Here is a 115,343-nt window from a genome sequence, read left to right on the forward strand (position 1 = left end):
ATCTAGACAATTAACCCGTTTAGGGAGTATTGAGGAAAGCTTCCCGTTTATGGTTAGGTAAAGAAGCTTTAGTGAGGCTTTGCCGTAGGGCCCGGCACAGCTGTTGTCGGGGCGGCAACCGTCTCCCGAGCAATCTTGCTTCCCAACGAACGGAGCATCCCCTCATGAAGTCCGGACTAGCCACCAAGCTAGCCGCAGCAGGAGCCAGCGCGGCCATGCTGGCGACGATGGCAGTAGGCATGCTGGCCACGCCCGCAGCGGCGGCCAGTGGTTCGAGCCAGGCGGGTACGGTGGCCTCGGCCGCCGGCAAGCCGAAGCCGGCCGTCTCTGTCGGAACCCCCAAGGCATCGCCCTCGAAGTACAAGGGTGAGTGCCCCGTCGGCGTGACCTTCTCCTCGAAGATCAAGGTGAAGGCCGTCAAGAGCAAGACCACGGTCGCCTACCGGTGGCTGCACGGTGACGGCTCGAAGAGCAAGGTGAAGTCCTTCACCTTCCGCGGCAAGGGCGTCAAGAGCTTCACGGTCAAGGAGAAGTCCACCTTCAAGGGCAACGTCAAGGGCTGGCAGGCCATCCAGGTCCTGTCCCCGCGTGGCGCCACCTCCTCGAAGGGCAAGTTCTCGGTCACCTGTGGCTCCAACGGCGACAAGGAAGAGGTCGTCGTTCCTCGCCGCGTCGACGCCGACGCGTGGGTCGACGAGGGCAACTGCCAGGCTGCCCTGATCGGTCGCATCACCGCCACCGGTACCCGCTGGGTGCACTACCGCTGGGTCGTCAACGGCGAGGTCGTCGAGCGTGACGCCATCCGCGTCAACGGCTCGCGCAAGGTCGTCCACGTGATCAAGCCCGGTGAGAACTTCAGGGGCTGGGCCGTGCTGCAGGTCGTCGGCCCGGTGAAGGCGTCCTCCAACCGCGTCCACTTCAAGATCTGGTGCAAGGACACGTCGCCGAAGGTCTGGGCGTCCGTGGACGGTCCGTCCTTCTACGCGGGCACCTGCCCGACGACCCGCACCTTCACCGGCACGATCGGCGCGAGCGGCCGCACCACCGTGAGGTACCGCTGGATCAGCGACGGTGTGGCGGGCGACTGGAAGTACGCCCACTTCAGCGGCTACGGCTCGCAGAGCCAGAGCGTGTCCGACAGCTGGACCGCCTCTGCCTCCGGTGAGTCCAAGCGCGCGATCGAGATCTCCGGTGGCCCGACCACCGGCACCGCGGTCGGCAAGGTCTTCTGCAAGCACCCGCCGAAGCCGACCCCGACGCCGACGCCCACCGTGACCCCCACCCCCACTCCCACCCCGGCCGTCACCGAGACCGCTGGCTGAGAACGTTGAGGACACGGTAGGTCGAGGTAGCGCGCCCGGCGGCTGACGCCGGGCCGCGTCCCGAGTGAAACAGGCGGCGCCCGCACCCAGCGGGCGCCGCTTCTCGTTTCCCGCGCCGTCTTCCGGCTTCCCCGAGGCGGGAGGTGGTTCGGGCGCTCCCGTGCGGGCGTGAATCGAGTGCTCCCGTGCCGGACGCCGTGAGGGCGTGAACCGGGTGGTCTCGCGCGCCGGGCATCGCGAGCGTGGACCCGGCGCTCTCGCGTGTCGGGCACCATCGAGGACATGAGCTACGTTCCTCCGGGATCCGGCTGGCCCGGTGACCCTGCCCAGCCCGGCACCCCCGTCGCCCACGACCCCGCCGAAGTGCGGAAACTCGCGAGGGAGAGCCGTACCCTCGCGGAGCTCACGGCCGCGCAGTCGGTCTGCCGGGCCTGCCCGCGCCTGGTGGAGTGGCGCGAGGAGGTGGCGACGGTGCGAAGGCGGGCGTTCGCGGAGGAGACCTACTGGGGCCGGCCCATCGCGGGATGGGGTGACGAGAGGCCCGAGGTCCTCATCGTCGGGCTCGCCCCGGCGGCGCACGGCGGCAACAGGACCGGAAGGATCTTCACCGGAGACCGCAGCGGCGACTGGCTGTTCGCCTCGCTGTACCGGACGGGCCTGGCCGTACAGGAGACGAGCCTTCGCGCGGACGACGGCCAGCGGCTCGTCGGCGCGCGGATGGTGGCCGCGGTCCGGTGCGCACCGCCCGCCAACAAGCCCGAGCCCGCCGAGCGGGCCGCCTGCCTGCCCTGGCTCTCCCGCGAGGTCGCCCTGGTCTCGGCGGAGGTACGGGTGGTCGTCGCGCTGGGTGGTTTCGCCTGGCAGGCGATCTGGCCCGCGCTGAGGGACGCCGGGTACGCCCTGCCGCGGCCGAGACCGCCCTTCGGGCACGGCGCCGAGGTGGAGATCACCTCTCCCCAGGGAAATCCCGCGCACCTTCTCGGCTGCTATCACCCCAGTCAGCAGAACACCTTCACCGGCAGGGTGACCGCACAGATGCTCGACGATCTCTTCAGCAGGGCGAACGCGCTACGGGGCTTGTGAAGTCGATCACAAAGAGAAGATTGATCGGAATTCTGCCGAGAAGAGTGATGTTTCTAGCTGATGACGGAAATTAGAGCCAGCTTGCCAGATGGGCGGCTGGTGCGACGGGAAGCGTGAGCGTATCCTTGTGAAAGGTTTCACAAGCCTCGAAGCTAAGGACAGTGTCGAAGTGAACCGCAACTCCAAGCACATCGTGGTCGTGGGTGGAGGCTATGTCGGCCTCTACACCGTGCTGCGCCTGCAGCACACCCTCCGCAGGGAGCTCCGCGATGGAAGCGTGCGCATCACCGTCCTGACCCCCGAATCCCACATGACCTACCAGCCGTTCCTCCCCGAGGCCGCCGCGGGAAACCTCTCGCCCCGGCACGTCGTCGTCCCGCTCCGCCGCGTGCTCTCGAAGGCGACGATCCTCAACGGCAAGGTCTCCAAGGTCAACCACGCGGCCAAGACCGTCACCTTCGCCCCCAACGTCGGCACCCCGCACGAGATCGACTACGACATCGTGGTGATGGCCGCCGGATCGATCTCCCGTACGCTCCCCATCCCCGGCCTGGCCGACGCCGCGATCGGTTTCAAGACGGTTGGCGAGGCGATCGCGCTGCGCAACCGGGTGCTCGAACTCCTCGACCGGGCCGAGAGCGACGACGACGAGGCCCTGCGCAGGCGCGCCCTGACGTTCGTCGTGGTCGGCGGGGGCTTCGCCGGCGTCGAGGCGCTGGCCGAGCTGGAGGACATGGCGGTGGACGCCACCCGCTACTACCGCAACATCTCCCGCAAGGACATGCGCTGGATCCTCGTCGAGGCCACCGACCGCATCCTCCCCGAGGTGGGCCCCGAGATGGGCGCGTGGACCGCCGAGCAGCTGCGTGAGCGCGGCATCGAGGTCAAGATGAACACCCGCCTCGATTCCTGCGAGGGCGGCCTGGTCAAGCTCTCCGACGGAGACGAGTTCGAGTCGGCCACCATCGTGTGGACCGCCGGGGTGAAGCCGAGTCCGGTCGTCAACGCCGGAGACCTGCCCCTCGACGAGCGAGGCAGGATCAAGACGACCGCCCGTCTCACCGTGGTCGGCGTCGAGGACGCCTACTCGGCGGGAGACGTGGCCGGGGTGCCCGACCTGACCAACCCCGGCCAGTACTGTGCGCCCAACGCGCAGCACGCCGTACGGCAGGCCAAGGTCCTCGCGGACAACATCACCCGGAGCCTGCACGGGCAGGAGCTGGTCGACTACCGGCACAGGTACGTCGGCTCCGTCGCCGGGCTCGGCCTGCACAAGGGGGTCGCCAACGTCTACGGGATCAAGCTGCGCGGGCTCGCCGCGTGGTTCATGCACCGCACCTACCACCTGTCGCGGGTTCCCACCTTCAACCGCAAGGTCCGGGTGACGGCCGACTGGACCCTGGCGCTCTTCTTCAAGCGCGAGACCGTCTCTCTCGGAGAGATCGAGGAACCGCGCACGGAGTTCCGCGCCGCGGCGAGCAACTGAACGCCCGAAGGGCGAACAGACTCCGAGTGTGAACCGGACGTCCGAACCCGGAGAGTGAACGGAACTCCCGAACCCGGAGGTGGCCGACGAGGCCCACCTCCGGGTTCGCCGTTCCCGGCGATGTGCTATTCCTTGACCGGGTCCCCCGAAGGCGGGACGATCCATAAGATTCTCAGCGGAAGTGATGCGACGGTTGCCTTGAGCAGTTACGCATGAGTGGTCCGTTACGTATGATTACGGCGCCCCCGTAGCCCAATGGCAGAGGCAAACCCCTTAAAAGGGTTCGAGTGAGGGTTCGAGTCCCTCCGGGGGCACTCATGATGATCTGCGGAACAAGGCCCGCGACCAGTGAAAACGTGGTCGCGGGTCTTTTCGTGTTATCCGGCTCCGTGTGACCCGTGCCGAACGGTCGGGAGTACCCCTCCCAAATGTGCTCGCAAAACTTTTGGAGTTACATAACTGTGATCATTCTCCGTGGAGTGCTGAGGGCCGGGATTCGATGTATCCCTGGTATAAAATAGTAACCATGAGTAGCGAGGCGAACCTGGAGTCCGTGCTGGGGGCGAACGGGGTCGCCCGACAGTTGATCGGTCATATCGGGGACAAGTGGTCCCTGCTGGTGATCGCGGCGCTGGGGCACGAGGCCCAGCGCTTCTCCCGGCTCAAGGCGCGGATCGAGGGGATCAACCAGCGCATGCTGACCCGGACGCTACGGGCCCTGGAGCGTGACGGCATCGTCGAGCGCAACGTCTACCCGACCTCGCCACCCACGGTGGAGTACGTGCTCACCAGGATGGGGCGCGACCTGTCGGTGGCCGTGACCGGCATCTGCGAGTGGGCGCGCCGCAATCTCGAAGAGGTCGAGGCGTCGCAGCGACTCTTCGACGAGCGAGCGGCAAGACAGATGTGAGGCCCGGGAACCGAAGGCGCCACCTGTTCGTTGGCACCATCGGCGGTAGCCGTACGGTCGCCTGGACAACATGGATATCAGCACGATACGGCCGTGTGACAACCGATCTAATACGCTGATCGCGTAGGTCGCAGCGTGGAGGCAGCGATGGAGAGCAAGAACCCCGTATTCAGTCGGCAGGCCAAGGGCCAGCAGCAAGGCTGGGGCATGCCGACCCCCACCCCTGACCAGCTTCAGGGCATGTACAACACGCCGTCATACGCGCCGCCCGCACAGCGGACGATGACGATCGACGACGTGGTCGTGCGTGGTTTCATCACGCTTGGCACGCTTGTCGTCTCGGCGGCGGTCGCCTGGGTGCTCAACCTCGGCATGGTCGCGGCGATCGCCGGTGTCATCGTCGGCCTGATCCTCGCCCTGGTCATCTCGTTCAAGTCCAGCACCAACCCCGTTCTGATCCTCGGCTACTCGGTCGCCTACGGTGTCGCCGTCGGTGTGATCAGCCACGTCTACAACGATCTGTACAGCGGCATCGTCTTCCAGGCGGTGGTCGGTACGGCTCTGGCCTTCGCCGCCATGCTGACCGTTTACTCGCTGCGCATCATCCGCGTGACGCCCAAGTTCACCAAGTTCGTCGTGGCCGCCGGGCTGGGCCTGATGGGTCTCATGCTCATCAACCTGGTCGCCGGGTTCTTCATCGAGGACGGCATCGGCATCCGGTCGGGCGGCCCGCTGGCCTACGTGTTCAGCATCGCCACGATCCTCATCGGCTGCTTCTTCCTCCTCCTCGACTTCGACCAGGTCGAGCAGGGCGTGCGGAACGGAGCCCCGGAGAAGTACTCGTGGCTGATGGCCTTCGGCCTCACCGTCACCCTGGTCTGGATCTACCTGGAGATCCTGCGCCTGCTGAGCTACTTCTCGAGTAGCGACTGACGACAGCACGGAGAGGGCCCCGCCGGACGCGTTCCGGCGGGGCCCTCTCGTTTTTTCCGGCGACGGACGAGTGAACGGAAGGCAAAGGGGGATGGACGAACCGCGAAGGAAGAGAGCATCTCAGGGCTTGCTATCTGGGCTTTCGTGATGCACTGTCGAGCAAAGGAGCCTATCCGTGGAGGTGCCCATGTCGTTGAACCACTCGATGGAGACGCAGAGCAAGCTGATCGCCAGGGTTCCGGACATCACCGGACGTGCACTCCCAGAGTGGTTTCAAGCCATCGACAACGGCCCGTCGTTCCTTCGCTGTGACGAGCGGGCCACCTGGCTCGCCAACGAGCACGGGCTGACCCACGGCTACGCCGCGGCCATCGTGCACGAGCACGAGCGGCACCGCCGTACCCGCCACCTGTAAGCCGTCCATCTCCGTGAAGCCCGCGCCGCTCCGGTGGTGCGGGCTTCGGCGTGGGTCATGATGGAGTCATGGATCATGACAAGGCGCGCGGGTTCATCCGCGCCAACCACCGAGCGGTCATGCTGACCTCACACGCCGACGGCCGCCCGCAACTCTCCCCGGTCACCGTGGGGCTCGACGCGGAGGGGAACGCGATCGTCAGCACCAGGGAGACGGCGGCGAAGGTACGCAACCTCCGCAGGAACCCGCAGGTCTCGCTCTGCGTGACGACCGACGCCTTCTTCGGTGAGTGGATCCAGATCGACGGCGTCGCGGAGATCGTCTCCCTGCCCGAGGCGATGGATCTCCTGGTCGGCTATTACCGTGACATCTCCGGCGAGCACCCGGACTGGGACGACTACCGGGCCGCGATGGAGCGGGAGCGGCGGGTGATCCTGAGGATCGCGATCACCCGAGCCGGCCCCGACGTGCACGGCTGACCGCGTCCCGGGACACACCCCGGCCGCGCGCTCGCCTGACCGGGGTGGCCCGCGTCGGGAGATCTCTCCGGTACGCGGTGCCCGACGACACCGCGCCCGGCCCGGTTCAGCTGAGGCGTTCCAGAACCATCGCCATGCCCTGGCCGCCGCCGACGCACATGGTCTCCAGGCCGATCGACCTGTCGTGGAAGGCGAGGCTGTTGATCAGCGTGGAGGTGATGCGGGCGCCGGTCATCCCGAAGGGGTGCCCGACCGCGATGGCGCCGCCGTTGACGTTGAGCCGGTCGATGTCGATCCCCAGGTCCTGGTAGGACGGGATGACCTGGGCGGCGAACGCCTCGTTGATCTCGACGAGGTCCACGTCGCCGATGGCCATGCCCGCCCTGGCCAGGGCCTGCTTCGAGGCCTCGACCGGGCCCAGGCCCATGATCTCGGGGGACAGGCCGGTCACCCCGGTGGAGACGATCCGGGCGAGCGGGGTGATGCCGAGTTCGGCGGCCCGGGTGTCGCTCATCACGATCACGGCGGCGGCACCGTCGTTCAGCGGGCAGCAGTTGCCCGCGGTGACCGTGCCGTCGGGCCGGAAGACCGGCTTGAGCTGGGAGACCGCCTCGTAGGTGGTCCCCGCCCGAGGGCCGTCGTCCTTGCTCACCACGGTCCCGTCGGGCAGGGTGACCGGGGTGATGTCCTTCTCCCAGAAGCCGTTGGCGATGGCCTTCTCCGCCAGGTTCTGGGAGCGGACACCGAACTCGTCCTGCTCCTGCCGGGAGACGCCCTTCAGTCCGGCGAGGTTCTCCGCCGTCTGGCCCATCGCCACGTAGACGTCGGGCATCAGGCCGTCCTCGCGCGGGTCGTGCCAGACTCCCCTGCCGCCCTCCGCGGCACTCGCCGTGCGGGCCTGGGCGTCGACGAAGAGCGGGTTCGTCGTGTCGGGCAGCGAGTCCGAGCTGCCCTTGGCGAAGCGGGAGACGCACTCCACGCCCGCGGAGACGAACACGTCCCCCTCGCCCGCCCTGATCGCGTGCAGGGCCATCCGGGTGGTCTGCAGCGAGGACGAGCAGTAGCGGGTCACGGTGGTGCCCGGCACGCCGTCCAGGCCGAGCAGGGTGGCGACCACGCGACCCATGTTGAAGCCCTGTTCGCCGCCCGGCAGGCCACAGCCCAGCATGAGGTCGTCGATCGTGGTCGGGTCGAGCTGGGGGACCTTGGCGAGCGCGGCCTGGATGATCTGTACGGTCAGGTCGTCGGGGCGGATGTCCTTGAGGGACCCCTTGAAGGCGCGTCCGATGGGCGAGCGCGCGGTCGCGACGATGACTGCCTCGGGCATGTGGCTCTCCTGGGTTGATGTCTGCTCCTCCTGCGGAGCGTACCGCGCGGTATGCCCAAAACCGCGCCCAGGGGCGTTGAAACAGAACTTTGTACGGGGAGCGCGAGGCCCCTTCCCGACCGGAGGAAGGGGCCCGGCCGCCCTGTCGGTGACGGGTGACGGTGGTACGGCCGTGGACGCCCGGATGTCAGCCGTACATGCCGGGGGAGGTGCCGTCGCCGTCCCTGATCCCGTGCAGAGCGCCCTTCTCGTCGCGCCACATCCGCCAGCCGTTCTGACTGCCGGTGAACCAGAGGGGCGGGGCGCCCGAGCCGGACACCCGCTTGCCGTCGGCCAGCCTGTACTCGCACAGCGAGGCCACCGAGTAGAAACCGGGGTTCTGGCCCTTGAGCGCGAGCGGCTTGGGGTCGGTCACGCAGAAGGACCAGGCGCGCTCGTCCTTGACGTCGGCCGCGCGGGCGGTGGGAAGGTCGAAGGCGCTACCCGGCTCGCCGTGCCGCAGGAAGCCGACCTTCTCCATGCGAGGCGGGAAGGCGAGCCACCAGCCCGCCTCGGGCACCTGATCGGCGGAGATCTGGCCGAGCACCCGGCCGCTCCCCGCCTCCAGTCTGGCGAACCCGCCGTACCGGCCCTCCTGGTCGACCGGGCGGACCACCGGGGCGAAGCCGGGACTGCCGCTGGGATAGACGCGGACCACCGACGGGCGCATCCAGTTGACCGTGCCGTCGGAGAGCTTGACGGAGAACAGGCCGAAGGCGGAGACCTTGCTCGTCTTCGGATTGGTGTAGGGGGCGACGTATCCGACGAGGTTTCCCGCCGTCGCGCCGAAGGACCAGCCTCCCGACAGGTCGACTCCGGCGCCGAGGGGCTGCTCGACGGGGAGCCGCCAGACGGCCTTGCCGGTCTTGAGGTCGTGCGCCTCCAGCACGGGGTGGCGGGCCAGACGGAGGAACACCACGCGCGAGGCGTCGGACCACTCGGCCTCGGCGATGCCGGGGATCTTCCACAGGGCCTTGCCGGTGGCCGGATCGAGGACGACGACGCGGGCGCTCGCGAGCGCGGTGTTCTCGGACACGCACACGAACGCCCCGCACCGCTGCGGGCCGAAGGTGGAGTGCACCGGGCGACGCCACCTGCGGGCCCCGGTCCTGGCGTCCAGGCCGACGAGCGTGGCCTTCCAGCGGCCCCGCCTGGCGGGGTCGATCGTCACCGCGACGGTCTGTCCGGTGGAGGTCTCGACGATCGCGGGGGCGGGCACCCCCATGCCCGGCAGGCGGCCCGCCATGGTCGAGGGGTGGGCCCACAGCTTCCTGCCCGTGGCGAGGTCGAGGGCGACCGTCTCCAGCGTGCCGTCGGGCTTCATGGAGGTCGTCGTGGCGACGCCACCGGCGGCGGTGGTGCGGCTGACCGCGTTCACCTCGGTGTTGTGCCAGGTGGGATGGTCGGGGGTGGCCGCTTCAGTGCCGGAGCAGCCGCCCAGGGTCAAAGCTCCGGCGAGCACCAGGGCCGGTTTCGCGAGGGGCCGGATCACGGGTATTCCACTCCAATGCGGGCGAGGCGTTACGGCTTCGCAGCGGAGGGTGACCGTGTTCAGGCGTCGTTGGGCCGCATCCACGGCCTTCGGCCGAGTATGGTCACCCACCGTCCGTGAGGTCCGGTCGCTCGCCCGGCGACACGGGTCGCGGAGACCTCGGCGCCGGGCTCCTCCGCGGCCTTGGCCGCCGCGAGGTAGATCGACTCAGTGCGCCGGACCCGGGGCTCGGGCCAGAGTTCCAACGCACTGCATACGGAAGGTAGCACCGCGTAAGCGATCTGGAGATAGCCTTGGGTAGATGGGTGAAAACGATCAAGGCCGAACATCTCCGTGGGGTTCGTGTCGAACTCCGGCCCCAGCAGGTCGGCGAAGGCCACCGTCCGCCCGCCCGCCTCGACCACGGCGACGGTCTGCGCGGCGGCGAGCTGGCGGCTCCATCGCCGCGTCACCCAGCGCAGAGGCTGTGCGATCGGCCGGACCGTGCCCAGGTCGGGGCAGGTGCCCACGACCACCTCCGCCCCCGCCTTCCGCAGCCGTTCGACCGCCTTGCGCAGGTGTCGTACGGCGTGGGCGGGCCTGCTCTGCGAGGTGACGTCGTTCGCCCCGATGAAGATGACCGCGATCTCGGGCCTGGCCTTCAACGCCTTGTCCACCTGCTCGCCCAGCTCCGCGGAGGTCGCTCCCGACCTGCCCGTCACGGTGAGCCGAACCGGCCGCTCGGCGATCACGGCCAGCCCGTTCGCGATCAGCACGGCGGGTGTCTCCGCGGGTTCCGAGGTGCCCAGGCCGACGGAGGTGGAGTCGCCGAGCATGACCATCCTGACGGGCTCGCCGTCGAAGGCCCCGTACACCCCGTCCGAAGGCGGTCCCTCCATGCCGTGCGGGCGGCCGACGGTGCGGCGGGCCACCAGTGCCTCGGCCAGCAGCAGGCCGTAGGTCGCCGCGCCGAGCGCGGTGAGGCCCCCTCCGCCCAGGGCGGCCGCCGCGGCGACGCGGCGGGCGACTCGCGCCGTACCCGGTGTCCAGCTCACGTGGCGTCGCTCCCTCCGTACGGGGCGGTAGCGTTGCCTTTGGTGACACAGCCGAGTCCCTGCCACCCCTACGGGGATCGCGGCGATTACGACAACAAGCCGACCGAGCTTTGGTATTTCGAGGTGATATCCCGGTGCGCGTACATGACTCGCTTGTCGAACTGATGGGCAACACCCCTCTCGTCCGACTGAACAAGGTGACAGAGGGCATTTCCGCCCAAGTGCTGGCGAAGGTGGAGTATTTCAACCCTGGAGGGTCGGTGAAGGACCGCATCGCGGTCCGGATGATCGACGCCGCCGAGCAGTCGGGAGAGTTGCGTCCCGGGGGCACGATCGTGGAGCCCACCTCGGGTAACACCGGGATCGGCCTCGCCATCGTGGCCCAGCAGCGGGGATATCGCTGCCTGTTCGTGGTGCCCGACAAGGTGGCCCAGGACAAGATCTCGGTTCTGCGCGCCTACGGTGCCGAGGTCGTGGTCTGCCCGACGGCGGTCTCCCCCGACCACCCCGACTCCTACTACTCGGTCTCCGACCGGCTGGCCAGGGAGACACCGAACGCCTGGAAGCCCGACCAGTACTCCAACCCGCGCAACACCGAGAGCCACTACCACTCCACCGGCCCGGAGATCTGGGACCAGACGGAGGGCAGGATCACCCACTTCGTGGCGGGCGTCGGCACCGGGGGCACGATCAGCGGCACCGGCCGCTACCTCAAGGAGGTCTCCGGCGGCCGGGTCAAGATCATCGGAGCCGACCCCGAGGGTTCCGTCTACTCAGGCGGCACCGGGCGGCCGTACCTGGTGGAGGGCGTCGGCGAGGACATCTGGCCGGCCAACTACGACACCACGATCTGCGACGAGGTCATCGCGATCTCCGACAAGGACTCCTTCACCATGACCCGCCGCCTGGCCCGCGAGGAGGCGCTGCTGGTGGGCGGCTCCTGCGGGATGGCGACGGTCGCGGCGCTGCGCGTGGCCGAGCGGGCCGGGCCGGACGACGTGATCGTGGTGCTGCTGCCCGACGGCGGACGTGGTTACCTGTCGAAGATCTTCAACGACGAGTGGATGGCCGACTACGGCTTCCTCACCACCTCCAGCGAGGAGGGCCTGGTCAAGGACGTGCTGACCCAGAAGAGCTCCGGCATGCCGGAGTTCGTGCACACCCACCCGCACGAGTCGGTCGACACAGCCATCTCGATCATGCGCGAGTACGGGGTGTCGCAGCTTCCGGTGATGAAGGAGGAGCCGCCGGTCATGGCCGCCGAGGTGGTCGGCTCGATCCTGGAGCGCGATCTGCTCGACGCCCTGTACCGGGGCCGGGTGCGGCCGACCGACCCGCTGGCCGCCCACATGTCGCAGCCGCTGCCGACGATCGGCGCGGGGGAGCCGGTCTCCATCGCCGTCGAGGCACTGGAGAAGGCCGACGCCGCGGTCGTCCTCGACGACGGCAAGCCCGTCGGCCTGATCACCCGGCAGGACCTGCTCGCCTTCCTCGCCAGCCACTAGCCCGTTCTTCAGGAGAGGGCGGGGTCAGAGGGGAAACTCCGCCGTCACCTCCCAGGCCCCGGAGCGGGTGGGGCCGGCCAGCAGACGGCCGCCGAGAGCCTCGACGCGCTCGGCCATGCCCACCAGGCCGAACCCACCGCCGAGACGGGCGACCCTGACGTCGGCCAACGAGCCGTAGTTGCGCACCCGCAGCCGCACGGCGCCCCCGGTGGGTGAGGCGCCTTCGCGAGGCGGGGGGCCCGCCGGGGCGGAGGCGGTACGCCGGGCCCGCGGGTCCTGGTCGTTCCCCGTCTTCACGCGTACGCTCTCGGCCCAGGCGCGCAGGTCGGAGCCGTCGGTGAGCTTCAGGTCCGCCTCGACCCAGTCGGTGCCGGGGGCGTGCCTGCGGACGTTGGTCAACGACTCCTGAAGGACCCGGTGGAGGGTGGTCATCACCTCCGGGGCGACGGTGCCCTCGGCGATGCCCTGGCCGATGTCGAAGGTGACCTGGGGGCCCGCGGCGGAGAAACGCTCGACCATCGTGCGCATGTCCATGAGCGTGCTGCCCGGTGAGCGGGCGGCCCCGTCCTCCGCGCGCAGCACGCTGACCAGGCGGCGCATCGAGGTGAGCGCGTCGGCCCCCGCGTTCGCGATCGCCTCCAGGGAGGGGACCACGGCCTCGGGTTTCTGCTCGGCGACGACCTTGGCGGCCTGGGCCTGCACCACGATCCCGGTGATGTGGTGGGCGACCAGGTCGTGCAGCTCCCTGGCCAGCTCCAGGCGTTCGGACCGCCGCACCGTGTCGACGGCCTCCCTGCGGCGCTCCAGCTGGAAGCGGAGGTAGGCGCCGATACCGGCGGCGCAGGACCAGCAGACGAAGAGCAGGAAGCCCGAGGCCGTCGCCGGTTCCCCGCTCATGAAGTTCAGGCGGACGGAGGAGGTTTCGAGCACGATCATCGTCGCCAGGGAGAACAGCGCGGCCCGCCGCACCGGCTCGATCGCGCGCAGCCCGCCGACGGTGAGGACCAGCAGCGACCCGATCTCGGCCACGCCGGGACTGCCGTCGCCGTCGGTGATCCCGATGATCAGGGACGACAGGAACGACACCGTCAGCAGGGTGACGAGCCCGCCGACCCGCCAGCGGCGGCGTCGCGCCACCGCCACGACGCCCACCAGGCCGCACACGGGGCTCAGCAGCATCGCCGGGTTGAGGCCGCCCCTCGACGACATGATGGCCGAGACCACCATCACGTCGATCAGCAGGAGCAGGACGAGCCAACCGATCAAAGCGATCTCGCTGAGTCTTTTGACCCAGTAGATCAGCCGGTTCGTCTCTCCCACGGTCCCCGAGCCTAAGCCTCGCGGAGGAGTGGTCATATCGGCCGTTCGGCCGAATCGTTCCCCGGAGAACCGGTCCTTCAGCGGAAGCGGCGCGGGGAACTCGTCGCCGATGCTTGAGAGGTCGAAGGGGGAAAGAGATGACCATCATCGGGATCGTGCTCCTGCTCGCCGGGCTCGTGGTCGGTGCGGCCTTGACGCTCGCCGACCCGGTCCTGCTCTCGCGGATCGGCGGGGAGCGCGCGGAGTAGGCGGCCGGAGGCTCCCTGAGCGGCGTTTTCCGCTGCTCTGGGGCACCCGGCGCCGCGAGTAACGTTGACCTCATGAACCAAGGATTCGAGACGCTGGCCATCCACGCAGGTCAGGAACCCGACCCCTACACCGGGGCCGTGGTGCCGCCGATCTACGCGGTGTCCACCTACAAGCAGGACGGCGTGGGCGGGTTGCGCGCCGGATATGAGTACAGCCGGTCCGCCAACCCGACCAGGACCGCGCTGGAGGAGGCCATGGCCGCCGTCGAGGGCGGCAGCCGTGGTCTGGCCTTCGCCTCGGGGCTGGCCGCCGAGGACGCGGTGCTCCGGGCGATCTGCAGGCCGGGCGATCACGTGATCATCCCGAACGACGCCTACGGCGGCACCTACCGTTTGTTCGCGAAGGTCCACGAGCGCTGGGGGCTGCACTACGACCCGGCGCCGCTGGGCGACCTGACGGCGGTGGCGGCCGCCGTGACCCAGAAGACCAAGATCATTTGGGTGGAGACGCCCACCAACCCGCTGCTCGGCATCGCCGACATCGCGGCACTCGCCCAGCTCGCGACCGAGTGCGGCGCGCTGCTGGTGGTGGACAACACCTTCGCCTCCCCGTACCTGCAGCAGCCGATCGCGCTGGGCGCGGACATCGTCGTGCACTCCACCACCAAGTACGTGGGCGGCCACTCAGACGTGGTCGGCGGCGCGCTCGTCGCGCGGGACGCCGGAGTGGGCGAGGAGCTCGCCTACCACCAGAACGCGATGGGCGCGGTGGCCGGGCCGTTCGACGCCTGGCTGACGCTGCGCGGTCTCAAGACACTCGGGGTGCGGATGGATCGCCACTGCGAGAACGCCGAACGGGTGGTGGACCTGCTGCTCGCCCATCCTCGGGTGTCCTCGGTGCTCTACCCGGGCCTGGCCGACCACCCGGGACACGAGGTGGCGGCCAAGCAGATGAGGCGTTTCGGCGGCATGGTCTCCTTCCGGATGGCCGGAGGCGAGGCCGAGGCCGTCGAGCTGTGCAACAGGACCAAGCTGTTCACCCTGGGCGAGTCGCTCGGCGGCGTGGAGTCGCTGATCGAGCACCCCGGTCTGATGACCCACGCCTCGGTGGCGGGCTCGCCGCTGGAGGTGCCCGGCGACCTGGTGCGCCTGTCGGTCGGCATCGAGTCGATCGACGACCTGCTGGCCGACCTCAGCCAGGCGCTGGGCTAGGAGCGGGCGCCGGTCCAGGAGCCGGATCCTGGGCCGGGAACGGGCGTCCGGCCGGGATCGGGTGCCGGACCGGGTGCGGGCGCCCGGCCGGGAACCGGCGCCGGGCAGACGGCGGCCACCGGGTCGGAAACGGGCGCGGCCGGGAAGCAGCCGTGGCCAGGAAACGGCTGCGGCCAGGAAAGGGGCGCGGTGGGAAAACGCGGGCTCAGGCCGGGCTTCCCCAGACCATCAGCACCAGGATGACCATCCAGATCAGCACGATCACGCCGGAGAGGGCGGCGATCCGGCCGACCTGCACCTTGGCGTCGTCGTCCGGGCTCTCATTGGTGAGGACCCGGATGGCGGTGCGCTGGTCCCGCTCCACCATGACCAGCAGCACCGCGGCGACGATGAAAAGCGTCATGGATACCGACAGATACGGCCTTCCAAGGAATTCGCGGCCCAGCAGTGCCCCGAACAGGAAGACACCGACGGACGCGAAACCGTAGATGCGCGTGGTCTTGTGGAGATAACGCAGGACATCGACGTTCTTGGTGCGGATGAATCTGGGAGTCGACATCGTGGCGGCGGTGATCGGCCCCAGGGCGAAGATCGCGAAACCAATGTGCAACCAGAGCAGCAGGTGGTCTGTCATGCGCCAGACATTAGTATCCGGTGATCTCGTCTGGGTACGGCTCGCACGGTGTCACCCGACGGCGTGGTCTTCCTTAATGATCGTTTGAAGGGTCTTCCCACGGAATGGGCGGACGTGCTCCTCGTCCTTCGCTCTTTCGCCGGCCCCGTGGCCGAGATGTCGCCGCCGTTCACGACAGGGACGGTTCACCCTCGACGGTGTCGTACCTGCCCGGACGGTCGTCATCGCGCTCATGGTCCGAGGCGCCGCGATCCGAGATCGCGTTCTCCTCACGCGCGTGTGGCACCATGCACACCTCGAAACAGACGCAGACGATGAGCATCAGCACCACGAGAATTCCCGCGAGCATCGGGCTCACTTCTTCCCCCCTCCACAACGGTGTTCTTCCTTTATCGGGTAGACAGCGCGGACATCGATGCGGTTGTCACGAAAAGGTCACGGTTGAGGTGAGGGGCGGAATTGACGATACGCGATTGTCGATCTTCGCGTTCCGCGCGGAGCACGTCCGCGGCGTTAGTAGGATCGTGGGCGAGCTCGTTACCGTGTGATGAGACCGGCGGTGGTGAAACCGTGGTCGTGCCGGACGGGCGTTCAACCAGACAGAGCAAGACGGCACAAGGGAGTGCCCGCCGTGGGTGTCAAACATGTTGAGCCGTATACCGAGGAGTGGCGCGACCAGCCGTCCCGCTACGTCGGCCTCGTCGTCGAGGCGCTGGGCGAGGCGGTCGAGAGCTGGTGGCAGGGTCCCTGCGACCCGCGCACCGTCACCATTCGCCTGACCGGTGGCGACGCGCTGGTCTGGGACGAGGAGAGCGGCTGGCGCCGTGGCCGCTACGCGAGCGGCGACCCCGCCACCTCCACGGTCCTCGCCGACGCCCGCTATCTCGGCGGAGGTCTGCTGCCCTCCCCTGAGCGGGTCCCCTCCGCGATCGCCGACGCCCGCGCGGGCGTCGGCAACAGCACGGCATGGCGGCCCTGCTACCGCTCCTACCGCCACTATCGCGACGGCTTCGATCTGGCGCTCGACGGATACGCCGCCTACGCCAACGCCTGAGCCCGCCTCGGGCCGCGAGCCCACGTCGACCCGGGTCCGCCTCGGCGAGTGCGGCGGGCCCGCAGGAAGTCGCCGACGCCTGGGCCCGGCCTTAGGCCGTGAGGTTCAACATGACCCGGGCCCGCAGGAAGTCGCCGACGCCCGGGCTCGCCTTAGGCCGTGAGTCCGACATCATCCCGGGCCCGCCTCGGCGGATGCGGCGGGCCCGCAGGAACACGTCAACGCCTGGTCCGCCTCGGGCCGGGAGTCCGATCACCCCGGGCCCGTCTCAGCGGGTGCGGCGGGCCCGCAGGAAGTCGCTGACGACGTACTCGCCCAGGCGGTCGGCGCCGGGGGAGAAGACCCGGCCGCCGTTGCGTCGTCCGACCTCGTTCACGAACTCCTTCAGGCGCTCGTCGTCGGCGAGCATGAAGACGTTGAGCGTCGCCCTGCGCCGGGTCATCTTGTCGACCTCCGCGAGGGTCAGCTCCAGCGTCTCCTGGGTCGGTGGCCACTCGAAGGCCGCCGAGCCGTTGCGCCGCAGGTGGGCGGTGGGTTCGCCGTCGGTGACCACGAGCACGACCGGCTCGAAGTCGGGGTGGCGGTCCAGGTGGCGTCCGGCGATCAGCAGGGCGTGGTGCAGGTTCGTTCCCTGGACCATGTCCCACTCCAGCCCCGCCAGTTCGTCGGGCTGCAGCACCCTGGCGTAGTTGGAGAAGCCGATGATCTGCACCGAGTCCTGGGGGAACTTCGAGGCCACCAGCGCCTGCAGCGCCATCGCCGTCTGCTTGGCGGCGGCCCAGGTGCCGCGCAGCGCCATCGAGTAGGACAGGTCGACCAGCAGGCACACCGCGGCCGCCGTGCGCCGCTCGGTCTCGGCGACCTCGAAGTCGTCGACCGACAGGGTGACCGCGCCGCCCCCGCCGCGCCGGACCCCGTTGATCACGGTACGGACCACGTCGATCGGCTGCTCGTCGCCGAACCGCCAGGGCCGTGATGACCCGGTGAGCTCACCGGCAGAGCCCGCGTCCACCTGGTCGTGGTCGCCGCGGCGCCCGCTCTCCAGGGAGGAGAAGACGCGGCGCAGCGCGGTCTCTCCCAGGCGTCGTACGGCCTTGGGGGTGAGCTCCAGCTTGCCGCGCCGGCGCAGGAGGTAGCCCTGCTGCTCCAGCTCGCGCTCGACCTGCCTGAGCGCTTCCAGGTCGTCGACGGCGGAGCGGCCCAGGGCGCGCCGAATCGCCGCCTCGTCGATGTCGTCCAGGCGGGCGCCGGGGTAGTCCTGGCGGAGCGCGGCCTCCAGCTGGGTCAGGTCGGCGAGCTCGTCCAGCGCGCTCACGGCGTCGGACATCCCCATCGGCTCGTCGCCGCTCAGCCGCTCGGGGGTGTTCCAGGCCAGGTCCGGACGACGGGCGTGGAGGGACTCGCCCAGGCGGCGCATCTGCTCGTCCAGCCCGGCCTGCTGGAGGGTCTGCTCGATCAGGTGGTCGAGCTCCTCGCGTTGGGCCGGGGTGAGGGAGGCGAGCAGGCGCTGGGTGGCCGCCGCCCGCCGGGCCAGGGTGTCGACCAACTCCTCCAGGTTCCGGGGCGACTCCGGGAACATGTCCCCATATTTCGACATGAACTGCTCGAAGTCGGCCTGGGTGTGCTCACCCCGGGCATCCCGGTCGAGCATGTCGTTCAAATCGGACATCATCTCCCTGACCCGCTCCATGGCGGCCGGGTCGGGGTTGGCCAGAGACTGCCGCATGCCGCGGAACTGGCTGTCGAGCACCTCCCTGCGCAGCAGGTCGCGCAGTTCCTCGAAGGTCTGCCCGGCGGCGGCCGAGCGCCACCGGTAGGCGCCCAGCTCCCGGATCGCGCTCGCCGTGTCGTCGGGAAGAGCGGCCAGCTCCGCCTCGCGCAGCCGGGCCTCGTCGGAGGGGTCGGGGAACAGCTCGGCCCGCTCCTGGCCGATCGCCTTGTCCAGCAGCGCCCTGGCCCGCTCCAGCGTGCCGTCGATACGGCCGCGCTCGCGCAGCTCACGGCGCCGCCTTCGCACCTCGCGGAGAAGCTCCTCAAGGCCACGACGATCCTGCGCGCCAGGCAGGCCCTCCTTGAGCAGGTCGCGCAGGGCATGGGACGGGTTGGAGCCGGACAGGATCGCGTCACCCATCCGGTCCAGCGCGGAACGGACGTCGTACGGCGGGGCGAGCGGGTCGGGCCCGTCCCGGTATTCGCCATAGCGATAGCTCATGCGGACACCTCAGGTGCGGTAGACCGTCGTGCCGTCCACCTCGTCCTTGGACAGCCGACGCAGGAGGTAGAGGCCCTCCATGGCGAATTCCAGCGCGGCGGCGGCGTGCCCGGGGGACTCGTCGCCGATGCCGAGCTGGGACATGATCTTTGCCAGGCCCGGAACGGGGCCGACCCTGCGCAGCAGCTCGCCCGCGGGTACCGCCACGCCCGACTCGACCTGGACGCCCTCGGAGAACTTCTCCAGCAGCGGGTTCAGGTCGCTGCCGCCGAGCGTGCCGCGGAACGTCTCGGCCACCGCCCTGCGCAGCAGGTGCGCGAGCACCTCGGTCTCCCGGCCCTCCTCGCTGACTTCGAACTCCACCTTGCCGCGCAGCGTGTGCACGATCCCCGGCAGGTCGGCGACCCTCGCCACCGCGTGATCCTCGCCGGTCAGCGCCGCACGCCGTACGGCGGAGGCGGCCGCGGTCTCGGCGGCCGCGATGGAGAAGCGGGCCGAGACCCCGGAACGGGCGTCCACCGCGGTGGACTCGCGGACCAGCCGGGTGAAGCGGGCGATCACCTCGATCAGGTGGTCGGGCAGGTCGGCGCCCACCTGGTCGAGCGCGGCCTCCTGGCGGATCAGGACCAGCTCGGTCTCGATCGACAGCGGGTAGTGGGTGCGGATCTCGGCGCCGAAGCGGTCCTTCAGCGGGGTGATGATCCGGCCGCGGTTGGTGTAGTCCTCGGGGTTGGCACTCGCGATCAGCAGGATGTCCAGGGGCAGGCGCAGGTTGTAGCCCCTCACCTGGATGTCGCGCTCCTCCAGCACGTTGAGCAGCGAGACCTGGATGCGCTCCGCCAGGTCGGGCAGCTCGTTGACGGAGAACACCCCGCGGTTACTCCTGGGGACCAGGCCGTAGTGGACGGTCTCCGGGTCGCCGAGCGTACGCCCTTCGGCGATCTTGATCGGGTCGATGTCGCCGATCAGGTCACCGACGGAGGTGTCGGGGGTGGCGAGCTTCTCGCCGTACCGCTCGTCCCGGTGCTTCCAGGAGATCGGCAGCTCCTCGCCCATCTCGTCGGCCAGGCGGCGGCAACGGACGCACGAGGGTTCGTAGGGATGGTCGTTGATCTCGCAGCCCTCGACGGCGGGGGTCCACTCGTCGAGGAGCCCGGTCACGGTGCGGATCAGCCGGGTCTTGCCCTGCCCTCGCTCACCGAGCAGGACCAGGTCGTGCCCGGCGAGCAGCGCTCGCTCCAGGTATGGCAGGACGGTGTCGTCGAAGCCCACGATGCCGGGGAACCGCGGCTCTCCTGCCCGCAGGCGGGTCAGGAGATTCTCACGGATCTCGGCCTTTACCGTACGGTGAATATGGCCGCTCGCGCGCAGCTCGCGCAGAGTACGTGGCTCTGGGATTTGAGGCACGGGACCGAGCCTACGTCCACAACGCCCGATCCGGCACTCTCATCCCTCTTTCGGATCTTGACGATTGCGTGAGGGACAACGTGAGTGCTTGTCTCCCCAGTGGGGAGAATCGCTCCAAGACAAGGTATCGGCCGGTTCCCCCGCCCGGGAGCCGGGGCACCCCCGGAAGGGGCCGCCACGTGGGATCTTCGGCATTCGCGGTCGCACGGCACTGACGGGCCTCACGCTCTCGGCTAACGTCGGTTCACAACGGTTCATGGCAGGCTTCAGGGCTTCAGGACGGGCTTCGGACGAGATCCGGACGCTCTCCGGCGAGCCACACGACGAGGGACAAGAGGGAGAGGCGAGACAAGTGGCGTTGATGACGAGCCGCTTCGCCGACGGCCTCGCGGTGGGGGCCGATCTGGTCTCCGCGGCCGAGGCGGCGGTACGCCAAGCCCTGTCCGGCTTGTCCGGACCGGCCGACCTGCTCTGTTTCTTCATCTGCGGCGACGATCCCGACGACGTCTCCCGCGCGGGACTGCGCGCGATGAGCATGGCCCCCGGCGCCGCCGTCCTCGGATGCAGCGCCACCGGGGTCATCGGCGACGGGCAGGGGGTCGAGGTCACCCCCGCGGTGAGCGCCTGGGCCGCCTCCCTGGGCGGGGCCCGGCTGACGACCTTCGCGCTCGACACGCTGAGGGCCGACGACCGCTTCGTGGTGGTGGGTCTGCCCGACCGCGCCCCCGACGATCACGCGGCCATCCTGCTCGCCGATCCCTACAGCTTCCCCACCGACGGCTTCGTCGAGCGCTCCGAGGAGGTCATGGGAAATCTTCCCCTGATCGGCGGCCTGGCCAACGCGATCCAGGGCCGCGGCGCGGTCCGGCTGTTCGCCGACGGGGAGATCCACACCGAGGGAGCCGTCGGGGTGCTGCTCAGCGGTGCCCTCAACGTCAGCACCGTGGTCAGCCAGGGCTGCCGCCCGATCGGCCCGACGATGACGGTCACCTCCGTCGAGGACAACCTCCTGCTCGAACTCGCCGGGCAGCCCGCCCTGGCGCGGCTGGAGGAGATCGTCAGTGCCCTGGACGAGGACGACCGCGACCTGGTCGCCTCGGGCCTGCAGATCGGCGTCGCGATGGACGAGTACGCCGAGAAGCACGAGCGCGGCGACTTCCTGATCCGGGGCGTGCTCGGCATCGACCCCGAGCGGGAGGCCGTGGCGATCGGCGACGTCGTCGAGATCGGCCGCACCGTCCGCTTCCAGGTCCGCGATGCCGCCACCGCCGACGAGGACCTGTACGAGTTGCTGGACGCGCACCGCGCGGAGTTCGGCCGGGTGGACGGCGCGCTGCTGTTCTCCTGCAACGGCCGGGGCTCGGCCATGTTCGGCAGCGCCGACCACGACGCCGTCGCCGTCCGCGACACCCTGGGTCCCATCGGGGTGGCCGGGTTCTTCGCCGCGGGAGAGGTGGGCCCGGTGGGCGGCCACAACCACGTCCACGGCTTCACCGCCTCGGTCCTGGTCTTCTCCTCCCACCAACCGGCCGGCGGCTCCTGACCTCAGCCGACCTTGAGCTGTTCGTCGCCTGAAGTCGGCGATGAGTTTGAGAGTGCCGGACCTCCGGTTCCCGCGACCACCGCGCCGTCCGGACTGTGGGTGCGCTCGTCGTACGATGATCCGCATGTCAGGCACCCAGGTGACCTACGACGACGTGGTCGCCGCGCGTGAGCTGCTGGCCGACGTCGCTCTGCGTACCCCCCTGCTCCACTCCCACGTGCTCTCCGAGATCATCGGCGGGCCCGTCCACCTCAAGTGCGAGCACCTGCAGCGCTCCGGGTCGTTCAAGATCCGGGGGGCGTACGTCAGGATCGCCGGGCTGACCGAGCAGGAGCGGCGTCGGGGGGTGGTCGCGGCCAGCGCGGGCAACCACGCGCAGGGGGTCGCGCTCGGGGCGGGGCTGGTCGGCGCCGGGGCGACGGTCTACATGCCCCTGGGGGCGCCGCTGCCCAAGGTGGCCGCGACCCGCTCGTACGGCGCCGAGGTGCTCTTCGCGGGCGAGACCGTGGACGTCGCGCTGGAACGGGCGCGGGAGCACGCGACACGGACCGGGGCCGTGTTCATCCATCCGTTCGACCATCCCGACGTGATCGCCGGGCAGGGCACGATCGGGCTGGAGATCGTGGAGCAGTTGCCCGAGGTCGGCACGATCGTGATGTCGCTGGGCGGGGGCGGGCTGGCGGCCGGGGTGGCGCTCGCGGTCAAGTCGCTGCGGCCGGGCGTGCGGATCGTCGGGGTCCAGGCGGAGAGGGCCGCCGCCTATCCGGCGTCGCTGGCCGCCGGGCATCCGGTGGAGGTCAGGCCCGCCTCGACGATGGCCGACGGCATCGCGGTGGGCCGTCCGGGCGAGCTGCCCTTCGAACTGATCCACTATCTGGTCGACAGCGTCGTCACCGTCACCGAGAGCCAGATCTCCCAGGCGCTGGTGCTCTGCCTCGAACGCGCCAAACAGGTCGTCGAGCCCGCGGGCGTGGCCGGGGTGGCCGCGATCCTGGCCCACCCGCACGTCTTCGAGCCGCCGGTGGTGGCCGTGCTCTCCGGGGGCAACATCGACCCGCTGCTGATGGCGAAGGTCCTCAGGCACGGCCTGGCCGCCGCCGGGCGCTATCTCACCCTGCGGGTCCGGCTCTCCGACCGGCCGGGCGCGCTGGCGGCGCTGCTGTCGCGGCTGGCGGAACTCGGCGCGAACGTGCTCGACATCGTGCACGGGCGGCTGGGCATGCACCTGGGGGAGGTCGAGGTCCAGCTCCAGATGGAGACCAAGGGGCCGGTGCACTCCGAGGAGGTGCTGGGCTCCCTGCGCGTCGAGGGATACAAGATCATCGTCACGTGAGGGCGCGGCAGTGGACGGACGACCTTCCCGGCCAGGACGACCGCCCTGACCAGGGCGGCCTTCCTACCAGGTGGTGGGCTTCCTCGCGGTGAACAGCCAGGCGTCGAAGAGGGCGTCGAGCTTCTTGCCGGAGATCTTCTCGGCCATCGCGACGAACTCCGGGGTCGTGACGTTCCCGTACCTGTGGGTGGTGTTCCACTCCTTGAGGAGCTTGAAGAACGCCGGGTCGCCGATCCGCTGCCTGAGAGCGTGGAGCGTCATGCCGCCCCGGGTGTAGACGGAGTCGTTGAACAGGTCGTCGGGCTTGGCCTGGCCCGGGGTGTAGCCCCAGATGGGATCTTCGGCCCCGGCGCCGTAGTGCCTGCGGAAGAGCTGCTCGGCGGTGGCCTCGCCCTCGTGCTCCGACCAGAGCCACTCGGCGTAGGTCGCGAAGCCCTCGTTGAGCCACAGGTCCTTCCAGCGCGTGATGCTGAGGCTGTCGCCGAACCACTGGTGGGCGAGCTCGTGGGCGATGATGGCGTCGTCGGGGTCGAACCCGCCGTACATGGGCTTGGTCTGGTTCTCCAGCGCGTAACCGGCGGGGAAGTCGTCGACCACGCCTCCGGTGGAGGAGAAGGGGTAGGGGCCGAAGACCGTGCTCCAGTAGTCGGTGACCCTGCCCGACACGTCGTACAGCTTCTTCAGCGAACCGCGGAACCTCGGATCGACGGCCGCCAGGTTCTTCACACCTCCGGGAGTCGTGCCCTGGAGCATCTCGAACCTGCCCAGCGTCACGGTGGCGAGGTAGCTCGCCATCGGGTGGCTCTCACGCCACTGGAAGGTCGTCTTGCCCTCGGCGCTCTTCGGCGTGCCGACGAGCTCGCCGTTGGCCAGCGCGGTCAGCCCGGCGGGAACGGTGATCTCGAAGTCGTAACTCGCCTTGTCCGAGGGGTGGTCGTTGCCGGGGAACCAGGTCTTGGCGCCGTTGGGCTGGCAGGTGACGAACGCGCCGTCCTTGGTCGGGATGAAGCCGTACGTGCCCAGGTTGGAGGAACCCCTGACCGGTTTGGGCTCACCGGCGTACGCGACCTCGACGGTGAACGCGGCGGCGTTCGGGATGAACGCGGCCGGGGTGACGCTGAGCTCGGTCCCCGCCCTGCCGAAACTCGCGGGCTTGCCGTCCACGGTGACCCGGCTCACGGTGAAGCCGGAGAGGTCGAGGTTGAAGCTCGCCAGGTTCTGGGTGGCCCGCGCCTCGATCCTGGTCACTCCCGACAGGTGCTTGGAGGGCGGGTCGTAGCTCAGCTTGAGCCCGTAGTGGCCGACGTCGTAGCCGCCGTTGCCGTCGGTGGGGAAGTCGGGGTCGCCGATCCCCGCGGTGCCGGGTGCGGCCTCACCGCCACCACCGCCACCACCGGCGACGACGTCGGAGGCGACCGGCTTCACGGAGCCCGTCGGCGGGACGCTCTCCCCGTTCGACGTCGAGCAGGCGACCGTGCCAACGGTCGCGAGCGTGCTGAGAAGAGCGGCGGTCGCCGCAGCCAGCCGTTTGGACGCCATGCGTTAAAGCCCCTTTCCCGGCCGGACGGCCGAGCCCCGTGGAATGGCACACTACGCGACCGACCTGCGTCGATCAGGCGTCTATGACAAGCGTCTTGGCGGCGAGGTCGTGCACGGCCTGCTTGCGTGGGTGGAAAAGGATGAAAGCCACATCTATCCAGCCCAGGCAGCAGGTGGAGTACATCAGCCAGGAGACCAGTTCGCGCAGCGCGACCTGTCCGACACCGGCCCTCCGCCCTTCGGTGTCCGTCACGCGCAGCCGAAAGATCTTCTTGCCGAGCGTCTGCCCGTTCCAGTAGGCGGTCAGCAGCCAGTAGTACAGGAAGCCGATCACCGTGACCAGGAAGGTCTCCGCGTAGGGTACCTGCACCGACAGCCCGCTCGCGGCGCCCGTGACGGTGTTGACGGTCCGGTAGGTGAAGGGCGAGGAGATGAGCCCGACGATGAGAAGGTCGAGGATTCCCGCGAAGAGGCGGCGCCAGCGGCCTCCCAGCCTCATGGCGTCCGAGGGGGGAAAATCACCGGGCGGATACCCCTCGGCCGTGTAGCCGAAGACGGGGTCGAACCCCCGGCCGTGTTCCCTGCCATGGCCCGGACCGAGGTCGGAGCCGAAGCCGGGCCCCTGGCCGGGGCGGGGATCGTGCCCGGGGCCCGAAGCGGGGTTCGAGCCCTCGTGGCCCGGCCTGAGCGGCTCGGGATCGGACCACGGGTCCGATCCCCGGTCATCCGGCGGTGGCGGTAGTGATCCCATCCAAGGATGATCACCTCAGGGGCGCCATCGCAAAGCCAAGGACGGTTATCGTGTTCCTTTCAGTGCGGAGACCTCGCCTTTGGACGTGGGGAGGAAGCCGGTTACAGGTTGCCTCGCAGGTCCTGCTCGCGCTCGATCGCCTCGAAGAGCGCCTTGAAGTTGCCCTTGCCGAAGCCGAGTGAGCCGTGCCGCTCGATCAGCTCGAAGAACACCGTCGGACGGTCCTGCACCGGCTTGGTGAAGATCTGCAGCAGGTAGCCGTCCTCGTCCCTGTCGACCAGGATGCCGCGCTTCTTCAACTCCTCGATCGGCGCGCGGACCTCACCGATGCGGGCGCGCAGCTCCGGGTCGTCGTAGTAGGAGGCGGGGGTGTCCAGGAAGCTCACACCGGCCTCGCGCATGTGGTCGACCGTGCTCAGGATGTCGTTGGTGGCGAGCGCGATGTGCTGCACGCCGGGGCCGCCGTAGAACTCCAGGTACTCGTCGATCTGTGACTTCTTCTTGGAGATCGCCGGCTCGTTGAGCGGGAACTTCACCTTGCGGGTGCCGTCCGCGACCACCTTGGACATCAGTGCCGAGTACTCGGTGGCGATGTCGTCGCCGATGAACTCCGCCATGTTGGTGAAGCCCATGACCCGCCGGTAGAACTCCACCCACTCGTCCATCCTGCCGAGTTCCACGTTGCCGACGCAGTGGTCGACGGCCTGGAACAGGCGGCCGTTGCGCACGTCGGGGGCCGCCACCAGGGGCTTCGCCGCGACGTAGCCGGGCAGGTACGGGCCGCTGTAGTTGGACCTGTCGACCAGGGTGTGCCGGGTCTCGCCGTACGTCGCGATCGCGGCCGTCACCACCTTGCCCTGGTCGTCCTCCATGACGTGCGGCTCCACGAGCCCTCGCGCGCCCTGGGCGAGCGCGTGGGCATAGGCGGCCTCCACGTCGGGGACCTCGATGGCGAGGTCGATCACGCCGTCGCCGTGCTCGGCGACGTGGCGGGCGACCCCGGTGCCGGGCCGCACCGCTCCCCGGAACTCGAACCTGGCGGAGCCCGAGGTGAGGACGTACGCCACCTCGTCGCGGCTGCCGTTCTCCGGGCCTCGGTAGGCCACGAGCCGCATGCCGAACGCGGTGGAGTAGTAGTGGGCGGCCTGCTTGGCGTTGCCTACCGCGAAGACCACGCAGTCCATACCGTTCACAGGAAAGTTGTCGCTCATGCGAATACTGTCTGTTTTGTTGGGCTGTTTGTGCAACACTGTCTTCGAAGACCAGACAATATGCACACCTACTCGCCGTCCATCGCGGAGCATCTGTACATCATGACGATCGACCAGCTCGACGCCCGGCTCATCGCCCTGCTGGCGGCGGAGCCCCGGCTGGGGGTGCTGGAGTGCTCACGGCGGCTCGGTGTGGCGAGGGGGACCGTGCAGGCACGCCTCGACCGGCTCGCCGCCCGGGGGGTGGTCACCGGGTTCGGCCCCGACGTCGACCCCGCCGCGCTCGGCTACGACGTGATGGCGTTCGTCACCCTGCAGATCCGCCAGGTCAGCGGGTACGATCCGGTCGCCGATCAGCTCGCCGCCATTCCCGAGGTGCTGGAGGTGCACACGATCACCGGCGGTGACGACATGCACTGCCGGGTGGTGGCACGCAGCAATGCCGACCTGCAGCGGGTAATTGACCTGATCGTTGACGTCCGGGGCGTGGTCAGAACCTCGTCGGTGATCGCCTTGGACACCCCTGTGCCATACCGTGTTCTGCCTTTGGTGGCCGATGTCCCGCGCAAGGGGAAGGGCTAGCCGTACCATGCCAAGCAGGGGCCAGACACCGTTATCCATCGTTTACCCTTAACGGTCCGCAACCGTCGGGGGTCAGCGGCGGGTCCTATCGGGGGGTCACGCGTGTCAAAGGGCGGGACGAGCAGTCGCAGGAGGAAACTCCTGAGAATCACACTCATCGTCTTCGGTGTCGGGATCATCTCGGCGATCGGCCTGCTCGGGGTGGTGTGGGCGATCACTCCCATCCCCGACAGCACGCAGCCAAGGGCCACCGCGCAGGGGTCGGTGATCTACTACCGTGACGGCAAGACCGTGCTGGCCAGACAGGGCGTCAACCGCAAGAGCGTGACCCTCGACAAGGTGCCGCAGAGCCTGCGGAACGCGGTCATCGCCGCGGAGAACCGCTCCTTCTACGAAGACCAGGGCGTCTCCCTCTCCGGCACCTTCCGCGCCATGTGGTCCACGATCAGCGGCCGGCAGCTCCAGGGTGGCTCCACGATCACCCAGCAGATGGTCCGCAACTACTACAGCGGTCTCAGCCAGGAACGTTCCATAATCAGGAAACTCAAGGAGGTCATGATCTCCTTGAAGGTGGACCAGTCGAAGTCGAAGGACTGGGTGCTGGAGCAGTATCTCAACACGATCTACTTCGGCCGGGGCGCCGACGGGGTCCAGGCGGCGGCCGGCGCCTACTTCGGCAAGGACGTGAGCAAGCTGAGTGTCGCCGAGGGCGCCTACCTCGCCGCGGTGATCCAGCAGCCCTCCAGGTTCGCCGACCCGCGGGGCCCCGACCTGCACGCGGCGAGGGACCGCTGGAGGTCGGTGGTCGACGGGATGGTGGCCACCGGGGCCGTCACCTCGGAGGAGGCCGCCGCGCTGACCTTCCCCACCCTCCGCAAGCCCAAGGCGATCTTCGCGCCCAAGGGGCAGGAGGGCTACATGCTCGACCAGGTGACGGCCGAGCTGAAAAACAGGGGCTACACCGACGAGGTCATCAACCAGGGCGGACTGAAGATCGTCTCGACCTTCGACAAGAACCTGATGGCCGCCGCCGAGCGTGCCGTCACCTCGATCCTGCCGGACGACACCCCCAAGAAGGTCCGCACCGGGCTCGCCGCCGTCGACCCCGCCACCGGTGAGGTCGTGGCCTTCTACGGCGGACGCAGCTACGCCGCCAACAAGTTCGACAACTCCTTCTCGGCCAAGGTGCAGGCCGGATCGACGTTCAAGACGTACACGCTGGCCGCGGCCCTGGACAACGGCTTCGGCCTCGACACCAGGGTCGACGGCAACTCCCCGCTCAGGATCGCCTCCGCCGACATCCCCAACTCGGGCGGCTACTCCTACGGCGAGGTGAACCTCGTCAAGGCCACCCAGAGCTCGGTGAACACCGCGTTCGTCGACCTCGGCCAGAAGGTCGGCCTGAGCAAGGTCGTCAAGGTCGCGGAGAGCGTCGGAATCCCCCGCAAGCAGCTCGACCCGCACCGGGGCGCCGCCACGCTCCCACTCGGCGTGGCCTCGGTGAGCGCCGTGCAGAACGCCTCGGGCTACGCCGCCTTCGCCGCCGAGGGCGTCCACCGCGAAGCCCACGTGATCCGTTCGGTCACCGACGCCGAGGGCAACGTCGTCAAGAGCTCGACCAAGGGCAAGCGTGCCTTCGGCGAGCAGGCCGCCGTCGACGCCACCTACGCCCTCACCCAGGTCGTGGAGGGGGGCACCGGCTCCGCCGCCCGCCTCTACGACCGTCCCGTGGCGGGCAAGACGGGCACCACCGACGAGTCGGCGGCCGTGTGGTTCGCCGGGTTCACCCCGCAACTGGCCGTGGCGGTCGACATGTTCCGTGACGACAACAAGCCGGTGACGGTGAACGGCAGTGCCCTGTACGGCGGTTCCTACCCCGCGCAGATCTGGCGGGCCTTCATGACCGAGGCGATGGAGGGCAAGCCGGTCAAGGAGTTCAAGGAGCCGTCCAACTACGGCTACGCCCCGTACGACTACAGCTCGGGCGACCAGCACGGCGACGACCAGACCGGCGGTCAGGACACGACCACGCCCGGCCCCGACGAGGCGGCCACCCCCGGCCCCGAGCAGAGCGCCACCCCCGATCAGCAGACTCCAGGCCCCGACCAGACCTCGGCCCCCGAGGACACCGGCAGAGGAACGGACGGTCCCGGGCCAGGCAGGGGTGAGGACCTCGGCGGCGATGGCGGCGGAGGCAGCAGGGGAGACCGAGGAGACAGGGGCGGTGACTTCGGTGTCGACGACCTGGGCCGCAGGCTCGGCGACCCCGGCCTGGGCGAATGACCCGGTCCGGAAACCGAACCGGTCGGTGTCTTCCACCTGCTGGTGACGTCGACCATGCCACCCGCACCTGATGAAGGAACGGCCGGTCGAGTTCTCCTCGCTGACGCCGTGCCGGTCCTTACGGCATCGACCCCGCAGTGGTTTCTTACGGCATCGACCCTGAAGTGGTGCGTGAGACACGCGTCAGCTACGGCGATCGACCCTGAGCGGTCCCGTCGCCAGGGCTTCAGCACCGGAGAGCGCGCTGGGCGGCCGGAGAGTGAGCGACTACGGTCCGCACACGGTACGGCGGGGTGGAGGTGCGCGGAGGTGGGTGGGTGTTCCGGCCGGCGTATAAAAGCCCGCAACCGTCGCGCCCGAGCAGGCCGGAGGCCTGAAACGCCGGGGAGCAACTGAGACGGCCGGCCGGAGCACCCGCCCACCGGAGCGCGCACCTCGGATCAGCCGGAAAACAGCCGCAGCGCACACCCGACCCGCCCGCAACCCGAGCTGACCTCGGCCGGGACAACCGACCGCGATCCGGGCATCCGAATCCGGCCAGGCGACCGCTCCGCCCGGCCGTTGATCCCGGTCTGCCGTTACGCCTCGCCCGCCAGCTCGGCTCGAAGGGCCTCGGGGGTGGTGACGGGCATCCTGCAGGTGAAGCCGCGGCACACGTACGCCGCAGGCTCGCCGCCCACCAACCCCCGCCCGCCCAGCAGCGGAACCTCCCCGGAACCGGATCCGGAACCCGGATCGCCGAGCGCCAGCACCAGACCCGGTAGGGGAGACAGCAGGGCGGTCCTGTGCAGGGCGGTCGTCGCCGGATCGCCCGCCGGGCCCACGATCGCGACCTCGATCGGACCGGACAGCGCGGCCTGGGCCGCGGCCAGCCCCCACCCGGCGAACCTCGCGTGTTTGCCGGCCAGCACGGTGACCGTGCCCAAAGCCGCCTCGGCGGCCTCGCGGTGCCTGGCCGAGCCGGTCAGCGCGGCGTACGAGAGCAGCGCGCCCGCGGCGGCGAACTGACCGGACGGCGTGGCGTTGTCGGTCGCGTCCCGTGGGCGCTGGAAGAGCGGTTCGGCGTCGTCGGCGGTGTCGTAGAACCCGCCGGAGCCGTCGGAGAACCGCTCCAGGACGGTGTCGAGCAGTGCCTCGGCCCGGTGGAACCAGCGGACCTCGCCGGTCACCCCGTACAGGGTGAGCAGGCCCTCCGCGAGGTCGCCGTAGTCTTCCAGGACTCCGGCGTTGGCGCCGGCCCTGCCGTCGCGGGAGGTGCGCAGCAGCCGGTCGCCGTCCACGTGGAGCTCGTCGACCAGCACGGCCGCCTCGCGCGCCGCCTCGACGAGGTCCGGCCGCTCGAACAGGGCGCCGGTCTCCGCGAGGGCGGCGATGGCCAGGCCGTTCCAGGCGGCCACCACCTTGTCGTCCCGTCCCGGCCGCACCCGGCGGGACCTCGCGGCGAGCAGCGCGGAGCGTACCCGGGCGAACCGCTCGTCCTCGCCGGGGTCGGGGTCGGCGAGGAGCTGCAGTACCGAGGTGCCGTGCTCGAAGGTCCCGGTCACCTCGAACAGCTCGATCGCCCAGAGCCCGTCCTCCTCGCCGAGGACCTCACGGAGCTCCTCGCGGGTCCAGGCGTAGAACTTGCCCTCCACGCCCTCGCTGTCGGCGTCCAAGGCGGAGGCGAAACCCCCCTCGGGGGTGCGCATCTCGGCCAGCAGCCAGTCGGCCGTCTCCAGCGCCACTCGCCTGCCCAGCGCGGAGCCGGTGGAGCGCCACCAGTGCGCGTAGACCCGCAGGAGCAGGGCGTTGTCGTAGAGCATCTTCTCGAAGTGAGGAACCACCCACTCGGCGTCCACGCTGTAGCGGGCGAAGCCTCCGGCGAGCTGGTCGTAGATGCCACCCCGCGCCATGGCCTCCAGCGTCCGCCCGGCCATGGAGATCGCCGCTTCGGCGGTCGCCCGCCCTCCGTCTCCCCCGGCCGCCGTCGCACCCTCGGCCGCCACGCCCCCGGTGGCCGCGCCGTACCGCAGCAGGAACTCCAGCGCCATCGACGGCGGGAACTTGGGTGCCCCGCCGAAACCGCCGCGGACCGGATCGAAGGACTCGGCCAGGTTGTGCACGGCCCGGGTGAGCGTGTCCGGCGTGGGAAGCGGCCCGGACGGCAGCGCCGACCGCTCGTTCAGCGCCTCCACGATCTTCGAGCCCTGTTCCAGCACGGCCTCCCGCTCGCCGGTCCAGGCGTTCGACACGCCGGTCAGCAGCCGCTGGAACTGCTGCCTGGGAAAGTAGGTGCCGGTGTAGAAGGGGTGGCCCCCGGGGGTGGCGAAGACCGTCATCGGCCAGCCACCGTGACCGGTCATGGCCTGGGTGGCCGCCATGTACACCGCGTCGACATCCGGCCGCTCCTCGCGGTCGACCTTCACGTTGACGAAAAGCTCGTTCATCAGAGCGGCCGTGGCCCGGTCCTCGAAGGACTCGTGGGCCATCACGTGACACCAGTGGCAGGCCGAGTATCCGACGCTGATCAGCAGCGGCACGTTCCGCCGGGTGGCCTCGGCGAACGCCTCCTCACCCCATTCGAACCAGTCAACGGGATTGTCCGCGTGCTGCAACAGATACGGGCTCGTCGCGTCCTTCAAACGGTTCATGGGAGTCCTTTCTGGCGGGCGACCGGCACTGAAGCAGGAACCCTCACGGGTGACCGTGGGAATCGCCCTCGTTGACGAGCTGACGACGGGGAGGAGGCCGGGGCCCTTTCCCACGTGCGCGGTGCGTGAACGGTGGGTCCTCCTGTCAGTAGTTCCGGTCGCAGCTCTTTCCCGCGTGCGCGGTGCGTGATTCCTCTCGCGAGGTGCGCGGAGGTCGCGCGTCGTGGTTCTTCCCGCTCGCTGCCCCTCACACCAACCCCGGAGGGGGACGACGCCGCGAGCGCGGGCGGGACACCCGTCGCGCGGTCGCCATCGCCATGATCGATTTCCGTGCGGCCGTGGTCGAAATTTTAGGCCGTGAGCGACGCACCCGGGTGCGTCGCTCACATACGCCCGCCGGTGGTTCTGGTGAGGTTTGCCGGGGAACCCCGCCACATCCACGGGCGGAGCGGTCCCTCTTCACGGTGAAGCGGCGGGTCGGCGGGCGGCATGTGATCACGGACCATGTTGACCCGTACGTGGAACGGACAGAACTGACCGGGCGCGAGCCGGGAACGAGGGGGCCGTGATGACGAACGGACCGAACGAACCGAACGAACCGAACGAACCGAGGGCGAGGGGGCCGTGATGACGAACGGACCAAACAAGCCGAACGGACCGGACAGGCCGAACGGACCGGACAGGCCGGAAGGCAAGGCCGGTGCCGGGCGGATCGCTCTGCCGGGCGCGGTGCTTGGCGTCGGGCTGGGAGGGTTCGTCGACGGCATCCTGCTGCACCAGATCCTGCAGTGGCACCACATGCTGTCCAGCACGAACACCGACAACATCGGGGTGAGGTACTACCCGGTGGACACCGTTCCAGGGTTGCGGATGAACACGCTGTGGGACGGGCTGTTCCACGCGTTCACCTGGCTGGCGGTGCTGATCGGTCTCGGCCTGCTGTACTCGCGGGTCCTGCACTCCCGTGGCCGGGTGTGGAGATCGCGGAAGCTGTGGGGCTGGATCCTCGTGGGATGGGGGGTGTTCAACCTGGTGGAGGGCGTGATCGATCACCATCTGCTGGGCATCCACCACGCACGGACCGGGCCGTACCAGACCTGGTGGGATCTGGGATTCCTGCTCCTGGGCGCGCTGCTGGTGCTCGGCGGGTGGCTGTTGCAACGCGGTGGCGATCCGGTCGAACTGTGCGACGAGGGCGGGCGTACCCCCGCCGCGCCGACGTCGTGATCGCCCTGCCCCAGGGGACGCACGGGGTTCACGGGGTCCACGGGGGCGACCTGGTGGCGGCACTGCCGCCGACGGTCCCCGCCGTGGTGGCGGTGGGATACGTGTTTCTGGCGGTGCGGCGCGGCCGTGAGCCCAAGGGCTGGAGCCGATGGCGGACGGCGGGTTTCCTCGCGGGCGTCGCGCTGGTCGTCGCCGCCGTGACCGGCCCCGTCGCCGCGTTCGCCGGGACGGACTTTCGCGGGCACATGCTGCAGCACCTGATGATCGGCATGCTCGCGCCGCTGGGCCTGGTGCTCGCGGCCCCGGTGACGTTGCTGCTGCGTTCGCTGTCGCCGGTCCACGGGCGGCGTGTCGGCGCGGTGCTGCGCAGCCGGGCGGTGCACCTGCTGACCGACCCGTGGATCGCGCTGCTGCTCAGCGTCGGGGCCATGGTGGCGCTGTACTGCACGCCGCTGTATCGGATCACCTCCACCGGCGGGCTGCCGCACCACCTGACGCACCTGCATTTCCTGCTGTCCGGGTGCCTGTTCGCCTGGGTGATCGCCGGTCCCGATCCGGCGCCGCGGCGCCCTTCGGTCCCCCTGCGGCTGGTCGTGCTGGGGGTGGCGATCGCCGTACACACCGCGTTGTCGCAGCTGATGTACGCCGGACTCCTCGTCGACGTGCCGGTGCGGGCCGAACAGCTGCGCGGAGCCGCGGAGATCATGTACTACGGCGGCGACATCGCCGAACTGCTGCTGGCGTTCGCGCTGGTCAGCACCTGGCGCCCCGCGCGGGCGGCCGGCAGTGCCGGCCCCGGATCGAGCCCTGAATCGGGTCCCGGATCGAGCCCTGAGGCTTTCCCGGCGGGCCCGGCGTCCCGGTACGGGAGGTGACACCGGGCGGGAAGGTGTGTTCGCGGCGCTTCGGGCGTAGGCTCACTGGGCGTGGATCTCGACTTCGTCTGTGTGCACGCCGGAAGGGCGGCTTCCGAGCTGACCCGGCGTGATGTTGCCCGCGCGCTGCTCGCCGTGCCGTCAGGGGTGGCGCTGGTGGCGCTGCCCGATCTGAGGCGGGCGCTGCTGGCGACGGGAAACCCGCTGTCGGTGCCCTTCTGGGACTCCGCGAAGGCGACGCTCAGCGCGATCGAGTCCGGCGCCGCGACCGTGGGGGATGTGCAGCGCTGGATGGAGTCCACTGGCACCGAGCCGCTCCTGCTCACCCCGAGCTTCTTCGTCTGGCCCGAGGAGGACGAGCGGGGGCCGGTCGGCGAGGAGATGTTCCGCGGGCTCGTCGCCCACCTGGAGGAACGGGTCGCGGCGGGGGAGATCGACCCGGACGCGCTCGCCCGGGGCGACGAGGGGGCGAGGGAGGCCTACGCGGACCTTCAGGAGCGCTGGCTCACCAGCCCGCTGCCCGACGGCCGGGTCCCCGGGACGGCGGTCTCCGACGAGCAGGACGAGGAGCTGTTCGCCGCCTGGGACGAGGAGGAGGCGTTCGCCCTGAGCGAGTTGCGGCGCATCCTGGCCGAACTGCCCGCCCCCGAGCGGCCCGTCAGGGAGTTGCGGGCCGCGGCGAGCAGGCTGCGCGAGGTGCTGGGCAGGCCCGGCTATCCGGGCAACGTGCTGCGGGCCTGTGCCGGGTACGAGGGGGAGCCGCTGCCGGCCGACGACGAGGAGCTCTGGCTCACCGTCACGGCGGGCATCGCGGGGCCGATCTCCGACCTGTCGGAGGAGGACGACCGGCTGGAGATCTTCTCCGATCTGGACGGGGAGCTCAGCCACGAGGACTCGGTGCTGGCCGCCCTGTGCGCGATCCACCACGCCGACTGGCTGGCCGTGGTCGCCGCCCTGGCCAGGCGTGGCCCCGGGGTGCTGGCGTCCCCCGAGCGGATCGCGAGGCTCATCGCCGAGTCGGAGGACATCGACGTCGATCTGGACGAGCCGGAGGACCTGGAGGCGGCCGAGACGCTCTTCAGCTCGGTCACCCCGCTCTGGGCGTGCCTCGGGATCGTCGACAGGACCGAGGTGCTCACCTCGCTGGGCCGATGGGGTCTACCCAAGGCGCTGGAGCGCGCCTGGTCCTCGACGGACACCCTCGGCGACTGACGGGGACGCTCGCGTACGGCCCCCGTACGACCGGGAGGAAGCCAGGATTCCGACGCGTGCCCGTACGGCTCAGGGGAGCCCTCGTGAGCCCGCCGGGGCCAGGCCGCGGCGCCGTCCGGTGACCGGCGACCCTCGGGTGACCTTCCGCCCTCGATTCCCGGCCACCGACTCCCCGCTCTCGGTTTCCGGTGCGAACCGCGAGGTCAGGCTTCCTCGTCGAGGAGGTCGCGATAGCCCTCGGGCACCAGATCCCGGTATTCGGGGTGGCGTCGGATGTAGCGGGAGATGAACGGGCAGAGCGGCACGACCGACTGTCCCGACGAGCGGCTCGCGTCGAGGGCGGCGGAGGCGAGCCTGCTGCCCAGGCCCTTGCCCTCGTGCTCGGGGAGGATCTCGGTGTGGGTGAAAATGATCTTCCCGGCGCGCAGGCGGTACGCGGCGAATCCGGCGACCTCGCCCTTCAGCAGGATCTCGAAGCGGAGGGCCTCGGGGTTGTCGGAGACCTCGATGTCGTCGGCCATGCTCGTCCTCGCTCGTTCTCGGGGGTTATCGATTTGGCCCACTGCCGTGCGTGTCGCACGGCGGCCGGTCGGGGTCGTGGGGCCGGGGATGTGGGCGATCACCCCGGGCACGCCGGAGGTGCGCGGGGTCGTCCGAGCTGTCGGGGCTAGGGAGCGGTCGGCGTCGTGGTGGTGACGTCGGTCTTCTGCTCCCTCAGCTCGGCCTCGGAGGGGACCTCGATCCTGGAGATCTGCTTCCTCATCGACTTGACCAGCATGTAGAGGGCGAACCCCAGACCGGCGATGACGAGGAAGCCCAGGAGGCCCGGACTGACGTCACCCTTGGTGACGATGTCGAATGCAATCACATGTCAAGTTTGCCACCGCCACCCCATGGTCGCGTCAGTGGCAGGCGTGCGAGACCGTGTCCGCGGGGACCTCCGCGTGGACGCCCGTGAACAGGTCGTCCTCGGGAAGCCCGACGTCCACGAGCGATCGGGCCAGGTGGTAGTCCTCGGTCGGCCAGATCTCGCGCTGCAGGTCGCGCGGGCAGACGAACCAGAAGCCGTCCGGGTCGACCTGCGTGGCGTGCGCGAGCAGCGCCTCGTCGCGGAGTTCGAAGTAGTCGCCGCAGGGGATCCGGGTGGTCACCGGCCACTTCTGCGGGCGATCTTCCCAGCGGGAGATCCAGTCGGCGTACGGGGAGCCGATGCCGCGGGCGTTCATCGCTTCGTGCAGCGCCTCGAACCGGTCCTTGGTGAAGCCCATGTGGTAGTAGAGCTTCATGGGCTGCCAGGGCTCGCCGGTGCCCGGGTAGCGGTCGGGGTCGCCGGCCGCCTCGAACGCCTCGACCGAGACGCGGTTGGTCATGATGTGGTCGGGGTGCGGGTAGCCGCCGTCGTCGTCGTAGGTCAGGATCACGTGCGGCCTGAACTCGCGGACGGCCGCCACCAGCGGCGCCGAGGCGATCTCCAGCGGCTGCAGGGCGAAGCAGCCCTCGGGCAGCGGCTCGCTCTCGTCCTCGGGCAGGCCGGAGTCGACGAAGCCCATGAAGCGCTGCCGCACGCCGAGGATCTCGCGGGCGCGCTCCATCTCCAGGCGCCGGACCTCGCCGATGTTCTCAAGAATCTCCGGGCGGTCCATCTTCGGGTTCAGGATCGACCCGCGCTCGCCTCCGGTGAGCGTACAGACCAGCACGTCCACGCCCTCCGCCACGTAGCGCGCCATGGTGGCGGCGCCTTTGCTCGACTCGTCGTCGGGATGCGCGTGAACGGCCATCAGCCTGAGCGGTGCACTCACGGGCTCGGTGTCTCCTTATGTCGGTCGCGCGTCGGATCGTCGTCGGTCGCCTCGCGGACGGCCCGCCTGGCCGTGTCTTCCGCTCCGCTCGACGTGGTGCCCCCGCGCGCCCTCGGCTTACGTCACTCTAGGGAGAGGTTAGTTTCTCTTGGGCGGTCGCGAGGGCGAGGCCCTCGCAGGGGACAATTGTCTCGGATAACACCGAGGTAGTGCAGGGAGATTCCGTCATGGCCACCAGCGAAGCCGAGAAGGGCCGTCGGGACGGTCCCGTCCTCGGCACCCCGGGCGACTTTCCCGACCGCCCGGAGCGCAGGGGGCGTTTCGTGGTGCACGCCGTGATCGCGATCCTCTGCGTCGTGTGCGCCGGGGGGTGGGGCTACGTGATGTGGGCGGCGAAGGGGGACACGGAGGTGATCGACCAGGTCATCGCATTCGACACCAGTCGCGGCGATTCTGCGCAGATCACCTTCGAAGCGGTCAAACCATCCGATCGCGCGGCGCTCTGCCGCCTGCGGGCCACCGATGTCAGCCACGTCGAGGTCGGCAGCAAGGAGGTCAATATTCCGGCTGGTGAGGGGTATGTTCGGCTTACCGAACGGCTAGAGACCAGTGCTCAGGCTACTTCCGTTCACGTCCAGTACTGCTATCTCGTATAGTGAGACATTTGGGGAGGCGGTTGAGGGGTTAACTTGTTAGCCTTTCGAGATTCGACCGACAGCAACCCCCCAGGCACCAAGCACGAAGCCCCCGAGGAAGCAAGGAGAACCCGTGGCCGACTCCCACAACGAGAGCGTCACCTGGCTCACTCAGGAGGCGTATGACCGCCTGAAGGCTGAGTTTGAGCACCTCTCGGGGCCCGGGCGCGTTGACATCGCCAAGAAGATCGAGGCGGCACGCGAAGAGGGCGACCTGAAAGAGAACGGCGGCTACCACGCCGCCAAGGACGAGCAGGGCAAGATGGAGGCCCGGATCTTCCATCTCCGCCAGATCCTGGACAGTGCCAAGGTCGGCGAGGCGCCCCGCACCGAAGGCGTGGTCGGCCCCGGAATGACGGTCACCGTCCGCTTCGAGGGCGATGACGAGGAGGTCGCCTTCCTGCTGGCCTCGCGCGAGGAGAGCGGCGCCCCGATCGACGTCTACTCGCCCAAGTCGCCGCTCGGTTCGGCGATCAACGGCAAGAAGATCGGCGAGAAGGCGACCTACACGATGCCGAACGGCCGTTCCAACACGGTCGAGATCCTTGAGGCCGTGCCGTACATCGGCAACTGACCTCCGCGAACCCTGATCGATTCGCTGATCCGCCGGGACGGGCGTCCCGGCGGATTGCCGTGTGCCCAAAGATTTGACAGGCTTTCGCAAAACTTGTGGCTGCATTGCAGATTGGGTGCTTTTCGGTGGGTTTGCGTGCATCCTGGGACGGTCTACGGCACCCTCGTAGGGCTGGAGTTCGCGGGGAAGGGGATATGTCGTGTTCAAGCGGCGACCACGTGTCTCCGACCTGATCCGGGAGGCCCGGCAGGACCTCGCCTACACCCCTCGTCCCCGCTACAGCTACCGCACCGCCCGCCTGATGAGGCGGGCGGTTCCGATCCTGGCGGTCCTGCTCGTCGGCCTGCTGGCCACCGGTCTGATGGTCTTCACCCAGATGCCGGAGACCGAGCCCGAGAAGATCACGATGCGCAAGTCCGTCGCCACCCTGCCGACCCAGGTGGCCAAACCCGTCCAGGACGGGCAGAACGGTAGCTCGCCGGAACCGGTGGCGCCGCTCACCTCGATGCGGCAGCCGCACCTGTTCGTCGTCGCGAACAGGCCGCTCAGCGCGGCCGCGGTCGCCAAGGTCGCCCAGCTCTCCGGGGTGCGGGCGGTGGAGCGCGCCGACGCCGCCGAGGTGGTCCTGGACGGCAAGCGGGTGCAGACCCTCGGGGTGAACCCCTCGACGTTCCGTGCGTACACCCCCAAACCGACCGCGCGCTCCGACCGGCTCTGGCGGAACGTCTCGGCGGGGGAGGTCGCCGTCTCCTTCGTCCTGGGCAACGACGGCGGCATGCCGCTGGGCAAGACCTTCACCACCGCCGGGCGCGAGCTGCGCGTCGGCGCCTACGCCACGATGGGCATGGGCGCCATCGACGCCGTGGTCTCCCGGCCGACCGCCCGCGCCCTGGGCATCCCGGAGAACAACGCGCTCGTGGTGAGCGCGCCGAAGGCCGACTCCGCGAAGCTGCGCCTCACCCTCCTGCGCGCCCTGCCCAAGGGGTCACAGGTCGCGGTGATCAACCCGGTCTTGCGGGCTCCCGGCAAGACCACCGCTCCCGGCAGGAGCGTGACTCCCGACAACACCGCGACGACCTGGTCCGCGAGCTCCTTCATGACCGCCCCGCAGGTCACGACCGCCCTCACCGCCGCGATCGGCAAGCTCGGCCGCCCGTACGTGTGGGGGGCGGAGGGACCCGACAGCTTCGACTGCTCGGGCCTGGTCCAGTGGGCGTACAAGCAGGCGGGGATCAAGGTGCCCCGGGTGACGCACCAGCAGTTCGTCTCAGGACCCCAGATCCCGCTCGCCCAGGCGCAGCCCGGTGACCTGCTGTTCTGGCGGCACGACCCCACCAACCCCGGTTATGTCTCGCACGTGGCCATTTACTGGGGAGACGGCAAGATGCTGCACGCTCCCAGGACCGGCGACGTGGTCAAGCTCGTCCCCGTCACCACCCGCAACTTCGCCGGGGCCGTCCGGATCAGCCCGGGGGTCGCCGCCCGGGTCCGCTAGCCCGGTGCCGCCCGGGTCCGCCGACCAGGTGCCGCCGACCAGGTGCCGCCGGCCCGGTGCCGAGCGCGCGACTTCGATCGCCCTCGGGTGATCGCCCGCCGCGCTCGCCCGGGGACCTGACTTCGGCCACTTCGTTTCCTCGCCCGCGGGCGCTTCTCCGGTCTTCCCTCGCAATGCTGGCTTCGATCTACGAAGCGATGTAATCTAAATTACATGGAAAACGATGAAGCGGTGGAGAAGCTGCGTGGCTGGTTCTCGGGGAGGCTCCCGGAGGAGTGGTTCGAGGGTGGAGTGGAGATCGTGCTCGACCGCGAGGAGATCGCGGTGGTCGGCAGGCTCCGGGCTCCCGCGCTCGGTGACGACGTCTCGGAGGTGGAGCGTTCCGCCGCGGTGGAGGGCGGCATCCTGCGTTTCCGTGAGGAGACGAGGGAGCGGCGCGTCGAGATCGCGCTGGAGGCCGAGCATCGTTTCCGCAGGAAGGTCTCCTGGGGCGTCGCGGTCGGTGACGAGACGGTGATGTTCACCACACTCTCGGTGCCCGTCATGACCCGGCTCAAGCAGTCGGAGCGCCAGGTGCTCGACACTCTCGTCGCCGCCGGAGTGGCCCGCAGTCGCAGCGACGCGCTCGCCTGGTGTGTGCGTCTGGTGGGCAACCACACCGACACCTGGCTGGCGGATCTGCGGGACGCGCTGCAACACGTCGACCGTGTGCGGGCCGCGGGTCCGGACGTGAATTCCTGACCCCATCGGGGAAAATGGCGAAAAAATTGGTCTGAACCTGTCCGGTGATTGGTTTAGACCTTTCTTATTGGCCTATACCATTGGTGGAACGGCTTTTTTAGAGTCACTTCTTTTGGGTAGGGGTTTCGAAACCCCGCGCCTCCTGCCTGGGCATACGTCGGCAGGGGCGTCGGGTCTGGGGTGTCGAGACGTGTGATCGCGTTAATTCAGTGGTCTACGCCAATTGGATTGGACGCGGTCCGGTCGTCAATGATGCCTTGGTCCCGGGAAGTGTAAAGGAGCCCAAGTAGTGTCTGTTGTCGTAGATGCCACCGCCGTCAGCCCGACCCGCCACGAGGAGCTCGCGGGGTGGGTCAAGGAGATCGCCGAGCTGACCCAGCCGGACCGGATCGAATGGTGCGACGGCTCCGAGGCCGAATGGACCCGCCTGACGAACCTGCTGGTCGAGCAGGGCACCTTCACGCGCCTTTCCAAACGGCAGAACAGCTTCCACGCCGCCTCCGACCCCAGCGACGTCGCCAGGGTCGAGGACCGGACCTACATCTGTTCCGAGCGCGAGGAGGACGCGGGGCCGACCAACAACTGGATCGCTCCCGCCAAGATGCGCCGTACCTTCGGCGAGATCTTCAAGGGCAGCATGCGGGGCCGGACGATGTACGTGGTGCCGTTCTGCATGGGCCCCCTGGGCGGTGAGATCTCCCAGCTCGGCGTGGAGATCACCGACTCGCCGTACGTGGTCGTGTCCATGCGCGTCATGACCCGCATGGGCGAGGACGCCCTGCGGCTCATCGAGGAGCGCGGCGGCTACGTCAAGGCCGTCCACTCGGTCGGCGCCCCGCTGGAGCCCGGCCAGGACGACGTGCCGTGGCCGTGCAACCCCACCAAGTACATCAGCCACTTCCCCGAGACCCGCGAGATCTGGTCCTACGGTTCCGGGTACGGCGGCAACGCCCTGCTCGGCAAGAAGTGCTACGCCCTGCGCATCGCCAGCACGATGGCCCGCGACGAGGGCTGGCTCGCCGAGCACATGCTCATCCTCAAGATCACCCCGCCCTCGGGAGAGACGCGCTACGTCGCGGCGGCCTTCCCGAGCGCCTGCGGGAAGACGAACCTCGCCATGCTCCAGCCGACCCTCCCCGGGTGGAAGGTCGAGACGATCGGCGACGACATCGCCTGGATGCGCTTCGGCGCCGACGGACGGCTGCGCGCGATCAACCCCGAGGCGGGATTCTTCGGCGTCGCCCCCGGGACCGGCGAGTCCACCAACGCCAACGCGGTCAAGACGCTGTGGGGCAACAGCATCTTCACCAACGTCGCCCTCACCGACGACGGCGACGTGTGGTGGGAGGGCCTCACCGACGAGCCCCCGGCGCACCTGACCGACTGGAAGGGCCGCGACTGGACGCCGGAGTCCGGCGAGCCCGCCGCGCACCCCAACGCCCGCTTCACGGTCCCGGCCGCGCAGTGCCCGACGATCGCCCCCGAGTGGCAGGACCCCGAGGGCGTGCCGATCTCCGCGATCCTGTTCGGCGGGCGCCGCGCCAGCGCGGTCCCCCTGGTGACGGAGGCATTCGGCTGGCGGCACGGCGTCTTCGTAGGGGCGAACATCGCCTCGGAGAAGACCGCCGCGGCCGAGGGCAAGGTCGGCGAGCTGCGCCGCGACCCGTTCGCGATGCTGCCCTTCTGCGGTTACAACATGGGCGACTACTTCGCCCACTGGCTCAAGATCGGTCGGCGTGAGAACGCGCGGCTGCCGCGCGTCTACTACGTGAACTGGTTCCGCAAGAACGACGAGGGCAGGTTCATCTGGCCCGGCTTCGGCGAGAACACCCGCGTTCTCAAGTGGATCGTCGACCGCCTCAACGGCGAGGCGGAGGCGGTACGCACCCCCATCGGCCTGCTCCCCGAGCGGCTCGACACCGAGGGCCTCGACGTCTCCGACGAGGACATGCGGACGCTGCTGAGCGTCGACGAGGAGATCTGGAGGCACGAGGCGTCGCTCATGCCCGCCTTCTTCCGGACCTTCGGGGACCACCTGCCGGGAGAGCTCTGGGAGGAGCACGAGGCCCTCGTCGCCCGCCTGGGCTGAAAGGGCCGTGCCATCCGGGCGTGCCGGAGACCGGGAGCCCTGGCTCCCGGTCTCCGGCGTACTCGGGGCGGGTGGCCGCATTTCGCCTGGTGACCGACATCTCACTGAGTCGCCGTCGAAGTCGGGCGAAACTTCTGCCAGGCTGTGCGCGTCCATCTGAGTGCACGGGACGCCGCTCCTGTGGCCCACCTTTCCCCCCGAGGAGGCGGACATGGAGTTCTCGCTCTTCGTCATCGCCTGTGTCGTCGGCCTTGTCATCCTCTCCACAGCCCTCACGGTGCGCCGTGAGCACCGCCGGGTCCGCTCGGCCATGGCCGGCCACTACGGCGGACCGCCGAACCCGTACGAGCTCGCCTATCTCGCCGGAGGGCCGCGCCGCGTGATCAACACCGCGCTCGGCCTGCTGGCCAGGGCCGGGGTGATCCGGGTCTCGCGAGGCGGGCACACCAGCCTGGTCGCCGGCGCCAAACCCTCTCCCGACCCGATCGAGCACGCCGTCATGGAGGCGCTCCACCTGCGCGGAGGCTCGGCCCCCGTGGGTGAGGTCCGCCGCGCGGTGGCCGAGGGGCGGGGCGTGGAGAGTCTGCGCTACCGGCTGCTGGGGCTCGGCCTGCTCGTGCCCGAAGGTGCGCTCGACCACGCGCAGGCGCTGCTCAGCCGGCTCCAGATCGCCTCGATCATCGAGGTGATCGTCGTGGCGGGCATCCTGCTCGCCGGGGCGACCGGAGGACTGGGCACCTTCGCGCTCCTGGTGGGGATGATCTCGGCGATCGGCGGCTTCTCCGCCTACTCGCGGCAGAAGCGGGCCCTGCGCGACGCCCTGAGCAACGCGGGCCACCAGGTGCTCGCCTCCGCACGCGAAGCCCATGTGCGAGGCAGCCGCCCGCTGGTGCCCGATCTGGCCTTCGCCGTCGGCATTCCCGTCGCCCTGTACGGCCTGAGCGAGCTCAACGAGCCCGGACTGGAGGAGGAGCTGCAGCGTCAGACCGCGGGCGCCGCCAACAGCTGCGCCACGGGCGCCTGCGGGGGCGGCTCGAACTCCGGTGACGGCCTCTCCTTCGGAGGTGGCGGCGACTTCGGCTCCGGCGGCTGGGGCGACTCCGGCGGGTCGGGTGACGGCGGCGGATCGAGCGACGGCGGCGGCTCCAGCTGCGGTTCCAGCTGCGGCTCCGGTTGCGGTGGCGGGTGCGGTGGCTGAGCCTGGGGCGCTGGGGGTGGGCATCGGCTGGCGGCCGGAGATCGACCTGACCGTGGAGCGGCTGCCCGGTGTCGACTTCGTCGAGGTCATCGCGGAGAACGTGAACCCCTCCCGGCTCCCCGAGTCACTGCGGGTGCTGCGTGCCCGCGGGACGCCCGTGATCCCGCACGGTGTCGGGCTCGGCATCGGTGGCGCCGAGTCCCCCGACCCGCGGCGGCTGGCGCATCTGGCGGACTGCGCCCGAGCCCTGGACGCGCCGCTGGTCAGCGAACACCTCGCCTTCGTACGGGCGGGCGGGATGGAGGCCGGGCACCTGCTTCCCGTCCCGCGCACCCGGGCCGCGCTCTCGGTCGTCGCCGAGAACGTGCGACGGGCGCAGGACGCCCTCCCCGTACCGCTGGCTTTGGAGAACGTCGCCGCCCTGTTCGGCTGGCCGGAGGACGAGATGACCGAGGCCGCCTTCCTCGGCGAACTGGTGGAGATGACGGGTGTCGGGCTCCTGATCGACGTGGCGAACCTCTACACGAACCAGGTCAACCTGGGGCTGTCGGCCGTCGCCGCGCTGGACGGCCTGCCGCTGTCCGAGCTGGCCTACGTCCACGTCGCCGGGGGCCACTCCCACCGGGGGCTGTGGCACGACACCCACACCGCGCACGTCCCCGAGGACGTGCTGGACATCCTCTCCGAGCTGTGCGCGCGAGTCGAGCCGCCCGGGGTGCTGCTCGAATGGGACGACGACTACCCCAGCGACGGCGCGCTGGAAGGGGAGCTCGACCGGATCCGCGGTGCGATGGCCCGTGTCTGAGGACGAGGCGAGGGAGGCGCTGGCCAAGGCGCAGGCGGCCCTGGTCGCGGCCCTGGTAGCCGGGGAGGAGGCGCCCCGGGGTTTCGACCGGGAGCGGCTGCGGATCCAGGAGGCCGCCCTGATCTCCAAGCGGCGCAGGACCGTGGCCAGACTGCGGCCCGATCTGGCCGCGCTGCTCGGCGACGGCTTCGCCGGGGAGTTCGACGCCTACGCGCGGGGCCGTCCCAAGCCGCAGGGCGGTTCCCACGCCGATGCCCGTGACTTCGCCGACCAACTCCGCGCGGCGGGACGGCTGCCGGAGGAGCCCGCGGTCCCGGAACCCGGCCCCCCGCCCCGCCGATGGTGGCTCTTCGGCGGACGCCGCCGAGCCGGGTAACCGATATCAGTCCTGCCGGACAGAGGGCGGCAGAAACTTCCGGCCCTTCCCGTTCGTCCACCGGGTAGTGAACCTCAGGCAGGGACCGTCCCGGAGGCCGTCATGCAGAGCGTACAGATCGTCGTCGTGGTGGGTCTCTCGCTTCTGGGAGTGGCGGGGCTGATCGCGCTGCGCCTCGCCATGCGCCCCTCGCGCGTCTACGAGGGGCCCGAGCTGACGCCGTACGAACTGGCGCTGCTCGCGGGCGGCCGGCCCAGGGTGGCCGACACCGTGCTCGCCTCCCTGACCGCGGCAGGGGCGGTGAGGGCGGTGAGGGCGCAGCGTGACGGGCGGCTGACGCAGGTGTCAGGCCAGATCGGCGTACTCACCCAGCCGGTGGAGACCGAGGTCCTCGAGCACCTCAGGGGGCATGCGGGCGGCGTGCCGGTCTGGGTGGTCAGGAACGGGGTCGCCCAGGGGACCGCGGTGACCATGCTGATCGCGCGGCTGAGGGATCTGGGGCTGATCGACGCGCCCGGTTCGGGGCGGGCCAACCCCACCCACCTCAATCGTGCGGGGAAGACCGCGCTGGCCCACTACCGCCTGCGCCACCGCGAGGACAGGTCTCTGCCACCCCGTGCCGGAGAGCACGTCGACCATGACGAGCTGAGCATCCTGGGCGTCGCCCTGCACGGTCTGAAGCAGTTGGAGGACGGGCGACTGGCGGAGATCCTGTCCATGGAAGGCCCGCCACCGCCTCGCGCACCTCGGCGCGGCTCCTCCCGCCGTGGCGGCGGCTCCGGCACCTCGGCGAGTTCCTCCTATTACGGCGGCGGGGGCTGCGGCGGCGCCTCCGGCGACTCCGGTTCGGGTTCCGGCTGTGGCGGCGGCGGTTGCGGCGGCGGCTCCTGAGGACCCCGGACAGGCCGGGTGACGCCGCCTCGGGGACGTGTACGGGGCGGCGCCGCCGGGGTGGCGTGCTCCTGGGGAGGTGCGTGGGTGGGGACGCCCGGGTGACGCGGTCCTGAGGGTGTGCGCCGGGGCCGTCGCCCGGATGGCGGGGACATGGAGGGCGTTGATCATGTTTTGGCGGACTGGGGCGGGATACCCTCTCTGAGGTGGGGGGACTGCGTTGTCTTGATGGTTCTTATCTGACCGTTACGCCAGTGGCGTGCCGTGACAGTGCCGGTACGCCGTACGAGATCACCCTGCGGCTCCACCGCGACGGCGCGCTGTACGGCACGGTGGGTGAGCGGTGCGGCTGGTTGCTCACCCGGCTTGCGCGAGGGGTCGCCGAGGCGCGTGCGGGTCACGAGGCCCGATGGCCCGACCCCGACGACCGCTTTCCCGGCGACGAGGAACTGTTCGCCTTTCGTTACCGGGCCAGGAACGGTGTCGTCGGCGGGGGCGAACTCCGCTGCCAGCTGCGGACCATCCCGATCTGGGTTCCGGGACGACGGGGGCCCGGTGGAGAGTGGCGGGTCACCAGAAGGGCGTTCCTGGAGGCGGGGGGTAGCGACGGGGTGGGGATGTGCGCCGTTCTGACCTCCTCCGAGCTGGGCGTTTTCGTGGAGGCGCTCGTCGCGGAGGCCGAGGAGTGCCTGAGATCTCCCAACCCGGGCAGGGCCGCCAGATCCCTGTAGCGGGGGCCGAGAGGTCCGCGGGGCGGTGATAATTGCCTGTCAGTGCCCATTCGTGGCAGTGCTGAGGGAGGGGCTTCAATGGGCGTGCGCGATCTCGTCTACCGCCTGTACGAACGCCGGCTTGAGTCGAAGCTGTCCCGTCACAAGGAGATGGTTCCCCGGCACGTCGGCGTGATCGTCGACGGCAACCGGCGCTGGGCGCGCTCGATGGGCCTCGACGACGTGAGCCGCGGGCATCGCAAGGGCGCGGACAAGATCTCGGAGCTGCTCGGCTGGTGCCGGGAGGCCGGTGTCGAGGTCGTCACCGTGTGGTTGCTGTCGAGCGAGAACATCAACCGCTCCAAGGACGAGCTGGACCTCCTGGTGAAGATCATCGAGGATGTGGTCCAGGAACTCGTGGCCGACGGATGGCACATCAAGCCCATGGGCGCGCTTGATCTTTTACCTGATCACACGGCTCGGGTGCTCAAAAACGCAAAAGAAGCGACATCACATCGTCCCGGTTTGATTGTGAACGTTGCTGTTGGGTATGGAGGAAGGCGTGAGATCGCTGATGCGGTGCGCTCCCTTCTCCAGGAGCACGCGAGCAAGGGCGCAAGTATCGAGGACCTTGTCGAGGTCCTCGATGTCGAGCACATCGCGGAGCATCTCTACACGCGCGGTCAGCCCGATCCGGATCTGGTCATCCGGACATCGGGGGAGCAGCGGCTCTCAGGCTTCCTGCTCTGGCAGAGCGCTCACTCCGAATTCTACTTCTGCGAGGCCTACTGGCCTGACTTCCGCAGGGTCGACTTCTTGCGGGCTCTCCGCTCCTACGCCGCGCGACACCGCAGGTACGGTTCCTGAAATTCCACATGAACGACCCCTTTCGGGCGGTCTTAAGCAGTTGGAAGTCGGGCATTCAGGACGTACCGTAAGAAGTAGGAGAGCACAGCTCACCTACGCCGGAGAGGGCCCGCCTTTGCGTCACGACCTGCTGAGGAGGGCCGGTCAACGGTCCCTGCTCGACGTTCTCGTGAGCGGGCCCCTGGCCGGTCCGCATCCCAGCTCATGGCAGGGCACCGTCAATGGTGCCCGGGGGAGAACGCGTGGCAAACCCTTCGTCCTCACCCACGTCGCCGGCAGTGCAGCGGCGCACGTACGTCCTGGACACCTCGGTGCTCCTGGCGGATCCAACGGCGATGAGCCGTTTCGCCGAGCATGAGGTCGTCCTCCCGATCGTCGTCATCACCGAGTTGGAGGGCAAACGCCATCATCCAGAGCTCGGATATTTCGCGCGCAAGGCGCTGAGATACCTCGACGAACTCCGGGTGACACACGGACGTCTGGACGAGCCCATGCCGATCGGCGAGGGCACCATCCGGGTGGAGCTCAACCACAGTGACCCGTCCATCCTGCCCGTCGGGTTCCGGCTCGGCGACAACGACACCCGCATCCTGACCGTGGCGAAGACCCTCGCCGCCGAGGGCCACGACGTGGTGCTGGTCTCCAAGGACCTGCCGATGCGGGTGAAGGCCGCCTCCATCGGGCTCGCCGCAGACGAATACCGCGCCGAACTCGTGGTGGAGTCCGGCTGGACCGGCATGGACGAGCTCCAGGTGACCGCGGAGGACGTCGAGACCCTCTTCGAGCACGGCACGGCCGACCTGGTCGACGCCCGTGACCTGCCCACCCACACGGGCCTGCGCCTGCTGTCCAGCAGGGGTTCCGCGCTGGGCCGGGTGCTGCCCGACAAGTCGGTGCGGCTGGTACGCGGCGACCGCGAGGTCTTCGGCCTGCACGGCCGCTCCGCCGAGCAGCGGATCGCGCTCGACCTCCTGATGGACCCCGAGGTCGGCATCGTCTCGCTGGGCGGCCGGGCGGGCACCGGCAAGTCCGCGCTCGCCCTCTGCGCGGGCCTGGAGGCGGTCCTGGAGCGCCGTCAGCACCGCAAGGTCATCGTCTTCCGTCCCCTGTACGCCGTGGGCGGCCAGGAACTGGGCTACCTGCCCGGTTCCGAGAACGAGAAGATGGGCCCGTGGGGGCAGGCGGTCTACGACACCCTGGGCGCGGTCACCACGCCCGAGGTGATCGAGGAGGTCATGGACCGGGGCATGCTGGAGGTGCTTCCGCTCACCCACATCCGTGGCCGGTCGCTCCACGACGCCTTCGTCATCGTGGACGAGGCGCAGTCGCTGGAGCGCGGGGTGCTGCTCACCGTGCTGAGCCGGATCGGCGCCAACTCCCGGGTCGTCCTCACCCACGACATCGCCCAGCGCGACAACCTGCGGGTGGGGCGCCATGACGGCGTCGTGGCGGTGGTGGAGAAGCTCAAGGGACACCCGCTGTTCGCGCACGTCACCCTGACCCGCTCCGAGCGCTCGCCGATCGCGGCGCTGGTCACCGAGATGCTGGAGGACATCACGATGTGACGGGGCGTCGGACGCCGCCGGAGCGCGGTCGCGGGCCGTACGGGCCCCGCGACCGCGCTCCGCGCGTTGTGGCTCCGTGCCTCCGGTGGCGGCCGGTGCGTCGGGGCGCCTGCGGATTCCGGTGTCCGTACCCCTGGCCTTCGCGGGATTCCGGTGCCCCATGCGCGCCTGGCCCGGGTGCCCGGGTGCCCGGGTGGAGGAGGTACGGGGTCTGTCAGGGGGGCAGCCGCACTCCGGGGGCCGCGAGATTGCGGAACTCGAAGCAGCCCCGGTCGCCCATCGTCTCCGGGGTACCGGGGAAGAGCCGGGTGACCTCGACGCTCCAGATGCTCTCCTGCTTGTTCTGCCGGATGGTGCAGGTGATCTGGGCGAGGGCCTCCTTGGTGACCTTGCCCTGGCCCGTGATGATCACGTTCAGCCGGTAACCCAGGTTGTCGTTCGGCTCGTTGCGCTGATCGGTGCTGTCGGTGTTGTCGGAGTAGCGGGTCGTCTTGGTGTCGTAGTGGCTGAAGTCGTTGAGCGCGCTGGTCAGCCCCGCCTTCGGCGGCTGCTTGCCGGCCCGGAAGAGCGTGTCGATGATGTTCTTGGCCGAGTCGGAGACCACCGGGATCTTGACGGGCTCCAGCCGGCCGTCGCGGAGCAGATAGACCGTCACCCAGGTGGGGCTGTAGCTGATCACCGGCGGACGGCCGTAGTCCTGGACCTCGGTGGGGGAGATGCCGCATCCGCCGAGCAGCAGGGAGGCGGAGAGCAGGCAGGCGAGCCACCTCGCACCGGAAACGGCCGGCCGGGCGAGCCACCTCCTGCCGAGGGACGTCATGGGGATGAGCCGCCTTCCGCCGAGGCCGGTCGGGAGGGTGGGCCGTCCGCTGCGGGGGACGCTCAAAAGGACGGGCCGCCTCCTGCCGAGGGCCGTCGGGCCGTACGGGCGGGTGAGCCGTCTCATGCCGGGGGGAGCCAGACCGTGAAGAGGGTTCCCGGCCGCTGCGCGCGGACCGAGATCGTGCCGCCGTGCAGCTGGGCGTTGGCCCGCGCGATGGACAGGCCGAGCCCGCTGCCGTCACCCCGGGCCCCGGCCTTGTAGAAACGGTTGAACACGAAGGGCAGATCCTTCGCAGGGATGCCCTTGCCGTGGTCGCGCACCTTCACCTCCAGGCCGTTCGGGGTGCTGCGGGCGGTCACCATCACCGGGGGCTCACCGTGGCGCAGGGCGTTGCCCACCAGGTTGGCGACGATGACGTCGAAACGCCTGGGGTCGACGGAGAACGTGAGTCCCTCCGGCACGTTCACCCGTACCCGGTCCGACCAGCCGCGCGTGTCCAGGCAGTCGCAGACCACGTCCACGATGTTCACGGTGTCCACGTTCAGCGTGGCCGTGCCCGAGTCGAACCGGCTCGCCTCGATGAGCTGCTCGATCAGGGTCCGCAGCCGCTCGATCTCGCGCAGCACGAGCCGTACGGCCGTCGCGGGCTCGGGCGGCAGGCGTTCCGCCTCCTCGGAGAGCATGTCGGTCACCGCGGTCATCGCGGTGAGCGGTGTCCTGAGCTCGTGGGAGACGTCGGCGACGAAACGGCGGGACATCGCCTCCAGCGAGCGCAGCTCGGTGACGCTCCGCTCCAGGGCGGCGGCGGTGTCGTTGAACGTGGCGGTGAGCTCGGCGAGCTCGTCCTGGCCGTGTACGGGCAGGCGGGTGTCCAGGTGGCCCGCTCCGAGCGCTCGGGCCGCCGAGCCGAGCCGCCTCACCGGCAGCAGGAGCTGCCTGGCCGACACCAGGCCCAGGGAGAGGGCGATGATCAGCATGGCGACGCCGGCGACGGCGAGCGGCTGCCGCAGGCCGCTCAGGAGCCGGTCCTCCTCGATGAGGGGGGCGAACACGTAGACGATCATCCCGGTGGGCTGCGCGGTGTGGATGGGCTCGATCCGCCAGACGGGGGTGCCGATGAGCAGCCACATGTCGCCGCGGATGGTCATGCGCTTGGCGACCATCCGCTGGGTGGCCCTGGCGGCGAGGTCGCCGGGGACGTCCTTGGTGCCGAAGTCGCCGTCGGGGTAGACGTACTCCTCGTAGCGGACCACCACCCTGCCGCCCTGGGGACGCAGGCTCCGCTGCAGCGTGCTGATCTCCTCGTCGGTCGGTGGGCCGTCTCCCGGCCAGAGTCCGCCGACGGGCACCCTGATGCCCTCCAGGGTGTCGCGTACGTCGCTCACGGCCACATGCTCGGCACGTCCGATCATGCGGCTCTTGACGAACTCGTAGCCGATTCCCGCGACGACCGCGGAGGCGGTGACGGCGATCAGGGTGAAAGTGATCACCAGGCGCCCGCGCAGACCGGTGTACATCCGCCGGAGAGCGGGAGGGAGCGCCGGTCTCACGGCGGGCTGAACCGGTAGCCGAATCCCCGTACCGTGTGGATGAACTCGGGCTCGGCGGGGACCGCCTCGATCTTGGCGCGGACCCGTTGGACGCAGGCGTCGACGAGCCGGGAGTCGGCGACGTGGGTGTGGTCCCAGACGGCCCGCAACAGGTATCTGCGGTTGAGCACCTGGCCGGGGTGGCGGACGAGTTCGAGCAGGAGCCGCAGCTCCGTGGGGGTGAGGTGGACCTCGCGGCCCCCCAGCGCCACCTTGAGCGCGCCCCGGTCGATGACCAGGTCGCCGAAGGTGATGCGGTCGGAGGCGACCGACTCCATCCGGCGCAGGACGGCGCGGATGCGGGCGTCGAGCACGCGGGGTTCGACCGGCTTGACCACGTAGTCGTCGGCCCCCGCCTCCAGTCCCACGACGACGTCGAGGTCGTCGCCCCTGGCGGTGAGGAGGATCACCGGCAGCTGGTCGAGCCTGCGGATACGGCGGCACACCTCGACGCCGTCGATGCCGGGCAGCATGACGTCCAGGATGGCGATCTCGGGTCGGCGCGTTCTGATGTGCTCAAGGGCCTCCTCACCGCTGGTGTAAGCGGTGACGGAGTGTCCCTGCCGGGTGAGCGCGAGCTCCAGCCCGATCCGGACCGAGGGGTCGTCTTCGACGAGAAGGATGCCTGCCACCGGGTAATCATTCTCCCAAGGCTTGGTTGGTTCCGCTGGGTCACAAAACCCAGACATAACGCAAACAGTACCTGAATTAGGTGGTCAGACCACGATTCGGGCACTTTCATGATCATCAATGTGGTCGAAGTTATCCCATAAGGCAAAATGTGAGCAAAATCACTCCCATGCTTTCATTGCCGGGAAAGCACCTGTGGCCTGGCGGTTGTGTCACCGGAAACCCCTGCGGGTACAGCCGAGCGCCGACCAACTCTCCCGTTCCGGTTGCGGACCACCCCCCTCCCCACGGCAAGCTCATAGGTCGTGAGTCCAGGATCACAGGAACTGAGGGAGCGCTCGGCGCCCGGTGCCCGCCGCGCGAGCCGCAGGGCCGGCAGAGGGAAGGCCGACGCGGGGAAGGCCGACGCGGGAAAGTCCGCCGCGCCCAGTTCGAAGCGCGGCATGACCACCAAGCGGGCCCTCATCCTGGGCACCGCGCTCGTGGTGCTGGTCGGCGTGGGCGCCTTCACCGCCTACACCGCCGTTCAGAACGCCTCGGCACCGAAGACGACGCCGCTCACCCTGGACGAGATGGCGCAGATGCTCGGCTCCGACCCGTTCGGCTCGGACCTGGAGTCCGACATGCTGAAGGCCCAGGCCGCGCAGGCGCTCAAGGCCGACAAGATCGCCGCCGAGCGCGACAACCGCAAGGCGCTCAACCAGGTCAAGATCGTTGACGAGGCGCCCGGCGGTGGCGGCTTCAATCCGCAGCAACTTCCCCCCGGCACCTCCAACCCGACCGGCAACAGGGCACTCGGCAAGCAGATGCTGGACGCCAGAGGCTGGTCCGGCGAGTGGGGCTGCCTGGAGAAGCTCTGGATGAAGGAGAGCGGCTGGAACGAGCGCGCCATGAACACCTCCAGCGGCGCGTACGGCATCCCCCAGTCCCTCCCCGGCCACAAGATGGCGAGCGCGGGCAGCGACTGGCAGACCAACGCGGCCACCCAGATCGAGTGGGGGCTGGGCTACATCAAGGGCCGTTACGGCTCGCCCTGCGGCGCCTGGGCCCATTCCCAGGCCAAAGGCTGGTACTGAGAGACCAGGAGTCGGCAAGTCTGATCGCCTCCCGGCGTCCCGCGCCGCACCCTTGGCCGCATGGACGTGAAGGTCAGCGTGGTGGTGCCGGTGCACAACCCCGGTGATGGCGCCGACGCCTGTATCCGGTCGGTGCTGGAACAGTCGATGGCCTCCGAGGACTACGAGGTCATCTTCGCCGACGACGGCTCCGACGACGGGATCCAGCGGCGCCTCGACACCCTGGCCGCGGTGCGGTCGAACGTCAGGGTGCTCCACCTGGAGCGGACCGGCTCGCCGATGCGCGGCCGCAACCTCGCCCTCATGGTCGCCAGGGGCGAGTACGTCTACCTGCTGGACCAGGCCGACCGCCTGGAGAGGGACGCCCTGGAGCGGATGTACGCGCGGGCCGTGGAGACCGGGGCCGACATCCTCCTCGGACGGCTGATCAACGACCGGAGGCCGTCCTCCGCCGTCTTCGACGCCGACCGCGAGAACGCCGACATCGTACGGGACCGGCTACTCACGCTGCTCACCCCGCACAAGCTCTTCCGCAGGGCCTTCCTCGACGCGGAGGCGCTGAACTTCTCCGACCCCGGCGGCCTCCTGGCCGAGCAGACCTTCGTGCTCCGCGCCTACCTGCGGGCCGAGAACATCGTCGTCATGGCCGACGGGGTCTGCTGCCACGTCACCGAGCGTCAGGAACCGCCGCAGGACCCCTACGTCTGGGCCGCGGAGCTGCGCGAACTGCTCGACGTCATCGACGACGAGGTCCCAGAAGGCCGTCGGCGCGACCGGATGTACGCCCAGTGGTTCCGCGGCGCGGTGCTGCGACGGCTCGGCGGGAACCGGTTCGTCACCTCCTCCGCGGATCGGGCGGTCACCTTCACGACCCTGCGCGAGCTGGTCGTCCAGCGCTTTCCCCCGCGCCTCGACCTCCTGCTGCCCGTACCGCTGAGGGTCCGTGCCGCACTGCTCCGCGCCGGCAGGCTCGACCAGCTCGTCGCGCTGGCCGGAGCCATGCGCGGCGTCCACCTCCAGGCCGACCTCGACGACCTCGCCTGGGACGACGGCGCGCTCACCCTGCGGCTCACCGTGGAGATGACCCAGGCCGACGGCACCCCCATGCGCTTCGTCCCCTACGGGGAGGGCGGCCTGCTCTGGGAGCCTCCCGTCCCCCTCGACGGGCTCCGCCTGCCGCCCGAGATGGCCGACGTCAGCCAGGCCGCGGCCAAGGCGCGGTTCGAGGTCTACGTCAGACACGAGGACACCGGGACGATCCACTTCCTGCCCTCGGACTGTTCGATGACCCGCTGTCGTCACCGCAACGGGGTCAGGCTCCAGATCACGGGCACCGCCCGGCTGGACATCGACTCGGCGGCCATGGACGGACCGCTGCCGCCGGGACTGTGGGAGATACACGTACGCATGTACGGCGGGGTGCAACAGGCGAGCACCCGGGTGACGGGGTCGCCGCTGAACTGCACGGGAATGGTCGCCGACTGCTCCAGGCGGCTCGTCGTCCCCTGGTGGTCCGACAGGGGGGAGCTGGGGATCTGTGTGGAACCCCGCTCGTTCCCCGAGTCGATCGTCCTGGTCTCACCGGGTACGACGGTGATCAAGCAGCGCAAGCACGTCTTCGTCGTCGTGCCCGTGCCCTACGTGCCGCCGAGCGGAGGGCCGCCCGCGGAGCTGGTGTTCCGCCAGGCCGAAGGCAGGGAACGCGAGGTGACCGCGCCCGCGCTGGTCGAGCCCGGTGTCCCGGGGGAGCTGGCGGGACGGCTGATCGCCAAGATCCCGACCAGGCTCGCGTACCGGGAGGGGTTCCTCGCGCCGGGGATCTGGGCGCCGTTCCTGCGGGTCGACGGCGAGGAGACCGGGCTCCGGTTCAAGGTGGAGATGAACCGCGGCGGCCGGGTGGAGATCCGTAAATCCGCCGCCGCCGAGCCCTCCGAGCCCTGGTACCCGCTGCTGAAGCGGGTCGCGCTGCGGATACCGCTGGTCAGGAACGCGGTCCGGGTGACCAAGAGCGTCCAGCGGCGCTACATGCTCAACTGATCCGGCCCGGCGCCGCACGGCCCGTCGGGGCTGTGCGGCGCCGGGCCGTCATACGGGTCCGGGTCGGTGTGTCCGGCGGTTCAGGGGAGTGGAGTCACGCTCTCAGCCGGCACTCATTGGGCAGGTCACCGGTCGAGGGCCTCGGCAGCGTCGCGCTCGGCGGCGGGTTCTGCCCACGCTCCACCCAGCTCTCCAGGGTCTCGAAGGCGCTGCGGAAGCACGGCAGCAACGGGCGGAGTTTGTCGGGATAGGAGGCGTAGAGGCTGTCCACGTGGGTGCCGTCGGTGATCCGGTAGTAGCGGAACGGCAGGCGATCGCCGACCATGTCCGCGTAGACGTCGCCGGAGCGGGAGATCGGCAGCAGCGTGTCCAGCGTGCCGTGGATCGTGATCAGCGGCTTGCCGATCCGGCCGGTGAGCCCGATCTTCCGCACCGCCGCGTACGGCTTGCGCGCGTCGTAGTCGTAGTCGGCGTCGCAGGCCGGCGTGCCCGAGGAGCAGAAGGGCGTGCCCGCGTCGGTGTCGCCGTCGAAGGAGGGGTCGAGTTCCTCGCGGTAGACGCGCTGGGTCAGGTCCCAGTAGTACTGGTGGTGGAACGGCCACAGGAACTCCGAGCCACGGGCGAAACCCGCGTCGTACATCGCCTGGGTGTCACCCGCCGGATAGGCCCGCAGCGCCGGAGGCAGGTAGTTGAGCAGGTTGTCGCCCTTGACCCGCCAGAGCGTGCCCTCCCAGTCGATCCCGCCGTCGTAGAGCCAGGACCGGTTCTCCAGCTGCCAGCGGACCAGGTATCCGCCGTTGGAGATGCCCGCGGCGTAGGTCCGCTTGGGAAGCCTGCCGTAGCGCTGCGCGACGACGGCCTTGGCCGCGATCGCGATCTGCGTGACCCGGTCGTTCCACTCGGCGACCGCGTCACCGGGCTTGCGGCCGTCCTTGTAGAAGGTGGCGCCGACGTTGCCCTTGTCCGTCACCGCGTAGGCGTACCCCTTGGCCAGCGCCCAGTCGGAGACGGTGAAGTCGTTGGCGTACTGCTCCCGGTTGCCCGGGGTGCCGGTGACCACCAGCCCGCCGTTCCAGTCGTCCGGCAGCCGCAGGACGAACTGTGAGTCGTGGTTCCATCCGTGCGTCGTGTTGAAGGTCGAGGTGTCGGGGAAGTAGCCGTCGATCTGGATGCCGGGCACGCCCTTCGGGTTCACCGCCCCCGCCGGGTGCAGGCCCGCCCAGTCGGCCGGGTCGGTGTGCCCCGAGACGGTCGTGCCCGCCGTCGTGAGGTCGTCCAGGCACGCCTTCACCTGGTGCTCGGCCCCCGGCACCGTCACCCGGTTCAGCTTGGCGCAGTGCGCCGGCGCGGCCCCCGCACTCGCCGCGGGCGCTCCGGCGAGGACCGTCAGCGCGGCGAGCCCGACGACAACGCCCCCCGCCAACAGGGCCGTGAGGCCGCGCCGGCGACTGGACTGAGGAGAGGGAGGTCGTGAGGAACGAGCGGCCTTCATCGACGAGGGAAGGAGCCGGACAAGAGCGGCCTCACCGCGACGCGTTAGCGTCGCCAACAACACAGCGGCCGAACCGCGACGCGCAGCGTCGCCATTGATACTGCTACTCATGGTCGGCTCCGCTTCAGGTGGTCGGAGAGGGCGGCGCGGAACTCGGCGGGCCGCTCGATGTGGGGGCTGTGGCCGCAGTCCAGGACGACCTCGGTGTACGGGCCGTACCGCTCCAGGACGGCGCGGGTCTGGGTGACCATCGGCTGCGCGGGGGTGCCGGGCGAGCCGGGGACGGCCCCCAGGGCGCCCAGGTGGGCCAGGTCGAAGAGCGAGGTGTCGGAGATGATCACGTCTGCCTCGCCCCGCACCCACAGGATCGGCGGCTTCGGGTCGATCGTGTGCAGGTCGTCGAGCCGGAAGTGCGTCGGGGCGAACGAGTTGAGCACGCCCCGCGTACCGGGACGGACCCCCGGCCACTCCTCCGACGTCACCGCGTCGCCGGGGTAGTTGTCCTCGCCGACCCTCGTGGACAGCAACGACGCGACCAGGGCGTCCTCGTCATCGATCACCGTGCCGGGCTTCACGTACGTGGTGCGCATCACGTTCCTCGGCGAGACCGGGGAGTCGTCGGAGGTGTCCCCGGCCGCGAGCAGTTTCACGAAGTCGGGGTTGGCCGCGCCCGCCCCGGAGCCGGTGCCGTCGGGGTGGTTCAGCACGCCGTCGGGGCCGTGCGTGCCGCCGAAGCCGTACGGGGAGACCGGGTTGACGAGCGTCACGCTCCGTACGGCGGCCGGCCGGTCGCGCAGCGCCTGCAGCACGACGCCGCCGCCCATGCTCCAGCCGACCAGGTGCACGCCGTCCAGCCCGAGGGCGTCGAGGAGGGCGAGCACGTCGTCGGAGTAGTCCCGCAGGCCGCGGGTGGCGTCGACAGGGGCGGGCTCGGTGTCGCCGAAGCCTCGCAGGTCCACGGCGAGCGGCCGATGGCCCGCCTCGGCCAGGGCGAGCAGCGTGGCCCGCCAGAAGGCGGCGCTCGACACGTTCCCGTGCACGAACAGCACCGTCTCGCCGCTCTCCGAGGCGTTCCCCACGACCGACAGGACATTCTGGGTGATCCGGCCGGTGGGCACCGGCCGGTTCTCGATGTGCATCAGACGTCTCTCCGTACGGTTCAGCGGGTGGTGGTCTTGGCCTCGTCGGGAGTGCCGATGGTGACGAGGTCGCGCCCCCTGGTCTCGCGCGAGACATACACGGTGATCAGGGTGAGCACGGCGGCTCCGGCCACGTACAGCATGATCGGGAACGCCGACCGGTAGGTGTCCAGCAGGGCGACCGCGATCAGCGGGGCGAGGGCGCCCGCGACGATCGAGGCGAGCTGCGAGCCGATCGAGACGCCCGAGTAGCGCATCCTCGTCGCGAACAGTTCGGAGAAGAACGCGGCCTGCGGGCCGTACATCGCGCCGTGCAGGATCAGTCCGACGGTCACCGCCAGGGTGACCGCGGCGAAGCTCTTGGTGTCGATCAGCGGGAAGAAGGCGAAGGCCCACAGACCCACCCCGGCGGCGCCGATCAGGTAGACGGGCCTGCGGCCGAGCCGGTCGGAGAGCGCCCCCCACATCGGGATCGAGACGAAGTGGACGGCCGACCCGATCAGTACCGCGTTGAGCACGAGGGGCTTCGGCAGTCCCGCCTGTGCCGTCGCGTAGACCAGCACGAACGCGGTGATCACGTAGTAGGAGACGTTCTCCGCGAAGCGGGCGCCGATCGCGATGAGGACGTCCCGCCAGTGGTATCTGAAGACGTCCACGATCGGCAGGGACGGCGCGGGCTCGGCGTTGGCGACCGCCTGCTGGAAGACCGGCGACTCGCTGATGGAGAGCCGGATCCACATGCCGACCAGCACCAGGACACCGGACAGCAGGAACGGGATCCGCCAACCCCAGCTCACGAACGCCTCGTCCGTCTGGACCGCCGCCAGCACCGCCAGCACGGCGGTGGCGAGCAGGTTGCCGCCGGGGGCGCCGGCCTGCGGCCAGGAGGCCCAGAAGCCGCGGCGCGCGGCGTCGCCGTGCTCGGAGACGATCAACACCGCGCCACCCCACTCGCCACCGAGGGCGAAGCCCTGGACGAGCCGGAGCAAGGTCAGCAGCAGCGGTGCCGCCATGCCGATCGCCGCGTGGGTCGGCAGGCAGCCGATCAGGAAGGTCGCCCCGCCCATCAGCAGCAGACTGATCACCAGTAGCTTCTTGCGACCGAGCCGGTCGCCGAAATGCCCGAAGACCAGCGCGCCCAGCGGGCGGGCCACGAAGCCCACCGCGTAGGTCAGGAACGCCAGCAGGGTGCCCGTCAGCGGCTCCGACTCGGGGAAGAACAACTGCGGGAACACCAGTGCGGCGGCCGAGCCGTACAGGAAGAAGTCATACCACTCGATCGTGGTGCCGACGAGACTGGCACCGACGATCTTTCCGATGGGGGTACGGGTTTTCTCTGCCATCTCACTCACCAGGGGAAGTCGCTGTTGGGGGGATTTCGGCTACCGTACGTAGTGACCGGCGTCACTCCTATGGGTACGACCGCCATAGCCGACAGGTGCTCTATGTGGACGTGTGCGGCGGCCCTCCGCGAGTCGGCCAGCCCCCCGGCGAGTCGGCGCGGCCCGGTGTGGCCTGGCACGGTCCGGTGCGGCCCGGTCAGCCGCTGAGACGGTGCAGGCGCAGGGCGAGCTGGACCTCCAGCGCCCTGTCGGGGCTCTGCCAGTCGTCGCCGAGGAGCTGGCCGATCCGGTCCAGGCGCTGAGTGACCGTGTTGACGTGGATGTGCAGGGCCTCGCTCGTCCGCGACAGCGAGCCGCCCATGCCGAAGTACGCGGTGAGGGTCTGCACCAGAGCGGTGCCCCTGCGGGCGTCGTAGTCGATCACCGGGCCGAGTACCGAGGCGAGGAACGCTCCGATGTCGCGGCCCTCACCGACCAGCAGCCCGACGAAACCCAGCTCCCTCGCGCCGGCACCCTCCCCGGCCCTCCCCAGGGCCACCAGGGCGTCGGCGCAACGCTGCGCCTCCCGGTGCGCCGCGGCCACCTCGGCGGTGCCGCGCACGGGCCCTCCGGCGCCCGCCGTGGCCGGATGGCCCAGTGAGGCGCTCAGCTCGGTCGCGACCCGTTTGGCCAGCGGCCCCGGCCGGTCCCCGGGAAGCATCAGGACCACCTCGTCGCCGCGCTGCGCGGCGAGACCGTGGTGCATCGCCGCCTGGGAGGACGCCCAGAACGCGGCACGCTCCCGCCCACCGCCGTGGCGCACCACGACCACCACGTGGTCATGGTCCAGATTCACCCCGACCCGCCGGGCGCGGTCGGCCAGGCCGTCGAGCGCGGGCCGCGAGATCAGGTCGTCGAGCAGCTCACCCCTGACCCGGCCCTCCGCCTCGGCCACCGTACGCCTGAACAGCAGCAGCAACGCGGTCACCAGCGCGGCCCGCTCCAGGATGCGCTGGTCGGCGTCCGACACCTGGCCGCCGCTGCGCAACACCAGTGTGCACAGCGGCTCCGCGCCCACGTCCACCGACGCGACCAGCAGATCTCCCTGCCGTACACCGCGCCCCAGCGCCCTCGACGAGCGCGCGGCGTCCGCGATCGCGTCCTTGCCCAGCGCGCCGTCCTCCAGGACGCGCGCGTCCCCGGCGATCGGGCGCCCGGCGTCGTCGAGCACCGCGAGCGAGCCGCCGAGCACCTCCGTCACCACCGCCGCCACGTCCTCGACCCCGCCGCCGCGCAGCACCAGGCCGGTCATCCGGTCGTGCGCGAGCGCGGCGCGCTCCACGGCCTGGCTGTGCGCGCTCACCTGCCGGTTGGCCTCGCTGAGCTCCTCCAGGGCGTGCCTGGTCTCCTGCAGCAGCCGGGCGTTGTCGATCGCCACCGCCGCGTGCGCGGCCAGCGAGCCCAGCAGCACGACCTCGTCCTGGGTGAAGGGCCGTACGCTCCGGTTGGCCGCGAACAGCACCCCGATCACCCGCGCGCCCAGCTTGAGCGGCACGCCGAGGATGGCGACCAGCCCTTCCTCAAGCACCGCGTCGTCGATGTCGGTCTTGTGCCGGAAACGCTCGTCGGCGAAGTAGTCGGCGGTCGAGTACGGGGTGGCGGTCTGGGCCACCAGCCCGCCGAGCCCCGCGCCCATGGCGAGCCGCAGCGCCCGGAACTTCGCCGACACCGAGCCGTCGGTCACCCGCATCCAGGTGTCGCCCCGCTCGGGGTCGTGCAGCGTCATGTAGGCGGCGTCCGTGCCGAGCAACTGCCTGGCCCGGTGCACGATGGCCTCCAGGACGGCGTCCAGGTCCCGCAGCCCGGCGAGGTCGCCCGCCGTGTCGAACAGCGCCGACAGCTCCGCCTCACGCTTCGCCCTGCGCCTCAGCAGCGCCCGCACCCTCAGCGCGGCGAGCTTGGCCTCCTCCAGCTCCGCCAGCGCCTCCGCGCCGATCCCGTCGGACCTCGCCGCGAGAACGGGTCCCTCGAACTCGACGGCCGAAGCCTCCCTGGCCAACAGCTCGAGAAAGATCTGTGTTGTTGGCGACGCTGGCGCGTCGCGGTTCGGCCGCTGTTTTGTTGGCGACGCTGGCGCGTCGCGGTGAGGCCGCTCTTGTCCGGCTCCTTCCCTCGTCGAGGAAGATCGCTCGTTCCTCACGACCTTCCTCTCCTCAGTCCAGTCGCCGGCGCGGCCTCACGGGTAGTCCCACCACCAAGGACGCTGGGGCATCGCGGTGAGGCTCTTCCTGTCCCGCTCCTTTTCTCGTCGCTCATCCGCTTCCCTCGTGTTTGTTTGCGACGCTGGTGCGTCGCGGTGAGATCGCTCGTTCTTCGCGACCTCTTCTCCTCAGGCCGGTGGTCGGCGAGGACTCATGGGTTCATTGCGATGTTAGGTGGCTTTGCGGGGGTCAGCGGGCGGTCCAGCCGCCGTCTATGGGGAGGGAGGTGCCGGTGACGAAGGAGCCGTTCGGGCCGCAGAGGTAGGCGACGAGTTCGGCGACCTCCTCGGGCTCGATCAGCCGTTTGACGGCGGCGGGGGCGAGCATGATCTGCTCGATCACCTCGTCCCTGCCGATGCCGTGGGTTCCGGCCTGGGCGCCGATCTGGTTCTCCACCAGGGGGGTGCGGACGTAGGCGGGATTCACACAGTTGGAGGTGACGCCGTGGGAGGCGCCCTCCAGGGCGATCGTCTTGGACAGCCCTTCGAGGGCGTGCTTGGCGGTGACGTACGCCACCTTGTAGGGCGAGGCGCGGAGGCCGTGGACCGAGGAGATGTTGACGATCCGGCCCCAGCCGCGTTCGTACATCCCCGGCAGGACCTCCCTGACCAGCAGGAAGGGTGCCTCCACCATCACTTTGAGGATCTTGGAGAACACCTCTGGGGGGAACTCCTCGATCGGGGCGACGTGCTGGAACCCGGCGTTGTTCACCACGATGTCCGCACCGGGCGGGATCGCCCGTACGAAATCCGGTTCCGACAGGTCCGCGACGACGGGTGTGCCCGAGATCTCCGCGGCGACCTTCGCCGCCGCCTCGGGGTCGATGTCGACCACCAGCACGTGTGCTCCGGCCGCGGCCAGCCGGTGCGCGCAGGCGCGCCCGATCCCACTGCCCGCTCCGGTCACCACGGCTCGCCGACCCGCTAGGTCAATCATGTTGCCGAATCTAGGCAATGACCCGAATCCTGGCCCATGTCGCCCACCCCCACACTCCACCGTACGTTTATGTGGCGGATATCCGCCTGCCCGGTCCCGTCCCGTCGCCCGGCTCGGGACACCTCGGTGGCGGAGGGCGGGAAGCGGGGTCACCGCCCCGGAAGCCACCGCGTGAGAAGCGATCGCCTTGCGTACCTTTTCCAGTGAGCGAGATGAGTGTGGACATTCACGGTGACCGGGTGTTCCGGTCCCAGAATCCGTTCGATCACCGGCACGAGCGCCTCGAACTGGTCTCTGGCGTCGGCCGCGTTCCCTGTCTCCCCGGTCAGGGAGGCGAGGTGGAAACGGACATTCAAGGTGGCCGGGTGTTCCGGCCCCAAGACTCGTTCGATCACCGGTACCAGCACCGCCAGCTGATCCATCCCGCCGGTCGCGTCCCCCGCATCGCTCATCCACAGGGCGAGGAGGACACGGGTGTTCAACGTGGCCGGGTCTTCCGGGCCCAGCACTCGCCTGAGTTTCGATACCAGCATCGTGAACTGGTAGCGGGCGCCGGCCGCGTCTCCTGCTTTACCTGTCCATTGGGCGAGGCTGGCCTGGATGCCGATCGTGGTGGGGTGGTGGGGGCCGAGTGTTTGTTCGGCCAGCGGTGCCAGTGCGGCGTATCCGTTTTGGGCGGTGGTCGCGTCTCCTGCTTCGCCTGTCCAGTGAGCGAGGCCGGCTCGGATGTTGATCGTGGTGGGGTGGTGGGGGCCGAGTGTTTGTTCGCTCAGGGGGAGTAGAGGTGTGAGGCTGTCTCGGGCGCCGGCCGCGTCTCCTGCTTCGCCTGTCCAGCGGGCGAGGTAGGCCCGGATGCCGATCGTGGTGGGGTGGTGGGGGCCGAGTGTTTGTTCGGCCAGCGGTGCCAGTGCGGCGTATCCGTTTTGGGCAGTGGTCGCGTCTCCCGCTTCGCCTGTCCAGTAGGCGAGGCCGGCCCGGGCGTTGATCGTGATGAGGTGTTCGGAGCCCAGGAGGTCCTCGATCGTCGCTGTCAGCGCCGTGACGCGCTTCAGGGCGTCGCTCGTGTCCCCCGCCTCTCCCGTCCAGTGAGCGAGGCTCAGCTGCAAACTCAGTGTGTCCGGGTGTTCGGGGCCGAGTAATCGTTCGGCCAGTGGTATCAGCGCCGTGAACCGGTCTCGGGCCTCGGCCTCGTCTCCCATCACTCCCGTGCAGTGGGCGAGGTTGGCGTGGGCGTCGAGTGTGTCCGGGTGTTCGGGGCCGAGTATTCGTTCGGTCAGTGGTGCCAGTGTCGTGAACCGATCCCGGGCCTCGATCACCTCCCCTATCTCCCCGATCAATGAGGCGAGATGGACGCGGGCGGTCACCGTGTCCGGGTGTTCGGGGCCCAGCGTGTCGTGCATGACGGCGTGGCGCCGCTGTTGCAGGGAGTGGGCGGTGCGGTAGTCACCGTTGGCGTGCAGGTAGTCGACGACGGAGCACATGGCGGGGGACTCGGGTGGCAGGACGGCGTGGATGTGGGGCAGCAGCCGGGCGTAGGCGGGCCAGGAGGAGGGATGCCCGGGCTCCGAGGGCAACGCTGCCTCGAGCAGGGCGGCCGCGGTGGCCCTGTCGGCGGCATGTTCGTCCTCGGTCAGCCCATCCACGATGACGGCCTGGACCTGAGGGGGCACGCTCACTCCCGGTCCGTCCTGCGACAGGTCGATCACGCCGTAGGAGGACAGCACTTCCAACGCGCCTGTGAGGGCGGTCTCCTCGGCGTCATCCAGGCCGTTAAGTACAGTGCGCGGCAGGTCGCCGGATGCGTAGCAGGCCAGTACGCGCAGTACACGGATCGCCAGGGGATCGGTGGATGCGATCCGCGCGCTCGTCAGCGCCCATACGCGGGCCACCGCCCGGTCGGTGTCGGAGCGTTGACGCGTTCCGGGCTCGGGGACGGCGCGCAGCAGGTGGAGATAGCGGGACAGATCCACCCCGGGGGTGTGGGCGACGTAGGCGCCGGCCTGCCGGAGTGCTGGTTGCGACCACTTCAGCTCCTCGGCCAGTTCCTCGGCTTGAGTGCGTTCGGTGTCGGCCACGGCACCACTCGTGGTCAGCAGCAGCTTCACCGCGTCCGTGGGGGGCAAAGGAGTCAGCACTCTCCAACCCTGTCGCCCGAGGGCGATACCGCACCAGGATGTCGTAAATCCGTTATCTCCCCGCTTCGGTCACTGAGTGGCTCCGGGCCGTACGGGGAACGGCTTCCGGTCGCGTTGCTCTCAGACGGTGACCGGGTAGGTGAGCGTGAGTTCGTCGCCGGGGAGGCCGCGGATGCCCCAGTTGACCTTGGGGGACTCCATGATCACGATCTCCAGGTCCTCGGCGGGGAGGTCGAGGGCATCGCCGACTGCGGTGAACAGGGCGCGGATCAGCGAGCGTTTGGCCTCGTCCGTCCGGCCGCTGAAACAGACGATCTCCACGATGAGATACCGCTCGCTCCGCTGCGGGCAGATCATGTCCTCGGCGTCCAGCAGCAGGAACCGGTGGAACCGCTTGTCCTCGGGGAGCCGCCAGACGTCCACCAGACAGCCGTGGACGGCGTCGGAGATCTCCTGCCGCCGGTCGGACCAGGCGTCCCTGCGGCCGTAGAACTTGATCTGGGTCATGTTTCCGAGTCTCCCAGGAAGCCGATCTACGACGCTGACCGGGGAGCCGGTTCACGATCGTGCCGGTTCGCGGACGTTCCCGGTCGCGGTCGCGCCGGTTCACGGTCGGGGGAGCCGGTTCGTGTGCCGGAGCGGTCACCGGTCCGTGAGGGTGCGCGGGCGGTGACCGGCGGCCGGGGCGGTCTACGAGGGGGGGCGGGTCATGGACAGGACGTCGAGCAGTTCGTCGAGCCGTTCCTCGGTGAGGGTGCCGTTGGCGACGTGGCCGCGCTCGATGACGACCTCACGGATGGTCTTGTGCTCGGCCAGGGCCTGCTTCGCTATCTTCGCGGCCTCCTCGTACCCGACGTACGGGTTGAGCGGGGTGACGATCGACGGCGACGACTCCGCGTACTCGCGCATGCGGTCGACGTTGGCGGTGATGCCGTGTACGCACCGGTCGGCCAGCAACCGGGAGGCGTTGGCGAGCAGCCGCACGGACTCCAGGATGTTGCGCGCGATGACCGGGAGCATCACGTTGAGCTCGAACGTGCCGGAGGCGCCGGCGAAGGCGATGGCCGCGTCGTTCCCGATGACCTGGGCGGCGACCATGGTCACCGCCTCGGGGACGACCGGGTTGACCTTGCCCGGCATGATCGACGATCCGGGCTGCAGGTCGGGCAGGTTGATCTCGCCCAGTCCCGCCCGGGGGCCGGAGCCCATCCAGCGCAGATCGTTGGCGATCTTGTTGAGCGAGATCGCGACCGTGCGGAGCTGGCCGGAGAGTTCGACGACGGCGTCCCTCGCGCCCTGGGCCTCGAAGTGGTCGGGAGCCTCGGAGAACGGCAGCCCGGTGGTCTGGCGCAGCTTCTCGATGACCTTGGCCGCGAAGCCGGGCGGGGTGTTGACGCCGGTGCCGACCGCCGTACCGCCCAGGGGCAGCTGGGTGAGGTGCGGGAGCGCGCTCCGCACCCGCCCGATGGCGTTGTCGATCTGTGTGGCGTACCCGCCGAACTCCTGTCCCAGCGTGACCGGGGTGGCGTCCATCAGGTGGGTGCGCCCGGCCTTGACCACGCCGTCGAACTCCAGCGACTTGTCCCGCAGCGCGGTGGCGAGGTGTCGTAGCGAGGGGATCAGGTGGTACGAGACCTCGGTGGCGGTGGCGACGTGGATGGAGGTGGGGAACACGTCGTTGGACGACTGTGAGGCGTTCACGTGGTCGTTCGGGTGGACGGGACGGCCGAGCCGCTCCTCGGCGAGGGTCGCGATCACCTCGTTGGCGTTCATGTTGGAGGAGGTGCCGGAGCCGGTCTGGAAGACGTCGACGGGGAACTCGCCGTCCCACTCGTTCTCCGCGACGTCGGTGGCGGCCTCGGCGATCGCCTCCGCCAGCTCCTTGTCGATCACCCCCAGCTCCGCGTTGACCTCGGCGGCGAGCGCCTTGATCAGGCCGAGGGCCGAGATGTGCGGGATTTCCAGCCCGCGCCCCGAGACGGGGAAGTTCTCCACCGCCCGCTGGGTCTGCGCCCGCCATTTCGCCCCCGCGGGAACCCGTACCTCGCCCATCGAGTCATGCTCGATCCGATACTCGCTCATGACCCCAGTCTGCGTCCTGAGGAGGAAATCAAACGGCGGGTACGGGGTCGCCCTCGCGGGGCGTTCTCGGAAGGGGGTTCTCAGAAGATGGCGGCCACCGCGAGGATCATGATCACCACGAGGGCGATCGCCGCCACGCCCATGAGGACGAGGACGCCGATCCGGGTCTTCTCCGACGGGGGCTTCCTCGGCCCGGGGCGGCCGGGGTCGGGCTGGGCGTTCTGCCCCGCGATCGCGAACAGGTCGGTGCCCAGGCCGGGGGAGCGGTAGGCGCCGTCCGACGCCTCGGGGCCCGGTGGACGCCAGGGCTGTGCGGGCACCGGCCCCGGCTGGTCGGGGGGCGGGTTGCCGGGGACGAGTCTCAGCGGAGGGGGCGCCTCCGCCCCCGGGCCTCCCGCGCCGGGCCTCCCGAACTCCGGAGTGACCGGCGGGAAGCCGTGTGGCGGGGTGGCGGAGAGATCGGCTCTGCCGCTCACGGGGAACCCGTGGGGCGGCGTCGCCGACGCCTCGGCCCCCGGCTCCGCGAAGGCCGTCTCGGCGTCCGGTTCCTCGAACGCGCCCGGCCTTCCAAAGGCGCCGGGTCCCCGGGCGACGGGGGTTCCGAGACCGGGAGGGCCCTGCCGTCTCGCGGCCGGACCGCCCGGCTCTCCGAAGGGAGGACGGTCGGGGTAGGGCGAGGTCGTCGGGCGGCCGGAGGCCGCCGGGGACGGGGCGGCGGGCGGTGTGCCGCCGGGGATGCGCAGGCCGTCCTTGGGGCGGATGACCATCACGGTGCGATTGGCGTCGAATTCCTCGGCGTCGTCCTCGGGGTCCTCGTCGGCGCCCGGGGCATCCCCGATGTCCGCCGGGAAAGGGGCCGCGGAGGCCGAGGGGGACGGCGCGGGAGGGGGCGTGGCGGGCGCGGGGACCGGTGGCAGGGAGTCCGCGAGGTGCGAGGGGGTGTCGGCCACCGCCCGCAGCAGCGCCCCCGCCTGGGCGGCCGTCAGCCGCGCCGTGTGGTCCTTCTCCAGCAGCTGTTCGAGCACCGGGCGGAGCGGCCCCGCCTGGGTCGGCGGGTCGACCTGCTCGCTCATCAGCGCGGCCAGGGTCTCCGCCACGGAGGCCCGCTCGTAGGCCGGGCGGCCTTCGACCGCGAAGTACAGCGTGGCGCCGAGGGACCACAGGTCCGACTCGGGCCCGGTGTGCTCGCCGCGGGCCCGCTCGGGTGCGGTGTATCCGGGGGAACCGATCACCATGCCGGTCTTGGTGAGGCTCGTGTCGCCCTCCGCCTTCGCGATGCCGAAGTCGGTGAGGACCACCCGGCCGCTCTCGGTGATGAGCACGTTGCCGGGTTTGACGTCACGGTGCAGGACCCCCTGGGCGTGGGCCGCGCGGAGCGCCCCCAGCAGGTCGGCCCCGATCTCGGCGACGAGGCGGGGTGGCAGGGGCCCCTCCTCCTCGATCACCTGCTCCAGGGAGCGCGCCTGCACGAGCTCCATGATGATCCAGGGGCTGCCGTCCTCGACGATCGCGTCGTGGACGGTGGCCACCGAGGGGTGGCTGATACGGGCGGCCGTACGACCCTCGCGGATCATCCGCTCCCGAAGCTCGGCGCGTTGCGCCTCGCTGAGGCCGGGCTCCTGACGGATCTCCTTGATCGCGACCTCACGGCCGAGGGAACGGTCGTGGGCTTTCCAAACGGTGCCCATCGTGCCTCGGCCGAGCGGCGCGATCAGCTCGTAACGGTCCGCGAGCACACGCGTCTGCTGTTCCGGCATGAGAAGAAGATAGCCATTCCACCTTGAGAAGCGCTTTACCCGCGCTTACGGAGTTCCCTCGGCCAGAGAAGACGTGGGAGGACCAACCTTATAAAGGGCGTCATAAAACGGACAAGTGGCCGATAGGTAGGCGAAATCTCCACCGGCTTCCGATGGACCCCCTCACCGGGGCGCCGGTGCGCCCGGAGTTGGGGTGTCGGCCCGGACGGAGGTCCCGACGGCGGTGGGGGCGTCCCCGGCGACGAGGGGCGCGGTGCCGGAGGCGGCGCGGAGCCGACCCGGTGCATCCCGCGGTGCTGGGAGCGGCGGCTGAACGGCGGGGCCGACGCGCCGTCGGACCCGCTCGCGGACGACCTGACGTTGAATCCGCCCGAGGAGGACCTGCCGCCGGACCCGCCCGTGGACGACCTGCCGCCGGACCCGCCCGCGGGAGGCCTGACGTCGGGTCGTGCGGATGGCCTGGAGAAGGACTCCTCGACCAGCCCGCCGGCCGCCACCCTGGCGAGCATCATCAGGGCACGTCCCGCGTCGAGCCGGGCGTTCGGGTCGATCGTGAGGAGGCCGCGCAGCACCGGCGTCAGCGGTCCGGCCCGCTCCATGGGGATCGGCTCGCCGCTGGTCAGCGCGGCGAGCGCGGCGGCGGCCGTACGACGCCCGTGCAGGCCCCGGCCCTCGACGGCGGTGTAGAGGGTCGCGCCGAGCGACCACAGGTCGCCGGCCGGGCTGGCCTTGGCGCCCAGCACGCGCTCGGGGGCGATGTATCCGGCCGAGCCCAGCACGATGCCCGCCTGGGTGATCGACACGTCTCCTTCGAGCGCGGCCAGGCCGAAGTCGGTGAGCACGGCCCGGTCGTCGGTCACCAGGACGTTGCTCGGCTTCACGTCGCGGTGGAGGATCCCCTTGGCGTGCACGGCGCGCAGCGCCCCCAGGACCTGCCTGCCGATCTCCGCCACCTGGCGGGGCGGCAGCGGGCCGTGGTCCTGGAGGAGTTGCTCCAGCGACCTGGCGCGGAGCAGCTCCATCACGATCCAGGGGCGCTCGTCCTCGGTGACGACGTCGAAGACCGTGATGACGGAGGGGTGGGCGACCATCGCGGTCGCGCGCCCCTCGCGCTCGGTCCTGGCGCACAGCTCGGCGCGGAGCTCCTCGTCGAGGATCACGGGAAGGCGAACCTCTTTGACGGCCACCTCGCGGTTGAGCAACTCGTCGTGTGCACGCCAAACAGTGCCCATGCCGCCGCGCCCAACCGGTTCGGACAACCGGTAGCGCGCTGCGAGAAGGTATCCGGGCGGCGCACGCATGTGGTGCAGCTTACCGATTTGCGTAATGCGACCAGTAGAGACAGGCCCGAATCTTCTTGCCAACTTGAGTCAGATTTTCAGGCTTGTAACTGTTAGGAAACAATGAGTGACATCTGTTGGATTGGCCGGACTCGACGGCTTCTCTCCGTAGTCGGACCGCACGTTGCGGTGAAGGGGGTTGTTCTCGTCGGGAGTGGTGGCCGACGGAACGATGGTCCCGCCAATGATGGTTGCGGCCGTCGTTCCCGAGGTGTCACGCACACCGCCGCACGGCGCTCCGACGTCGAACTCGTCGACCTCGGGCGCCTGTACGGCGGGTCCTGACCCTCGGCGTCTCGCGAGGGGGCGTGGTCAGCGGCGGCCGATGGTGAGGACGGGGCCGGTCGTGTCGGCGAAGAAGTCCTCGCCCTTGTCGTCAACGACGATGAACGCGGGGAAGTCCTCGACCTCGATCTTCCAGACGGCCTCCATGCCCAGCTCGGGGTATTCGAGGACCTCCACCTTCTTGATGCAGTCCTGGGCGAGGCGGGCGGCGGGGCCGCCGATGGAGCCGAGGTAGAAGCCGCCGTGGGCCTTGCACGCGTCGGTGACCTGCTTGGAGCGGTTGCCCTTGGCGAGCATGACCTTGGAGCCCCCCGCCGCCTGGAAGCGTTCGACGTAGGAGTCCATGCGCCCGGCGGTGGTGGGACCGAAGGAGCCCGAGGCGTACCCTTCGGGGGTCTTGGCGGGGCCGGCGTAGTAGACCGCGTGGTTCTTGAGGTACTCGGGCATCTCGCCGCCCGCGTCCAGGAGCTCGCCGATCTTGGCGTGGGCGATGTCGCGGGCGACCACGAGCGGGCCGGTCAGCGACAGGCGGGTCTTGACGGGGTATCTGGTCAGCTCGGCGAGGATGTCCACCATCGGGCGGTTGAGGTCGATCTTGACGACGTCGTCGGAGAGGTGGTCGTCGGTGGTCTCCGGCAGGAACCTCGCCGGGTCGGTCTCCAGCCGCTCCAGGAAGACCCCCTCGGGGGTGATCTTCGCCAGGGCCTGGCGGTCGGCGCTGCAGGAGACCGCGATGGCCACGGGGCAGGAGGCGCCGTGGCGGGGGAGACGGATGACGCGGACGTCGTGGCAGAAGTACTTGCCGCCGAACTGGGCGCCGATGCCGAGCTTCTGGGTGAGCTCGAAGACCTTGGCCTCAAGGTCGGTGTCGCGGAAGCCGTGACCCGAGGGGGAGCCGGAGGTGGGGATGGAGTCAAGGTAGCGGGCGCTGGCGTACTTGGCGGTCTTCAGGGCGAACTCGGCGGACGTGCCGCCGACGACGATCGCCAGGTGGTACGGCGGGCAGGCGGCGGTCCCGAGCGAGCGGATCTTCTCCTCCAGGAACTGGAGCATCCGCTTCTCGTTGAGCACCGCCTTCGTCTCCTGGTACATGAAGGACTTGTTGGCGCTGCCGCCGCCCTTGGCCATGAACAGCAGCTTGTACTCGTCGGGGTGGCCGCCCGGGTCCTCGGCGTAGAGCTCGATCTGCGCGGGGAGGTTGGAGCCGGTGTTCTTCTCCTCCCACATGGTGAGGGGGGCCATCTGGGAGTAGCGCAGGTTCAGGCGGGTGTAGGCGTCGTACACCCCGCGGGAGATGTGCTCGGCGTCGGCGCCGTCGGTGAGCACGTGGCGCCCGCGCTTGCCCATCACGATCGCGGTGCCGGTGTCCTGGCACATCGGGAGCACGCCGCCCGCCGAGATCGAGGCGTTCTTCAGCAGGTCGAGGGCGACGAAGCGGTCGTTCCCGCTCGACTCGGGGTCCTCGATGATCTTACGGAGCTGGGCGAGGTGGGACGACCGCAGGTAGTGGGAGATGTCGTGGATCGCGTTCTCGGTGAGCAGCCGCAGCGCCTCGGGCTCGACCTCGAGGAACCTGCGTCCGGCGGCCTCGACGACCCGTACCCCCTCGGCGGTGATCAGGCGGTATTCGGTCTCGTCCGGTCCCAGGGGAAGCAGGTCGGTGTAGTCGAACTCGGGCATCGTCGTCGATCCTCCGTGCGGGCGCCGTTTTCCCTAGAGGGTACGGCCTCGTGTTTCGCGCTCGGCCTCCGCGGTCAGGTTGCGCGCGGCCAGGCGGACATATGAGATGAAAAACACATATTTAGGGCAAGTTTTGATGACCTATGCGTCTTTTATAGCTATCTGTCCGAATCAAAGAGGAGGCTGGAAAGAGCCGGATCGAGCGTCCGGCGGAAGCGGGGAGACAGACGATGAACATCGGAAACACCATCATGCTGGCGATCGTGGCCCTCTTCGTGGTGGCCGGTCTCACCGTGTCACTGATCGCGATCACGCTGACGAGCATCAAGGAGACCGGCGGACGCGTTCCCCAGTGGCCGGTGAGCTGGCCGGAACCTCCGCTCACCCTCCCTCAGCAGAAGCCCGGCACCGCCTCCGGGCCGGCGAGTCTGCCCTCGCAGCGGGTGACCCTGCACCCGCGGGACGGTGAGACCGTGTGGCGGGTCAGCCTGCCCCAACGGGTCGAGATTCCCCGGCAACGGGTCGCCTCGTCCCGGTCGGCCGACGTGCCCCCGCAGCGGGTGAGCCCGCTGCGCTGAGGCCGATGACGATGCCGGCGACGACGAGCGCGGCGCCGAGCAGGTCGGGTGCCGAGGGTGCGCCGAGGCCGAGGACCGCGCCGGTGGCGATGGCGCCGACCGGGATCAGCCCGGCGAACAGTCCCGCGGTCGCCGGGCCGAGCCGGGGCAGGGCGTCGTACCAGAGGAAGAACGCCACGCTCGTCACGATCAGCGACTGGTAGCCCAGACCCGCGAGTTCGGGCGCCGTCGGCACGCGGATCATCGCGGCGCCGTCCACGAGCAGCCCGGCGACCACCAGCATCGGCACGGCCAGCGTCACCGAGTACGCCGAGACGCGCACCGCTCCCAGCTTCGGCAGCAGCGGGATGGCGAGCAGGGAGAAGCAGACCTCGCAGCCCAGCGCGCCCAGCGACCAGAGCAGCCCGGTCAGGTCGCCGCTGCCGAGTCCGGTCGCCACCGTCGCCCCGGCGACGACCACCGCCGCCGCCCCGACGAGCCGGGGCGAGGGGCGTCCGCCGAGCAGGGCGAGCGCGAGCGGTACGGTGCCGAGGACGGTCCCGACCAGGGCCGGACCGCCGTGCCGGGTGGCCTCGATCACGCACACGTTGAAGATCACCAAACCGGTGAGGGAGAGCGCCGCGAGCAGCGCCGTCTCACGGGGGGTGAGGCGGACGAACCGCAGCCCCGCGAGCCGGGCGACGGCGAGCAGGATCACGGCCGCGAGCAGGTAGCGCAGGGCCTGGCCGCCGTAGACGGGGTACTCCCCGATCACCCCTGAGACCCCCGCCAGGGTGCCCACCAGGAACATCGCCGTCGCGGCCTCGACCGGGCCGCGCCATCCCCGCCGGGCGGCGGTGCTGACATCCACGTTCATGTGCGGAATGCTAGGAAACCAATGGCACCCCTGTCGGGTCCAATCCAGCGGTGAAACAGAGGACCAATTGGCGGACCTGCACATCGTCGTCGACCGGGCGGCGGGCGGTGTCGCCGCCCAGATCGCCCGCGAACTCCGCGAGGCGGTGCGGCGCGGGCGGCTGGCGGCCGGGGCGAGGCTGCCCGCCAGCCGCGAGCTGGCGCGGGATCTCGGGCTCTCTCGCGGCGTGGTGGTCGAGGCGTACGAGCAGCTCGTCGCCGAGGGTTTCCTGATCTCCAGGATCGGGGCGGGAACCACCGTGGCACCCGCCGCCAGCCGTCCCGCGCCCTTCGACGGTCCCTCCCCGACGCCGCCGGGCCGGCCGCGCGCGAAGGCACGCACCCCCCGCGCGCAGGAGAGCGTTCGCGGGGAGGAGAGCGGTCACGGGCCGTACCGGGAGCGCCGTTCCACCGCACCCGACCTGGGGGCGTTCCCCAGACAGCGGTGGCTGGCCTCGATGAGGAGGACGCTCGCCACGCTGCCCGCGGAGGCCCTCAACTACGGCGACCTCGGCGGTGTCCCGGCGCTGCGCGAGGAACTGGCCGCCTATCTCGGGAGGGTGAGGGCGGCCGACGTGAGCCCGGACAACCTGGTGATCGTGGGCGGGGTGGCCCAGGGGGTGAGCCTCACCGTCCAGGCGCTCGCGGGCAGGCTCCCCCGAGCCGGGTCCCCCCACGATCTCGGCTGGTTCGTCCGGCGGGCCGCGAACCCCGTGCCGCCCCCCGGCCGGATTCGGCTCGCGGTCGAGGATCCGGCGGGGGCGCGTCAGCTCCCTCTGCTGCACGCCGCCGGCGCCGACCTGGTCGCCGTCCCCGTGGACGGCGAGGGCGTCGACGTCGGGGCGCTGGCCGCGACCGGAGCGCGGGCGGTGCTGCTCACGCCCGCGCACCAGTACCCGACGGGGGTCGTGCTCTCGCCCCGCCGCCGCGCCGAGCTGATCGAGTGGGCCGTCGCGACCGGCGCGGCGATCCTGGAGGACGACTACGACGCGGAGTTCCGCTTCGACCGCGACCCGGTGGGCTGCCTGCAGGGGCTGGCGGCCGACCGGGTGATCCTGATCGGGAGCGTCAGCAAGTCCCTCGCTCCCGGCCTCCGCCTGGGCTGGGTGGCGGCCCCGCCCGAGATCGCCGGGTCGCTGCGGCTGGCCCGCGGCGAGCTGGACCTGGGATCACCCGTCCTGGAGCAGTACGTCCTGGCCGACTTCATCACGACCGGCGACTACGACCGGCACCTGAGAAGGATGCGCCGGGAGTACCGCGCTCGCCGCGACGCCTTCACGCTCGCCCTCGGCGAGCACCTTCCCGAGATCACCGTGTGGGGTGTCTCCGCAGGGCTCCACCTGCTCGCCGAGCTGCCGCGTGACTGGGACGAGGTGGCGGTGGCGGAGACGGCCCAGGAGTACGGGCTGGCGGCCGAGCCGGTGGGGCCGATGCGATACGCCCCAGGTCCGCCCGCACTGGTGATGGGCTTCGCCCGTCTGCCCGTGCACCGCGCCGACGCGATGGTCGGTGCCCTCGCGGACGCCCTGCGCCGCTGAGTCGCCCCGTGATCCGTGCCCTCGCGGGAACCCGGCCGCCGGTGCCACCGAGGTCGGCGGCCGCGATCCGGTCCCTCGTGGAAATCGGCCGGGCCGTCTCGCGATCCGCCTCCCGGTGCGTGCCGCGCGCCGCTGAGCAGCCCCACGACGACGCCTCCCACCTGCGGATACGCCGTCCGGTGGACGTCGCCTACCGCCCGATGGATCGTCCTGATGTCCTGACAAATTCTTGACGGCTTCCCGGTCCTCACCTAGAACTGGGGGTCAACCGCTTTCCTCTCCGAAAGGCACAATGCGTGTTGGATCATCGGGAATCCGCAGAATTAACGCGTTTCCCAGCGTGGTCCGGGGGGAAGCGGAGAGTCACCGCACCGCTGAGGACACCCTCGTGGCGCCCTGCCTCGCCGAGGCCGCGGAACCCTCCCGGCGCGAGGGGCGTCCGGTGCGCGACACGGAGGTGATTATGTGAGAAGAGGCGATCCTGTGAGAGAGTCCGGCTCCGCCGTCGAAGGAGCCCCGGTGCGAACGGCCGGCGCGCCCATCTCCTGGGGGGCCTGCGAGGGCCCGGGCTGGGGGCGGCAGCCGGATCGTTCTCAGGTGCTCGCCGAGATGAGAGAGCTCGGCCTGACGGCCACCGAACTCGGCCCCGCCGGGTTCCTGCCGCCCTCGCCGACACACTGCCGCTCCCTGCTCGCGGAGTACGGGCTGCGCGCGGTGGGCGGGTTCGTCCCCGTCGTCCTGCACGAGGCCGACCACGACCCGCTCCCGATCGTCCGGGCCGCGATGCGCGCCTTCATGGACGGCGAGGTGGACGTGGTCGTGCTCGCCGCCTCCACCGGTGGCGAGAGCCACGACGCCAGGCCGGAGCTGGACGCCGTCGCCTGGAAGACCCTCACGGGCAACCTGCGCCGGATCCTCAAGAACGCCAAGGAGTTCGGCAGGACCGTCACCCTGCACCCGCACATCGGAAGCGTGGTGGAGAACCGCGAGGAGGTCCAGCGGGTGCTCGACGACAGCTCGATGCCGCTGTGCCTGGACACCGGCCATCTCCTCGCGGGTGGCACCGACCCCGCCGAGCTGGTCTCCCACGCCGCGGAACGGATCGCGCACGTCCACCTCAAGGACGTGGACGCCGCGATGGCCGAGCGGGTCAGAGCGGGCGAGCTGACCCACACCCGGGCCGTGAGAAACGGCCTCTACCGCCCGCTGGGCGGAGGCGACGTGAACCTCCCCGCCGTCGTCGGCGGCCTGACGGCGGCCGGGTACGACGGCTGGTACGTCCTGGAGCAGAACATCGTGCTGGAGCCTGCCAACGGTGGTTCCGATGCTCCCAGGGAGCCCGCTGGTTCCGGCGAGCCCATGGAGAACGTCCGCGAGAGCCTGGCCTACCTGAGGAAGCTCACCGGAGACGAGAGCGGCCGACCGGGCTGACGACGAGGGACGACGAGGTCCGGGCGAGCCTCGCGCGGCAGGAGGCGACGGCGAGCCGCCCGGCCGGGCCGGCCGATCACCGGGACCGGGGTCACGGTCGTTCGGCGGGCTCCTGCGGGCCTCTCCCGGGGCTGCCTTCGTCCGAGGGTTCCAGGTCGGGCTGGAAACCCTTGGCGAGGAACACGATCAGGGCCACCAGGACGGCCGCCGGTACGAACGCCACCCGGACGCTCACCAGGTCGTTGAGCGTCCCCACCACGGCGGCACCGACGAGGAAGCCGACGTAGTTGAACATGTTGACCCGCGCGATCGCGGTCTCCGCGCCGGCGCCCAGCCGTCCCGCGGCCGAGAACGACTGCGGGGCGATGACGGACAGCCCGACGCCGATCAGGCCGAACGACACGACGGCCACCGCGACGCCGGGCGCGACGACGACTCCGAGCGTGCCGACGGCCGCGATCACCGCGCCCACGCGGACCACCGGCGCCGGCCCGTACCTGCGTACGGCGAGGTCGCCGGGGACCCGCGCCAGCAGCATGGTCGCCTGGTAGACGAGGTAGGCGAACGGCACCAGCCAGCCGCTCGCCGCCAGCGCCTTCTCCATGTAGACCGTGCTGTAGTTGGACACCGCCGCGTCGCCGACGTACAGGAACGCCATCGCCAGGCAGAGCGGGATGATCGGCCGCCACGGCACCCGGGCCGTCACGTGCCCGGCCCGCTCACCGGACCTCTCCTCCGGGTGCCCGTAGAGCCGGGGGAGCATGACGATCGAGATCACCGCGCCGATCAGCACCGGGACGGAGAAGGACCAGCCCAGCTCGACGCCGAGCGCGCTGAAGGCGGAGTTGAACCCGGCGCCCAGCATCGAGCCGATGCTCCACACCGCGTGGAAACCGGTCAGCACGCTCATGCCGTACCGGCGCTCGACCGCGACCGCCTGCATGTTCATCGCCGCGTCCACCGCGCCGACGAACAGGCCGAACGCGGCGCTGAGGACGTACAGCCCGGCGAGCTGCCCGTTCCAGCCCATCAGCACCACGGTGGCGCACACGCCGACCTGGGCGATCCGCAGGACCGGGGCGCTGCCGTACCGGCTCGCCAGGAGACCCGCGACCGCGCTGCCGATCCCGGCGATCACCGGTACGAGCAGCAGGACCAGGGTGAGGTCGCCGTCGCTGAGCCCGAACCTGTGCTGGAGGTCGATCACATGGGTGAGCAGGGTGGCGAAACAGAGACCCTGGACGAAGAACGCCGCCCAGGTCGCGACGCGCGCCTGCCTGTCACGTGGGGTCGGCATGACGATCTCCGGGAAACATGAGGGGGATTCAAGTTTCCGTCAGGGTATGGGCGAGGTACCCGGTGGTCAATGGTTGATGATCTACCGGTTTTCGCCGGCCCGTCGCGCCGGACGTTCCGGCTCACGGGGCATGTCGGCGCACTCGCGCCGCTGCCGGAGCCCGCGCAGGGATTATGGTCGAGGGGTGGAGAGTCCCCGTCCCCCCGCCGTCCGCCATACCGGTCCCCAGCCGCGCCCCGCCGACCTGAGAGCCGGAGACGTCGACCGCGAGAGAGTGGCCGCCGTACTGGCCGACGCGCTCGCCGACGGGCGTCTCGACCACGCGGAGTACGACGAGCGCACCGAGGCCCTCTATCGCGCCCGCACGCTGGGAGAGCTCTCCGCGCTCACCGCCGACCTGCTCCCGCCCGAGGCGCAGCCGCTGCGCACCGACGTCCGCCCGGTGGCGGCGTTCTTCGGCTCCGAGGAGCGTTCCGGCCGATGGGTGGTGCCGACCCGGTTCACGGCCACCGCCATCTGCGCGAACGTCAAGCTCGACCTGTGTGACGCGCTGCTGCAGTCCAGCCACGTGACCCTGCACGTCACCGTGATGGGCGGCACCCTCACCCTGATCGTCCCCGAGGGCGTGCGGATCGAGATGCCCGCCTCGTCGTACATGGGGGGCAAGAAGAACCAGGTCCCCGCCTCGCCCGACGGGCCGGTCATCGAGATCACCGGCGTCGTCACGCTGGGGAGCATCGTGGCGAAGTCTCCCAAGCGTCCCCGCCGCTCCTGGTTCCGCCGCTGACACCGTTCCCAGGTCGGCGGCGGACGCCGTTTTCCTGGTCTTTCCTGATCCTTTCGGGTTTTTCCCGGCCGCGATCACTCTTCCGCCGCGCACTCCTCACCGGAAATCCTTCGCCGAGATCCCTTCACGGGGAGCCCTCGGCCGGAGGGCGCCCCGCTGAGGGCGCTCCTCGGCCGAAGGGGAATCCCGGCTCCGGCGTCCCGGCTCTCAGCTGGCGCTGTCGAAGTTGATCGCGCTGTAGGCCCGCAGCTTCCAGAGCTGGTGCTCGCTCTCGATCTTCCGTATCGTCCCCGAACGACCGCGCATCACCAGGGAACTGGTGATGGCCCTCCCCGCGCGGTAACGGACGCCCTGCATCAGCTCGCCGTCGGTGATCCCGGTGGCCGCGAAGAACACGTCGTCGGACCTGACCAGGTCGTCGGTGCTCAGCGTGGCGTCGAGGTCGAGGCCCGCGTCCAGCGCCCGGCGGCGCTCGGCGTCGTCCTGCGGCCAGAGCCTGCCCTGGATGACACCGCCGAGGCACTTGAGCGCGCACGCGGCGATGATGCCCTCCGGGGTGCCGCCGATGCCGAGCATCAGGTCGACGCCCGTGCCGACCCTGGCCGCCATGATCGCACCGGCCACGTCGCCGTCGGTGATGAGCCTGATCCTGGCCCCGGCCTCCCGGATCTCCTGGATGATCTTTTCGTGGCGGGGCCGGTCCAGGACGACCACGGTCACGTCCGAGGGCACACCGCCCTTGGCGCGGGCCACCGCGGCGATGTTGTCCGCCACCGGCGCGTTGATGTCGACCGACGAGGCGGCCTCGGGGCCGGTGACCAGCTTGTCCATGTAGAAGACGGCCGAGGGGTCGTACATCGAGCCGCGCTCGCTGACCGCGATCACCGAGATGCCGTTGGGCATGCCGAGCGCGGTGAGCCGGGTGCCGTCGATCGGGTCCACGGCCACGTCGCACGCCGCGCCACTGCCGTCACCCACCTGCTCGCCGTTGTAGAGCATCGGCGCGTTGTCCTTCTCACCTTCGCCGATCACCACCACACCGCTCATGGACACCGTATTGATCAGCTGGCGCATCGCGTTCACCGCGGCGCCGTCGGCGCCGTTCTTGTCACCTCGTCCGACCCAGCGGGCACCGGCCATCGCGGCCGCCTCCGTGACCCGGACCAGTTCCAGAGCGAGGTTGCGATCGGGTGCGTGTTCTCCCGTGGCGAGGGCGTCGGGAACGGACGTCTCATCGGACATGGTGGGAAACCCCTCTCGTGTCAATGCAACGATCGTAGTTGGCCCCCCTCTGACCGGTCGGCGGAGGATAATGTGCCCACCATGAGCAGCGACACGGAACGGCTGGTGAAAGGCGCGGGCGGGCGGACATCCGAGCGGGGTGCCGCCACGCGCGTCGCGCTCCTGTCCGCCGCGAGGGAGATCTTCGTCACAAGCGGTTTCGCCGAGACCGGGGTCACCGACGTGGTCGCCCGCGCGGGAGCGAGTGTCGGAAGTCTTTACCATCATTTCTCCGGCAAAGCCGATCTCTATCTCACGCTCTTCGAGGAGTTCCAGACCCGTCAGACCCAGCGGACCAAGCAGGCGGTCCAGGACGCCAGGGCCGACGGCGAGAGCGACCCGATGCGCCTTTTCATCGCCGGGGCCCGCGCCTACCTGGAGGGCTGCCTGGCCGAGCGGGAGGTCTCCGCGCTCTTCCTGCGCGGCGACGGGCCGCCCGGGTTCGAGGTGATCATGCGCGACCGGCTCCGGCAGTGGGCCAAGCGCAACGCCGCCCTGTTCGAGGGCGACGAGGGGGCACTGGTCGTCGTCCTCACCGGCGCGCTCGCCGCCGCCGTCTCCGAGGTCGCCCTCTCCGACGACGAGGACGCCTCCCGGGCACTCGTCGAGGACGTGCTGACCATCATCGCCCAGATCCACCGCCCCTGAGAGCCAACCGCCCACCCGAACGGATAGTGTCGACAGTCGTGCGAAAGTTCACCCAGGGCTTCTACGGCTACGTGTTCGCGATGGCGGTCTGCCTGGCCGCCGTCGGCCTGTTCCTGCTGGTCACGCCGCAAAGCAGGACCGAGCACATTCCCAGGGTCGACTACTCGATCGCCCTCGCCGACCTGCGCCGTACGGCGCCCTTCCTGGTGTGGGCCCCCGAACCCGTCGCCGCCGGATGGATCCCGAACAGCTCCAAGAACACGAGCGCGAACGGTGTCACGACCTGGAGGCTCGGTTTCGCCACCGCGAAGCGCTTCCACGCGATGCTCGCCCAGAGCAACGAGAAACCCGAGGCCGAGTTCGCCAACCGGCTCTCCAACACCTCCACGGTCACCGGCACCGTCCAGATCAACGGCGTCACCTGGGAGCAGCGCGTCCGCGAGGACAAGAACCAGCGCTCCCTCGTACGGTTCCTGCCGGACGTCACGATCGTCGTCACCGGCACCGCCCCGTGGGACGAACTGTCCACCCTGGCCGGGTCCCTCAAACAACTGCCGAAGAACACCTCCTAGAGAGCCGGTCACGTGATCGTCAGGTGACCGGCACCGGTCCTTGGTCGATCATGTGCGTGATCATCGTCACGCACATGACCTGTGTGATTCCTGAGAGGGCGAGGGGACGGTTCTCCGGTAGACCGGTCTGTCGGAGAACGGTTGGGCCGCGGTCGCTTCCGGGCTTCGGCCCAGCTCCCTCCTCAGGGCCCTCGCGTGATCGCGAGAACCCTAACCGCCGCTGATCGCTTTGTCGGACCGCAGTGTCTGAGTGCGGGTGGTCAGGAACGTACGTAGCTTCTGTGCCTCGGTGTCGGCCTTGGCGGTGTCGGCGTTCTCGTTCAGCTTGTAGGACGTGACGAGATCGTCGAGCAGGCCGGATGCGGTGCCGTTGCCGAGCAGTTCGGTGTACAGAGCGCGATACTGGTCCTGGTAGATCTTCTTGAAGGCGGCGTTCTTGAGGAACTTCTCCTTCAGAGGATGGCCCAAGCGCATCATGCCGCCGCCTTCTGGACCTTGCGGACGCTCCGGCTGGCCATTCTGGGGTGGGATGGCACTCTGGTTCGGCTGGCCTTGCTGGGGGCGTCCTCGGCCGCCGCCCATCGAGATCGTGTCGTTCACACCACTCTTGGCGTTACCGTTGAAGGCGAAGTTGAGGTCCCAGGTGATGACTTTGAACTTCTTGGTGTCCAGGTCGTACCACAGGTAGTAGTTGCGTCCGGGCCCAGCCATGTCGTCGAAGTTGACCATGAGGTTCTGCAGGACCAGATAACGGGCGAACGACTCCACATCCAAACGCTCGCCCAGGCCTGAGGCGAATTCGGGGTCGGATGCCTCGTTCACCCATTTGACCAGATCGATGACCGGCTGCAGATCCTGGACGCCGACCTTGTTGATCTGCTTGAAGTCGTTGGTGTACCCGGTCTGGTCCTCGCCCTTGTAAGTGAAGGAGCCGCTGGCCAACGACTTGTACAGCACGCCGTCGCCGAGGTTTTCCGCATAGCCCTCGTCGAGGTATTCCACGATCAGGCGCGGTGTCGAGGTGCGGCCGTTGACGGTGAAGGCGCTGTGGATGGAACGCTGGGTAGGTTCACCGGAGGCGCCGACCAGTGCGATGCCCAGTGCCTCGTTCAGCATCGTCGTCGAGCCCATCGCGGCCGGCCGTACCGCCACCTGGTTGTGCCCCTGGTAGCGGCGGCCCTCCACGAACTCGTCGAAGCTGATCAGCCACGGCAGGTTCTCAGGCTCCTCGCCCTTCAAAGACGCGCCGAACCCGCCACCTCTGGGCTGGTCGCCATTCGGCTCACCGCCTTCGGGTGGTTGGAACCCTTCGGGTGGTTGGAACCCCTCGGGTGGTTGGAACCCCTCGGGTGGTTGGAAGCCCTCTGGCATACCTCCGCGTCGTTGCCCGCCGCCAGACATGCTCCGTTGCTTGGACTGTCCCTTCCAGGTCAGCCCGGCCAGAGTGGAGTTGCCCTTGAGTCGAATGCCCACGCTGGGGATGCGGGTGCCGTCGATGGTCAGATCGGCTTCGACATACTTCTTGTCGCCGTCCTTGAAGTACTCGTTAAGCATGTCCTCATAGGCCGCGTCGGTGAAGGTGATCTTCACCTCGTGCGCCACGGAGGTGTCGAAGAGCTCCTTGGTGCCGGTCACGTCCGTGATGACGGTCTCAGCCTTGGCGGTCTGGGAGACGGTGATGTAGGGGCGGATCATCCCGCTGCCGAGTACACCCCAGCACAGGGCCAGAAACGCCGCGCACAGCGCGACCAGCTTCCAGTTGTGCCGGAGTTTGACCGGGATGCGATGTTTGAACTGCGCCATGGTGTCGCCTTACAGGTCGCTCTGGTCGTACCCGGTCAAGACGGTGACCGACTGGCCGTGGTTGCGCTCGCGCAGCGCGGCCATCACGTCGGCGGGCTCGCTGCCCTTTTTGATCTTCACGGTGTACATCAGCTCCGTCAGCGCGCCACCTCGGATCGACTCCATGCTGACCAGTTCGAACTCCTCGGTGTGCCGGATGAGCACATCCTGGATGACCGGGGTGTAGTCCTCATCCGTGGGAACCTGCACCTTGACCACCTGCCGCCGTACGTTGAGCTGGAACCAGTTGAACCGGTGCATGACCATGATGATCAGCGAGATCGCCACGGCGGCGACGATGGCCAGCAGGTAGAAGCGGGTACCGACGGCCATCCCGATGCCCATGACGAGGAAGATGAACCCGACGTCACGCGTCTCCTTGATGGCGTTACGGAACCGCACCACCGAGAGCGCGCCGACCAGGGCGAAGGCGCGGGCGATGTTCGAGCCGACGACCAACATGATCAGCGAGATCAGCATGCCCAGGATGACCAGCGTCTGCACGTAGGACTGGCTGTAGGACACGTTGCGGTGCGTGGCCCGGTAAACCCAGCCGATCATCGCGCTGAGCACGAACGACAGCGACATCGCGATCGCGATGTCGGCCACGCTGAACGTGCCGGACAGGTCCTGGAACGAGAAGTCCATGGGGAGTCATGCCTCCGAGAGAACGGTCGGCTGATGGCGGCCGAGATCGAGATCGTGGTCGGGAATGTGAAAGACCGAGCGGGGAGCGAGCCCATGCGCCTCCACGCTCTGGCAGTACTTGGAGACCCGGACCACCTGCAGGTTCCGTTCGGCGGTCAGGTCGGTCAGCCAGTACGGCACGCGCTCGTTGGCCTTGACCTCGACGATGGACATGTGAGCGGGGACGATGAGCCTGTTCTCGGAGTCGGCGCCCAGGTGGAAGTCGCGGTCACGGCCCCGGATGCGGTTGTCGAAGGTGACGCGCAGGCCCACGTCGGCGTCGCGGCCCACGTAGGCGTGCCGGGTGTAACCGGTCATCGCGACAGCCCGCAGGTCCAGACGCAAGGAGAGGTCGAGCACCTCCTGCAGGAAGGCGCGCTGGGACGGCTCGTGCTCGACCATCTGCCGGCCGTCACACAGGCGCAGCGCGTCCCTGTAGGGCAGGCTCACCCGGCGCTTCTGCGTGACCCGGTTGACCCGCTGCTTGATCTCGACGAACACCGGAGTGTCGTCCCGCAGGGTGAACCGGTCGCCGTAGTGGCGCACCCGCAGCTTCCTGCGGAACTTCAACCCCTCGATCTTCTCCCAGTAGAAGCGCAACTGCCGGGTGTCGTAGTAGACGCTCCAGATGCCGTACCCCTCCTGGCCGCTGTGACGGTCGCGATCCAGTCGCTGCTCGATCTCTTTCCTGAGCGTGACCGCCTCCGAGGCCTCCACGAGGTACTTGATCTCGTACCGGTTGAAGGCGTGCAGCTTGCTCGGTGCCCGCAGCCGGTGACCCTGATCACCGGCTGGGTCATCGGCCGGTTCGGTGCCGGATGTGCTTCGATCGCTGTCGCGAGCCATGGAGACGGCTGGTTTGCGGAATCTTGCCAGCATGTTTCTCCTTTCGTCAGCGCACATCTGACAGCACCAAGCTGGGAACAATGTGTGAACCGCATCCGACGAGAAGGTGAACTGTCTGTGGACGTTCAGCTGTCCTGAGGCTGCTCCAGCGGGAGAAGCACGCGGAAGGTGGTGCCGCGGCCAGGTGTGCTGGTCACCTCGATCCGGCCGTCGTGCGCCTGCACGAGCGCGGCGGTTATGGCCAGGCCCAGCCCGGTCCCGCCGCTGTCGCGGGAGCGGTCCGGATCGGCACGGTAGAAGCGGTCGAACAGGTACGGCAGATGCTCGGGATCGATGCCCTGCCCCTCGTCCCGCACTTCGAGTAGTGCGGCTCCGCGGTGGGGAGCGGGTCCGGTACCGGCGTGCACGACACCGGGGGTGAAGACCCCGGTAACCGCTCGCGGAGCGACGGTGAGGCTGATCTCGGTGCCGGAAGAGGTGTGCTGGATGGCGTTGCCGACCAGATTGGCGATGACCTGATGCAGGCGGCGCTCGTCGCCGCGCACGAAGACCGGCCCCTCGGAGATGATCAGTCGGATCGGCCGTTCGCGATCGCGGGCGCGAGCGGCGTGCACCACGTCTCCGGCCAGCACGTGCAGGTCCACGACGCTGGGCTCCAGCGCGGGCTCCTGGTCCAGCCTGGCCAGCAGCAGCATGTCCTCCACCAGGACGCCCATGCGCTCGGCCTCGGCCTCGATTCTGCGCAGCAGCCGCTCGGCCACCGGATCCCCGGCGTCCTGGCCGTGATGGTAGAGCTCGGCGAAGCCCCTGATGGAGGTGAGCGGGGTGCGCAGTTCATGCGAGGCGTCGGCGACGAAGTGCCGCAATCGCCGTTCGGAGCGCTCGGACTCGTTGAGTGCCGTGGCCAGGCGTTCCAGCATGGTGTTCAGCGCGCCGCCGAGGCGGCCTGTCTCGGTGTCGGGGTCGGTGTCGCTGACCCTGCGGTGGATGTCTCCGCCTGCGATGGCCTCGGCGGTCTGCTCCATGCGGGTCAGCGGGCGCAGGCCCAGCCGTACCACGGCGAAGGCGAGCGTGCCGAGCAGCAGTAACACCAGGCTGCCCGCCACCGCCTCGATGACCAGGATCTGGTGCACGGTCGCCTGGTTGGGCTCCAGCGACATCGACACGGTCAGCCTGGTGCCGTCGGGCAGGCTCCTCACCAGCACTCGCCACTCACCCGTCCCCATGGCGGGCACGGTGATGGGGCCTCGCGGGATGGTGGATATCGCCGCTTTGGGGATGGCTGGTCCGTCGCCGTTCTCGGCGGGAAGACTGCGCAGCAGGGTCCCGGAAGGGTGGTAAAAGGCGATCTTGAACTGGGTGGGGATCTGAACGGACTGCCCCCCGTCCACCGATGACGGAGGCGGAGGCGGAGGCGGGAGCGGACGCCGGCCGAAGGCGATGACCGTCTCGGTCAGCTGGGCGTCCACCTTGGACAGCAGCGAACGCTCCAGTAGCAGCACACTCGCGGTGGCGAACACCGTCAGCCCGACCGCGCACAGACCGAGCAGCGCGGCCAGCAGCCGATGCCGCAGGGGCCAGGTCCGTCTCACGAGAACCTCTGCAGCCGGTAGCCGACGCCACGCAACGTGTGGATCAGTGGCGGGCCGTCAGCGTCGATCTTCCGCCGCAGGTAACTGATGTAGGACTCCACGATCCTGCTCTCGCCGTCGAAGGCGTGGTCCCACACACGGTCGAGGATCTGCGCCTTGCTGACCACCCGCCCGGCGTTGATCATGAGGTAGCGCAGCAGGCTGAACTCCGTCGGAGACAGATGGATCGCCCGTCCTGCCCGCCGTACGGTGTGGGCCTGCTCGTCGAGTTCCAGGTCGGCGTAGCGCAGCACGCCGTCGTCGGCCTGCTTCTGTGCGGGCCGTATCCTGCGCATGATCGCCCGCAGCCGCAGGAGCACCTCCTCCAGGCTGAAAGGCTTGGTCACATAGTCGTCACCACCGGCGGTCAGCCCCGCGATCCGGTCGGACACCGCGTCCTTGGCGGTCAGAAAGAGCAGCATGGGGCTGTCACCGGCCTCGTGGAGCCTGCGCGCGACCGTGAACCCATCCAGGCCGGGCATCATCACGTCCAGCACGACGATGTCGGGCCGCTCTCGGGCCACCGCCTCCAGCGCCTGGCGGCCGTCCGCGGCGGTCCGTACGGCGAAGCCGTTCAGTTCCAGGGCCTCGGACAGCAGTTCGCGAATGTTCGGTTCGTCATCGACGACCAGCACCTTCGCGACGGGTTGTTCGTTCACCGCATCGTTCTACTCGCTCTCTATGAGAGAAAGATGGGAACGGCCGGTCGAGTACGGATGGCTCTGTCCAACGGCGCGGACATCCGGAGCAGGGCGGCGACGTGATTCCAAAACGATCGATGATCGTGGGCGGTGATGCCGTTGGAAACGCTCGCTCCGACGTCAGCCGGTCGCCGGGGGACTCAGAAGGGCGTCTCCCCGGCCGGGTCGGGTTGCCGGCGCTGGGCCATCGCGGCCGCGAGCCTCACCCGGGCGCCCTGGAGCCACTCCTCGCAGATCGCGGCCAGCTTCTCGCCGCGCTCCCAGAGCTCGATCGACTGTTCCAGGGTGAGCCCGCCCGCCTCGAGACTGCGGACCACCTCGGTCAGCTCCTCGCGCGCCTGCTCGTACGACGGTCTCTTCTCATCGGCCACGACCCCACCTTAGATCGTCGCGCCCATCCGGTGACGCCGTGCCGTGCCGGGAGTCACCGCCGGCCCGCGAGGGCCGACCGGCGCCGACGGGCTCCCCTCCCGCCTCGCCGGTGCCGTACGGCTGGAAGAATGCCGAGGTGAACGTTCGTGACGCGGCCGTCGGCGACATTCCCGAGCTGGTGCGCCTCCGTGAGATCCTGGCCGACCGGATGGCGATGGACGGCCACCTCCCCATCGAGGAGGAGTGGCAGCACGCCTACGCCGAGAGCCTCCGGGAGCGGCTGGGCAGCTCCGACACCGCCGTCTACGTGGTGGACTCCCCCGGCCACGGGCTGGCGGCCTGCGGGATCGGCCTCATCTTCGACCGCTTTCCCGGCCCCAGCCTTCCCGACGGCCGCTACGGCTACGTCCAGGGCATGACCACCGATCCCCGCCACCGGCGCAGGGGGCACGGCCGGGCGATCATGGGAGCCCTCCTGGAGTGGTACCGCGACAGCGGGGTTCGCAGGGTCGACCTGCACGCGACCTCCGACGCCGAGCCCCTCTACCGGCAGCTCGGCTTCGTCGACGACGGCTACCCCTCGCTCACCTGGCGGGATCGCTCCTGACCCGCACCCGGTCGTCGGGGAAGCGCACCGTGAGCTCGTCACCGGGGGAGACCTCGCTCGCGAGCCGTACGACCTCGCCCGAGGGGCGCTGCACGATCGCGTAACCGCGTTCCAGCGTGGCGGCGGGAGACAGCGAGACCAGGCGGGCACGCAGGTGCTCCAGCGAGTCGGAGGCACGGTCCAGGGAGGCGGTGAGGGACCGCCTCGCCCGGTCCCTGAGCTGCTCGGCCTGCTCGGCCCTGCGTTCGACCTCGCGCACCGGGTCGGCGAGAGAGGGGCGGGAGCGGGCCGCCGCGAGCCAGGCCGTCTCGCGGTCGAGCCAGCCGCCCGCCACCCTGCGACCCCGGTCGCGGAGCTGGCGGATCAGCGTCATCTGCTCGCCGACGTCCGGCACGACCTTCTTCGCCGCGTCCGTCGGGGTGGACGCGCGCACGTCGGCGACCAGGTCGAGCAGCGGATTGTCCTGCTCGTGGCCGATCGCACTCACCACGGGCGTACGGCAGGCCGCCACCGCCCGCACGAGGGCCTCGTCGGAGAAGGGCAGCAGGTCCTCCATCGACCCGCCGCCCCGCGCGACCACGATGACGTCGACCTCGACGTCGGCGTCGAACTTGCGCAGCGCCTCGACGACCTCACCGACCGCGTACGGCCCCTGCACGGCCACCGGCTCGACCTTGAACCGCACGGCGGGCCAGCGGCGCCGGGAGTTTTCCAGCACGTCGCGCTCGGCGGCCGAGTCGCGGCCGCAGATCAGCCCGACCGTGCCCGGCAGGAACGGCAGCCGCCGCTTCCTGTCGACGCCGAAAAGCCCCTCCGAGGCGAGCAGCCGGCGCAGCCGCTCAAGCCGCGCCAGCAGCTCGCCCACCCCGACCGGCCGCATCTCCAGCGCGGTGAACGCGAACGAGCCCTTGTTGACCCAGAAGTCGGGCTTCAGGTGGGCCACGATCCTCGCGCCGTCGACCGGCCGGGGGACGGTCGCCTCGTAGACACCGCGCGGGCAGGTGATCCGGGCCGACACGTTGGCCACCGGGTCGCGCAACGTCAGGAACACCGTGCCGCCGCGGGCGGTCAGCTCGGTGATCTGCCCCTCGACCCAGACGGTGCCGAGCTTGCCGATCCAGCCGCCGACCATCTGCAACACCGTGCGAACCGGTAGGGGCTGCTCAGGGGTGGTGTTCGAGCTCATGGCCGGGAGCCTACGCGCCGGAGGTGACTATTCCGCGGCCGCCAGCTTGGCCAGGCGGTTCTCGTACATCCGCACGACGACCTCGCGGCCCGCGGTGGCCCGCTCGTAGGCGAGCAGCTCCCGGATCTGCTCGGAGGTCCTGCCGCGCATCCGCGCCCGCAGGGACGCGACCGTCAGCTCCGCGTAGCCGGGAAGAGGCTCGGCGGGCGTGGCGGTCCCCGAGGAGGACTCCGCCGCCGTGGTCGTCGTCCTCGGGGAGGGGCCGGCCGCGTCGGCGGCCTCGGGTGCCGCGCCCCTGGTCCCGGTCACCTCGACCACCGCGGCGTCCGCGGTCTCGGGCTTCGCGGTGTCGACCTCGGTCACCTCGACCTTCACCGCCGCGGGGGCCTCCGCCTCGGCAGGGGTGCCTTCGGCCGCGGAAGCCGTGGCGCTCGTCAGGGTGCCGCTCTCGGCGCGCTCGGCCACGGTGTCCGCAGGGGCGGCCTTGGCGGTCGTCTTGCGGGTCCTGGTCGTCCTGGCCTTCGGGGTGGTGGCCTCGACGGCCTCGGGGGCTGCGGTTGCGGCTTCGGCGGCCTTGGCCTTGGCCCGGGTGGCCCTGGGCTTCTTGGCGGGGGTCTCGGTGACCGCGTCCGCCTCCGCCGCCGGAGTCTCCGCGCCCTTGACCTCGGGGGCCTCGGGGGCCTCGGCGGTCTTGGGAGCCGAGGTCTTGGAGGTCTTGGCGGCCTTGGGAGTCTCGGCGACGGCCGGGGACGCCGAGACTTCCGGGGCGGCCGGTGCTTCCGTGGCCTTCACCTCGGCGGTGTCCGAGGGCTCCGTGGCGACGACCTCGGCGGGCTTCGCCGGGGCGGCCTCGGGCTCCGGAGCCGGGGTGCTCTCAGGCTCCGGAGTCGAGGCGGGGGCCTCGGTGGTTCCGGCGGCGGCAGGGGTGTCGACGGCCTCGGGAGCCTTGGCCTCCGGGGTGTCGCCGGCCTTGACCTCGGGGACCTCGGGGACCTCGGGGACCTTGACCTCGGGCGAGGCGGGCGTCGCGGTGTCGGGCTTGGTGGGGCTGAAGATGACAGGGTCGGGGGTGGTCTTCGTCCCGTTGCGCTCGGCGGAGGGAGCGCTCGCGGCCTTCTCCGGACGCGGCGCGAAGATGACGGGCTCGCGACGGGTGGGCTTCCCCGCCTGCTCCGTGCTCTCCTCGGCGATCTTCGCCGGCTGGTCGCCGATCGTCCCGGTGGGTTCCTCGGCGGGCTCGCCCTGGCCCGAGGTTCCCTTGAACCTGGTCCGGACGCGGTCGCCGAGGAGCAGGGCCTGGCCGACCCCGCTCAGTGCGCTCTGCAGCATGTGCAGCGGCAGGTCTTTTGCCTTTTGTGTGACATTGCGAATCATGTCGGGGACTGACATATCGTCTCCCTGGGAGGTCTGTATCGAGAAGGCTAGTGTGACAAGACTTGTGCCGCATGAGCTTGTGGGACGTATGGGCAGTCTCGCGGGCGTGTCCACGTAGCATATGAGCATGACTTCAGACACCCCCGCGACCCGACGCGTACTAGTGGCGAAGCCCCGTGGTTACTGCGCGGGGGTCGATCGTGCGGTCCAGGCCGTGGAGAAGGCGCTGGAGCAGTACGGCGCCCCGATCTACGTACGTAAGCAGATCGTCCACAACACCCACGTGGTCAAGACGCTGGAGCAGCGCGGGGCGATCTTCGTCGAGGAGACCGAGCAGGTGCCCGAGGGCGCGATCGTCGTCTTCTCCGCCCACGGCGTCTCTCCCGCGGTCCACCAGGAGGCCGCGGACCGCAGCCTCAAGACGATCGACGCCACCTGCCCCCTGGTGACCAAGGTGCACAACGAGGCCAAGCGTTTCGCCTCCCAGGACTACGACATCCTCCTCATCGGTCACGAGGGCCACGAGGAGGTCGAGGGCACCGCGGGCGAGGCGCCCGACCACGTCCAGCTCGTCGACGGCCTGCACTCGGTCGACACCCTGCAGGTCAAGGATCCCGATCGGCTCGTCTGGCTGTCGCAGACCACGCTGTCGGTGGACGAGACGACCGAGACGGTCTCCCGGCTCAAGGAGCGCTTCCCCAACCTGATCGACCCTCCGAGCGACGACATCTGCTACGCCACCCAGAACCGCCAGGTCGCGGTCAAGGAGATCGCCGCCCAGGCCCAGCTGGTCATCGTCGTCGGCTCCGAGAACTCCTCCAACTCCAAGCGGCTCGTCGAGGTCGCCCTCGACCACGGGGCCGACGCCTCCTATCTGGTCGACGACGCCTCGCTCATCGACGACGCCTGGTTCGACGGCGTCACCACGGTCGGCGTGTCGAGTGGTGCCTCGGTGCCCGAGGAGCTCGTCGCCGAGGTCCTGGCCCGTCTCGCCCGAAACGGGTTCGGGGACGTGGAGGAGGTCGAGTCCGTCCGCGAGAGCGTGCGCTTCGCCCTCCCGCACGAGCTGCGCAGGGACCTGCGCGCCACGGTCTGACGTCGGGTCGTCCGCCCACGGGGTCGAAGTCCCTCGGCGAGAGCGTGCGCTTCGCGCTCTCGCCCGAGGACCCCTGCCACCCTGAGGACCTCTGCCACGCTCCGGCCGGCCGATCTTTCATGCGAGGCCCTGGCCCGGCGGCTTTCTCCGCGATCCGGGAGATCCCGTCACGGACGAAACCCCGCGCCCGGCCGCTACTGCCCCTCGCGGGGGGTGCCGTACACCCTGGGCTCGAAGTATCCCTCGGGCTCGGGGGCGAAGGCCCTGCCGTCGCCGTCGCCGCTCCTGGGGCGGGGCACCGAGGCCCTGGAGGCCCTGAGCTCCTCGCGCAGCTCTCGGACGCAGCGGGTCAGCCCCCGGCGCCAGGCGATGACCAGCACCAGGAACGAACCGCCGAACAGCCACGGGGCCCCCTGCGACAGCGCGGTGTACATGCCCAGGCCGAAGGCCTGCACGGGCGTGGACGCGAACAGGGATCGGATCGCCTCGATGAACGCGGTGGTCACGAAGAAGAGCAGGGGCGGGGACACCACCAGCGACAGCAGGTCCCTGCGGTTCACCAGCGACGCGGCGGCGACGCAACCGGCGACGAACGCCGCCCCGGTCAGTGCCGCCACCCCGGTCAGCGCCTGCAGCACGCCGCCCACCAGCGTGGACGCCAGCACGAAGGCCAGTGCGCCCCGAACGGTCAGCCGGATGCCCGAGGCCCGGTCAAGTTCACTCATGCGATCACCCCGCCGACCGGCTGCACGCCGCCTCGCTCGTCCACCACTCGCCCCCTGACCTTGACCACCGCGGCCCCCCGGCGCCGTCGCCCTCGCTATCTCCAGTGTCCGGCCGCAGGAGCCCCCGAGGGAACAGTTTCAGGGCAGGTCGTTGGTCAACCTACCGTTCAGGCGGGATACGAGAGGCGGGCTTGGCTCCTCTCGCGCCAGGAGTTCGGGTGAGGTCAGGGCGCGCGGCAGGTCCTCGACCGCCTGTGGCGTGTCCAGGTCGCTCTCGACGAGCCCCAGGTCGTTCAGCTTGCGGGCGCTCACCAGCACCCGGGTCTCCAGCGAGCCGACCGTCCTGTTGTACGACTCCACGGCCCGGCTCAGCGAGCGGCCCAGGGCGTCGACGTTGCGCCCCATGCTGCCCAGCCGCTCGTACAGCTCCTTGCCGACCTCGAAGATCGCCCGTGCGTTCTCGCCGAGCGCGGCCTGCTGCCAGGCGTACTGCGCGGTGCGGAGCATGGTGATGAGCGTGGTCGGTGTGGCGATGTGGACCCGCCGTCGCATGGCGTACTCCAGCAGGGCGGGGTCGCGTTCCAGCGCGGGGGCGAGGAACGCCTCGCCGGGAATGAACAGCACCATGAACTCCGGCGCCGGGCTGAACGCCTGCCAGTAGGGCTTCGAGGCCAGCCGGTCGACGTGGTCGCGCACGTGCCGGGTGTGGGCGTCGAGCCGGGCCGACCGATGGTCGGGGTCGGCCGACTCGGCGGCCTCCAGGTAGGCGGAGAGCGAGACCTTGGAGTCGATCACGATGTTCTTGCCGCCGGCGAGCCGCACGATCATGTCGGGTCGCAGGACGCCGTCCGGCGTGGTGACGCTCACCTGCTCGTCGAAGTCGCAGAATCGCTGCATGCCGGCGATCTCGGCGACCCTGCGGAGCTGGAGCTCGCCCCACCTGCCCCTCGCCTCGGGCCGCTGCAGGGCCCGTACCAGCGAGTTCGTCTGGGCGCGGAGCTGCTCGTTGCTCTCGCGGACGATGTCGATGTGCTTGGCCAGCTCGGCGTGGGCGGCCCGCTGGCCCGCCTGGGTGTCGCGCAACTGCGTCTCGACGCGGGCCAGGGTGTCCTTCAGCGGCTCGATCAGGTGCTCGACGGCCTGCTTGCGCTGCTCCAGCTCCCCGGCGGCCTCGGCCCGGTTGGCGGCGAGCCTCGTCTCCGCCAGCTCCAGGAACCGCAGGTTGTTGACGTCCAGCGCCCGGCTCGACAGGGCCTGGAACCGTTCGGAGAGCTGTTCCTCGATGTAGACGACCTTCTCCTCGGCGATCTTCGCGCGGGCCTCGGCGTCGGCGAGGCGGGCCATGACGTCGGCGGCTCCCGAGGAGGCACGCGCCCGGCCCAGCAGGAAGCCGATCGCGAGTCCCGCGGCGAGGCCCACCGCGAGCTGGAAGGAGAGAGCCATGACATCCACCCCGGCATGATTCCAGGCTCGGCCGCTTCCGGCGGTTCCGACACGCTCCCCGGCCCGGAACGGCTCGGTTCGTGCCCCATGAGCGTGCCGCGAGCGTGCCGCGAGTGTCCCGTGAGTGACCCGCGAGCGTCCCGTGATTCGTACCTGTGACCTGCCCGTGGCGGGTAGCAGTGGGTCATTCCGCGTAAACTCGGCTCACGTGAGCCTGAGCATCGGCATCGTCGGATTGCCCAACGTCGGCAAGTCAACGCTTTTCAACGCGCTGACGAAGACCGCCAACGCCCTGGCGGCGAACTATCCGTTCGCCACCATCGAGCCCAACGTGGGCATCGTCGGCGTTCCCGACCCGCGTCTTGAAAAGCTGGCCGAGATCTTCGGGTCGGCGAAGATCCTGCCGGCGAAGGTCGAGTTCGTCGACATCGCCGGCCTGGTCCGCGGCGCCTCCGAGGGACAGGGGCGAGGCAACCAGTTCCTCGCCAACATCCGTGAGACCGACGCGATCTGCCAGGTCATCCGGGTCTTCAACGACCCCGACGTGACCCACGTGGACGGCGGCGTCGCCCCCGGGCGCGACATCGAGACGATCAACACCGAGCTGATCCTCGCCGACCTGCAGACCCTGGAGAAGGCGATTCCCCGCCTCCAGAAGGAGTCCAGGACCAACAAGGACCGCAAGGCCGCGCTGGAGGCGGCGGAGGCGGCGTTCAAGCTCCTCGACGGTGGCGCCACCCTGTACGCCGGGGCCAAGGGCGCGGGCATCGACCCCAAGGACCTGCGCGAGCTGCACCTGCTCACGGCCAAGCCGTTCCTGTATGTCTTCAACCTCGACGCCGACGAGCTGGTGGACGAGAAGCTCAGGGCGCAGCTGTCGGCGCTCGTCGCACCGGCCGAGGCCGTCTTCCTCGACGCGAAGATCGAGTCCGAGCTCGTCGAGCTCGACGACGCCGAGGCGCTGGAGCTCCTGCAGTCCGTCGGCCAGGAGGAGTCGGGCCTCACCCAGCTCGCCAGGGTGGGCTTCGAGACCCTGGGCCTGCAGACCTACCTGACCGCGGGTCCCAAGGAGACCAGGGCCTGGACGATCCGCAAGGGCGCCACCGCCCCCGAGGCTGCCGGGGTGATCCACACCGACTTCCAGCGCGGTTTCATCAAGGCGGAGATCGTCTCCTTCGACGAGCTCGTGGAGACCGGTTCCATCGCCGCCGCCCGCCAGGCGGGCAAGGCCCGCATCGAGGGCAAGGACTACGTCATGCGCGACGGCGACGTGGTGGAGTTCCGCTTCAACGTCTGAGCGAACGCTCGCCCTCACCGCGCACGGAGTCCGCTTCGGCGTCCGGCCGAACGCTCGCCCTCACCGCGCACGGAGTCCACTCCGGCGTCCGGCCGAACGGCGTCCTCGCCGCGCACGAACGGTCCGGTGGGCTCTCCGACCCCGAACCGGACGAGCACGCTCGGGTCGGTCGGAGCGTGGGCGACGGCATCCTGGATCGTGAACGACGACGTCCCGGCGCATCCCGTCTCCGCGACGGTCGGTGCGCCGACCCGGTATCCGAGCGGGCGGTCCGGACGTCTCGCCGGGCTTCCGGGGCCGGTGGACCGGCCGACCGTGGAGATCGGCCGCTGTCGCGCCTCGCCGCCCCTCTCGAGGGGACGGAACCTCCTCGCGATGGCGGTCGGTGGCGAGGAGGCGTATTTCCAGGGGTTGTGACCCCAGGTGACGTATTTCGTGTTAAATGCGCAGGTCGCGACAGTCAGGGGGCTGTCTGGTTAGCAATGGGTGGCGTTTGAGTAATCACCCCACGCGCTGGCCAGGGGGAATGCGCTTTTCCCCGACCATAGGCCGCATCGGCGCCCTCGTCGAGGTTCCAGACCCGGTTTGCTCAGTCATCATGATGCCTGCAGCATAGGCGTGGCTTTCCTGGAAGAATCGGCGGGGCGGCTAGAGTAAGTGCGTCACCATGGCCAACGGGATCGTCAACAATACGACACCGCACCGGCCGAGGATTGACGCGAGCGGAGGCGTGATGGCTCGAAGGTCGACAGTCCAGCGTGATCCCCGGATCGCTGGCGACCCTGAGCTGTCGTCATATCCGGACTTCCCCGACGATCCCGATCTCGACCGCGCTCCGGCGCGCGGGCGGGGTGTGCCGCGCGGACGCTGGTCCGGTGGAGGCGGCCGCTGGCTGGTGTGGACCGGCCGCGCCGTGCTCTGGGCGCTGATCGTCGTCATCGTCGTGAACGGGGTCCGCGCGCCCTTCGAGCGCTTCACCCAGCAGAACGCACCCGTGGGCGCGGCGCCCGTCGAGGGAAACGGGTTCCCCACGGTCCAGGCCTCCGCCTTCGCGGCCCAGTTCGCCGGGGTCTATCTGAACTTCGACGGGGCCCGCCTCGCGGAGAGGGAGTCGAGGCTCGCCCCCTACCTGCCGGAGGGCGTCGAAGGACAGTTCGGCTGGGACGGTTTCGGCAGGATGGTCGCTGGAGCGGTGCAACCGTACGGGATCGAGGTCGTCGACGCCGACAACGCCGTCGTCACCGTGGCCTACCAGTCGGAGGACCGCCGCCAGCTCCTGTCCGTGCCCGTCTACCGCGACCGGGCCGCGGAGAGGTTCGTCGTCGCCGGCCGTCCGGCCATCCTGCCCGCGCCGAGGGCCGCCGCCCTGCCGCCCAAGGCCGCACCCGAGCGCGACCGCGCCGTGGAGCAGGAGCTGCGCACCACGCTGGAAGACTTCTTCAAGGCCTACGCCGGTGACACCACCTCGCTGCAGCAGTACGCCGACGCCGGGGTCACCCTGCAGGGGTTCGGGGGGGCGTTCACCTTCCTGCAGCTCAAGGACCTCTCCGTGCCCGTCGGCGGGGGGGCGACCCGCGAGGTGACCGCGACGGTCACGTGGGGCGTGCCGTCGAAGGCGGCCCCGTCCACCGACCCCGAGCCCGCCGATCCCGGCCAAATGGGAGGCAAGCTGGAGCAGTCCTACTTGCTCACCATGGTCGAGCAGGGCGACAAGTGGTTCGTCAAGGACATCCGCGGCGCATACCGATCTGTGGCGGGGTAAGCATGATCGAATGGTGCCGATCCACGGTGAGCAGACCCCCCCTGATCGATGAGCCGTCGGTCCGGGTCCCGGCGCACACGCGCCGAGGACTCTTAGCCGCTTGGCGGGCACGATCGTGAGTACGGAGGACAAGAAGTGATTCTCAAGACCATGCTGCTGAGCGCCATGGAGCTCGCTCAGCCCACAGCACCTCCGGCGGGCGTCAACACCGAGGGCCTCGCCGACTTCCTCCGCAGCTTCTTCGCGCCGCTCTTCCTGGTCATCGTCTCGGTGGTGGCCCTCTTCTTCCTCTTCACCCGTGAGATCACCAGATTCGTCCAGTTCATCATTCTGGCGATCGCGATCGGAGTGATCTTCTACGTTCCGAACATCATCGAGGTGACTGCCAAGGCGATCGCGGGCGCGCTGGGCATCTCGGGGGGTTGAGACCGGGTTCGAACGGTCAAACAAGGAGAGGCGGAGAGGAGGATCACGTGGATCTGCCCACGTACACCAATATCTGGAGGATCGAGAAGCGGCTCTACAAGCTGTACGACCTACGGCTGCCGATGCCGCTCCCGATCGTCTGGATCGGTGGGTTCGTGGGAGTGCTGGCCCCGTGGTCGCTGCTGCTCTACCTTCTCGGTCTGCCCTTCGCCGCTCCCTGGCACGTGCTCTATCTGGTGCCCCCCGGTGTCGTCACCTGGCTCTCCACCCGGCCGGTGATCGAGAGCAAGAGGCTCACCGAGCTGCTCCAGTCGCAGGTGCGCTACGTGGGAGAGCCGCGCACCTGGTGCAGGATGGCCCCCCTCTCCGAACCCGCCGAGGTCACGCTGACCGGCCGGATCTGGCGGGCCGCGCCGCAGTACACGGCCGTCAGGGTCAAGGCGTCGCGCAAGGCCCGGCACGCCCAGGCCAAGCGCGCCGCCGCCCGCCGCGAGGTGCGTCCCGCCGTGGCCGCGGCCGCGGCGGCCGCCGCCACCGCGCCCGTCGCCAGGACCGAGGTTCACGCGCTTCGCCAAGGTGTCGCCCCGGCCCTCGGCCAGACCTCGGCCCTTGGTCAGGCTGCGGGCGTCGGTCAGACCTCGGCCCTCGGTCAGGGCCCGGCCGCCGAGACCTCCCGGGGCATCGAGACCTCCTGGGCCGTCGAGGCACCCCCGGTCGCCGTCCCCGCGATCCCCGCCGTTCTTCCCGGGCCCGCAGCGCCGTCCGGGTCCGCTGCGTCGTCGGTGCCGTCCCTGCCCGTCGTGACTCCGGTGCCCGAGCCCGTCGCGTTCGCCGAGGCGGCCGAGGCCGTCGAGTCCGCGCCGGGCACGCCGATCCTCGGCCTCGCCTCGCGACCGCCCGCGGACCATTCCCAGGGACCTTCCGAGGAGCGGGCCGACCGCACTCCGCCGGCCGGATCCGCGGCCGAGGGGAACGCGGATGATTCGAGGGACGAGACCCCGGCGGCGTCCGGCGCGTCCGCGGCTCCGCCCGCTCCGATCGGCACCGAGGCGCTGCGGCGGCTGCGCAGGCTCGCGGCCTCCGCGGAGGCCGAGCGCGCCGCCGCGGCCCCCGCCTCGCCCGTCGTGCCCCCACCGCCGGTCGTACCTTCCACCCCGGCCATACCGGTCGCGCCTCCCGCGGCGGTCACGCCGCCCTCCGAGGTGATCGTGCCTTTCACGCCGGTCGAGCGACCGAACACGCCGATCGAGCGCCCCGAGGTGATCGCGCCCGCCGGGCCGCCCTCGCCCCCGGAGGTGATCGCGCCCGCGGCGTCCTCCGAGACCGACGCTCCCGCCTCGAAACCCTCCGAGGAACGGCCCGAGGCGCCGGCCGTGCCGGAGCCCTCGGCACCCAGGACGACACGGGAGGAGACCTCCGCCCCGGCCCGTGCGGTGTCCGCCGAGAGGCCGGCCGTCGTGCCCGACCCCGTCAGGAGGCCCTCGGAGCCCGCCGCCCCCTCCTTCGTACCGAGGTTCGTCGGACCGGCGCCGGTCGGGCGTCGCGCCGAGGCGGCCGAACTCCCGCAGACCGGACAGAGCAGGCAGGACAAGCGGGACGGATCGGACGAGGAGAGCGCACGGCGTCAACACCGCAAGGGGCAGCCCACGCCGATCGGGCGCGCGGCGGAAACTCCGGAGACGGCGGAGACGGCGGAGGCACTGAGGGCGTCGAAGGCGTCGAAGGCATGGCCGCCGGAGCGGCCCGCGAGTGCGCAGGCGGGTCCCGGCGCCCCGGCGGGCACCGGCGTCCAGGGTGGCGGCATGTCGATCCGCGCGGTTCCCTCGGGGCCCGCCACGGCTGATCCGGTCGCCCCCGCGGTACCGGTGACCGGTCCCGCACGTGGCGAGGCCGAGACCAGGGTCCGCCGGGTCGAGTCGGTGGTCGGCCGTGACTCCTCCGGCGGCTGGCGGCGGCTGGCCCAGGTGGTGATCGGACCCGGCGGTGGCCGTACGGACGGCTCGGAGATCGACGAGGCGCGGGCCAGGGCGGTGTTCAGCGGCAGTCGCCGGGTGGTGGTCCTGGGATGCACCGGCGGCGCCGGGCAGACCACGACCGCGCTCATGCTCGGCCACACCCTCGCCCGCTACCGCGAGGACCGGATTCTCGCGGTCGACGCCAGCACCGGCTCCCACGCCCTGTCCAGCCGGATCCAGGGCGAGTCGCCGGAGACCCTGACCTCCCTGCTCTCCGGGCTCGACAGCGTCCAGGGATATCTCGGCATGCGCGCCTACACCAGCCGCTGCGCCTCGGGGCTGGAGGTCCTCGCCGGAGACAGCGACGCCGGTGCCGAGCAACGCCTGTCCGACCGGACGCTCTTCTCCGACCGGCGGCTCGGCCAGACGATGGACATGCTCGACCGGCACTACAAGGTTGTCGTGATGGACCCGGCCGCGGCTCTGGCCGCGCGGGTCCTCCCCTACGCCGACCAGCTCGTCCTCGTCGTCCCGGCGAGCGAGGACGGGCCGGACGCGGTGGCGATGACCTACGAGTGGCTCGACGGGCACGGTTGCTCCGACCTTCGCCATCGGGCGGTCATGGTGGTCAACGGGGTGAGCCGCCGCAGCATGGCCGACGTGGAGCAGGCGGAGGCGGTCGCGCGGGGCAGGTGCCGGGCGATCGTCCGGGTGCCCTGGGAGGACGCCCTGGCCCCCGGCAGGGCCGATCGGGTGGAACCGTCCCACCTGCGGGCGCCGGGCCGCCGGGCGTATCTCGCCCTGGCCGGTGTCGTCGTGGCGGGCTTCGGAACGGTTCAGGCGGGTCGACCCAGCGAGGAGGAACTAGCCCAGTGATCCCCCGGGCGCGAGGAGATGCGGTGAGCGGGCGAGACGAGGTGCGGGTGGTGAGCGGGCAGGCCGGGGTCCGGATGAGCGGACGCCGTGGAATCCGGATCGGCGAGGGGTCCGGAGGCCGCGGAGCCAGGGCCGCACGCGCGATGGAGGAGGGGCCGTGAGCCGCGCCTCCCAGGCGCGCAGCCGCCTCGCCGTCCGATACTTCGACGATCGGATTTTGCTGACCGACTCGTCGGTCTGGGCCTATTTCAGGCTTCCCACCGTGAGCTACGAGTTCATCACCCCCGAGGAGCGGGAGGCGCTCGCCACCAACATCACGATCGCGCTCGCCGCCATCCGCATGCCCGACGCCGAGGTCCACCTGCGGGTGGCGCACCGCACCTACCCCGCCGCCGAGTGGGCGATGGCGCTGAACGCCACCTCCGACGAGGGACCGGGCTGGCGCGACTACCTGGAGGACATGTATCGCCACGTCTGGGCCAAGGACTTCTGGACCAAGGAGGTCTATCTCGGCGTGCGGCTCGGCACGCGCGGGCGGCAGCTGGGCACCGGGGTCCTCGCGCAGCTCTTCGGTTTCTACCAGCGCAGTGAGAAGGCCCTGGGCATCGAGGACGACCACGTCCCCAAGGCGGAGATCGCCAAGTGGTCCGAGCAGGCGGAGCGGCTGGGCAGGGCGCTGTCCGCGAGCGCGCTGTACGCCAGGCACGCCACCTCCGTCGAGCTCGCCTGGCTGTTCCAGCACGCCACGACCGGTTCCCTCGGCGACCCCCCGGCCTCGGCGAGTCCCAAGCGCCGCTGGGGGCAGGGGGAGATCGAGTCCCTCGTCGAGGGGCAGATCCACAACGGCAGGGCGCTGCTGCGGATCGAGCAGCCGCAGGGCGACTCCTACGTCGCGCACATGTCCTTCGCCCGCTTCCCCGATCTCATGCCCTTCCCCGACGGCGAGCCCTGGATGCACTTCGCCGACCAGCTGCCCTTCCCGGTGGAGATCAGTTCGAGGATGCGGCTGATCCCGCCGGTCAAGGCGAGCAAGGACGTCGCGCGCAAGCTCGCCCATGCCCGTGACATGGACATCCACATCCGTGAGGCGGGCGCCGAGGCGCCGCTCGCGCTCGCCGAGCAGATCGACGCGGCCAGGATGCTGGAGCACGGCATCACCAAGGAGCGTCTGCCGTTCGTGTACGGCTGGCACCGCCTCATCGTGTCGGCCCCGACCGAGGAGATCTGCGTGCAGCGGGTCGAGGCGGTCGTGGAGCACTACCGCGACATGGGCATCGACATCGTCAACTCCACCGGCGACCAGTTCTCGCTGTTCTGCGAGACGCTGCCGGGAGAGCGGGTCCGGGTGAACGCCTACGCGCAGCGGCAGCCGCTGCGCACCATCGCGGGCGGCATGGCCACCGCCACCGTCGACCTGGGCGACCGGACGGACGAGGGCGGCTCCGGCTGGATGGGCCCGTACGTCGGGGAGACGCTGGGCAGGGCGCGCAGCATCGTGCACTTCGACCCGCTGGTCGCGGCGACGCGCAACCGGCCGACGGCGATCGCCATCACCGGCGAGCCCGGTGGAGGCAAGACCACGCTCGCGCTGCTGATGATCTACCAGATGGCGTTGCGCGGGGTGACGGTCGCGGTGATCGACCCCAAGGGCGACGCCGAGTCGCTGGTGCAGCTGCTGCAGAAGCGGGGCAGGAAGGCGCGGATCATCCCGCTAGGCTCGGCGGCTCCCGGCCTGCTCGACCCGTTCTCGTTCGGCGACGACCTGGCGGCCAAGAAGACGATGGCCACCGAGACCCTGCGTCTGCTGCTGCCTCGCATGTCGGAGGAACGCGAGTCGGCGATGATCCAGGCGGTCGCCGCGGTCTCCAACGGCCAGGACCCGTCGCTGGGCAAGGTCGTCGACTTCCTTGAGCAGACCGAGGACGCCGCCTCCAAGAACCTGGGCGCGGTGCTCCGCTCCATGTCGGACATGCATCTGGCCAGGCTCTGCTTCGACCCCTCGGGCGGCGACCAGATCGACACCGAGGGCTGGACCACGGTCTTCACCCTGGGCGGCCTGACCCTGCCCGACGCCTCCACCGGCCGCGACGACTACTCCTACGAGCAGAGGCTGTCGGTGGCGCTGCTCTATCTCGTCGCGCAGTTCGCGCGGGGTCTGATGAACGGCCTGGACCGGCGGACGCCCAAGGCGATCTTCCTGGACGAGGCGTGGGCGATCACCTCCACGCCCGAGGGGGCCAAGCTGGTGCCCGAGGTCAGCCGGATGGGCCGCTCCCGCAACACGGCGCTGGTCCTGGTCTCGCAGAACGCCGGCGACCTGCTGAGCGAGCAGGTGACGAACTGCCTGTCGTCGGTCTTCGCCTTCCGCTCCACGGAGCGGGTCGAGGTGGAGCACGTGATGGCGCTGCTCGGGGTCGAGCCCTCCGAGGAGCACAAGGCGGTGCTGCGCTCACTCGGTAACGGCGAATGCGTCTTCCGGGATCTGGACGGTCGCGCGGGCCGTATCGGGGTGGACCTGATCTCGGACGAGCTGCTGCGTTGGCTCGACACGAATCCGACCCACGACAAACCCGACGAGAAAGTGCATGATCTTCCTGGGGGCGACAGAGTCGGTAGGCCGGGGGCTGCGGCGCTGGAGGTGCGGTCATGAAAGGCTCCCTTAAGGGATTCGAGGGCTTTCGCGGGAGACGGCCACTCGGAGGGCCGAAGGGTCTCCGCGGGCTCCGTGAGGTCCGTGGTTTCCGCGGTCTTCGTGGGCTCCGCGGGATTCGCGGGCTCCGTGAGGTCCGAGGCACAGCGGGCTCTCGCCCGGGTTCCCGCAGGGGACGGCTGGGCAGGCGGATCGCGATCGGGCTGGTCGTGCTCGCCGCCTTCCTCGCGCTGCCGCTGGCGTTCCCCGGCGACACGTCCACGGCCGTCGCCGCGGCGCCCTGCGACATGTCTCCCGACCTGTCACCCGACATCGTCGCCGGAGGCGTGGACGGCCTGATCCAGCCGCCGCTTCCCGACCCGCCCGCGACGGGCGCCCCCGCGGCACAGGCCCCGGCGGCGGCCCAGGGCAACTACGCGACGTACGGCATGAGCGGCCAGTTCTGGCACACCCACCTGCTCGGCTGCGACGACATCGCGGCCGTGATGGGCAACGCGATGGCGAACACGGTCTTCCTGTGGGCGAAGGCGCTGGACCGGTTGACCATCACGACCTACCAGGCGGCGGCCACCGAGGGCCCGCTGGAATCGATCAAGAACGTCGTCGACGACATCGTGGTCCGTCTGGCCGACGCCATGTACTGGCCGTACCTGCGGCCGCTGGTGATCCTCGGCGCCATCTGGCTCGCCTGGTACGGGCTGATCCGCAAACGCGCCACCACCACCGCCGAGGGCGTCATCTGGATGGTCCTCGCGGTCACGGTGGCCGTCTGGTTCTTCAGCCGCCCCGGCGACCTCACGGGCATGGGCAAGATCGTCACCGACAAGACCGGCGAGGTGGTCAACTCCGCCTTCGCCGGGCTGCCGGGCGCGGGCGGGACCTCCTGCCTGCCCGCACCGGGTGAGGCGAACCCGCAGGTTCAGGGCGGCGGATACGGGCAGAGCGGCGTGCCCGGCGTCGAGCAGAACGCCGACGCGCTCTGGTCCACACTGGTCTGCAAGCCGTGGCTGATGGGCCAGTTCGGCACGGCCGACCCCGAGGCCCCCATCATCAAGATATTCGGCGCCAAGCTGCTGGAGATCCAGACGATCGACGCGGCCGAGCTGAAGGCCCAGCAGGTGCCTGAAGCGGGCTCCCACCAGGCGCGATACGAGACGGAGATCGCCGACAAGCTGCAGAACACACCGTACTTCCCCCTCTTCCAGGGCAAGGACTGGACGAACCGCCTGGGGGTCGCGATCGGCGCCTTCATGGCCGCGGTGGTCGCGGGACTGCTGATCTTCCTGGTGGCGGTCTCGCTGCTGGTGCTCAAGGTCGGGTTCCTGCTGCTGCTCATCCTCGCTCCGGTCTTCCTGCTGATCGGCGTCCATCCGGGATCCGGGCGGATCATCGCCATGCGCTGGGTGGAGATGCTGATCGGCACCCTGCTCAGACAGGCGGTGCTCGCCCTCGTCCTCGGCATACTCGTCTACGGCTACGCCCTGATCATCTCCACCGCGATGCCGTGGGGCATGCAGGTCATGTTCATGGCGATCCTGACGATCGCGGTGTTCTTCTACCGGAGGCCGTTCCAGCACCTGTTCTCGTCCATGGACGGGCACACGCTCACCACCCGGATGCTCGGCGACGCGGCGTCCGCGCCGACCCTGCAGCGGGCGGCGTCCGCGCTGCCGCCGGTCGCGGCGGTCAGGGCGGGCCGGTGGGGGATGCGCAAGGCCGAGCCGGTGCTGCAGGCGGCCGCGATGGTCGGCGGAGCCTCGGTCGGCGCGGCCGCGGCGGCAGCGGTCGCCCAGGGCAGGGTCCGTGGCGAGGAGGGCGGTGCCACGCCGAACACGCCGTCGGGCACCCGGGTGCCGACCGGCGCCCAACCGGCGCCGCTCGACACCGACGCCCAGGCCGCGGGCAGGCGCAAGGGCACCGGCAGACCGGTCACCGCGGCCCGCGCCGGTGCGGCGCCGCCGCTCAACCTCTCCGGAGCCGGTACGGGAGGCAGCGCGCCTCCGACCAGGTCCGGAGGCTCCTCGGGCCGCGGCTCGGGAGGGACGGGCTCCTCGGGAGGCTGGTTCGGCGGCCGTTCCGGCGGCTGGGCTCCGCAGGGAGGCTCGGGCGGCCGATCCTCTTCGGCGGGCAGGTCGTCGGGTTCCTCCGCCCCCGCGGTGCGGCCCTCGGCGCCCGCGCCCGGCAGGTCGTCCGGTTCCTCGGGCTCCTCGGGCGGCGGCGGTCGTTCCGGCGGGAGCATCTTCGGCGGCGGCGGTTCGTCCCGGGGGTCCTCGGGATCCGGCTCCTCGCGGGGCGGCTCGGGCTCGGGATCGCGTAACGGCGGAGGTTCCTCCCGCGGCTCCTCGGGGTCGGGAGGCTCGGGGTCGGGCGGGAGCATCTTCGGCGGCTCCCGGGGCTCCGGTGGCTCACGAAACCGCGACTCCGGAGGCAGGTCGTCCGAGGCGCCCCCGCTCTGGATCACCCGGCGGGTGGAGCGCGGCGGGGAGGCCGGTGAGCCGCCGCCGTTCTGGCTGCGTTCGTCCAACCGCGACAAGGACTGACCGTGGTCGAGGGAGGCAGTCGGCGGGGAGCCGTCTTCGCGGTGCTGGTCGTGATACTCGCCGTTGTCGGCGTCTACCTGACCATGTGGCCGGACACCAATGAGGGGCCGGGGCAGCCGGCCGGTGTCACCCGTACGGTGGCGGCTGGGCAGGAGGCGGCGGAGGAGCCGGCCCGTCCGGCGGCGACGGCGAGTAACGCGCCCTTCGACGTCTACTCCTACCTGCCGATGACCAAGCAGGAGCTGGCCGCGGCGGCCGACTACGCGCAGCGTTTCACCGCCGAGTACGGCACGTTCAGCTACGACGAGGACCCGGCGGTCTACGGCGACCGCCTCAAGGGGTACGTCACGGCGGAGTTCTCGGGGACGCTGCTGCGGACCGTCACCTCACCGGGCACCGTCGAGGCGAACAAGGCCGACGAGATCGTGTCGATCGGTACGGCGCGGGTCAAGGAGATCCGGCAGATCGACAGCGCCTCGGTGACCTTCGTGGTCGTCGGCACCCAGAACGTCACGGCGAGGAGCGGGGCGAACGAGCGGACCGCGGAGTACGCCGTCACGCTCATCCAGGCCGGCGCGGAATGGCGGGTCCACGATCTCCAGCCCGCGGACTCCGGCCAGGAGGGGGACGACCAGCCCGTCGAGAGCGGCGCCACCGGCGAGGCCGGATGAGCGGCGGGGTCGCGTACGGACGGGAGCGAGCGGGCGGGGCTGTGTACCGGCGGGATGAGATGGGCGGCGGGGTCGCGTACCGGCGGGATGAGATGGGCGGCAGGGTGGCATGAGGAACAACAAGCCCGTCCGCCTCGCGCTGATCCTCGGAGTCGCCGCGCTCTGCCTGATCACGCTGATCATGGCGCCGATGATGATGATCAGCGGGTTCCCCTCCTTCCCGTCGATCACCGGCGGGGCGGCGCAGCAGCCCGAGTGCGGAGACACCGGCGGGGCGGCGGAGGACCAGTCGGAGACCGCGACGTCCGACATCCCCGAGGAGTATCTGAAGCTGTATCGCGAGCACGGCAAGAAGGTCGGCGTGCAGTGGAACGTGCTCGCCGGGGTCGGCAAGCGCGAGACCAACCACGGACGCTCCACGCTCCCCGGGGTGCGCAGCGGCACCAACTACGCGGGCGCGGCCGGGCCGATGCAGTTTCTCATCAGCACGTGGGGCGGCAAGGCCAAGATCAAGATCCCGTCCACGTTCAACGGCTACGCCTCCGACGGCGACGGAGACGGCTGGGCCGACGTGTACAACCCGGCGGACGCCATCCTAGGCGCGGCGAAGATGCTGAAGCGGAACGGCGCGCCGGAGGACGTGCGACGTTCGCTGTTCGTCTACAACCGCGCCTGGTGGTACGTCGACCAGGTGATGGAGATCGCCAAAAAGTACGCCAAGGACGGAGAGGTCACCGTACCGCCGGAGGCGGACGAAGACTGTGACGAGCCCATGCTGGAGGCGGCGCCGACGAGCACGGTGGCCGCGATCCTGGAGTACGCGCTCGCCCAGCGCGGCAAGCCCTACATCTGGGGCGGTACGGGGCCCGCGGGCTACGACTGCTCGGGAATCATCTACATGGCCTACCGGAGCGTCGGCCTGACCATCCCGCGCACCACGTTCGGTCAGTGGCCGTTCGGGGTGGAGGTTCCCGCGGGGGAGGAGCAGGCCGGAGACCTCGTCTTCTTCAACTCCGGTCCGGGAACGGGCCCGGACCGTCCCGGCCACGTGGGGCTGGTGGTCTCCCCGGGCAAGATGGTCGAGGCGAGGTGCCGGTTGTGCGGGCCGATCAAGGTCACCACATACCGGGAGCGCACCGGGATCGTGGGGTTCACCCGGCCGCTGCGACACCCCCAGGTTCTCGCGCAACTCAAGACACGGGAGCAGGGCTGACAGAATCGAGAACCATGGAAAAGGTCGTTGTGGGCGCCGCCATCGTCGACGGCGACGGGAGACTGCTCGCCGCCCAGCGTGCCGATCCGCCGGAGTTGGCCGGAGGGTGGGAGCTGCCGGGGGGAAAGGTCGATCCGGGCGAGGACGAGCACACGGCACTGGTCAGGGAGTGCCAGGAGGAGCTCGGCGTGCTGATCGAGGTGGGCGAGCGCGTCGGGGGCGACTGGGCGCTCGCCGGCGGCTACGTCCTGCGGGTCTGGCTCGCGGTGGTCGCCGAGGGCAGGCCCGAGGCGAAGGAGCATCTGGACCTGCGCTGGCTGGCCGAGAGCGAGCTCTACGACGTGGCGTGGCTCCCCGCGGACCTGCCAATCGTCCGGGCGGTACAAGGTCGCCTCAACGATGGGCAAGGTCGGTTCAATAAGGATTGATCAACTCCGCAGCGTGACATAACTGCTACTGGACGTGGCGATGTCGCGTGTCCGTACCCGGGGAACGGAGATATGCGGTGACCTTAAGGTGGCGTGGTGCTGGGTTCGTGTCAGCGGTCGGGGCGGGAGTGCTCGTCCTCGGAGCCTCGGGGGTGTACGCCGTTCAGCTGGACGAGTCGGCCCCGTCGCCCCTCGACCTGACCACTGTGGCCGATTCGGGCGCGTGGGCACGGGGGAGCGGCGCCGAGCGGGTGATCCGCTACCGGATCCGGCTGCGGGGGCCGGGCGCCGACGCCCGGCTCGCGGTCCTGACGACCCCCGCCGAGGCGCTCAGGGGCATCGAGTGCCCGGAGGAGACCAGGTCGTCGGCGCCCCTCCCGAAGGGGGCGGGGGTGTGCGTGGTCGGAGCCCTGCCCGCCGAGGGCGGCTCCGTCGACGTGCTGCTCGCCCTGCCGGAGCGCCCGCGTGATCTCACGGTGTCCGCCCTGGCCCGGATGAGCGGCCCCGACGGCAAGACGGTGAGCCAGCGGGCCCAGAACACGATCAAGAGCACGGACGCGGTGATGCGGCGAGGCGAGAGTGCCGCCGAGGTGCCGGAGACGCTGGAGCACGCCCGCGTCGCGCGGGAGGCGAGGCCCGCCGAGCCCCGCGGCGGTGTGGGAGCTCCAGGTGCCGCCAGCATGGTCCTCAAGGTGCCCCAGACGGCCGAGGGGTCGGGGGAGACACCATTGGGCGCACCCGGTGTCTCGGAGGCGCAGAGGGCCGAACAGCGCATGTCGGCGTTCCTTCTCGATCTCGCCGGGAAGGCGTTCGTCGCGCCGCCCGCTTCGGGTCCTGACGCGGGGGCGAACGCCGCCGGGGTCCCCGCCGATCAGGGAACGTCGCGGGGAGCCGGGGTGCCCGTGAACCCGCGGACGGGCGCGCTTCCCGGCGCCCCGGGGGCGACGGGAGGTCCGGCGGCCTCCCACGAGACGCGGGACACGGTGCCGGGCGGGCGCGGGGAGGCCGGGTCTCCGGTGCCCCCCGCCCGGGTCCCCGGCGGGGCGGCTCCCGGTCGCCCCACGGCCCCGCTTCCTCCCGGTGGCTCGGCCGCCGCGCTCCCTCCCGGGCGCCCCGCAGTCCCGCTCCCTCCTGACCGTCACGCGGCTCCGCTTCCTCCCGGTCGTCCGCAGGAGGGAACACGGCTTCCGGACGGCGCCGCGGCTCAGGGGGCCGCGCCGGAGGCCGGTACGGCGGTGCCGGGGCAGGGAGCGGCGCCGGGGCAAGGAGCGATCGCCATACCGCCGGCGGGAGCGCCCGAGCCCCCCGCCCTCCAAGGGCAGAACGGCAGGAACCACTCGGCCACGGGTGTCCAGACGGGCCGGAAGGCCGCCGGGCGGAAGGCGCGCGGGCAGCGGCACGCGGCCGGTCGGCCCGGTGCGCGTGAGCAGGGAGTGAACCCGCGGGCTCTCCTGCGGCAGGCGGGTCCCGGCGGGCAGACGGCCGGGCTGCCCGGGGTGCCGCAGATGGGACCCGGTCAGCCGGTTCTCCCGCAGATGGGACCGGGCCTGGAGCAGATGGGTCCCCTCTATCCCGGTTACCCGGGAAACGGGAAGAAGGCCGCCGGCCCTGGAGCGGGCCGGCCGATGGTCGGGCCGATGCCTCCCGGCTACCCGGGGATCGGGCAACCGGGGCCGGCGGGACAGCCCGGCGTGCCGCAACAGGGTCCCGGTGGGCCGGTGGGCGGCCCGATGGTTCCCGGCCAGCAGGGAGCGGGGCAGCCTGGCGGGCCGCAGGCGCCGGGCGTTCAGCCCGGCGTACCGGGGGCCATGACGCCGCCGATCTCGATGGGCATGGCGGGAGCGGGTCAGATGCCGGGGCTCGCGAACGGTCTCCAGCTGCCGCAGGCGGGTCCCTTCCCCGCCGCGCAGGTCCCCGTCTCACAGGATTCGCGTCCGCAGGGGGCGCCCCTGCCGCAGGATCTCGACGGTCCGAGCGGTCAGGTCCAGCCGGTCGCCGAGTCAAGCCCGGTACTGACAGGGGCGACGGGTCTCCCGGCGGTAGGTGCGGGGGTGGGGACGTTGCTCGGCCTTCTGTGGCTGCAGCGGAGGATCCAGCGGCGTCGTCGGTCGCGACACGTTTTGTAAAACGCGGATTACTGTTATTTTTGCCCGACTAGTATTTCTTTGGCGTGTTCATGGTTGATTGCACGGAGGACACCGGTGACGCGAGCACGGCGCAGGGCAGCGTTCTCCGCCGTCGCGATGTCCGTCGGACTCAGCGGCGTCGTTCTGTTCGCCGTGGCGCCGTTCGCCGGATCCTCCGCGGCCGGCGCGACCGTCAGGACGATGGTCATCGAACCCTCGCAGGTCGAGGGGTGTGACGTCGATCCTGCGGGTCCCTGTGAGGAGCCCACGCCGGTCGTCACCGTCACGGTCACCGAGGATCCCGAGGTGCCGCAGGAGACGGTGACGACCACGATAACCGTCCCGGCGTCGCCGAAGCCCAAGCCCACGAAGACCACGGCAGCCCCTCCGCCTCCGCCGGAGACGGCGGTCGCGCCGCCGCCGGTCCAGGAGCCGCCCCCGGTGGTCCCGACCGCCGGGGCCAACACGCCGGAGAACACGGAGAACAGCGAACCCCAGTTCCCGCAGACCACCCCTGATCCCAACCAGCAGCTTCCCGCCGCCGATCCCACGCCGTCCGACACGGCCACGCTCGACCAGAGTTCCTCGGGCACCTCCGTGTACGAGATCCGCAACGCGGGTTCCGAGTTCGACGGGGCCACGCTGAGCCGTCAGCTCGGCATCCCGGCGCTCATCCTGGTGCTGCTGGTGCTGTTCGCCGTGCTGATCTTCGAGGGCAGGCTGCGCCGCATGGCCCACGCGGCGGCGATCCGCAGGGCCGGTCCGCGCGGCATGGACCCGATGGCCTACCCCGGCGGTCCCGGTTACGCCGCCGCCGGCCCCTACCAGGGCGGTACGGCCTACGCTCCGATCATCAGCTTCGTGCCCATGCAGATGTACGCCCCGGTCTACCCGGAGGGCTACACCCCCGAGCAGTATCCCCACGGGTACGACCAGACGACGGCGTACATGCCCGCGCCCGGTCACGAGCAGCCCCCGGCCGTCGGCCACGGTGCCCCGTACGACCCGCGGACCGGCCAGGTGTATCCCGTGCCCCCCGGTCAGTCGCCTTACGGCCCGACGCTCCAGGAAGGCCCGACGCCTCAGGGCGGCGCGGCGGCCTTCCAGGGCACCCCGCACCCCGGCCAGGACTCCCGTGAGGGACGCCTCCCGCAGGGGGCGCCGGAGTTCCCCGGTGCGCCGTTCCCGCAGGAGCCCGCCAGGAGCAGGCCGGGCGACGACCCGCTGGACGACTTGCGGCCGGCCGTCACCGATGACGCTCCCGGCCAGGTTCTCTCGCAGGACCGGCCCTTCAAGGACGGCATCCCGCCGTCGGGGCGGGAGCCGCAGGGCGACCTGGGCGGGTCGAAGGGCGAGGTCATGACCTTCGGACCCCAGCCTCAGGACGGTCCCGGTCAGGGGCCGGGCGAGGACGGTCCCGGTGAGGCACGTCCCGGCGGCGACCAGCCTCCCGCGGGTCCCGGCTCGACGGCGATCTATCCGATTCCCGGCCGGGAGACCGGCAAGTCCTCGGACAAGGATTCCGGCAAGGGCTCCGGCAAGAAGAAGCGCGGTCTCTTCCGCCGCTCCACCTGACCCGCCCCGCCCTTCCGGGCGCGGCGACGACGGCCTGTGCCGTCCGCCGCTCGGTCGTGGACGCGGCGGGCAGCCGTGGGCAGCCGTGGGCAGGGCGGCGTGGCCGGGGCGCGGAGGGCGGCGCGTTGTCCGGGAAGGCCACCCTCGGGGCGATGCCGAAGATGATTCGGTTTCGACGTGATAGGGGCGAGCCGGTTTGGGCAGGAGGAGCGGGCACCCTCCCGCGGGAGGGTCGGCCACTCTTTGTCGCATGAGAGAGACTCTCTGATTTGGGGTCTCTCCGTTTTGAAGAGAACGGAAAGAGGGGGCGCCGTGTCAACGGAGCCGGAAGCCCGCAAAGAGATGATCATGGCCGTGTCCGATCAGGGACGTCTGACGGCGATGCGTTCGGTGCTGTTCCACGTCGGTGTGGCAGGCCGGGCCGGAATCAACGTGACCGACTTCAACTGCCTGTCCCTCCTCGACAAGGAGGGCCCTCTCACCCCCCACGACCTGGCCGTACGGCTGGGGCTGACACGCGGTGGCGCGATCACCGCGGTGGTGGACCGCCTGCAGAGAGCGGGGTACGTGCGTCGCGGCCGGGATGCCGCCGACCGGCGCCGCGTGCTCGTCGAGCTGGTGCGCGAGGGCCCCTACCGTGCGCTGCAGGAGATCCTGGGGGACCTCAACCGGGCCTACGCCGATCTCGCCGCGGACTACAGCGACGCGGAGCTGACGGTCATTCACGACTTCGCCGTCCGCGCCGACGACGTCATGCGGAAGCAGACTCGGCGGCTGTGGCGGGACTGAGGACTCCGGGAGCCCGTACGAAGCTCCCGGAGACGGCGGCGAAAAGGGCTCGTACGAAGCCCTGAAGCTCAGGCCGGGAGAGCCCGTACGAAGGCCCTGAAGCCCGTGACGAAGCGCGAACGGCGCCGTCCCCGGGAGAGCCCGTGGACGACGCCGTGAGACGCGGGAAGGTCAGGTCTTCGAGCTGGAACGCTTGAAGATCTTGTTGCCGAGCCAGACCAGCGGGTCGTACTTCCGGTCGACGACGCGCTCCTTCATGGGGATCAGCGCGTTGTCAGTGATCTTGATGTGCTCGGGGCAGACCTCGGTGCAGCACTTGGTGATGTTGCAGTAGCCGAGGCCGTGCTCCTCCTGGGCGGAGTCCTTGCGGTCGGCCACGTCGTACGGGTGCATGTCCAGCTCGGCGATCCGCATCAGGAAGCGCGGACCGGCGAAGTTGGTCTTGTTCTCCTCGTGGTCGCGGATGACGTGACAGACGTTGTTGCACATGAAGCACTCGATGCACTTGCGGAACTCCTGGGACCGCTCGACGTCGATCTGCTGCATGCGGTACTCGCCCGGCTTCACGTCGGCCGGAGGGGTGAAGGACGGGATCTCCCTGGCCTTCTGGTAGTTGAACGACACGTCCGTGACGAGGTCCTTGATCACCGGGAACGTCCGCATGGGCGTCACGGTGATCGTCTCCTCCTCGGTGAAGGTGGACATCCGGGTCATGCAGCCCAGCTTCGGCTTGCCGTTGATCTCCATCGAGCACGAGCCGCACTTGCCGGCCTTGCAGTTCCAGCGGACGGCGAGGTCGGGAGCCTGGGTGGCCTGCAGCCTGTGGATGATGTCGAGGACGACCTCGCCCTCGTTCACCTCGACCGTGAAGTCCTCAAGCTTGCCCTCGCCGCCCTCGCCCCGCCACACGCGGAACTTCGCCTTGTAACTCATGGTTACTCCTCGGCCAGCGCGTCAAAGGCGGCCAGCTCTTCCTCGGTGATGTACTTCTTCAGCTCGTCCCGGTCGAACAGCGTGATGAGGTCGTCCCGCATCGGAGGCTGCACCTTCTCCTCCACCGTGATGCCGGAGGCGTCCGGGGTGAGGGAGCAGCGCAGGATCTTGGCCCGCCACTCGGGCGACATGCCGGGGAAGTCGTCGCGGGTGTGACCGCCGCGGCTCTCCTGGCGCAGCAGCGCCGCCTTCGCGACGCACTCCGAGACCAGGAGCATGTTGCGCAGGTCGAGGGCGAGGTGCCAGCCCGGGTTGTAGATGCGGTTACCGGCAGCGCCGACGCCCTGGGCCCGCTCCTTGAGCTTCTCCACCGCCTCCAGCGCCTCGGAGACCTCCTCGGCCTTGCGGATGATGCCGACCAGCTCGTTCATCGTCCGCTGCAGCTCGTGGTGGACCTCGTACGGGTTCTCGCCGGTGCGCTCCAGTGGGGCGAGCGCCTCCGCGCTCGCCTCGGCCACGGACTCCTCGGAGATCGTCGGCCGGGCCGCGAGACCGTCCACGTACGAGGCCGCTCCGGCGCCCGCGCGGCGGCCGAACACCAGCAGGTCCGACAGCGAGTTGCCGCCCAGCCGGTTGGAGCCGTGCATGCCGCCGGAGACCTCACCGGCCGCGAACAGGCCGGGCACGTCCGCCGCACCGGTGTCGGCGTCGACCTCGACGCCGCCCATGATGTAGTGGCACGTCGGGCCGACCTGCATGGCCTCCTTGGTGATGTCGACGTCCGCCAGCTCCTTGAACTGGTGGTGCATCGACGGCAGCCGCTTGACGATCTCGGCGGCCGGGAGACGGGTGGAGACGTCGAGATAGACGCCGCCCTGGGGTGACCCGCGGCCCGCCTTCACCTCGGAGTTGATGGCCCGCGCGACCTCGTCGCGGGGGAGCAGCTCCGGAGGGCGGCGGTTGTTCGCCTGGTCGGTGTACCAGCGGTCGCCCTCCTCCTCGGTGGTGGCGTACTTGTCCTTGAACACGTCCGGGATGTAGTCGAACATGAAGCGCTTGCCCTCGGAGTTTCTCAGCACCCCGCCGTCACCGCGGACGGACTCGGTGACGAGGATGCCCCGCACCGAGGGCGGCCAGACCATCCCGGTGGGATGGAACTGGATGAACTCCATGTTGATCAGCTTCGCGCCGGCGAGCAGGGCGAGCGCGTGGCCGTCGCCGGTGTACTCCCACGAGTTGGACGTGACCACGTACGACTTGCCGATGCCGCCGGTGGCGAGCACGATCGCGGGGGCGTCGAACAGGATGAGCTTGCCGTTCTCCCGCCAGTAGCCGAAGGCCCCGGAGATCGCGCCGCTCCCGCCGGGACCCGTCTCCTTGAGCAGGCGGGTGACCGTGCACTCCTGGAAGACCTTGATGTACGCCTCGGCGTCGCCGTGGGTCTTCTCGTCCTCCTGCTGCAGCGCGACCACCCGCTGCTGCAGGGTGCGGATCAGCTCCAGGCCCGTGCGGTCGCCGACGTGCGCGAGCCGCGGGTACTCGTGCCCGCCGAAGTTACGCTGGCTGATCTTGCCGTCCTTGGTGCGGTCGAACAGCGCGCCCCACGCCTCCAGCTCCCAGACCCGGTCGGGGGACTCCTTGGCGTGCAGCTCGGCCATCCTCCAGTTGTTGAGGAACTTGCCGCCGCGCATGGTGTCGCGGAAGTGCACCATCCAGCTGTCGTCGCTGTTGACGTTGCCCATCGCGGCGGCCGCGCCGCCCTCGGCCATGACCGTGTGCGCCTTGCCGAACAGGGACTTGCAGACGATCGCCGTCCGCTTGCCCTGCTGGCGGGCCTCGATGGCCGCCCGCAGCCCCGCACCGCCGGCGCCGATGACGACGACGTCGTATTCGTGACGCTCGATTTCCACAGGTGATCCTTATGCGAACGGGAAGGCGATGATGCCCTTGGCGACCAGGCGCACGTACAGGTCGGCGCCCATGACGGAGAACATGGAGATCAGCGCGAGCTGCGAGTGCTTGGCGTTGAGCTTGGAGACGAATCCCCAGGCCCGGTAACGGATCGGGTGCTTGGAGAAGTGGTTCAGGCGCCCGGCCGTGATGTGCCGGCAGGAGTGGCACGACAGGGTGTACAGGTTGATCAGCACCGCGTTGACGACCAGGATCCAGGTGCCCAGACCGCCGGGCCTCTCGATCAGCGACTTCACCGCGTCGTGCGCGAGGACGAGGCCGATGACGATGGCCGCGTAGAAGAAGTAGCGGTGGACGTTCTGCAGGATGAGCGGGAAGCGCGACTCACCGGTGTACTTGCTGTGCGGCTCGTTCACCCCGCAGGCCGGGGGCGAGAGCCAGAACCCCCGGTAGTAGGCCTTGCGGTAGTAGTAGCAGGTGAAGCGGAAGCCCGCGGGAAGGCCGAGGATGAGCAGGCCGGGAGGCAGGGTGTACCAGTCGCCGAAGGGCGCGAGGCCGAACAGTCGTGCGCCCGGCGGACAGCTCGTCGCCAGACAGGGCGACGCGAACGGCGCGTGGTACGGCGCCGTGAAGTAGCTTGTATCGAAGATCGCCCACGTGGCGTAGACGAGGAATGCCGTGAAGATGATGAAAGTGACCAGCGGATAGCGCCACCACTGGTCCGTTCGCAGAGTGCGCTCCTTGATCTGCGCACGTTGCCTTCTGGCCGGGCTCTCGGCCGTTGTCTGGGTCATCGAGACCTCTCCACCTCCCGCGGACCCCGCTCGCCCAGGTGTCCGGGTTGTATCAGTCGTGCCGCGTGTCCGGGCCATCGTCGCGCCGGGCTCACACGTGCGCGCGCTTATTGGTGGGGGATACGTTACGACGGACCCCAGGGGTTGTGTGCAAGGGGTCTCTCACAATTTCAC

At 70.0% G+C, this 115,343-nt stretch carries 97 protein-coding genes and 1 tRNA gene; 53 read left to right on the plus strand and 45 right to left on the minus strand.

Going from position 1 to position 115,343, the window contains the following annotated elements; translation table 11 throughout:
* Positions 1 to 164 precede the first annotated feature (164 nt).
* The 8 genes from ACFY3V_RS23895 (at position 165) to ACFY3V_RS23930 (ending at position 6,628) form a co-directional block, all read left to right on the plus strand.
* The gene (locus tag ACFY3V_RS23895; RefSeq protein ID WP_389776317.1) at positions 165 to 1,322 is read left to right on the plus strand and encodes a hypothetical protein; all 1,158 of its coding nucleotides are present in this window, start codon (positions 165 to 167) and stop codon (positions 1,320 to 1,322) included.
* Between the two features lie 282 nt (positions 1,323 to 1,604).
* Positions 1,605 to 2,405 (plus strand): uracil-DNA glycosylase, encoded by an 801-nt coding sequence (locus ACFY3V_RS23900; protein ID WP_362898850.1) that lies wholly within the window; start codon positions 1,605 to 1,607, stop codon positions 2,403 to 2,405.
* Positions 2,406 to 2,574: 169 nt separating this feature from the next.
* Positions 2,575 to 3,891: an FAD-dependent oxidoreductase gene (locus ACFY3V_RS23905; RefSeq protein WP_362898852.1), complete on the plus strand. Its 1,317-nt coding sequence runs from the start codon at positions 2,575 to 2,577 to the stop codon at positions 3,889 to 3,891.
* 241 nt (positions 3,892 to 4,132) lie between these two features.
* Positions 4,133 to 4,205, plus strand: a tRNA-Leu gene (locus ACFY3V_RS23910).
* Between the two features lie 212 nt (positions 4,206 to 4,417).
* On the plus strand, positions 4,418 to 4,801 hold the full coding sequence (locus ACFY3V_RS23915; protein WP_362509416.1) for a helix-turn-helix domain-containing protein: 384 nt from the start codon (positions 4,418 to 4,420) through the stop codon (positions 4,799 to 4,801).
* Positions 4,802 to 4,948: 147 nt separating this feature from the next.
* Entirely contained in the window at positions 4,949 to 5,734 is a 786-nt protein-coding gene (locus ACFY3V_RS23920; RefSeq protein ID WP_350949992.1) for a Bax inhibitor-1/YccA family protein, read from the plus strand.
* A 187-nt stretch (positions 5,735 to 5,921) separates the two neighbouring features.
* A complete protein-coding gene (locus tag ACFY3V_RS23925; RefSeq protein ID WP_350950018.1) occupies positions 5,922 to 6,149 on the plus strand; it encodes a DUF4287 domain-containing protein in 228 nt (75 codons plus the stop codon).
* 68 nt (positions 6,150 to 6,217) lie between these two features.
* The gene (locus ACFY3V_RS23930; RefSeq protein ID WP_350949991.1) at positions 6,218 to 6,628 is read left to right on the plus strand and encodes a PPOX class F420-dependent oxidoreductase; all 411 of its coding nucleotides are present in this window, start codon (positions 6,218 to 6,220) and stop codon (positions 6,626 to 6,628) included.
* 106 nt (positions 6,629 to 6,734) lie between these two features.
* Here ACFY3V_RS23930 and ACFY3V_RS23935 read toward each other — a convergent pair whose 3' ends face one another.
* From ACFY3V_RS23935 to ACFY3V_RS23945, 3 genes are all read right to left on the minus strand, one after another.
* Positions 6,735 to 7,955: an acetyl-CoA C-acetyltransferase gene (locus ACFY3V_RS23935; RefSeq protein WP_362898855.1), complete on the minus strand. Its 1,221-nt coding sequence runs from the start codon at positions 7,953 to 7,955 to the stop codon at positions 6,735 to 6,737.
* A gap of 187 nt (positions 7,956 to 8,142) precedes the next feature.
* A complete protein-coding gene (locus ACFY3V_RS23940) occupies positions 8,143 to 9,486 on the minus strand; it encodes a PQQ-binding-like beta-propeller repeat protein (protein WP_362898857.1) in 1,344 nt (447 codons plus the stop codon).
* A 59-nt stretch (positions 9,487 to 9,545) separates the two neighbouring features.
* Positions 9,546 to 10,520: an SGNH/GDSL hydrolase family protein gene (locus ACFY3V_RS23945; RefSeq protein ID WP_350949988.1), complete on the minus strand. Its 975-nt coding sequence runs from the start codon at positions 10,518 to 10,520 to the stop codon at positions 9,546 to 9,548.
* Between the two features lie 134 nt (positions 10,521 to 10,654).
* Between ACFY3V_RS23945 and ACFY3V_RS23950 the strand changes: the two genes are divergently transcribed.
* Positions 10,655 to 12,025 (plus strand): cystathionine beta-synthase, encoded by a 1,371-nt coding sequence (locus ACFY3V_RS23950; RefSeq protein WP_350949987.1) that lies wholly within the window; start codon positions 10,655 to 10,657, stop codon positions 12,023 to 12,025.
* 24 nt (positions 12,026 to 12,049) lie between these two features.
* Here ACFY3V_RS23950 and ACFY3V_RS23955 read toward each other — a convergent pair whose 3' ends face one another.
* Positions 12,050 to 13,345 carry a histidine kinase gene (locus tag ACFY3V_RS23955; protein WP_362898860.1) on the minus strand — a complete coding sequence of 432 codons (1,296 nt, stop codon included), beginning with the start codon at positions 13,343 to 13,345 and terminating at the stop codon, positions 12,050 to 12,052.
* A gap of 320 nt (positions 13,346 to 13,665) precedes the next feature.
* Between ACFY3V_RS23955 and ACFY3V_RS23960 the strand changes: the two genes are divergently transcribed.
* Positions 13,666 to 14,805, plus strand: a complete 1,140-nt coding sequence (locus tag ACFY3V_RS23960) for a cystathionine gamma-synthase (RefSeq protein ID WP_350949985.1) — start codon at positions 13,666 to 13,668, stop codon at positions 14,803 to 14,805.
* Positions 14,806 to 15,010: 205 nt separating this feature from the next.
* On the opposite strand, the gene ACFY3V_RS23965 is transcribed toward ACFY3V_RS23960, so the two are convergent.
* Together ACFY3V_RS23965 and ACFY3V_RS23970 are read right to left on the minus strand one after the other, a co-directional pair.
* Complete coding sequence (locus ACFY3V_RS23965) at positions 15,011 to 15,439, minus strand: hypothetical protein (RefSeq protein WP_350949984.1); 429 nt, start codon at positions 15,437 to 15,439, stop codon at positions 15,011 to 15,013.
* A gap of 169 nt (positions 15,440 to 15,608) precedes the next feature.
* Positions 15,609 to 15,788, minus strand: coding sequence for a hypothetical protein (locus ACFY3V_RS23970; RefSeq protein ID WP_362898864.1), 180 nt, complete (start codon positions 15,786 to 15,788; stop codon positions 15,609 to 15,611).
* A 282-nt stretch (positions 15,789 to 16,070) separates the two neighbouring features.
* On the opposite strand from ACFY3V_RS23970, the gene ACFY3V_RS23975 reads away from it, so the two are divergent.
* Positions 16,071 to 16,493: a DUF6292 family protein gene (locus ACFY3V_RS23975; RefSeq protein WP_362898866.1), complete on the plus strand. Its 423-nt coding sequence runs from the start codon at positions 16,071 to 16,073 to the stop codon at positions 16,491 to 16,493.
* A 268-nt stretch (positions 16,494 to 16,761) separates the two neighbouring features.
* Here ACFY3V_RS23975 and ACFY3V_RS23980 read toward each other — a convergent pair whose 3' ends face one another.
* Together ACFY3V_RS23980 and ACFY3V_RS23985 are read right to left on the minus strand one after the other, a co-directional pair.
* The gene (locus ACFY3V_RS23980; protein ID WP_350949981.1) at positions 16,762 to 18,705 is read right to left on the minus strand and encodes a hypothetical protein; all 1,944 of its coding nucleotides are present in this window, start codon (positions 18,703 to 18,705) and stop codon (positions 16,762 to 16,764) included.
* Positions 18,706 to 18,714: 9 nt separating this feature from the next.
* A complete protein-coding gene (locus ACFY3V_RS23985) occupies positions 18,715 to 20,112 on the minus strand; it encodes a sigma 54-interacting transcriptional regulator (protein ID WP_350949980.1) in 1,398 nt (465 codons plus the stop codon).
* Positions 20,113 to 20,473: 361 nt separating this feature from the next.
* On the opposite strand from ACFY3V_RS23985, the gene ACFY3V_RS23990 reads away from it, so the two are divergent.
* Both ACFY3V_RS23990 and ilvA read left to right on the plus strand, forming a co-directional pair.
* Positions 20,474 to 21,655, plus strand: a complete 1,182-nt coding sequence (locus tag ACFY3V_RS23990) for an FIST N-terminal domain-containing protein (protein WP_350950017.1) — start codon at positions 20,474 to 20,476, stop codon at positions 21,653 to 21,655.
* A gap of 124 nt (positions 21,656 to 21,779) precedes the next feature.
* Positions 21,780 to 22,988 carry a threonine ammonia-lyase gene (ilvA, locus tag ACFY3V_RS23995; RefSeq protein ID WP_350949979.1) on the plus strand — a complete coding sequence of 403 codons (1,209 nt, stop codon included), beginning with the start codon at positions 21,780 to 21,782 and terminating at the stop codon, positions 22,986 to 22,988.
* 63 nt (positions 22,989 to 23,051) lie between these two features.
* Here the strand turns inward: ilvA and ACFY3V_RS24000 are convergent, their stop codons facing one another.
* From ACFY3V_RS24000 to hppD, 3 genes are all read right to left on the minus strand, one after another.
* Positions 23,052 to 24,527 carry a M1 family metallopeptidase gene (locus tag ACFY3V_RS24000; RefSeq protein WP_389776333.1) on the minus strand — a complete coding sequence of 492 codons (1,476 nt, stop codon included), beginning with the start codon at positions 24,525 to 24,527 and terminating at the stop codon, positions 23,052 to 23,054.
* 73 nt (positions 24,528 to 24,600) lie between these two features.
* Positions 24,601 to 25,278 (minus strand): RDD family protein, encoded by a 678-nt coding sequence (locus ACFY3V_RS24005; protein WP_362898871.1) that lies wholly within the window; start codon positions 25,276 to 25,278, stop codon positions 24,601 to 24,603.
* A gap of 101 nt (positions 25,279 to 25,379) precedes the next feature.
* Complete coding sequence (gene hppD, locus ACFY3V_RS24010) at positions 25,380 to 26,489, minus strand: 4-hydroxyphenylpyruvate dioxygenase (RefSeq protein WP_362898873.1); 1,110 nt, start codon at positions 26,487 to 26,489, stop codon at positions 25,380 to 25,382.
* A gap of 102 nt (positions 26,490 to 26,591) precedes the next feature.
* Here hppD and ACFY3V_RS24015 point away from each other — a divergent pair, with 102 nt between their 5' ends.
* Together ACFY3V_RS24015 and ACFY3V_RS24020 are read left to right on the plus strand one after the other, a co-directional pair.
* On the plus strand, positions 26,592 to 27,071 hold the full coding sequence (locus tag ACFY3V_RS24015) for an Lrp/AsnC family transcriptional regulator (RefSeq protein WP_350950016.1): 480 nt from the start codon (positions 26,592 to 26,594) through the stop codon (positions 27,069 to 27,071).
* A gap of 102 nt (positions 27,072 to 27,173) precedes the next feature.
* Complete coding sequence (locus tag ACFY3V_RS24020; RefSeq protein WP_362898875.1) at positions 27,174 to 29,354, plus strand: transglycosylase domain-containing protein; 2,181 nt, start codon at positions 27,174 to 27,176, stop codon at positions 29,352 to 29,354.
* Between the two features lie 578 nt (positions 29,355 to 29,932).
* On the opposite strand, the gene ACFY3V_RS24025 is transcribed toward ACFY3V_RS24020, so the two are convergent.
* A complete protein-coding gene (locus ACFY3V_RS24025; protein WP_389776338.1) occupies positions 29,933 to 31,984 on the minus strand; it encodes a thioredoxin domain-containing protein in 2,052 nt (683 codons plus the stop codon).
* 627 nt (positions 31,985 to 32,611) lie between these two features.
* Between ACFY3V_RS24025 and ACFY3V_RS24030 the strand changes: the two genes are divergently transcribed.
* Genes ACFY3V_RS24030 through ACFY3V_RS24040 form a run of 3 tightly spaced genes read left to right on the plus strand, consistent with a single transcriptional unit; the run spans position 32,612 to position 35,298 of the window.
* Positions 32,612 to 33,211 (plus strand): DUF2243 domain-containing protein, encoded by a 600-nt coding sequence (locus tag ACFY3V_RS24030; protein ID WP_389776341.1) that lies wholly within the window; start codon positions 32,612 to 32,614, stop codon positions 33,209 to 33,211.
* The gene (locus ACFY3V_RS24035) at positions 33,169 to 34,086 is read left to right on the plus strand and encodes a cytochrome c oxidase assembly protein (protein WP_389776344.1); all 918 of its coding nucleotides are present in this window, start codon (positions 33,169 to 33,171) and stop codon (positions 34,084 to 34,086) included. The genes ACFY3V_RS24030 and ACFY3V_RS24035 overlap by 43 nt, the downstream gene beginning before the upstream one ends.
* Positions 34,087 to 34,137: 51 nt before the next feature.
* On the plus strand, positions 34,138 to 35,298 hold the full coding sequence (locus ACFY3V_RS24040) for a hypothetical protein (RefSeq protein ID WP_362898885.1): 1,161 nt from the start codon (positions 34,138 to 34,140) through the stop codon (positions 35,296 to 35,298).
* A gap of 203 nt (positions 35,299 to 35,501) precedes the next feature.
* On the opposite strand, the gene ACFY3V_RS24045 is transcribed toward ACFY3V_RS24040, so the two are convergent.
* The 3 genes from ACFY3V_RS24045 to mca form a co-directional block, all read right to left on the minus strand.
* Entirely contained in the window at positions 35,502 to 35,819 is a 318-nt protein-coding gene (locus tag ACFY3V_RS24045; protein ID WP_362924282.1) for a GNAT family N-acetyltransferase, read from the minus strand.
* 146 nt (positions 35,820 to 35,965) lie between these two features.
* Positions 35,966 to 36,166 carry a hypothetical protein gene (locus tag ACFY3V_RS24050; protein ID WP_350950386.1) on the minus strand — a complete coding sequence of 67 codons (201 nt, stop codon included), beginning with the start codon at positions 36,164 to 36,166 and terminating at the stop codon, positions 35,966 to 35,968.
* A gap of 34 nt (positions 36,167 to 36,200) precedes the next feature.
* On the minus strand, positions 36,201 to 37,097 hold the full coding sequence (gene mca / locus ACFY3V_RS24055) for a mycothiol conjugate amidase Mca (RefSeq protein ID WP_362898887.1): 897 nt from the start codon (positions 37,095 to 37,097) through the stop codon (positions 36,201 to 36,203).
* 227 nt (positions 37,098 to 37,324) lie between these two features.
* On the opposite strand from mca, the gene ACFY3V_RS24060 reads away from it, so the two are divergent.
* The 12 genes from ACFY3V_RS24060 to ACFY3V_RS24115 all read left to right on the plus strand — a co-directional run bounded on the left by ACFY3V_RS24060 (position 37,325) and on the right by ACFY3V_RS24115 (position 49,103).
* Positions 37,325 to 37,753: a DUF4307 domain-containing protein gene (locus ACFY3V_RS24060; RefSeq protein WP_362924286.1), complete on the plus strand. Its 429-nt coding sequence runs from the start codon at positions 37,325 to 37,327 to the stop codon at positions 37,751 to 37,753.
* A gap of 112 nt (positions 37,754 to 37,865) precedes the next feature.
* Positions 37,866 to 38,366, plus strand: coding sequence for a transcription elongation factor GreA (gene greA, locus ACFY3V_RS24065; protein ID WP_350950305.1), 501 nt, complete (start codon positions 37,866 to 37,868; stop codon positions 38,364 to 38,366).
* Between the two features lie 199 nt (positions 38,367 to 38,565).
* Positions 38,566 to 39,861: a C40 family peptidase gene (locus ACFY3V_RS24070; RefSeq protein ID WP_389776352.1), complete on the plus strand. Its 1,296-nt coding sequence runs from the start codon at positions 38,566 to 38,568 to the stop codon at positions 39,859 to 39,861.
* Between the two features lie 213 nt (positions 39,862 to 40,074).
* On the plus strand, positions 40,075 to 40,602 hold the full coding sequence (locus ACFY3V_RS24075) for a hypothetical protein (protein ID WP_362898891.1): 528 nt from the start codon (positions 40,075 to 40,077) through the stop codon (positions 40,600 to 40,602).
* A 289-nt stretch (positions 40,603 to 40,891) separates the two neighbouring features.
* Positions 40,892 to 42,691, plus strand: a complete 1,800-nt coding sequence (locus ACFY3V_RS24080) for a phosphoenolpyruvate carboxykinase (GTP) (protein ID WP_389776355.1) — start codon at positions 40,892 to 40,894, stop codon at positions 42,689 to 42,691.
* A 211-nt stretch (positions 42,692 to 42,902) separates the two neighbouring features.
* Positions 42,903 to 43,889 (plus strand): TIGR04222 domain-containing membrane protein, encoded by a 987-nt coding sequence (locus ACFY3V_RS24085; protein ID WP_362898895.1) that lies wholly within the window; start codon positions 42,903 to 42,905, stop codon positions 43,887 to 43,889.
* On the plus strand, positions 43,882 to 44,694 hold the full coding sequence (locus tag ACFY3V_RS24090; RefSeq protein WP_362898897.1) for a DUF692 domain-containing protein: 813 nt from the start codon (positions 43,882 to 43,884) through the stop codon (positions 44,692 to 44,694). The genes ACFY3V_RS24085 and ACFY3V_RS24090 overlap by 8 nt, the downstream gene beginning before the upstream one ends.
* A complete protein-coding gene (locus ACFY3V_RS24095; protein WP_389776358.1) occupies positions 44,687 to 45,070 on the plus strand; it encodes a hypothetical protein in 384 nt (127 codons plus the stop codon). The genes ACFY3V_RS24090 and ACFY3V_RS24095 overlap by 8 nt, the downstream gene beginning before the upstream one ends.
* Positions 45,071 to 45,172: 102 nt before the next feature.
* Positions 45,173 to 45,961 (plus strand): TIGR04222 domain-containing membrane protein, encoded by a 789-nt coding sequence (locus ACFY3V_RS24100; protein ID WP_362898901.1) that lies wholly within the window; start codon positions 45,173 to 45,175, stop codon positions 45,959 to 45,961.
* 254 nt (positions 45,962 to 46,215) lie between these two features.
* Complete coding sequence (locus ACFY3V_RS24105) at positions 46,216 to 46,692, plus strand: hypothetical protein (protein WP_389776361.1); 477 nt, start codon at positions 46,216 to 46,218, stop codon at positions 46,690 to 46,692.
* Between the two features lie 78 nt (positions 46,693 to 46,770).
* A complete protein-coding gene (locus tag ACFY3V_RS24110) occupies positions 46,771 to 47,538 on the plus strand; it encodes an isoprenyl transferase (protein ID WP_350950296.1) in 768 nt (255 codons plus the stop codon).
* A gap of 221 nt (positions 47,539 to 47,759) precedes the next feature.
* A complete protein-coding gene (locus tag ACFY3V_RS24115) occupies positions 47,760 to 49,103 on the plus strand; it encodes a PhoH family protein (RefSeq protein WP_350950295.1) in 1,344 nt (447 codons plus the stop codon).
* A gap of 214 nt (positions 49,104 to 49,317) precedes the next feature.
* Here the strand turns inward: ACFY3V_RS24115 and ACFY3V_RS24120 are convergent, their stop codons facing one another.
* The 3 genes from ACFY3V_RS24120 to ACFY3V_RS24130 form a co-directional block, all read right to left on the minus strand.
* Positions 49,318 to 49,923 carry a hypothetical protein gene (locus ACFY3V_RS24120; protein ID WP_362898906.1) on the minus strand — a complete coding sequence of 202 codons (606 nt, stop codon included), beginning with the start codon at positions 49,921 to 49,923 and terminating at the stop codon, positions 49,318 to 49,320.
* A 122-nt stretch (positions 49,924 to 50,045) separates the two neighbouring features.
* Positions 50,046 to 51,443: a HAMP domain-containing sensor histidine kinase gene (locus ACFY3V_RS24125; protein ID WP_362898908.1), complete on the minus strand. Its 1,398-nt coding sequence runs from the start codon at positions 51,441 to 51,443 to the stop codon at positions 50,046 to 50,048.
* Positions 51,444 to 51,472: 29 nt separating this feature from the next.
* Positions 51,473 to 52,147, minus strand: coding sequence for a response regulator transcription factor (locus tag ACFY3V_RS24130; protein ID WP_350950292.1), 675 nt, complete (start codon positions 52,145 to 52,147; stop codon positions 51,473 to 51,475).
* 303 nt (positions 52,148 to 52,450) lie between these two features.
* On the opposite strand from ACFY3V_RS24130, the gene ACFY3V_RS24135 reads away from it, so the two are divergent.
* The gene (locus tag ACFY3V_RS24135; protein ID WP_362924302.1) at positions 52,451 to 53,221 is read left to right on the plus strand and encodes a lytic transglycosylase domain-containing protein; all 771 of its coding nucleotides are present in this window, start codon (positions 52,451 to 52,453) and stop codon (positions 53,219 to 53,221) included.
* Between the two features lie 60 nt (positions 53,222 to 53,281).
* Positions 53,282 to 55,258 carry a glycosyltransferase family 2 protein gene (locus ACFY3V_RS24140; RefSeq protein ID WP_389776366.1) on the plus strand — a complete coding sequence of 659 codons (1,977 nt, stop codon included), beginning with the start codon at positions 53,282 to 53,284 and terminating at the stop codon, positions 55,256 to 55,258.
* 94 nt (positions 55,259 to 55,352) lie between these two features.
* Here ACFY3V_RS24140 and ACFY3V_RS24145 read toward each other — a convergent pair whose 3' ends face one another.
* From ACFY3V_RS24145 to ACFY3V_RS24195, 11 genes are all read right to left on the minus strand, one after another.
* Positions 55,353 to 56,681 carry a tannase/feruloyl esterase family alpha/beta hydrolase gene (locus ACFY3V_RS24145; RefSeq protein ID WP_389776369.1) on the minus strand — a complete coding sequence of 443 codons (1,329 nt, stop codon included), beginning with the start codon at positions 56,679 to 56,681 and terminating at the stop codon, positions 55,353 to 55,355.
* Positions 56,682 to 56,857: 176 nt separating this feature from the next.
* Positions 56,858 to 57,889, minus strand: coding sequence for an alpha/beta fold hydrolase (locus ACFY3V_RS24150; RefSeq protein WP_389776372.1), 1,032 nt, complete (start codon positions 57,887 to 57,889; stop codon positions 56,858 to 56,860).
* A gap of 20 nt (positions 57,890 to 57,909) precedes the next feature.
* Positions 57,910 to 59,232 carry an MFS transporter gene (locus tag ACFY3V_RS24155; RefSeq protein ID WP_389776375.1) on the minus strand — a complete coding sequence of 441 codons (1,323 nt, stop codon included), beginning with the start codon at positions 59,230 to 59,232 and terminating at the stop codon, positions 57,910 to 57,912.
* A 196-nt stretch (positions 59,233 to 59,428) separates the two neighbouring features.
* The gene (locus ACFY3V_RS24160) at positions 59,429 to 61,270 is read right to left on the minus strand and encodes a helix-turn-helix domain-containing protein (protein WP_362898920.1); all 1,842 of its coding nucleotides are present in this window, start codon (positions 61,268 to 61,270) and stop codon (positions 59,429 to 59,431) included.
* A 391-nt stretch (positions 61,271 to 61,661) separates the two neighbouring features.
* Positions 61,662 to 62,408 (minus strand): 3-hydroxybutyrate dehydrogenase, encoded by a 747-nt coding sequence (locus ACFY3V_RS24165; protein WP_362898922.1) that lies wholly within the window; start codon positions 62,406 to 62,408, stop codon positions 61,662 to 61,664.
* A 149-nt stretch (positions 62,409 to 62,557) separates the two neighbouring features.
* Positions 62,558 to 64,543, minus strand: a complete 1,986-nt coding sequence (locus ACFY3V_RS24170; protein WP_389776378.1) for a tetratricopeptide repeat protein — start codon at positions 64,541 to 64,543, stop codon at positions 62,558 to 62,560.
* Positions 64,544 to 64,663: 120 nt separating this feature from the next.
* Positions 64,664 to 65,050 (minus strand): tautomerase family protein, encoded by a 387-nt coding sequence (locus ACFY3V_RS24175; RefSeq protein WP_362898924.1) that lies wholly within the window; start codon positions 65,048 to 65,050, stop codon positions 64,664 to 64,666.
* Positions 65,051 to 65,233: 183 nt separating this feature from the next.
* A complete protein-coding gene (locus tag ACFY3V_RS24180; RefSeq protein WP_389776381.1) occupies positions 65,234 to 66,625 on the minus strand; it encodes a class II fumarate hydratase in 1,392 nt (463 codons plus the stop codon).
* Positions 66,626 to 66,705: 80 nt separating this feature from the next.
* Entirely contained in the window at positions 66,706 to 68,382 is a 1,677-nt protein-coding gene (locus tag ACFY3V_RS24185) for a protein kinase (RefSeq protein ID WP_389776384.1), read from the minus strand.
* A 35-nt stretch (positions 68,383 to 68,417) separates the two neighbouring features.
* Positions 68,418 to 69,683 carry a serine/threonine-protein kinase gene (locus tag ACFY3V_RS24190; RefSeq protein ID WP_389776387.1) on the minus strand — a complete coding sequence of 422 codons (1,266 nt, stop codon included), beginning with the start codon at positions 69,681 to 69,683 and terminating at the stop codon, positions 68,418 to 68,420.
* 351 nt (positions 69,684 to 70,034) lie between these two features.
* Entirely contained in the window at positions 70,035 to 71,687 is a 1,653-nt protein-coding gene (locus ACFY3V_RS24195; RefSeq protein WP_389776390.1) for a fumarate hydratase, read from the minus strand.
* Positions 71,688 to 71,917: 230 nt separating this feature from the next.
* On the opposite strand from ACFY3V_RS24195, the gene ACFY3V_RS24200 reads away from it, so the two are divergent.
* On the plus strand, positions 71,918 to 72,265 hold the full coding sequence (locus tag ACFY3V_RS24200; protein ID WP_389776393.1) for a hypothetical protein: 348 nt from the start codon (positions 71,918 to 71,920) through the stop codon (positions 72,263 to 72,265).
* On the opposite strand, the gene ACFY3V_RS24205 is transcribed toward ACFY3V_RS24200, so the two are convergent.
* On the minus strand, positions 72,171 to 73,121 hold the full coding sequence (locus ACFY3V_RS24205) for a DMT family transporter (protein ID WP_389776396.1): 951 nt from the start codon (positions 73,119 to 73,121) through the stop codon (positions 72,171 to 72,173). The genes ACFY3V_RS24200 and ACFY3V_RS24205 overlap by 95 nt on opposite strands.
* Positions 73,122 to 73,188: 67 nt before the next feature.
* Between ACFY3V_RS24205 and ACFY3V_RS24210 the strand changes: the two genes are divergently transcribed.
* Positions 73,189 to 74,697, plus strand: coding sequence for a PLP-dependent aminotransferase family protein (locus ACFY3V_RS24210; protein WP_389776399.1), 1,509 nt, complete (start codon positions 73,189 to 73,191; stop codon positions 74,695 to 74,697).
* A 519-nt stretch (positions 74,698 to 75,216) separates the two neighbouring features.
* Positions 75,217 to 76,128 (plus strand): TIM barrel protein, encoded by a 912-nt coding sequence (locus ACFY3V_RS24215; protein WP_362898943.1) that lies wholly within the window; start codon positions 75,217 to 75,219, stop codon positions 76,126 to 76,128.
* A 91-nt stretch (positions 76,129 to 76,219) separates the two neighbouring features.
* Here the strand turns inward: ACFY3V_RS24215 and ACFY3V_RS24220 are convergent, their stop codons facing one another.
* A complete protein-coding gene (locus ACFY3V_RS24220) occupies positions 76,220 to 77,425 on the minus strand; it encodes an MFS transporter (RefSeq protein WP_389776403.1) in 1,206 nt (401 codons plus the stop codon).
* Between the two features lie 184 nt (positions 77,426 to 77,609).
* On the opposite strand from ACFY3V_RS24220, the gene ACFY3V_RS24225 reads away from it, so the two are divergent.
* Positions 77,610 to 78,212, plus strand: coding sequence for a DUF1707 domain-containing protein (locus ACFY3V_RS24225; RefSeq protein WP_350947971.1), 603 nt, complete (start codon positions 77,610 to 77,612; stop codon positions 78,210 to 78,212).
* 207 nt (positions 78,213 to 78,419) lie between these two features.
* Here ACFY3V_RS24225 and glpX read toward each other — a convergent pair whose 3' ends face one another.
* Positions 78,420 to 79,454 (minus strand): class II fructose-bisphosphatase, encoded by a 1,035-nt coding sequence (gene glpX, locus ACFY3V_RS24230; protein WP_350947970.1) that lies wholly within the window; start codon positions 79,452 to 79,454, stop codon positions 78,420 to 78,422.
* Between the two features lie 81 nt (positions 79,455 to 79,535).
* Between glpX and ACFY3V_RS24235 the strand changes: the two genes are divergently transcribed.
* Both ACFY3V_RS24235 and ACFY3V_RS24240 read left to right on the plus strand, forming a co-directional pair.
* A complete protein-coding gene (locus tag ACFY3V_RS24235; protein WP_362898949.1) occupies positions 79,536 to 80,141 on the plus strand; it encodes a TetR/AcrR family transcriptional regulator in 606 nt (201 codons plus the stop codon).
* A 38-nt stretch (positions 80,142 to 80,179) separates the two neighbouring features.
* Positions 80,180 to 80,713: a DUF4245 domain-containing protein gene (locus tag ACFY3V_RS24240; RefSeq protein WP_362898951.1), complete on the plus strand. Its 534-nt coding sequence runs from the start codon at positions 80,180 to 80,182 to the stop codon at positions 80,711 to 80,713.
* 210 nt (positions 80,714 to 80,923) lie between these two features.
* On the opposite strand, the gene ACFY3V_RS24245 is transcribed toward ACFY3V_RS24240, so the two are convergent.
* From ACFY3V_RS24245 to ACFY3V_RS24270, 6 genes are all read right to left on the minus strand, one after another.
* Positions 80,924 to 82,516 carry a CotH kinase family protein gene (locus ACFY3V_RS24245; RefSeq protein WP_389776408.1) on the minus strand — a complete coding sequence of 531 codons (1,593 nt, stop codon included), beginning with the start codon at positions 82,514 to 82,516 and terminating at the stop codon, positions 80,924 to 80,926.
* 9 nt (positions 82,517 to 82,525) lie between these two features.
* A complete protein-coding gene (locus ACFY3V_RS24250) occupies positions 82,526 to 83,203 on the minus strand; it encodes a DUF4956 domain-containing protein (RefSeq protein ID WP_389776411.1) in 678 nt (225 codons plus the stop codon).
* 6 nt (positions 83,204 to 83,209) lie between these two features.
* Positions 83,210 to 84,121: a polyphosphate polymerase domain-containing protein gene (locus ACFY3V_RS24255; protein ID WP_389776414.1), complete on the minus strand. Its 912-nt coding sequence runs from the start codon at positions 84,119 to 84,121 to the stop codon at positions 83,210 to 83,212.
* Positions 84,122 to 84,213: 92 nt separating this feature from the next.
* Positions 84,214 to 85,680 (minus strand): ATP-binding protein, encoded by a 1,467-nt coding sequence (locus ACFY3V_RS24260; protein ID WP_362898957.1) that lies wholly within the window; start codon positions 85,678 to 85,680, stop codon positions 84,214 to 84,216.
* Positions 85,677 to 86,378 carry a response regulator transcription factor gene (locus tag ACFY3V_RS24265; protein ID WP_362898959.1) on the minus strand — a complete coding sequence of 234 codons (702 nt, stop codon included), beginning with the start codon at positions 86,376 to 86,378 and terminating at the stop codon, positions 85,677 to 85,679. The genes ACFY3V_RS24260 and ACFY3V_RS24265 overlap by 4 nt, the downstream gene beginning before the upstream one ends.
* Before the next feature lie 182 nt (positions 86,379 to 86,560).
* Positions 86,561 to 86,791 (minus strand): exodeoxyribonuclease VII small subunit, encoded by a 231-nt coding sequence (locus tag ACFY3V_RS24270; protein ID WP_350947962.1) that lies wholly within the window; start codon positions 86,789 to 86,791, stop codon positions 86,561 to 86,563.
* A 137-nt stretch (positions 86,792 to 86,928) separates the two neighbouring features.
* Between ACFY3V_RS24270 and ACFY3V_RS24275 the strand changes: the two genes are divergently transcribed.
* Positions 86,929 to 87,399 (plus strand): GNAT family N-acetyltransferase, encoded by a 471-nt coding sequence (locus ACFY3V_RS24275; protein WP_362898961.1) that lies wholly within the window; start codon positions 86,929 to 86,931, stop codon positions 87,397 to 87,399.
* On the opposite strand, the gene xseA is transcribed toward ACFY3V_RS24275, so the two are convergent.
* Positions 87,377 to 88,585, minus strand: a complete 1,209-nt coding sequence (gene xseA, locus ACFY3V_RS24280; protein ID WP_389776419.1) for an exodeoxyribonuclease VII large subunit — start codon at positions 88,583 to 88,585, stop codon at positions 87,377 to 87,379. The two genes, ACFY3V_RS24275 and xseA, sit on opposite strands and share 23 nt — an antisense overlap.
* Before the next feature lie 27 nt (positions 88,586 to 88,612).
* A complete protein-coding gene (locus ACFY3V_RS24285; protein WP_389776422.1) occupies positions 88,613 to 89,959 on the minus strand; it encodes a hypothetical protein in 1,347 nt (448 codons plus the stop codon).
* Between the two features lie 127 nt (positions 89,960 to 90,086).
* On the opposite strand from ACFY3V_RS24285, the gene ACFY3V_RS24290 reads away from it, so the two are divergent.
* Positions 90,087 to 91,055, plus strand: a complete 969-nt coding sequence (locus ACFY3V_RS24290) for a 4-hydroxy-3-methylbut-2-enyl diphosphate reductase (RefSeq protein WP_350947958.1) — start codon at positions 90,087 to 90,089, stop codon at positions 91,053 to 91,055.
* Between the two features lie 194 nt (positions 91,056 to 91,249).
* Here the strand turns inward: ACFY3V_RS24290 and ACFY3V_RS24295 are convergent, their stop codons facing one another.
* Both ACFY3V_RS24295 and rmuC read right to left on the minus strand, forming a co-directional pair.
* Positions 91,250 to 91,780 carry a DUF6542 domain-containing protein gene (locus tag ACFY3V_RS24295; RefSeq protein WP_362898965.1) on the minus strand — a complete coding sequence of 177 codons (531 nt, stop codon included), beginning with the start codon at positions 91,778 to 91,780 and terminating at the stop codon, positions 91,250 to 91,252.
* A 138-nt stretch (positions 91,781 to 91,918) separates the two neighbouring features.
* Entirely contained in the window at positions 91,919 to 93,223 is a 1,305-nt protein-coding gene (rmuC, locus tag ACFY3V_RS24300) for a DNA recombination protein RmuC (RefSeq protein ID WP_362899196.1), read from the minus strand.
* Positions 93,224 to 93,431: 208 nt separating this feature from the next.
* Between rmuC and ychF the strand changes: the two genes are divergently transcribed.
* The 13 genes from ychF (at position 93,432) to ACFY3V_RS24365 (ending at position 111,531) form a co-directional block, all read left to right on the plus strand.
* Entirely contained in the window at positions 93,432 to 94,520 is a 1,089-nt protein-coding gene (gene ychF / locus ACFY3V_RS24305; protein WP_362898967.1) for a redox-regulated ATPase YchF, read from the plus strand.
* A 733-nt stretch (positions 94,521 to 95,253) separates the two neighbouring features.
* Positions 95,254 to 96,282 (plus strand): conjugal transfer protein, encoded by a 1,029-nt coding sequence (locus ACFY3V_RS24310; protein WP_350947955.1) that lies wholly within the window; start codon positions 95,254 to 95,256, stop codon positions 96,280 to 96,282.
* Positions 96,283 to 96,432: 150 nt separating this feature from the next.
* Positions 96,433 to 96,708 carry a hypothetical protein gene (locus ACFY3V_RS24315; protein WP_362510052.1) on the plus strand — a complete coding sequence of 92 codons (276 nt, stop codon included), beginning with the start codon at positions 96,433 to 96,435 and terminating at the stop codon, positions 96,706 to 96,708.
* Between the two features lie 47 nt (positions 96,709 to 96,755).
* A complete protein-coding gene (locus tag ACFY3V_RS24320) occupies positions 96,756 to 99,539 on the plus strand; it encodes a TcpE family conjugal transfer membrane protein (RefSeq protein ID WP_389776428.1) in 2,784 nt (927 codons plus the stop codon).
* 23 nt (positions 99,540 to 99,562) lie between these two features.
* A complete protein-coding gene (locus ACFY3V_RS24325; RefSeq protein WP_389776431.1) occupies positions 99,563 to 99,700 on the plus strand; it encodes a hypothetical protein in 138 nt (45 codons plus the stop codon).
* Complete coding sequence (locus tag ACFY3V_RS24330) at positions 99,697 to 102,189, plus strand: ATP-binding protein (protein WP_362898974.1); 2,493 nt, start codon at positions 99,697 to 99,699, stop codon at positions 102,187 to 102,189. Before ACFY3V_RS24325 ends, ACFY3V_RS24330 begins: the two co-directional genes overlap by 4 nt.
* A 209-nt stretch (positions 102,190 to 102,398) precedes the next feature.
* Entirely contained in the window at positions 102,399 to 104,729 is a 2,331-nt protein-coding gene (locus ACFY3V_RS24335) for a type IV secretion system protein (protein ID WP_389776435.1), read from the plus strand.
* Positions 104,730 to 104,731: 2 nt separating this feature from the next.
* A complete protein-coding gene (locus tag ACFY3V_RS24340) occupies positions 104,732 to 105,400 on the plus strand; it encodes a hypothetical protein (protein WP_362898978.1) in 669 nt (222 codons plus the stop codon).
* A gap of 109 nt (positions 105,401 to 105,509) precedes the next feature.
* Positions 105,510 to 106,613: a bifunctional lytic transglycosylase/C40 family peptidase gene (locus tag ACFY3V_RS24345; RefSeq protein ID WP_362898980.1), complete on the plus strand. Its 1,104-nt coding sequence runs from the start codon at positions 105,510 to 105,512 to the stop codon at positions 106,611 to 106,613.
* A 14-nt stretch (positions 106,614 to 106,627) separates the two neighbouring features.
* Entirely contained in the window at positions 106,628 to 107,041 is a 414-nt protein-coding gene (locus ACFY3V_RS24350) for a (deoxy)nucleoside triphosphate pyrophosphohydrolase (protein WP_350947948.1), read from the plus strand.
* 107 nt (positions 107,042 to 107,148) lie between these two features.
* Positions 107,149 to 109,167: a hypothetical protein gene (locus ACFY3V_RS24355; RefSeq protein WP_389776440.1), complete on the plus strand. Its 2,019-nt coding sequence runs from the start codon at positions 107,149 to 107,151 to the stop codon at positions 109,165 to 109,167.
* Between the two features lie 75 nt (positions 109,168 to 109,242).
* Positions 109,243 to 110,742, plus strand: coding sequence for a hypothetical protein (locus ACFY3V_RS24360; protein ID WP_389776442.1), 1,500 nt, complete (start codon positions 109,243 to 109,245; stop codon positions 110,740 to 110,742).
* 348 nt (positions 110,743 to 111,090) lie between these two features.
* Positions 111,091 to 111,531 (plus strand): MarR family transcriptional regulator, encoded by a 441-nt coding sequence (locus ACFY3V_RS24365; protein WP_389776445.1) that lies wholly within the window; start codon positions 111,091 to 111,093, stop codon positions 111,529 to 111,531.
* Between the two features lie 171 nt (positions 111,532 to 111,702).
* On the opposite strand, the gene ACFY3V_RS24370 is transcribed toward ACFY3V_RS24365, so the two are convergent.
* From ACFY3V_RS24370 to ACFY3V_RS24380, 3 genes are read right to left on the minus strand one after another with little or no spacing between them, the layout of a single operon-like run.
* Positions 111,703 to 112,464, minus strand: a complete 762-nt coding sequence (locus ACFY3V_RS24370) for a succinate dehydrogenase/fumarate reductase iron-sulfur subunit (RefSeq protein ID WP_350947944.1) — start codon at positions 112,462 to 112,464, stop codon at positions 111,703 to 111,705.
* A 2-nt stretch (positions 112,465 to 112,466) separates the two neighbouring features.
* Positions 112,467 to 114,374, minus strand: coding sequence for a fumarate reductase/succinate dehydrogenase flavoprotein subunit (locus tag ACFY3V_RS24375; RefSeq protein WP_350947943.1), 1,908 nt, complete (start codon positions 114,372 to 114,374; stop codon positions 112,467 to 112,469).
* A 9-nt stretch (positions 114,375 to 114,383) separates the two neighbouring features.
* Positions 114,384 to 115,169, minus strand: coding sequence for a hypothetical protein (locus ACFY3V_RS24380; RefSeq protein WP_362898988.1), 786 nt, complete (start codon positions 115,167 to 115,169; stop codon positions 114,384 to 114,386).
* Positions 115,170 to 115,343 lie beyond the last annotated feature (174 nt).

The sequence above is a fragment of the Streptosporangium sp. NPDC000095 genome (assembly GCF_042899335.1).
Classification (GTDB): domain Bacteria; phylum Actinomycetota; class Actinomycetes; order Streptosporangiales; family Streptosporangiaceae; genus Streptosporangium.

Coding starts and splice junctions, on each gene's coding strand:
- ACFY3V_RS24190 (WP_389776387.1), bottom strand. CDS start 69,683: ATGCGTGCGCCGCCCGGATACCTTCTCGCAGCGCGCTACCGGTTGTCC.
- ACFY3V_RS23935 (WP_362898855.1), bottom strand. CDS start 7,955: ATGCCCGAGGCAGTCATCGTCGCGACCGCGCGCTCGCCCATCGGACGC.
- ACFY3V_RS24180 (WP_389776381.1), bottom strand. CDS start 66,625: ATGAGCGAGTATCGGATCGAGCATGACTCGATGGGCGAGGTACGGGTT.
- ACFY3V_RS24060 (WP_362924286.1), top strand. CDS start 37,325: ATGGCCACCAGCGAAGCCGAGAAGGGCCGTCGGGACGGTCCCGTCCTC.
- ACFY3V_RS24140 (WP_389776366.1), top strand. CDS start 53,282: ATGGACGTGAAGGTCAGCGTGGTGGTGCCGGTGCACAACCCCGGTGAT.
- ACFY3V_RS24235 (WP_362898949.1), top strand. CDS start 79,536: ATGAGCAGCGACACGGAACGGCTGGTGAAAGGCGCGGGCGGGCGGACA.
- ACFY3V_RS24165 (WP_362898922.1), bottom strand. CDS start 62,408: ATGATTGACCTAGCGGGTCGGCGAGCCGTGGTGACCGGAGCGGGCAGT.
- ACFY3V_RS23900 (WP_362898850.1), top strand. CDS start 1,605: ATGAGCTACGTTCCTCCGGGATCCGGCTGGCCCGGTGACCCTGCCCAG.
- ACFY3V_RS24005 (WP_362898871.1), bottom strand. CDS start 25,278: ATGGGATCACTACCGCCACCGCCGGATGACCGGGGATCGGACCCGTGG.
- ACFY3V_RS24115 (WP_350950295.1), top strand. CDS start 47,760: ATGGTGCCCGGGGGAGAACGCGTGGCAAACCCTTCGTCCTCACCCACG.
- ACFY3V_RS23925 (WP_350950018.1), top strand. CDS start 5,922: ATGTCGTTGAACCACTCGATGGAGACGCAGAGCAAGCTGATCGCCAGG.
- ACFY3V_RS24345 (WP_362898980.1), top strand. CDS start 105,510: ATGAGGAACAACAAGCCCGTCCGCCTCGCGCTGATCCTCGGAGTCGCC.
- ACFY3V_RS24365 (WP_389776445.1), top strand. CDS start 111,091: ATGGCCGTGTCCGATCAGGGACGTCTGACGGCGATGCGTTCGGTGCTG.
- ACFY3V_RS24175 (WP_362898924.1), bottom strand. CDS start 65,050: ATGACCCAGATCAAGTTCTACGGCCGCAGGGACGCCTGGTCCGACCGG.
- ACFY3V_RS24185 (WP_389776384.1), bottom strand. CDS start 68,382: ATGCCGGAACAGCAGACGCGTGTGCTCGCGGACCGTTACGAGCTGATC.
- glpX (WP_350947970.1), bottom strand. CDS start 79,454: ATGTCCGATGAGACGTCCGTTCCCGACGCCCTCGCCACGGGAGAACAC.
- ACFY3V_RS24195 (WP_389776390.1), bottom strand. CDS start 71,687: ATGCCCGAGTTCGACTACACCGACCTGCTTCCCCTGGGACCGGACGAG.
- ACFY3V_RS24125 (WP_362898908.1), bottom strand. CDS start 51,443: ATGTACACCGGTCTGCGCGGGCGCCTGGTGATCACTTTCACCCTGATC.
- rmuC (WP_362899196.1), bottom strand. CDS start 93,223: ATGGCTCTCTCCTTCCAGCTCGCGGTGGGCCTCGCCGCGGGACTCGCG.
- ACFY3V_RS23965 (WP_350949984.1), bottom strand. CDS start 15,439: ATGACAGACCACCTGCTGCTCTGGTTGCACATTGGTTTCGCGATCTTC.
- hppD (WP_362898873.1), bottom strand. CDS start 26,489: ATGAGCGACAACTTTCCTGTGAACGGTATGGACTGCGTGGTCTTCGCG.
- ACFY3V_RS24085 (WP_362898895.1), top strand. CDS start 42,903: ATGGAGTTCTCGCTCTTCGTCATCGCCTGTGTCGTCGGCCTTGTCATC.
- ACFY3V_RS24290 (WP_350947958.1), top strand. CDS start 90,087: ATGACTTCAGACACCCCCGCGACCCGACGCGTACTAGTGGCGAAGCCC.
- ACFY3V_RS24155 (WP_389776375.1), bottom strand. CDS start 59,232: ATGGCAGAGAAAACCCGTACCCCCATCGGAAAGATCGTCGGTGCCAGT.
- ACFY3V_RS23915 (WP_362509416.1), top strand. CDS start 4,418: ATGAGTAGCGAGGCGAACCTGGAGTCCGTGCTGGGGGCGAACGGGGTC.
- ACFY3V_RS23980 (WP_350949981.1), bottom strand. CDS start 18,705: ATGAGCTATCGCTATGGCGAATACCGGGACGGGCCCGACCCGCTCGCC.
- ACFY3V_RS24380 (WP_362898988.1), bottom strand. CDS start 115,169: ATGACCCAGACAACGGCCGAGAGCCCGGCCAGAAGGCAACGTGCGCAG.
- ACFY3V_RS24200 (WP_389776393.1), top strand. CDS start 71,918: ATGAACATCGGAAACACCATCATGCTGGCGATCGTGGCCCTCTTCGTG.
- ACFY3V_RS24315 (WP_362510052.1), top strand. CDS start 96,433: ATGCTGCTGAGCGCCATGGAGCTCGCTCAGCCCACAGCACCTCCGGCG.
- ACFY3V_RS23930 (WP_350949991.1), top strand. CDS start 6,218: ATGGATCATGACAAGGCGCGCGGGTTCATCCGCGCCAACCACCGAGCG.
- ACFY3V_RS24030 (WP_389776341.1), top strand. CDS start 32,612: ATGACGAACGGACCAAACAAGCCGAACGGACCGGACAGGCCGAACGGA.
- ACFY3V_RS24045 (WP_362924282.1), bottom strand. CDS start 35,819: ATGGCCGACGACATCGAGGTCTCCGACAACCCCGAGGCCCTCCGCTTC.
- ilvA (WP_350949979.1), top strand. CDS start 21,780: ATGTCAGGCACCCAGGTGACCTACGACGACGTGGTCGCCGCGCGTGAG.
- ACFY3V_RS24205 (WP_389776396.1), bottom strand. CDS start 73,121: ATGAACGTGGATGTCAGCACCGCCGCCCGGCGGGGATGGCGCGGCCCG.
- ACFY3V_RS24370 (WP_350947944.1), bottom strand. CDS start 112,464: ATGAGTTACAAGGCGAAGTTCCGCGTGTGGCGGGGCGAGGGCGGCGAG.
- ACFY3V_RS24015 (WP_350950016.1), top strand. CDS start 26,592: ATGACGATCGACCAGCTCGACGCCCGGCTCATCGCCCTGCTGGCGGCG.
- ACFY3V_RS24350 (WP_350947948.1), top strand. CDS start 106,628: ATGGAAAAGGTCGTTGTGGGCGCCGCCATCGTCGACGGCGACGGGAGA.
- ACFY3V_RS24000 (WP_389776333.1), bottom strand. CDS start 24,527: ATGGCGTCCAAACGGCTGGCTGCGGCGACCGCCGCTCTTCTCAGCACG.
- ACFY3V_RS24285 (WP_389776422.1), bottom strand. CDS start 89,959: ATGATTCGCAATGTCACACAAAAGGCAAAAGACCTGCCGCTGCACATG.
- ACFY3V_RS23920 (WP_350949992.1), top strand. CDS start 4,949: ATGGAGAGCAAGAACCCCGTATTCAGTCGGCAGGCCAAGGGCCAGCAG.
- ACFY3V_RS24075 (WP_362898891.1), top strand. CDS start 40,075: ATGGAAAACGATGAAGCGGTGGAGAAGCTGCGTGGCTGGTTCTCGGGG.
- ACFY3V_RS24245 (WP_389776408.1), bottom strand. CDS start 82,516: ATGGCGCAGTTCAAACATCGCATCCCGGTCAAACTCCGGCACAACTGG.
- ACFY3V_RS24295 (WP_362898965.1), bottom strand. CDS start 91,780: ATGAGTGAACTTGACCGGGCCTCGGGCATCCGGCTGACCGTTCGGGGC.
- ACFY3V_RS24250 (WP_389776411.1), bottom strand. CDS start 83,203: ATGGACTTCTCGTTCCAGGACCTGTCCGGCACGTTCAGCGTGGCCGAC.
- ACFY3V_RS23970 (WP_362898864.1), bottom strand. CDS start 15,788: ATGCTCGCGGGAATTCTCGTGGTGCTGATGCTCATCGTCTGCGTCTGT.
- ACFY3V_RS24025 (WP_389776338.1), bottom strand. CDS start 31,984: ATGAACCGTTTGAAGGACGCGACGAGCCCGTATCTGTTGCAGCACGCG.
- ACFY3V_RS24255 (WP_389776414.1), bottom strand. CDS start 84,121: ATGCTGGCAAGATTCCGCAAACCAGCCGTCTCCATGGCTCGCGACAGC.
- xseA (WP_389776419.1), bottom strand. CDS start 88,585: ATGAGCTCGAACACCACCCCTGAGCAGCCCCTACCGGTTCGCACGGTG.
- ACFY3V_RS24100 (WP_362898901.1), top strand. CDS start 45,173: ATGCAGAGCGTACAGATCGTCGTCGTGGTGGGTCTCTCGCTTCTGGGA.
- ACFY3V_RS23990 (WP_350950017.1), top strand. CDS start 20,474: ATGACGAGCCGCTTCGCCGACGGCCTCGCGGTGGGGGCCGATCTGGTC.
- ACFY3V_RS24220 (WP_389776403.1), bottom strand. CDS start 77,425: ATGCCGACCCCACGTGACAGGCAGGCGCGCGTCGCGACCTGGGCGGCG.
- ACFY3V_RS24120 (WP_362898906.1), bottom strand. CDS start 49,923: ATGACGTCCCTCGGCAGGAGGTGGCTCGCCCGGCCGGCCGTTTCCGGT.
- ACFY3V_RS24150 (WP_389776372.1), bottom strand. CDS start 57,889: ATGCACATCGAGAACCGGCCGGTGCCCACCGGCCGGATCACCCAGAAT.
- ACFY3V_RS24110 (WP_350950296.1), top strand. CDS start 46,771: ATGGGCGTGCGCGATCTCGTCTACCGCCTGTACGAACGCCGGCTTGAG.
- ACFY3V_RS23960 (WP_350949985.1), top strand. CDS start 13,666: ATGAACCAAGGATTCGAGACGCTGGCCATCCACGCAGGTCAGGAACCC.
- ACFY3V_RS24310 (WP_350947955.1), top strand. CDS start 95,254: ATGGCTCGAAGGTCGACAGTCCAGCGTGATCCCCGGATCGCTGGCGAC.
- ACFY3V_RS23895 (WP_389776317.1), top strand. CDS start 165: ATGAAGTCCGGACTAGCCACCAAGCTAGCCGCAGCAGGAGCCAGCGCG.